A 107,256-nucleotide genomic window follows, 5' to 3' on the forward strand; every position below is an offset into this window, starting at 1 on the left:
CCAACGACCTGTGGTGGGCCAGCACCGGAGGCGGCGGAGGCAACTTCGGCATCATCACCAAATACTGGTTCCGCACCCCCGGCGCCCCCGGCACCGCACCCGGCGACCAGCTGCCCCGCCCCCCGAAGACCGTCCTCATCAGCTCGGTCGCCGTCCCGTGGGCCGCACTCGACCAGACCGCCTTCACCACCCTGCTGCGCAACTTCGGGCAGTGGTACGAGCAGAACAGCGCCCCCGGCGCCCCCGCCACCGCGCTGTCCGGCGTCATGTTCGCCCGGCACCGCACCGGCGGCGGCGTCGGCCTGCTCACCCAGGTCGACGGCACCGACCCCAACGGCCCCCAGCTGCTCGCCGACTACGCCGCCGCACTCACCCGCGGCACGGCGATCAACCCCGTCTTCCCGGCACGCCGCCTGCCGTGGCTAGCCTCCACCAAGCTCATCGGCACGTTCAACCCGACGCTGCTGTTCGACCCCACGCTGCGCAGCGGCATCAAGACGGCGTTCCTGCGCACGGCCTTCACCGACGATCAGGCCGGCGCGATCTACCGCCAGCTCATGCGCACCGACTTCGCCAACCCCAACGCCACCCTGCAACTCGCCGGCGCGGGCGGCCAGATGAACGCGCCGGCCTCCGGCGCCACGGCGACCGCCCACCGCTCCTCGGTGCTGTTCGCCGAGTTCGAGTCCTTCTGGATCAACCCCGCCGACGACGCCGCCAACACCGCCTGGCTGCGCGACATCTACGGCGAGACCTTCGCCACGACCGGCGGCTACCCGGCCCCGAACGCCCAGAACGACGGCTGCTACATCAACAACCCCGACCCCGACATCGTCGACCCGGCCGTCAACCGCTCCGGCGTCCCGTGGTCCACCCTCTACTACGGCGACAACTACGCCCGCCTGCAGCAGGTCAAGTCCCGCTGGGACCCGACCGACTTCTTCCACCACTCGCAGTCGATCCGCCCGGCCTGACCGGCCCCGGACCGCGCCGCGGTACGGCTCCCTCGGGGGATGGGGCCGTCCCGCGGCGCACCGCGTCACCCGCCCGGCGGATCGACGCCGTCGCCCTCACCGCGCAGCAGCACGACCACGGACGCCAGCACCGCCGCGACCGGCACCGCGAGCAGCGCCCCGAACACCCCCGCGACCGCGCCGCCGCCGATCACCGACCCCATCACCACGGCCGGATGCAGCGCGACGGTACGGCTCTGCACGATCGGCTGCAGGAACATGCCCTCGACGAACTGCACGCCCAGCACCACCCCGAGCGCCCCCAGCGCGGTGCCCAGCCCGCCGTCGGCGAACGCGACCAGCACGGCCACCGTGCCGGACAGGAACGCGCCCACGTACGGGATGTACGCGCCAACGAACACCAGGGCCGCCAGCCCCGCCGCGCCCGGCACCCCCAGCACCGCGAGGCCGATCGCGATGAACGTCGCGTCGATCAGGGCGATGATCGTGGTCCCGCGCATGAACCCGGACACCGCAAGGAACGACCGCCGCGTCAGCGCCTCCGCCAACGCACGCCGCGACTCGGGCGTGAACCTCCGCACCAGCGCCGGCAGCCGGTGCCCGTCGCGCAGCAGGAAGAAGGTGAACGCGAGCGCCAGCACGCCCCCCAGCACCACCTGCGTGGCGGCGCCGACCCCGCTGACGACCCCGCTCGCCAGCTCACCGCCGAGCTTGCCCCCGAGTTCGTGGAGACCGTCCGACGCCTGCGCCGCCGGGTCCCCGCCCCACCCGAAACGGTCGCGCAGCCGGTCCGCCGCGTCGCCGAGCGCCGCAGCGAACTTCGCCGCGTTGTCGCTGACCAACGCGACGACCAGCCACAGCGTGGCACCGCCCAGCGTGACCAACGCGGCACACGTCAGCCCCGCCGCCACCCCGCGCCGCAGACCGAGCCGGAGCAGCCTGCGGTGCAGCGGATAGAACAACGCGGACGCGAGGACGGCGATCGCCAGCGGGCCGGTCACCGCACGCAGGAACACCGCCAGCGCGACCATCGCCGCGACGAACAGCGCGACGACGAGGACCGCGAGACACCACGCGGCCGCACCGCGCAACGCGGGCGACGGCCCGGCCTGCGGCCTGTCGGCCGGCCGGTCCGTCGACCCCGTCGCGTCGGTCGCCATCGCCGTCCTCTCAGCCGCGGCACGGGCCCTCCCGCCCCGGCCACGCGGATCGATGACGTGGCGTCAGACCCGTGCAACGATCTTCCCCCGCGCCCCGGAAGGCCGCATCCGCTGCGCCGGCGCGCGACAACGCGCCGGCGCACCCGGCGCGGCGCTTCGCTGCACGGGGGCCGACCGGGTGACGGGGGAGCGGGGGCTCACGCGGAATCCACGGACCGCGGCGTGGGGCTACTGGCTTATGCCGCTGCTCCTGTCGCTCGGCGGCACCGCCGCTCTCCTCACGGCCACGGCGCTGTTCGCCGGCGGCCCCGCGCACGGCCTGGGGACGGCTCCGCGCTGTGGACCGGCTTCGTCCTGCCGTCCGGCGCGCGGCCAGACCCCGGCTCGCGCCCGGCTCAGGCGAACAGGCCGCTGTACGCGTTCAGCGCGGGCTGGCCGCCGAGGTGGGCGTACAGCACGTTCGAGTCCTTCGGGATCTCCCCGCCGCGCACCAGGTCAATGAGGCCGGCCATCGACTTGCCCTCGTAGACCGGGTCGAGGATGACGCCCTCCAGGCTGCCGGTGAGCCGCATCGCGTCCAGGGTCGATGCCACCGGGATGCCGTACTCCTCGCCGGCCCAGCCCTCGAGGACGGTGACCTCGTCGTCCCGCAGCTCGCGCTCGAGCCCGATCAGCTCCGCCGTCGCCCGGGCGATCCGGCCGACCTGCTCGCGCGTCTCGTCGATCTTGGCGGACGCGTCGATCCCGATCACCCGGCGCGGCCGGTCCTGGCCCGCGAAGCCGGCGATCATCCCCGCGTGCGTGCTGCCGGTAACGCTGCACACCACGACGGTGTCGAAGAAGACGCCGAGCTCGCGCTCCTGGCGCTCGACCTCGTACGCCCACTCGGCGAACCCGAGCCCGCCGAGCGGGTGGTCGGACGCGCCGGCCGGGATCGCGTACGGGGTGCCGCCCGCCGCACGCACGTCCTCCAGCGCCTGCTGCCAGCTCTCCTTGAACCCGATCCCGAACCCGGCCCGCACCAGCCGCACGTCCGCGCCCATGACGCGCGAGAGCAGGATGTTGCCCACCTTGTCGTTGACCGCGTCGGGCCAGTCCACCCAACTCTCCTGGACCAGCACCGCCTTCATGCCCAACTTCGCGGCGACCGCCGCGACCTGCCGGGTGTGGTTGGACTGCACGCCGCCGATCGTGACCAGCGTGTCGGCGCCCTGCCGGAGCGCATCGGGCACGAGGTACTCCAGCTTGCGGGTCTTGTTGCCGCCGAACGCCAGGCCGCTGTTGCAGTCCTCACGCTTGGCCCATATGCGCGCGCCGCCGAGGTGCGCGCTGAGCCGGTCGAGGGGGTGCACCGGGCTCGGCCCGAACAGCAGCGGGTAGCGCTCGAACGCGTCAAGGGACATGCGGGCTCCAAGGGTTCGCGGGATCGGTGTGGGCGCCGGGGGAACTCGGGTACAGGTAACAGGCCTATGCGTCCGCGTCCTCGGACACCGCGTCCAGCAGCGGCAGCAGCGTCTGCCAGTTCGCGCGCGTCGCCGCCACCGCGCCCTCGACGTCGCCCGCCGCGCACAGCGCGATGATCCGCTCGTGCTGCGCGACCGACCCGCGCCCGCTCAGCGACGAGAACCGCAGGTACTCCAGGCGCCGCAGCACCGGGGTGAACTGCTCCAGCACCGCGCGCAGCGCGTGGTTCGCGGACGCCGTGACCGCCACTCCGTGGAAGTCGTCGTCCGCGGCGATCGCGGCCTCGACGTCGCCGCGCCGCAGGGCCTGCGCGAAGCGCCCGTTCGCCGCGCGCATCGCGTCCAGCTCGGCGTCCGAGAGGTTCGGCAGCGCCTCACGCACGGCCAGTTCGTGCATGGCGGCGGTCACCGACCGGGCATTGCGTACCGCGCGTACGTCCAGCGGGCTGACGATCGTGAAGCGGCCGGGCTTGGTGACGACCAGGCCGGCCTGTTCCAGGCGGGCGAGCGCCTCGCGCACGGGGGTGCGGCTGACGCCCAGCCAGGCCACCAAGTCGGGGTCGTTGAGGCGTTCGCCCGGCGCCAGGGTGCCGTCGACGATGGCGTCGCGGATCGCCCGGTAGGCGGTGTCGCGCAACAGGGAACGGGAGACGAGCCCACGGCTCTGCGGAACCGGCATGCGATATTTTGCATGCATCATGTCGGTCGAGGTCAAGAGGCGCCGCGATCACGATCACCGGCGGCATCAGCGCCAGGAACGCCCGCGCCGCGCACGCCACGATCCGGTCGGTGATCTGGATGTCCAGCGCGCGCGTGACGAGATCCACCGTCCGGGAGAGCGCACCGGACCCGGCCCCGCGGCGCTGCGCCGTCCGGGTGCCGGGTCCGACCGTCACACAGGGGACCCCGTCAGTCCGCGAAGACCTCGCGGAGCTTGGTCTCCTCCTCGTTCGACAGGTTCGTGCGGATCAGCTGGGCGTGCGAGCCGGCGAAGGCCTCGTGCACCCGGTCCATGACCGCGTCCGAGCTCATCAGGAACAGCGCCGAGGTGCCCGGGGTCACCTCGCTGCGCACGTCGTTGATGAACTCGTCGTCGATGCCGACGTCGGTCAGGCTGCCCGCGAGCGCGCCCGTGGCCGCGCCGATCGCCGCGCCGATGAGGGGGATGAAGAAGATGAGGCCGAAGAGCATGCCCCAGAACGTGCCGCTGAGCGCGCCCATCCCGGTGAGGTTGTTCAGCTCCTTGGTGGTGGGCTTCTTCTTGTCCGACGGCCACGACACGACCGCGGCGTCGACGACCTTGATGAGGTCCTGCTTCTGCAGTGCCAGCAGCGTCTTCTCCGCCTGCATGGCGCCTTCGGGGGTGGCGAACTTCCAAACCGTGAGCGTGGTCAAGGCGAGTCCTCCGCGCGAAAAACCGGACAAAACGACTTTGCCGATCATGCCGCCATCCGCTCCGCACCGCCATTCGGGAACACCGCCCACCACCCCGGGGTTGTCGCCGGCCGGCTACCCCAGCACGCGCACCAGGGCGGCGATGTCGTTCGAGATCACCGCGTCCGCCCCCAGCGCCGCCACCCGCGCCATCCGCCGCGGCCGGTCCACCGTCCACGTGCACATCCGCATGCCCTGCGCGTGCACGCGCCGCGCCATCCACCGCGACAGCCACACATGACGGACGTTCACATAATCCGGCCGCACCCGCGCCAGCAGCTCACGCCCCGGCAGCCACGGCGCCGTCCAGCTCATCGCGATGCCGACGTCCGGCAGCGCCGCCCGCACCTCGGCGAGCCCCTCCGCGTCACCCGTGAACACCACGCGCGCCGCGGCGCCCAGCTCCTCGACCACCGCGAGCGACGCCCGCGCCTCGGCCGGACCCGGTATGTCGATCATGAGCACGACGCCGTGCTTCTCCATCAACTCCAGCGCCTCGCGCAGCGTCGGGATCCGCGTCCCGGCGACCGCGCCCACCAGCGCCTCCAACTCGCCGTACGGGACGTCCGCCAGCCGCCGCTCCACACCCCACAGCCGCCGCAGCGTGTCGTCGTGCAGGAGCATCGGCACACCGTCGCCGGTCAGCTTCACGTCGACCTCGACCCAGTCCGCGCCGCACGCGACCGCCGACTCCAGCGACGCCAGCGTGTTCTCCCGGACCTTCAACGGGTCACCCCGGTGGGCGATCTTGACGACCATCCGACCCTTCCTCGCCGTTCGACGGTGCCGGACCACCCTACGGTGCTCCGGTGGCGGCCCACCCGGCCATGGGGGACGGTGGGACGACCGCCTGCCCGCGCCCGAGGAGCACACCGCGATGACGGACCACGACGAGCTCACCGCACTGGCCGCCGAGGCGTACGTCTACGGATACCCGCTGGTCTACAACGCGGCCATGATCGCCCAACTGGGCCACGGCGGCTTCGGGTCCATTCCCGGCGGACCGCCGAACACGTTCGGCCACGCCGACAGACTCGCGAGCCCCGGCGACGAATTCGTCTCCGTCAACAACGACACCGTCTACTCGATCGCCTGGCTCGACCTGTCGGGCGGACCGCTGCTGCTGCGCGTTCCCGACACCGGCGGCGCCTACTACGTCCTGCAGTTCGTCGACGCCTGGACCAACAACTTCGCCTACATCGGACGCCGCGCTACCGGCACGGGCGAGGGCACGTACCTCGTCACGCCGCCCGGATGGACCGGCACGCCGCCCGACGGCGCCCGGGTCGTCGAAGCCCCGGAGTACATGTGCGTCATCGTCGGCCGCTTCGCCTGCGACGGACCCGACGACCTCCCGCGCGTCGCCGCGCTCCAGCAGGGACTGACACTCGCCCCGCACGGCACCCCCGGGCCGCTCACCGGACTTCCCGCGCCCGACCACGCCGCCCGCCACGACCTGGCGTTCTGGGAGCAACTGCGCGTACTGATGGCCGCCTTCCCGCCGGGGGAGGACGAGGGCGACCACCAGATGCGGTTCGCCGCGCTGGGCCTGCTGCACGAGGGCGCGACGCCGTACCGCGACACCTCCGACGCCCTGGCCGCCGCGCTCGTCCACGGACTCGCACTCGGCAAGGAACACGTGGAAGGCGCCGCCCGGTCCGGTTTCGGGGACCGGCGCGGCGACTCCACGTGGCAGATGGCGCTGCACGCCTTCGACTACAACCTCGACCACCTCGGCCTCGGCTGCGTCGACTCGCCCGACTGGAAGACCCCCGGGCGGCACGCGGCCCACCTGGCCCGCGCCGCGGCGGCGCGGGCCGGGCTGTGGGGCAACCACGGCTACGAGGCCGCCTACGCCGTGACCTTCACCGACGCCGACGGGGAAACGCTCGACGGCGGCAACACGTACACGCTGACCTTCCCGTCCCCGCCGCCCGTCGACGCGTTCTGGTCGATCACCATGTACGACACCCCCGACTACTACCTGGTCGACAACGCCGCCAACCGCTACTCGATCGGCGACCGCACCCCGGGCCTGGTCTACGAGGACGACGGCTCGCTCGTCGTCTACCTCCAGCACACCCTGCCCGTCGAGGGCGAGGCCGCCAACTGGCTGCCCACCCCGGCCGGGGGCTTCCGGCCGATGCTGCGCATGTACCAGCCGGGCAAGGATGTGCTGGAGGGGCACTACCTGCCGCCGGACATCCGGCGGACGGTGCTCTGAGAGTGCGGGTCAGGAAAGCAGCTGGCACATCGAGGTGCGCACGCCGGTCCTGGCCGCGGAGATGGACGGGGTGTCCGCCGTGCCGTCCTCCTCGTTGCCCATCTGGACGATGACCTTGGTGCCGTCCTCGCTCGCGAACCAGCGGCTGTTGTAGCCCAGGGCGCGGCCACCGTGGACCCACACCCGCTTCTGGCAGCCGGGCAGGACGAGGCTGGAGATGCCCAGGCCGTAGCGCTGCTGCAGCTGCGGCTCGTCGGGGTCCGGGGCGTCGACCGTCGTCTCCAGTTCCGCCATCTGCGCCGACGGGAGGAGCTGCCCCTGGATCAGCGACCTCACGAACGTGGCCTGGTCCTGGAGCGTGGACACCATCGCGCCGGCGGCCCAGAGGATCTCCACGTTGGAGGCGGACGCGTCGGTGAGGCCGAACAGGGCCCGGTGCCAGCCGTGGACGAAGTTGCCGTACAGGTTGGTGTCGGAGACCGGGAAGGACGTGCCGGTCAGGTGGAGCGGCGTGATGATGCGGTTGGTGATCTCGACGGACGGATCGTGCCCGGTGACCGCCTGGATGATCATGCCGGCCAGGATGTAGTCGGTGTTCGAGTACGCCCACACGCCGCGCTGCGTCGGCGGCTGCGTGACGGCCGTGTCGACGAGGTTCTGCGGCGTGTAGTGGTTACCCCGGAGGTCGGTGTTGTAGTAGACGTACGCCACCGAGACCGGCTGGTTGAAGATGTAGCCCGCGGGGGCGTCGAGGTAGTCCGCCACCCCGGAGGTGTGGTTCAGCAGCTGCCGGATCGTGACGATGCGTCCGTCGTAGCCGTTGGAATGCAGGGCGTTGGGCAGCCACTTGGCGACGGTGTCGTCGATCGACAGCTTCCCCTCGGCCTCCAGCTGGAGGATCACCGTCGCGGTGTACAGCTTGGTCTGGCTGCCGATCCGGTACTGCCCGGTGGGGTCGATCGGCGTGGACGAGCCGTTGATGCTGTGGCCGGCCGTGACGTACGTGCTGCTGGTGCCGTTCTGCACCAGGCCGATCGCGCCCGGGTACCCGGCGGCGACGGACTTGTTCAGCCCGTCCTGCAGGGCCGCGACCGCGCCCGCGGTGTCCGCGTGCGCGGGTGCGGTACCCGCCAAGACGGCCAGCCCGACCGCGGCTCCCAGAAGTGCGTTGCGCAGTCTGCGCATCAGTTCTCCCTCACACGAGTGCGTGATCGACGGCGTCGACCGCGGCTGAAGCTATGCAGCCGCGGCGGGCGCTGTCATGGAAGAAATTGACCTTGCGCTAGATCGCGGGGCCGGCCAGCGCCGCGCGGACCAGGCCGACCAGCTCGTCGTCGCGGACGCCCAGCGCCCGTGCCTGGTCGACCAGTTCCGCGACGCGCTCGCCCAGGCGAAGGCGCGCGGGGTCGACGTCCGCCGTCACCACCGCGCCGCGGCCGCGCCGCAGTTCGATCAGGCCCTCGTCGCGCAGCTGCTGGTAGCCGCGCAGCACGGTGTGCACGTTGACGGTGAGCGAGGCCGCCAGTTCCCGCGCCGACGGGAGGCGCTCGCCCGCCTGGACCTCGCCGTCCGCGAGGGCTCGTCGGACCGACGCGGCGATCTGGTCCGCGAGCGGGCGCGGCGCGGACGGGTCCACCCGGAACAGCATCTACACCGCCCCCGTCCCGCCGGCGGGCCTCGAGGGGCCGGCCGCCGCGGAGCGCGAGCGGGCGGCGAGGGTGTTCACGACGGACGCGGCGGTGCGCGCGTCCGGCACCGTGACGACGAACCGCGTGCCGCCCGCGAGGGACAGCTCGAGGGCCTCGCCCGAACGCAGCACCACGCCCGTGGCCTTCGCCTTGACCCGGTAGCCCCAGCCGCCGAACTCCTTGAAGGCGCGCACGTCGCAGGTGCCGGCCCGCTCGATCCGGGCGAGCGGTACGCGGGTGCGCGGGCGGGGGAGCGCGCCGTACCGGACCTGGACGCCCTCGGCGTCCACCGTCACGCGGACGGCCGCGAACAGCAGCAACAGCGGCCCCGTGAGCAGCAGCGCCAGGCCCTCGGCCGCGCCGACCAGGAGCGCGACCACGACGCCGACGGCGAGGAGGACTCCGCCGGTGGCGGCCAGGACGGGGGAGGTGACCCGGCGGGTCCAGACCAGGACTTCGGACTTCCGTGCCCGCAGATAACCGGCCTCTGCTGGCGGCACCTCCCCAGCCCCGGGAAGATCCTCCGGCGGGGGACCGGCCAGCTCCCAGCCGAGCGCGAAGCCCGCCGGGAGGAAGGTGACGGCCGCCGCGATGTGCCAGGGGCTGACGTCGACGGCGTGTGCGTCGGCGACGCCGCGGTTGACGTACAGCAGCATCGCGTCGACGTACGTGAGGCACGCGGCGAGGCCGGTGCCGGAGGCGGCGATCAGCCTGGCGCCGGTCGGGTTGGCGCGGTTGAGCCAGGTGAGTCCGGTGAACAGGGCGCCGAGGCCGAGCTGGAGCGCGGCGGCGATCGGCAGGAAGTCGCCGCGTGACGTGTAGCCGTCGGCGTGGCCGCCGTCGCCGACGTGCGTGGCGACGTCGTCCGGGAGGCGGCCGTGCCAGAGCGCGAACAGCGCGGCGGTGACGGCGAATCCGGCCAGTGCGGAGCCGGCGGCGGAGATGGTGCGGCGGCGTGTGACCGCGCGTGACGTGCGTGTCATGTGAACCCCCATTGTTCTAGCGCAAATATAACAATGGGCGCCCGCTGCCGTCAGGTCAGTCCTGCGGCAGTGTGAGGCCGAGTTTGCGCAGCAGGCCGGTGAGCGCGGCGCGTTCGTCCTCGGTCAGGCCGGCGAGCAGCTCGGCCTCGTTGCGGACGTGCGCTTCCATCACGTCGTCGATGAGCGCGAGGCCGGCGTCGGTGAGGCGGATCAGACGGCCGCGCCCGTCGTCCTCGGCGGTGCGGCGGGCGACCAGCCCCGCGCGCTCGAGCCGGTCGACGCGCTTGGTGACCGCGCCCGACGTGACCATGGTCGAGCCGCTCAGCTCACCGGGCGTCAGCTCGTAGGGCGTTCCGGAGCGGCGCAGCGTGGCGAGCACGTCGAACTCGCCGCGGCCGAGCCCGTACCGCTCGAAGACCCGCACCAGCCGTTCCTCCAGCGCCCAGTGCAGGCGGCTGATGCGGCCGACCACGTGCATCGGGCTGGAGTCGAGGTCGGGTCGCTCGCGGCGCCACTGGCCGACGACGGCGTCGACCGGGTCGACCGCGTCGCCGGCGGAGGCGAAGTCGGCGGGCTGGGGCATGCCTTGACGGTCCTTTCCATGGAAACTAATCTCTCTTCCACGGAAACTATCTCATGCCGGCCGCTGCCGGCAATCCGTCCTGCCCGGAAACCAGCAGAAGGTCCCCATGCCCACACCCCAGGAAACGCCGCACTCGACCTTCCGGTCGTGGCTCGGCGTCGCGGTCATCACCGCAAGCCTGTTCACCTTCGTCACCACCGAGCTGATGCCCGTCGGCCTGCTCACCCCCGTCAGCTCCAGCCTCGACATCTCCGTCGGCGTCGCGGGCCTCATGGTCACGCTCTACGGCGTCTCCGCCGGCCTCGGCGTCCCCTTCATCGTCGCCTGGACCCGGCGCGTCAACCGGCGCACGCTCCTCACGACGCTGCTCGCCGTCCTCGCCCTCGGCAACCTCACCACCGCCGTCTCGCCGAACTACCCGCTCGTGCTCACCGCGCGGCTCGTCATGGGATTCGCCAACGGCGTCTTCTGGGCCATCGGAGTGAGCATGGCCATGCGCCTCGTCCCCGAACGGCACGCCAACCGCGCCGCCGCCGTCGCGCTCTCCGGCATATCCGTCGCCACCGTCGTCGGCATCCCCCTCGGCACCTTCCTCGAAGACCTCACCGACTGGCGCACGACGTTCCTCATCTGGAGCGGCCTCAGCGCCCTGGTCCTCCTCGCCGTCGCCGCGACCGTCCCGTCCCTGCCGTCGGACAACGCCGTCACCGCACGCGAGGTCTTCGCGCTGCCGCGCACCAACGCGCGCCTGCGCCTGATCATGGTCACCGTGATCCTGTACGTGCTCGGGCACTTCGGCGCGTACACCTTCGTCCGGCCGTACCTCGAGGACGAGTCCTCCGCGACGCCGGCCTTCATCACCGGGCTGCTCGTCGTCTACGGCGTCGGCGGCGCGATCGGGAACTTCGCCGCCGGCTACACCGCGACGCGGAACCTGCGCGGCAGCTTCACCGTCGCCCTCGCCGGGCTCGTGGCGGCGCTGCTGCTCCTGCTCGCCGTCGGCGACACGAAGCCCGGCGCGCTGCTCACGCTCGCCGTCTGGGGCGTCTCGTTCGGCGCCGTGAACCTGTGCCAGATCAACCTGACGCTCGCGGCCGCGCCCGACACGTTCGAGGCCGCCATGTCGATCAACACGCTCGGGTACAACACCTCGATCGCGCTCGGCGCGCTGTTCGGCGGGGTGTTCGCGGACCAGACCGGCGTGTCGGGCGCGGTGTGGTTCGGCGTGGCGCTGACCGCGGCGTCGCTGCTCCTCACGCTCGCCGTCCGCGCGAAGGACGCCCCAGCAGCGCCCGTGCCCGACGAGGCGGCCGCCCTGGACCCGGTCACTCGTCCTTGACGGCCGAGATCTCCAGCTCGATGGTGATCTTGTCGCCCACCAGCACGCCGCCGGTCTCCAGCGTGGCGTTCCACGTCATCCCGAAGTCCTTGCGGCTGATGACCGACGAACCCTCGAAGCCCACCCGCAGGTTGCCGAACGGGTCCCGTGCGGCGCCCGCGTACTCGAGGTCCACGCTCAACGCGTGCGGGACGCCCTTGATCGACAGCTCGCCGGTCAGGCGGTACGTGCTCGGGCCGAGCACCGCGGCGCCGGTCGAGGTGAAGGTGATCTCCGGGAAGTTCGGCGCGTCGAGGAAGTCGTTGGTGCGCAGGTGCCCGTCGCGCTGGTCGTTGCGGGTGTCCACGCTCGCGGCCCTGATGACCACCCGCGCCGTCGACTGCGTCGGGTCGCGGCCGTCCAGGTACGCCGTCCCCTCGAACTCGTCGAACGACCCGCGCACCTTCGTCACCATCGCGTGCCGTGCCCAGAAACCCAGCCGCGAATGCGTCGGATCGATCGTGTAGTTCCCGGTCAGCTCAGTGAGGGGGATGGCTCCTGCGTCAGTCATGCTTCGAGCCTGAGCGCGGCGCGGGGGATCGGCAACCGCAGTGCGGCCGACGGGCGAACGCGGCCGACCGTACGACGAGCCCCCGTGCGGGGGCACGGGGGCTCGTCCGGATGCGGGCGGCGCACAAGGCGGTTCCCGCGCTCCACCTTGCCGGGGCGGATGAGGCCTCGTCTCCCGGTTGATGACGAGCCCCCGGCTAATCCGCTGGTGCCGGGTGGCGCCGTCTGATTGCATCAGAACCCACTGGCAGCGGACGAAGGAGAGCGGCGCCGCATGAAGAACCTGGCCACGCCCGCCTTACGCGCGGCCGTCGGGCTCCTGACGCTCTCACTCGCGGCGTGCGGTGGTTCCTCCCGCGGCTCCGACCCCAAGCCGTCCGCGACGAGCGGGTCCGGCGCGCCGGCCACGTCGGCAGCCGCTTCAGCCGCACCTCGCAAGGCCATCCCTGCGGCCTACGACAACACCAAGGGCTGGACGATCCCGGCGAGAACGACCGACGGAGAGCTGGCCGACCCCGTCATCGCTCCGGACACCGGGCTGGTCGTGGTGCTCTCCAACCCGTCGGACAACCCGGTCGCGAGCATCGAGGCCCGGGACGCCAAATCCGGCGCCGTCCGCTGGAGCAGCAAGCCGGTCACCCTGCCGCAGCGCGGTACCGTCACCACCTATCCCCAGGTCCTCGTCACGCACAAGGACGGCAAGGAGTACGTGGTCCTCGCCAGAACCGGCGTCCAGGGCGCGGACGGTGTGAACAACGGCGGCCCGGTCACGCAGCTCGCCGTCTACGACGCCGCGTCGTCCGGCGGCGAGGTTCCGCCGCTGCGCGACATCACCGTTCCCGTGTTCGCCGCCGACGGCTACAGCGCACTGCGGGACGGCGGAACGATCACGGTCCTGGCCGACCAGAGCGGCGGCGCCACCGTCGATGCGGCAACGGGCCAGACCAACTCCTATGACGGCAACAGCGCCCCGTTGAACGCGCCCGGCCCCTGCAACGTGTCGATCAACAACTGCAGCGCGCACGCCAAGATCGTGGGCCAGACCCCCGTCGGCCCCCTCATCCTGGGCAACGACGTCTTCGGGTCGACCGGGTGGTCCAGCACCTCCGTGGTCCCGAACGGCGGCCGCGCCGTTATGGGCCCCCAACGCCTCCAGGTCTACGGCACACCGGGCGGCGACGTGGTGGCCGCCTGGCCCAAGGACGCCGCGGACCACGCCGTCTGGGCCCTCCACGACGGCCGCACCGGTCAGGTCCTGGCCACCGTCGAGTGCCTGCAGGGCGCTACGTCGACGGTCTCGGACGGCAAGGTCTCGGACGACGGCCGCTACGTGATCGTGGGCTTCGTCGTGTTCGACGTCCGGGCGAAGCAGGGCCGCTGCCTTGCCGCGACCGGCGCCCGACAGGCGATCAGTGTGAGCGCGGTCGACCCGGACGGAACCGCCTACGGACAAGCCAACGGCGGCGCGGCGACCAGCGTCACACTCGCCACCGACCAGGCCACCGCACTCCCCGCCGGCGCCGCCGCACCCGACGTGATCGGCGCCGGCGTCGCGCTCTTCCGGGTCGCGACGCCCGGCCCCATCCTCGTCTACCCCCACCGCTGAGCCGAGAAGTGGCCGACGGGTAGGGACGCGGGCCCGATCTCCCCAGTGCTGTGGGGACTTCGGGGAAGGGCCGGTCAGGCCCGGGCGGGGGCCTCGGTCTTGGCGGGTTCGGGTGTGGGCTTCGGCGGCGGGGCGATGCGTGTGGCGATGAAGCCGATGACGGCCGAGATGACGATGAGCGGCGCCTGGCTGCTGGAGTCGGAGCCCATGAGCAGGGTGGCGAGGACGGCGCTGGTGAGGGGGAGTCCGGTGACGACGACGCAGCCGGTGGCGATGCCGAGCGCGAGCGCCGGTGTGGTCCCGAAGCCGGGGAGTCCGGAGAAGGCGAGGCCGAGTGCGGCACCGAGGAGCAGGGAGGGGAAGATCGGGCCGCCGCGCAGGCTGCCGAGGCAGATGCCCCAGGCGAGGGCTTTGAACAGCACGAGCGCGATGAGCGTGCCGACGCTCAGGGCGTGCGGGTTGGCGGCGAGCTGGCCGAGTTCGATCTGGCCGGACAGTGCCGCCTCTTCGGGGTTCCTGCCGGTGACGACGGCGTACGCCGTGATGCAGACGCCCGCGGCGACGGCGCACGCGATGGTGCGGGAGGCGGTGTTCACTGCCGTCCATCGGGCCACGGGGAGGCCCAGGCGGTGCGCGCCGCCGACGACCGCGGCGATGACGACGGCTACGGGGATGCCCCACAGGAAGTCGCCGGCGTCCGGGGTGGCGTTGGGCGGGACGCTGGGGAGCGACAGGCCGCCGGTCGACAGTCCGGTCCACTCTCCGAATCCGGTGAAGACGACGGCCCCCGCGCCGGTGGCGATCAGGCAGGGCAGGAGCAGGGCGGTGAGTGCGGTGCCGCCGAGTCCGGCGGCTTCGACGACCATGATGGCGGCGACGATGGGGCCGCCGAGGATGGTGGAGATGGCCGCGGTCGATCCGGCGGTGCCGAGGAGTGCTGCGGCTTTGGGGCCGCCGGGGTTCCTCGCGGCAGCGAGGACGAGAAGGGCGAGGCCGCTGCCGAGCCCCATGAGGGGGGCCTCGGGGCCGAGGACGACGCCGAGGGGGAGGGTGGCGAGGGCGGCCAGGACGACGCTGGTGACTTCGCGGGGGCCGATCGGGGGACCGCCGGACAGGCCGTGGACGGGGATGTGTCCGCCGCGTCCGGGCATGCGCGTGACGATCGGGGCGAGGATCAGGCCGGCGAGGAGCAGTGCGGGGAGCGGCCACCACCAGGGGGCGCGGTCGTAGCCGACGGCGTCGGGGAGGTCGTTCCAGACCTTGTTCTGCAGCCAGTGTTCGAAGCTGACGAAGAAGAACGAGGCGAAGGCGATCGGTACGCCGAGCAGGAGCGCTGCTACGAGGATTTTGGGGTAGCCGCCGCTGAGGAGCAGGTTGCGCATGGCGACGCGCGGGTCGGGGGGTGGGGCCGCGTTCGGGTCGGGGCGGGGGGTGTCTTCGGTGGGGGTCGGTTCCGCCGGCACGTGCGCGACCTCCTGGGCGAGGGGTTCCGGTGCGTCCTCTAGATCATCGGTGCCCGGGGGCTGTTGCGCGATTTGAGTCGGTTCGGGAGGTGTGAACGTGTCGGAGGGCGGGACCGCGTGCGCGGTCCCGCCCTCCGGTGTGTCGTGGGTCAGTGGGTGTGGTGTTCCTCCCAGGCGAGGTAGCGGTCGACGGAGCGTTGGAGGACGTTGTTGCCGTCGGTGGTGACGACGCGGTCCCACCAGGCTCCGTAGATGCGTTCGAAGCGGTAGCGGCCGAGGAGTTCGGCGGCGTGGCGGACGGCGGTGGGCCGTTCGGGGATGTGGTTGGCGAAGCTGTGCATGATCGTGATCCAGCGCCGGTCCGGGCAGACGTTGAGGACGTCGCCGGTGAAGAGGGCGCCTTCGCCGGCGCTCCAGTGGAGGACGGCGCTGCCGGGGAAGTGGATCTCGGGGTTGACGAGGGTGATCTCGTCGGTGAGTCGGTGTGTTTCGCCGGTCCAGAAGTGGAGTGCGGGGTCGGGGCGTCCGACCCAGGCGCGGTCCGCTTCGTGGAGGTGGACGGGGGCGTCGAAGGCGTGGGCCCATTCGACCATGGCGGAGTAGAAGTGGGGGTGGCTGATGGCGATGGCGGTGATGCCGCCGAGGTCGTTGACGGCCTCGATCATGGGGTCGTCGAGGTAGGGGAGGCAGTCCCAGAGGATGTTGCCTTCGGTGGTGCGCAGGAGGAGTGCGCGTTGGCCGATGGCGATGGTCTCGGTGGTGCCGATGCCGAGGACGTCGGGGCCTTGTTCGGCGAACTTGGGGGTGTGGTCGGCGGTGTGGAGTTCGGCGAGGGTGGTCCACTGCTGGCCGTCGTGGGGGACGTACTGGCGTTCGTCCTGGCAGACGGGGCAGTCGGGGCGGGGTTCGGCGTACTGGGTGCCGCAGGTGGCGCACAGGGGGAGGTGGGCGCCGGGGTAGGTGTGTCCGGTCGCGGTGGTGGTCGCCGTGGTGGTGTCAGGCATAGGAGCCGGCCGTGAGGTCGGTGGTGGGGTGGGCCTGGGTGGGCTGCCAGCCGAGGAGGTCGGCGGCGCGGTCGCCGGAGATGGTCTGGTCGAGGGCGAGGGCCTGGGCGAAGGGGAGGCCGAGGGTTTCGGCGGCCTGGGCGAGGGGCCAGGGTTCGGCGCGGCCGGTGCCGCCGGCGGCGAGGTCGGCGGCGGCGGCGAGGGCGGGGGTGCCGACGGCGGTGTGGGCGATGCCGTGCCAGAGGGTGCCGGGGTCGGCCTTGGTGAGGACGAGGGTGTAGAGGGCGGCGAGGTCGTCGATGTGGACCATGGGCCAGCGGGTGTCGGGGGTGCCGACGTAGCGGCCGGTGCCGTTCTCCTTGGCCCAGTTGAGCATGAGGGCGGGGATGCCGCCGCCGTGGCCGTAGGCGATGCCGGGGCGGATGACGGCGGTGCGGACGTCGTCGCGGGCGGCGTCGAGGACCTGCTGTTCGATGCGGGGGCGGTAGCCGACGATGTCGATGGGGTCGGTGGGGGTGTCTTCGGTGGCGGTGTTGTCGCCGGTGGCGCCGAGGACCCAGATGCCGCTGGTGTAGACGAGGGCGCGGCCGGTGCCGCGGAGCGGCTGGGTGAGGGCGTCGATCGCGGCGGTGTCGGCGTGTTCGTCGCCGGTGGGGGTGGCGAGGTTGACGACGGCGTCGATGTCGTCGGTGACGGCGGCGCGGAGGCTGTCGGGGTCGGTGAGGTTGCCGAGGCGGACGTCGAGGCCGGGTTCGGGCGGGAGCGTGGTGCCGGTCTTGAGGAACGGTACGACGGTGTGGCCGTCCTGGGTGAGGCGGCGGGTGACGGCGGTGCCGATGTATCCGGTGGAGCCGAGGACGAGGACCTTCATGGTGTGCCCCTTGGTCGGGTGATGCGTGGGCCGATCGGGTGATCGGCGTCGCGTGGTCGACGCCAGGGGGGCGTGGTCTATTCCGGATCCGTCGAAGGATCTCGCTGCGGGGACTTTCCGCTGGGGCGTGGGTCAGAGTTGGTCGCTGCGGACGAGGCGGAGGAAGGCCTTGATGCCGGCGATGACTTCCTGGTTGTCGGTGAGCCGGTTGACGGTGTCCTCGAAGCGTCGGCCGAGGGCGTCGACCTGCCGGTCGAGGCGGTTGTCCCGTGCGGTGGTGGCGACGTCGAGGTTCTCGACGAGGTGGCGCAGTTCGCTGTCGGCGGCGGTGAGTTGGTCGATGCGCTGGTCGAGTTGGTCGGCGCGGTGTTCGGCGGCGGCGAGGCGGTCTTTGAGGGCCTGGACGTCTTCGCGGGGGTACTGGACGTCGTGGAGCATGCCGCGGATGCGGGCGCGGAGGTGGAGGAAGTAGGCCTGGGCGGGGCGGAAGGCGGTGCTGAGGAGGTAGAAGGCGGAGAAGTAGTAGCCGATCTGGCGTCCGGAGACGGCGGTGATGACGGCGACGACGGCGGCGGAGAGGACGTGTGCGCCGATGGCGGCCCATTTGAGGCGGGTGGCGATGCGGGCGGCCTCGGTTTCGCGGCCTTCGGGGACGGTGATGCCGGCGGCGCGGGACTCGTGGGCGGCGTAGATGACGGCGCGGGCGGCGAAGTAGAGGTTCCAGGGGACGGTGAGCAGGACGATCTGCCACAGCAGGAACAGGGCTCCGGCGCCGAGGGCGAGGAGTTGGGCGAGGCTCAGGTCGGTGGTGAAGTACAGGACGGAGCCTGCGATCGCGAATAGGAACGCGAGGAAGGGTATGGCTTTGGTCATGTGAACCCCCCGGTGGTGTGGGGGCGTTCGGTGTCCCCCGGTGGTGGGGACGGTGTGCGGGGGGTGTCGGGTTGCGGTTTTCGGGGGCGGGGCCGGGGGTGTCCGGTTACTCCCAGACGGTGGCCTCGAAGGTGACGGCGGTGCGGGTGGGCACTGTGGTGATTTTCAGGTAGGCGATGTGGCCTTCGTCGGTCTGGAAGCAGATGCGGGTGCCCTGGGCGAGTGTGCCGCTGGTGTAGGTGCCGTTCTTGGCGATGAACGTGCTGCACTGGTCGCGGGTCGGTTCGGTGCCTTCGGGTGGGGCGAGGGCGACGACGTTGGCGGAGCGGGGCGGGCCGAGGGTGAGGTCCGGGAGGTTGAATCCGACGAACGCGTCGGTGCCGTCGCCCTTCGCGGGTTGGGGTGTCGGTGACGGGCTGTCGAAGTCGATGTAGTAGGCGTCGGGCTTGAGCGTGATGCGCGTGGGCCCGGCCAGTACCTTCGCGGGGCCGCCTGTCGGTTTGGCGGCGGCGGAGGACGGTGCGGCGTTGCCGCCGGCGGATCCTGTGGACGCGGCGGGTGCCGGGGCGCCGGTGCCGGTGTCGGTCGACTGTGAGGTGCCGTCGGAGTTGGAGCCCGTCGCGAGGCGGATCGACACGAGGATCCCCACCACGGGGATGACGATTCCCACGACCCACCAGGCCCATTTCGGCTGATCGCTCACAACGCTCCCCGTGCGCACGGTGTTTCCGGCCGCGGCAACCCTACCAACGCGCCGCGGGTGCCGGGCCGGTCCGGACGCGGGGCGCGGGGTCGGGCGTGGGGGTCAGGCGGGGCGCCACTGGCGGACGCAGTCGCGGCAGACCCAGTCGCCGTAGCCGGTTTCGTTGACCTTGCCGGAGCCGCATTCGGGGCAGGTGGGGGAGTCGGCGTAGGTGGGGGGCCGCCAGCGGGCCTGGCAGGCGGCGCAGACGAGGTCGCCGACGACGTCGCGGTGGACGCGGGTGGAGGAGCAGGCGGCGCAGCGGACTTCGGTGGGTGCGGGGGCGCCGCCGAGGACTTCGAGGGCGCGGACGACGGCTGCGGCGCGTTCGCGGGGGGCGACGTGTGCCCAGTAGGAGGTGAGGAGGTCGCCGGGGACGGTGACGGTGTCGCGGTCGGAGGGTGCCGCGGGGGGTGGGGCGGGGTGGCGGGTGGCCCGGGTGGGGGGTTCGGGGGTGTGGTCGGCGGGGGGTCTCGGGCTGGGGGTGTCCCCGTTGTCCGGCGCCGTGGCGCGCATCGCGTCCCCCTGCCACCTCGTGTTCACCCGCGACACCTGCCCACCTGGGGGCGGGTTCACGCCTGCGGATGGTGAATCCTTGCACGGGTGCCGGCGCGGTTCGTACGTGTGCGCGCATAAGATCGGTGGGCTATGAACATGCCCGCCGCCGCTTCGTCGTCCGTGTCCGTTTCCGCCGCCCGGGGTGTTCCGGGTCCGCAGGCGAGTCCGGGGGGTGCTGGGCACCGGGGGCCGTTGGGGGCGGTGTCGAGTTTCGTGGCGGTGGGGGATTCGTTCACGGAGGGGATGTCGGACGCGTATGCGGGCGGCGGGTTCCGGGGGTGGGCGGATCTGTTGGCGGACCGGTTGGCGGTGGCGAATCCGGGGCTTCGGTACGCGAATCTGGCGGTGCGGGGGAAGCTGATCCGGCAGATCGCGGCGGATCAGGTGGGTCCGGCGGCGGGGTTCGGTGCGGATCTGGTGACGTTGGCGGGCGGGTTGAACGATGTGCTGCGGCCGCGGTGCGATGTGGCGGCGGTGTGCGGGGTGTTGGAGGAGTCCGCGGCGGCGTTGGCCGGGTCGGGTGGGCGGCTGGTGTTGTTCCGGAGCACGGATCCGACGCGTCGGCTGACGTCGAGTGCGCGGCTGATGCCGCGGATCGAGCAGTTGGTGGGTTTTGTGGACGATCTGGGGGAGCGGCACGGGGCGACGGTGATCGACCTGTTCACGGCGCGGGTGTTCGACGATCCGCGGCTGTGGGACGCGGACCGGCTGCACTTGTCGGCGGAGGGGCACCGGCGGGTGACGGACGCGGTGTGCGAGGCGCTGGGGCTGCCGTACGACCCGGACTGGCGGGTGCCGCTGCCGGCGGCGGATCCGGCGGGGTGGTGGGAGCGGCGCCGGTCGGACGCGCGGTGGGCGCGTGTGCACTTGGGGCCGTGGCTCGGGCGGCGGATCACGGGCCGGTCGTCGGGTGACGGGCGTCCGCCGAAGCGTGCGGAGCTGGCGGTGTGGGAGCCGGCGGCCGAGGTCTGAGGGCTGCGGTCGGCTGACGGCTGCGGCCCGGCGGCGGGCACCCCTGCCGGTGGGTGTGGTGGGGTGGGCTGCCAGAATCCGGGCCATGATCCTTCGCCCTGCCGTTCGTGCCGACCTGCCCGCGATGCTCGCCCTGTTGGAGGACGAGGACCGCGTGGTGGACCCGGCGTCGGTGGAGGTGGGTGCGGCGCACGAGGCGGCGTTCGAGGCGATCGCGTCGGACGCGCGGAACGAGCTGCTGGTGCTGGTGGAGGGGGAGCCGGGCGGCGGCGGGGGCGTGCTGCTGGGGTTCTTGCAGGTCACCTACATTCCGGGGCTGGGGCGCGGGGCGGGTGAGCGGGCGCTGCTGGAGGCGGTGCGGATCCGCCCGGACCGGCGTGGCGCGGGGCTGGGCGGTGAGCTGGTGCGGCGCGCGGTGGAGCGGGCCCGGGCGCGGGGCTGCACGCTGGTGCAGCTGACCAGTCACAAGGACCGTGCCGACGCGCACCGGTTTTACGAGCGGTTCGGGTTCGCGCGCAGCCACGAGGGCTTCCGGTTGCCGTTGGGTTGACGTCGCCCGGCGCCGACGCGGCGCGGCGGGTGGTGTGGGTGGGGCGTGGCAGGGTGGGCGGGTTGTGCCGTGCCCTGGAGGGAGCTGCCATGTCTGTGCGTCGTGTCGTGCCTGATGTCGCGTCGGAGCGGTTCGCGGAGAGCCGCGACTTCTACGGGTTGCTGGGCCTGGTCGAGGTGATGAACCACGGCTGGGTGATGACGTTGGCGTCGCCGGAGAACCCGACGGCGCAGGTGACGTTCGCGTCGCATGACGCGACGGCGGCGGTGCGCGCGGACATGAGCATCGAGGTGGACGACGTGGACGCGGTGTATGCGGCGGTCGTGGCCAGTGGTGCGGAGATCGTGCATCCGCTGCGGGACGAGGAGTGGGGTGTGCGGCGGTTCTTCGCGGTGGATCCGAACGGGCGCGTGGTGAACGTGGTGAGCCACCGGCGGGGCTGAACGAGGTCCCGGCTCCGTGTGTGGGCCGGTTTCGGCGGTGCGTGGGCCCGCCCCGGGGGCATGTTTTCGGGGGCGGGCGTGTCGTCGGTTCAGGCGTGCTCGGTGAAGGCCTCGCGGGCGACGGTGATCGCGTTGAGCGCGGCGGGGAAGCCGGCGTAGACGGCCATTTGGGTGATGGTCTCGACGGCTTCGTCGCGGGTGCCGCCGACGTTGAGGAAGCCGTGCAGGTGGACCTTGAGCTGCGGGGCGGCGGTGCCGAGGGCGGTGCAGGCGGCGACGGTGGCCAGTTCGCGGGTCTTCAGGTCGAGGCCGGGGCGGGTGTAGACGTCGCCGAAGACGAAGTCGACGATGTAGGCGCCGAGGTCGGGGGCGATGTCGGCGAGGGACGCGATGACGTGTTCGCCGGCCTGGCCGTCGACGGCCGAGAGTGCCCGGGTGCCGCGGGCCCGGCGGTCCGAGGGGGTGTCGCCGGATGCTTCCGCGGCGGCCGATGCGTCTGATGCGGCGGGTTCGGTGCCGGTCTGGGCTTCGGTTGCGGTGTCGGGGCGGGCGGTGAACACGTCGCGGGCGGCGGCGATGGCGTTGAGGGCGGCGGGGAAGCCGGCGTAGACGGCGGTGTGGACGATGACTTCGACGATTTCGGTGCGGGTGCAGCCGACGTTGAGGGCGCCGTCGATGTGGAAGCGGAGCTGGGGTGTGGCGTTGCCGAGGGCGGCGAGCGCGGCGACGGTGGCGATCTGGCGTTGGCGTGGGGTGAGGCGGGGGTTGGCGTAGACGTCGCCGTAGGCGAACTCGGCGGTGTAGCGGGCGAGGTCGGGGGCGATGTCGGCGAGGGAGTCGAGGACGGCCGGGCCGTTCGTGCCGCTGACCGTGCGCAGGACGTCGAGGCCGCGGGCGCGGCGGGCGTTGTCGCCGGCGGGGGCGGTGCGGGTGGCGGTGGTGTGGGTGGCGAGGGTGGTGTTCACGGTGGACGCTCCGGTGCCTGCGGGCTGGTGCGGGGCGGTGTCCCGCACCGGGTGTGCTTTGATCCTGGCCCGGCCGCGCCCCCTCTTTGCTTTTCGGGCATCACAAGGCATCTCATCCATGCCTCGAAGGCATAGGCGCGGCGGGGTGCGGCCGCGGCCCGCCCGGTGTCCTGGACGCGACGTCGCTAGCGGCTGGTGTAGTACACGTAGCCGCCGAGGACGGCGAGCGGGAGCAGTTGGATCAGGGCGACCTTGAGCTTGCCGCCGAGCGTGCGCGGCATCCGCGGGGGCGGCGCCTGCTGCTGGTAGCCGGCGTAGGAGGCCGTCCCCTGGTTGCCGGTGCCGCCGCAGCCGGGGCACGGCTGCATCTGCTGTCCCTGTCCGGATCCTCCGCAGCCGCCGCACGCCATGTCGCCGACGCCCTGCCCCGATCCGCCGCAGCCGTGGCACGGCCCGTACACCGGCATCAGGCCCTGTCCGCCGCACGCCCCGCAGTTTCCCACCGCAACGCCCCCGTTCGTTGTTCGCGCCTTGTCCGCCGCGCCCGGGCTACGAGGTGTTGGCGTCCCGGCGCGGACGGACGACCGTACCGCGCCCGGCTGTTGGACGGACCGCGGGCCGCGCGGGTTCCCGGTGGGGCGCGGCGGCGCGCGGCCGCGCGGGAGGCGTGGGGGCGTGGGCGGCAGCGGGGGCGGGAGCGGGGGCGGTGTCGCGGTGCGAGACTGGCGCGCATGGTTGACGTGAAGGCGAAGGCCGATCTGGCCCGCTACCTGCAGTCCGCGCGTGACGCCCTCCTGTGGAAGCTGGAGGGGTTGTCCGAGTACGACGCGCGTCGTCCGATGACGCCGACCGGCACGAATCTGCTGGGGCTGGTCAAGCACGCGGCCGGTGTGGAGGCGGGCTACTTCGGCGACGTGTTCGGCCGTCCGATGTTCGACCCGGAGCCGGTCTGGTACGGCGTGGACGCCGAGCTGAACGCCGACATGTGGGCGACGCCGGACGAGTCCCGGGCCGATGTCGTGGGGCTGTACCGGCAGGTGTGGGCCAAGGCCGACGCGACGATCGCCGAACTCGACCTGGACGCCCGCGGTGTCGTGCCGTGGTGGCCGCCGGAGCGCCGGGAGGTGACGCTGCACCGGGTCCTGGTGCACGTCATCTCGGACCTGACCCGTCATGCCGGGCACGCCGACATCGTGCGCGAGACCGTCGACGGCGCGGCGGGCCTGCGCGCCGACAACAGCAACCTGCCGGCGGACGACCGGGCGTGGTGGGCGGAGTACCACGCCCGTGTGGAGGCCGCGGCCCGGAAGGCCGACGGCTCCTGACCTGCCGTCACCCCGTCCCCTGGCGCTCCGATCGGCGCGCCGGGGGGCGGGGGCGGGTCATGGTGTGTGCGTGACCGGCAGCCCGCGCGCCCCCGCCCCGTGCTCCGTGTCGTCGTCGAGTGCGGCGAGGAGGCGCAGGCCGTCCTCGGCGGGGCTGCCGGGCGCGGCGGACAGCACGATGAGTTCCCTGCCGGTGGCGTCGGGGAGGGCGAAGTTCTCCTGGTGGAGTTCGAGGAGTCCGACCAGGGGGTGGTGGTAGGCCTTGCGTCCGTGGGTGCGGGCGCGGACGTCGGCGCGGGCCCACAGGCGGCGGAAGCGGTCGCTGCCCATGGCGAGTTCGCCGATGAGTGAGGCGAGGCGCGGGTCGTCGGGGTGTTTGCCGGCGGCGAGGCGCAGGTGTCCGACGACGTCGAGGGTGCACTGGTCCCATTCGGGGTAGAGGCCGCGTTCGGCTTCGTCGAGGAAGATGTGGCGGGCGGCGTTGAAGCCGGGCATGGGGCGGCCGTAGAGGAGTCCGGCGAGGCGGTTGGCGGCGGTGACGTCGAGCCGGTGGTCCATGATCAGGGCGGGTGCGTCGGCGACGAGGTGGAGGACGCGCAGGAGTTCGGGGCGCAGTCGTCCGGTGGGCGGGGTGGTGCGGGGGCGGCGGCGGGTGGCGAGGCGGTGGAGGTGGCCGCGTTCGGTGTCGTCGAGGCCGAGGACGCGGGCGAGGGCGTCGAGGACCTGGGCGGAGGGCTGGGTGGCGCGGCCCTGTTCGAGGCGGACGTAGTAGTCGACGCTGACGCCGGAGAGGTGGGCGACTTCTTCGCGGCGCAGTCCTTGGACGCGGCGGCGGGTGTCGGTGGGGATGCCGGCGGCGGTGGGGTCGACGCGGGCGCGGCGGGTGCGGAGGAAGCCGGCGAGATCGTCCATGCGCCCAGTATGGCTTCGGTAAGGGGTGTGAGGGTGGTCCTGCCGTTACCAGGAAGTCGGGTCCGGTGGATGCGGCGTCCCTGAACGGGGCGGCGCGGGCGGGCGAGCATCGACGGCGACAGGCGGCGACACAGGCCGTCGAAGTCGTCGAAAGGAATCTGCCGTGAAGACGCTGATCGTCTACGCCCACCCGGAGCCGCGTTCGCTGAACGGGGCGTTGAAGGACCTGGCCGTGGCGACCCTGGAGGGGGCGGGGCACGAGGTGCGGGTGAGCGACCTGTACGCGATGGGCTGGAAGGCCGTGGTGGACGCGGCGGACTTCGGGGAGCACGCCACGCGTCCGCTGCGGGTGGTGGAGAGTTCGGGCGGGGCGTTCGAGGGCGGGGCGCTGACGCCGGACGTGGTGGCCGAGCAGGAGAAGCTGCTGTGGGCGGACACGGTGGTGTTCCAGTTCCCGCTGTGGTGGTACACGATGCCGGCGATCCTCAAGGGGTGGGTGGACCGGGTGTTCTCGTTCCGGTTCGCGTACGGGGTGGGGGTGCACGACGAGACGCGGTACGGCGAGCGGTTCGGTGAGGGGACGCTGCGGGGCCGGCGGGCGATGCTGTCGGTGACGGTCGGGGGCCCGGAGTCGCACTACAGCGACCGGGGGATCAACGGGCCGATCGAGGACCTGCTGTTCCCGATCCACCACGGGATCCTGTACTACCCGGGCCTGGAGGTGCTGCCGCCGTTCGTGCTGCACGGCACGGACAGGATCACCGAGGGCGGTTTCGAGGACGCGGCGAAGGCGTGGCGGGAGCGGCTGCTCGCGCTGGAGACGACCGAGCCGATCGCGTTCCGGCGCCAGAACTTCGGCGACTACGAGGTCCCGTCGCTGCGGCTGAAGGAGGGCCTGGAGCGGCCGGGCCGCACGGGGTTCGGACTGCACGTGCGGGGCTAGCGGCGGGGCCCGCCGCCCCCGGGCGGGGCGGCGGGCCCGTGTGCCGTTACGTCGCGAGGGCCTGCGTGAAGCGCAGCATGTTCCCGGCCGGGTCGCGGAACGCGCAGTCGCGCATGCCGTAGGGCTGGTCCATCGGCTCCTGGATGACGTCGGCGCCGGAGTCGGCGACGCGCTTGAAGGTGGCGTCGCAGTCGTCGGTGGAGAAGATGACCGCGCGCAGCAGGCCCTTGGCCATGAGCTCGGCCATGGCCTGCCGGTCGGCGGGGGAGGCGCCGGGGTCGGCGAGCGGGGGTTCGAGGACGATGTTGACGTCGGGCTGGGCGGGGGAGCCGACGGTCACCCAGCGCATGCCCTCGAAGCCGACGTCGTTGCGTACTTCGAGGCCGAGGACGTCGCGGTAGAAGACGATCGCCTTGTCGTGGTCGTCGACGGCGATGAAGCACTGCGAAAGCATGAGGTTCATGGCGACCACGCTACGGGCGCGGCGCGGGGGACGCTTCTCCGTTCCTGACCGGTGCGGTGTTCTTGACCGGCCGGGTGTGGATCTTGGCGATGCAGGCGGGGATGGGGGCGCCGTCGGCGTGGTCGCGGGCGCGGTAGGCGCTGGGGGTCTCGCCGACGAGCTGGGTGAAGCGGGAGGAGAACGAGCCGAGCGAGGTACAGCCGACGGCCATGCACACCTCGGTGACGGTGAGGTCGCCGCGGCGCAGCAGGGCCTTGGCGCGTTCGATGCGGCGCGTCATGAGGTAGCCGTAGGGGGTTTCGCCGTAGGCGGCGCGGAAGCTGCGGGAGAAGTGGCCGGCGGACATGAGGGCGTCGCGGGCGAGGGCGGTGACGTCGAGGGGTTCGGCGTACTCGCGGTCCATGCGGTCGCGGGCGCGCCGCAGGCGCACGAGGTCGTCCAGGCTCGGCCGGGTGGTCATAGGGGCGAGTGTGGCACAGGCGTGCCGGGTTGCGGGGAGCGCGGGCCGGCGGGCGCGGGGTCATAGCCTGGCGGTCGGCCGCCGGTCGGCGGGACGGATGCGTGGGAGTGAGGGAGTACGCCTGTGAGCAGCACGGACGCGGGGGCGGCGGGGCGTGTGGGGACGGCCGGGCACGCGGCCGACGGTCACGGCCTGATCCGGGTGGTGGGGGCGCGGGAGAACAACCTGAAGGACGTGAGCGTCGAGATCCCCAAGCGTCGGCTGACGGTGTTCACGGGGGTGTCGGGGTCGGGGAAGAGTTCGCTGGTGTTCCGGACGATCGCGGCGGAGTCGCAGCGGTTGATCAACGAGACGTACAGCGCGTTCGTGCAGGGGTTCATGCCGTCTCTGGCGCGGCCCGAGGTGGATGTGCTGGACGGGTTGACGACGGCGATCATCGTGGACCAGCAGCGGCTGGGGGGTGATCCGCGGTCGACGGTGGGGACGGTGACGGACGCGTACGCGATGCTGCGGATCCTGTTCAGCCGGCTGGGGCGGCCGCACATCGGGTCGGCGCAGGCGTTCTCGTTCAACGTGGCGTCGGTGAGCGGTGCGGGCGCGGTGAAGGTGGAGCGGGCGGGGAAGACGGTGCGGGAGCGGCGCGAGTTCCGGGTGACCGGGGGGATGTGTCCGCGGTGCGAGGGCCGGGGCTCGGTGTCGGACATCGATCTTTCGCAGCTGTACGACGAGTCGAAGTCCCTGGCGGAGGGGGCGTTCACGATTCCGGGCTGGAAGTCGGACAGCTTCTGGACGGTGCGGGTGTACGCGGAGTCGGGGTTCCTGGACCCGGCGAAGCCGATCCGGGACTTCACGGAGCGGGAGATGCACGACTTCCTGTACCGGGAGCCGACGAAGGTCAAGGTGGAGGGCGTGAACCTGACCTACGAGGGCCTGGTGCCGAAGCTGCAGAAGTCGATGCTGTCGAAGGACCGGGAGTCGCTGCAGCCGCACATCCGGGAGTTCGTGGACCGGGCGGTGACGTTCACGGTGTGCCCGGACTGCGGCGGGACGCGGCTGAACGAGCTCGCGCGGTCGTCGAAGATCGGCGGGGTGAGCATCGCGGACGTGTGCGCGATGCAGATCTCGGACCTGGCGGCGTGGGTGCGCGCCGTGGAGGACCCGTCGGTGGCGCCGCTGCTCGGGTCGCTGCTGGGGACGCTGGAGTCGTTCGTGGAGATCGGGCTCGGGTACCTGGCGCTGAACCGGCCGGCGGGGACGCTGTCGGGGGGTGAGGCGCAGCGGGTGAAGATGATCCGGCACCTGGGGTCGTCGCTGACGGACACGACGTACGTGTTCGACGAGCCGACGGTGGGTCTGCACCCGCACGACGTGCAGCGGATGAACGGGCTGCTGCTGCGGCTGCGGGACAAGGGCAACACGGTGCTGGTGGTGGAGCACAAGCCGGAGACGATCGCGATCGCGGACCACGTCGTCGACCTGGGGCCCGGGGCGGGCCCGGGCGGCGGCGAGGTGTGCTTCGAGGGCAGTGTGGAGGGTCTGCGCGCGGCGGGGACGGTGACGGGGCGGCATTTCGACGACCGTGCGTCGGTCAAGGCGTCGGTGCGGGAACGCACGGGCGTGCTGGAGGTGCGCGGCGCGTGCGCGAACAACCTGCGGGACGTGGACGTCGACATCCCGCTCGGTGTGCTGGCGGTGGTGACGGGGGTCGCGGGGTCGGGGAAGAGCTCGCTGGTGCACGGGTCGATCCCGGCCGGCGCGGGGGTGGTGTCGGTGGACCAGGCGCCGATCCGCGGGTCGCGGCGCAGCAACCCGGCGACGTACACGGGCCTGTTGGAGCCGGTGCGGAAGGCGTTCGCGAAGGCGAACGGGGTCAAGCCGGCGTTGTTCAGCGCGAACTCGGAGGGGGCGTGCCCAGGGTGCAACGGGGCGGGGGTCGTGTACACGGACCTGGCGATGATGGCGGGGGTGGAGACGACGTGCGAGGAGTGCGAGGGGAAGCGGTTCGACGCGTCGGTGCTGGAGTTCCGGTTCGGGGGGCGGGACATCAGCGAGGTCCTGGCGATGCCGGTCGCGGAAGCGGTGGAGTTCTTCGGGCCGGGTGAGGCGCACACCCCGGCGGCGCACCGGATCCTCGAGCGGCTGGTGGACGTCGGGCTCGGGTACCTGGCGATCGGGCAGCCGCTGACGACGCTGTCGGGCGGCGAGCGGCAGCGGCTGAAGCTTGCGACGCACATGGCGGACAAGGGCGGCGTGTACGTGCTGGACGAGCCGACGGCGGGCCTGCACCTGGCCGACGTCGAGCAGCTGCTGGGCCTGCTGGACCGGCTGGTGGACGCGGGGAAGTCGGTGATCGTGATCGAGCACCACCAGGCGGTGATGGCGCACGCCGACTGGATCATCGACTTGGGGCCGGGGGCGGGGCACGACGGCGGCCGGGTCGTGTTCGAGGGCACGCCGGCGGACCTGGTCGCGGCGCGGTCGACGGTGACGGGCGAGCACCTGGCGGCGTACGTGGGGGCGTGAGCCGGCGCGGCCGGGTGCGGCCAGGGGCGGCCAGGCCCGACGGGGCGTGACGGGTGTCGACGGGGCGCGGCCGGGCGCGGCGGGGCCGAGAGGGGCCGGGAGGGGCCGGGAGGGGAGCAACGGGGCCGGGCGCGGCGGGGCTAGGCGGGGCTCGGCCGGGCGCTGAAGGGGTGGCGTGTGCGGGGGTGGCGGGCGGTGAACTGCCGTCCGCCGCCCGGCGCGTGGCCGCCCGCGGGAATCGGCCGAACGGGGGAGGCGGTGTGGCATGATCGCCGGCATGGAGGTCATCGACGCGGGCCGGTTCGCGCCCGCCCCGGACGGGTCCGCCGACTACGCGGAGCACCTGCGCGTCCCGGCGCTCAGCTTCGGCACGTACTCGATCCCCGCCGGTCAGCCGGACGACCAGGCGCCGCACAAGGAGGACGAGGTCTACGCCGTCGTCAGCGGCCGCGGCTCGTTCACCTCGGGCGGCCGCACCGTCGAGGTCGGTCCCGGCACCTCCCTGTTCGTCCCCGCCGGCGAGGACCACCGGTTCCACGACGTGACCGAGGACCTGACGGTGCTCGTGTTCTTCGCGCCGGCGTACACGGGGCGCGGCTGACGGTCACGGCCTGAGGCACGTGCTCCGGAGCGAACGTGCCTGGAGGCCGTCGCCGCGGTGTACGACTCGGACCGGACCCGGGGCCGTCATCGGATGCCGGTCCGCCGGCGTAGCGAGGTCGTGTCGGAGAGTCGGCGAGACCGCCGCCGTCGTCATCACCGCGAAGTCCGCCGGAGCAAGGTCTTCGGCTTCCCCACCGCGGACGTCCGTCTCGCTTGGCCTGTTGCGCGTCAGTCCGGCAGCCAGTGCAGTTCGTGCGCCAGGGTTTCGGCGGCGGCACGGATGCGGTGGTGCAGTGGCGACTGCTCGCGTGGGAGGACCAGGTGGATGGTCAGGCCGGGCGCGCCCCGCAGCGGTCGCCAGGTGAGACCGGCCGGTTGTGTCGTGACCGCGGCTTCTCCGGCCGGGGCGAGGGTGAGCCCGTCGCGCAGGTCGTTCTGGGACATGTCGAACGAGACCGCGGGCGTGTGGAACCGGGGGTGTGGCCGGGTGTCCCGGAACAGTGCGGCCAGCTGGTCGTGGATCACGGGGTTGGCCGCACGGTCCGGGAGCCGCAGCGGATACGCGGCCGCGTCGGCGATCTCGATCTCCGGGTGTTCGGCGAGCGGATGGTGCCGCGCCAGCTGGACCCCGGTGCGCTGACGCCGCAGCAGGAACCGGCGCACGCCGCGGCCCGGCTGTTCACCGCGGGTGATCCCGGCGTCGATGCGGCCGTCGGCGACCGCGGGGGAGATCTCCGGTGTCGCCATCGGGACCGCGCCGACCTCGAGTCCGCTGTTGCCGCGCATCAGCCTGTCCACCAGGGCCGGTGCCGTCTCGGCCCCGGTGCTGAGGCTGTATCCGATGCGCAGCGTGCCCAGTTCGCCTGCCGCCGCGCTCCGGGCGGTGTCCCATGCCCGGTCCAGGGCCGCCAGCGCGGGCGGCGCGGACTCCGCCAAAGCCGCGCCGGCCGTGGTCAGTACGACGCTGCGCGTGTTGCGGACCAGCAGGGCCGTGCCGAGTTCCGCCTCCAACCGGCGCATCCGGGCGCTGAGTGCGGGCTGTGCGATACCGATCCGTGCGGCCGCGCGGGTGAAGTTCAACTCCTGCGCCAGCACCAGGAAGTAGCGCAGGCTCACCGTGTCCGGCGCCACGCGCCCTCCCCCGATTGATCACGATCCGTTCTGAGTTTATCCCGTACCGGTCTTTCCCTCGGCCGCACATCGAGCCCTAGCCTGCGGATACGGCGATTCAGCCGACGGCGGTACCCGTCGGCGGGATCGATCGATCCGAGTGCCGATCCGACGTCGGACGCGTCCGGCCGAACACAGGAGGTTTCCGTGGCCAAGGGCTACTGGGTCAGTGTCTACCCCGCCATGTCCGACCCCGAGGGGCTGACCGCCTACGACACGCTGGCCGGTCCGGCCGTCCAGGCCGCGGGCGGACGCAGCCTGGCCCTCCTCCCGTCCCGCGGCGGTCGAGTCGTCGCCCACGAGGCGGGAATCGCGTATCGCACCGTCCTGATCGAGTTCGACAGCTTCGAACAGGCCGTCGCGGCATACGAGAGCGAGGCGTACCAGGAGGCGCTGGCGGCTCTCCCGGACGGCTACGAGCGCGACTTCCGCATCGTCGAAGGCACCGGCTGACCGGCGGGCCCCGCCGTCGCCGAGTCTCAGTCGCCGAGTCTCAGTCGCGGGGGCGGGCGACGTCCAGGAAGCGTGTCACCAGCGGGTTGTCGTCGCCCGCGCGGCACACCACGTGCTGGACCGTCGTCGTGCCCTCGATCGGGCGCGCGACGACCCCGACGCGGCGCAGCACCCGCATCGAGTCCGCGAGGACGCCCGCGCCGAACCCGGCCGCGACCAGCGCGAGGACGGTCTGCACACTGCGGCCCTCCGCCTCGATCCGCGGGACCACGCCGGCCCGGTGGCACAGCGCGATGATCTCGTCGTAGGAGGGCGGGGACACCGCGCGCGGCCACAGCACGAGCGGGATCCGCCCGAGTGCTTCCGGGGGCGCGGCGGGGAGGGGGCGCGGGCCCTGCGCGAGCGGGTGGGCCTGCGGCAGGAAGAGGGTGAGCGGTTCGCGCCACCAGGGGCGGGCGGCGAGGCGGCGGTCGGGGGCGGGCAGCCGCTGGACGGCGATGTCGAACGTGCCGTCCAGGACGCCCTGGGACATCTCCTCGTCGTTGAAGCTCTCCACCAGGCGCAGTGACACGCGCGGGAGTTCGCGGCGCAGCCGGGCGAGGGTCGGGCCGAGCGGGCCGTTGATGCCGGAGCCGGCGAAGGTGACGGTGAGGGTTCCGGAGCGGCCCTGCGCGGCGAGGCGTACGTCGTCGAAGAGGGACTCGGCCTCGGTCAGGACGCGGCGGGCGCGGTCGACGAGCGCGGCGCCGGCGGGGGTGGGGACGAGGGCGCGGCCCTCGCGTTCGAACAGGGGTGTGTCGAGGCGGTGTTCCAGGTCGCGGAGCTGCCGGGACAGGGTCGGCTGGGTGAGGCCGAGGGCGCGGGCGGCGCCGCTGACGGTGCCGGCCTCGGCGATCGCGACGACGTAGGCGAGCAGGCGCAGCTCCACCGGGCACCACTCCGTTCTTGTATGCCTGTGAGGCATGGGAACGATACCCGGTGATGCTTGAAAGGCAAACGGTGGTGGCGGGCGGGCCAGGATCAAGGCACGCGGTGAGGGGAGCAGCCCCGCACCGGCCCGCGGAACCGGGAGAGTTCGCCGTGAAGACCACCGCCAGCACCAACGCCCTGACCACCGCCGCCGCCGTCCCGGCCGCGTCCGCCGCCCGCGCCGACGCCGACACCGCAGTGAACGGTCAGGCGTACGGCCCGGTGGACAGCGACGCCGGGACCGACGGAACCGGCGGGGCCGGCGGGCCGGCCGGGCCGGCCGGGCCGACGCCGGACGCCACCGTGAACGCGTTCTTCGCCGCGTTCGGCGCCCGCGACCTGGCCGGGCTCACCGCGCTGGTCGCCGAGGACGCCGAGTGGAACATCCCGGGCGACCCGGCGATCGTCCCGTGGGCCGGGCTGCGGCACGGCCGCGACACCCTCGCCGACGGGTTCTTCGCCCCGCTGTTCGCCGCCACCGAGCCGCTGTCGTTCGAGGTCGTGCACGCCCACGCGCACACCGCCGGCGACGCGTCGGACGGCGTGACGGCGGTCTACGTGCACGGGCGGTTCGCGTACCGGTTCCGCCCGTCGCAGCAGCTCCTCGACGACGAGTTCGTCATGCGGTTCACCACCGCGGGCGGCCGCGTCACCTCGTACCGGATCTTCGAGGACTCGCTGCTGCTCGCCCGCGTCCACACCGGCGACTGGGCGCTCGGCCTCGCCGCCGCATGACCGCCCCGGAGGGCGCGGCCGGGCCCCCTGCCGCCCGCCCGCGCCCGGCCCCGGCCCGGGCCCCGGCCCGACGACCGGCCTGACCGGCCGTCACCCCGCTCGCCAGCAAGCCCTTTCACCTCAGGGAGACCACGCCGTGCCCGCCACCGCCTTCGCGCCCGCCGAGACCCCGACGACCACCGGCGGCACCGCCCGCCCCACCACCGCAACCCCCACCACCGCAACCCCCGCGACCGAACGCCCGCGCGACGACGTCCCCGCCGCCACCGTCACCGCGGGGCGTGCGGGCGGCCAGCCGTCGGTCCACCGCCGGGCCGTCCTGACCTGGCTCGCCGTCTACCCGACCATCACCGTCGTCCTGGCCCTCGTCGGCCCGCCCACCGCAGCCCTCCCGCTGCCGGTGCGCACGCTGATCCTCACCGGCATCGTGATCCCCGCCGTGGTGTACGGGATCGCCCCGCTGCTGAACCGCGCGGTCGCGGCGGTGGAGGCCGCAGTGGCGGCTGTACGGCGCGGCCGCCGCTGACGTCCACGGGTCCTGGCCGGCGACCGCCTGATGATCACGCCGGCGAGGACGCGGGGCTCGCGTACGACCATGTGCCCCGCCTCGTCCGCTGCATCGTCACACCAGGTCGACCAGGTCCCGCGGTGTACCGCTTGCCCTCGGCCCCCAGCCGGGGGACCGCCGCAAGGCCGTCGTCGCTACGAACGCCGCCTGAGGCAGACACCGATCGGCTAATCGGCCAACAGCCGCCCCGCCAGGCCGACGTACAGCACGCCGGCGGTCCTGTTCAGGTGCACCCCGAGCCGCGGGCGAACGCGCAGCACCGCCCCGATCCGACCCGACAAAGCGCCGATCACCACATCCACCGCCAGACCGATCACTGCCAGCGCGAAGCCCAGGACCAGAAGCTGACTGGTGACATGCCCTCGCGACTGGTCGACGAACTGTGGCAGGAACCCGACGACGAACAGCGCGATCTTCGGGTTGGTCAGGTTGTTGACCAGGGACCGCGCGCCCATCCGCACCGCCGACACCGCGCGGCCGTCTCCGTCGGCGCCGACCGTCAAGCTGGGCGCCCGGAAGGCCTGCACGGCAAGCCACACCAGATATCCGGCGCCCACGATCTTCAACACGTCCAAAGCCAACGGCACCGCTCGGAACAGTGCCGCCAGCCCGAACGCGGTCGCCGTCGCCTGAATCACCACACCCATTGCGGCTCCCACTGCGGCCGCGATCCCGGCTCGGGGTCCTCTGCTGATCCCGGTCGCGACGAGGAACAGCATTCCGGGGCCGGGCACCAGCTGGATGATCAGAGCGGCCAGCGCAAATGCGGCGAACAAGTGGGCGTCCAACGATTTCTCCGATCATGCGACACCGGCAGGGCGGCAACTCGCCGAAGATCCCTGGGCCAACGTATCCCGCGCAATCCCCCTGCGGCATGGGAGTGTTCACCGATCCAAGGCCGGAAACGACGCTGGTCACGGCGGAGAAGCGGCCAACCTGAGCACGCTTCTGCTGCAGGGCGAAGACATGATCGAGCAACTCGCCCAGGCCCACGTGACCTCGGGTCCGGGCTCTGCGGACCGCTGGGACCTCGGCCAGACGACCGGCGTCATCGCCTGGCCCCGTCCCGACACGACCGCGACGGCGCCCGCACAGATCCTCGGCAGCTTCAGCCCCGGATCGGGTACATGGTTGTGGGCGTGGGCGACGAGAGCATCCTCCCCGGCATGAGTCGCGATGCCCGAACCTTCAGAGCGGCTTTGTACGCGAGAACGGACCGCCCCCGTCGATACACGGCGGCCGGATCGGGCCAGAACACAGTCCGGACGCAGAACCGGACTCCGCCGCGGTCGTTGGTGTCGTATGAACACCACGAAGCGCGCCCTGGCCGTCCTGCTCCTCACCGCGGCGGCACTCGGACTGTCCGGCACTCCCAACGCGACGGCGTCGAACATCCTCTGCGGCATCGGGCTCGCCGGCAACGGCAACTGCAACGACGACACCTCGATCAACAACTCGATCATCGCCGGAGGCAGCCAGCAGAACGTCGGACAAGCCGTGAACAACGCCCAGTCGCAGGTCAACGGCAACGTCATCAACGACTTCAGCGCCACGGGCTGAACACCCGGCCCTGAAAGGTCCCGAAACAAGGCGGTCCCCCGCTGTACTTCCGGTCTCCGCGCACCCTGCTCGGTGGCTGTCAGCGGAGATCCAGCTGCCCGCTTGGTTCCGTTCGCAGGGCCCGTGGCCGTAACGGCCCTGCGAACGACAGCGTGACGGCGTCACAGCTGAACGGACGTCTCTGACGGGCTCGGGGGGCGGGTTCCAGGACGAGCTGTGACCGGCGGTGACGTGCGCGCGCCGCTGGTGGCGTCGGTCCAGCGCGATGACACCGGGTCTGCGTCGGCGGGCGGTGCCGGGCGGACGCCGGTACGGCCGCGCGCGGTTCATGCGTGGGTGCGGCGCTGTGCCGCGGGCTCGGCCCGGTTGGTGTCAGGCGGCGGCCTTGATGTCGACGACGAACGCGATGGTCTCGCCCGGCTTGATGCCGGAGCCGTCGGCCGGGGTGTCGCCGTACGCCTTGTCGGGCGGGAGCACCAGCAGCACGCGGCTGCCGACCTTCTGGCCGAGGAGGCCCTCGTCGAAGCCGGCGATGACCTGTTTGTCGCCGATGCGGAACGCGAAGGTCTGGCCGCGCGTCCACGACGAGTCGAACACACTGTGGTCCGCGTAGTGGAAGCCGACGTAGTGCGCGACGACCGTCTGGCCGGTCGTGACAGCCGGGCCCGTGCCGGGTTCCAGGACCCGGACGGTGAAGCGGTCGGCGGGGCCGAGGTCGAGTGTGCTGACGTCCGGGGCCTGCCGCGCGCCGTCCTGCGCCGTGGCCGCGCCGGCGTCGCCGGTCCCCGGCGTGGTGGCGCTGCCCGACGGCGTCGTGCCCGGCGCGCCCGAACGGGACGGCGTGGTCGCCGCCTTGGGCGCCGCCGACGCGGACCCGGCGTTGCCGCGGTCGGCCGCACCGCCGCCCGTGCCGTCGTCGCGGGTGGTGAGGACGACGAGGACCACCATCGCCGTCACCAGCAGCGCCGCGATCGCCGCCACGACCAGGGCCACCGCCACGCGACGCCCCCGCCCCAGCCCCGGCACGGGCGGCGTCCCGGACCCGGGCGGCGGCGGGATCGGCGGCAGGTTCCCCTGGTGCGGCGTGCCGCTGACGGTCGCCGCCGCATGCACCACCCCGCCCGCACCGGCCGCCGTCGTGGCGGTCGCGCCGGGGTGCGCGGGAGCGCCGGGCGGAACGGTCCGGCCGCCGGCCGGTCCGCTGCCCGGTCCCTGTGGCGGGTGCCATGCGCGGCCGCGCGCGGCGATCGTCTGCGCGACGTCCGCGGGCAGCCATGTCCCCGGCCCCGCCACCGCATCGGGGGTGACCGTGAGCGCGGCCAGGAGCTCGTCCGGCGTGGGGCGTTCCTGCGGGGTCTTGGCCAGGCACGCCGCGACGACGGGGAGCAGCGCCTCCGGCACGCCGCCCAGGTCGGGGCTGTTGTGGACGACCCGGTACAGCAGCGCGGGCGTGGGGCCGGTCCCGAACGGGCCCTCGCCGCGCGCGGCGAACGCCAGGACCGCGCCGAGCGAGAACACGTCCGACGCGGGCCCGACGGGCAGGCCGTCGATCTGCTCGGGCGACATGAACCCGGGCGAGCCCACCGTGCTGCCGGTGCGCGTGAGCACGCTGGCCTCCGACGCCAGCGAGATCCCGAAGTCGATGACCTTGGGGCCGTCCGCGGAGAGCATCACGTTGGACGGCTTCAGGTCCCGGTGGACCACCCCGGCCCGGTGGATCGCGGCCAGTGCTTCCGCGAGCCCGGCGCCGAGCGCCCGCAACGCATCGGCGGGCCAGGGCCCGTGGGCGGCGACGGCGTCGGACAGCGCCATGCCGTCGACGTACACGGTGGCGAGCCACGGCTGCGCCGCGTCGGGTTCCGCGTCGACCACGGCAGCGGTGAACGCCCCGCCCACAGCGCGCGCCGCGGCGACCTCCCGGCCGAACCGGCGCCGGAAGTCGGGATCGTCGGCAAGCTCGGGCCGAACGACCTTGATGGCGACGGCCCGCCCACCGGGCGACCGCCCCAGGTACACGCGCCCCATCCCGCCCTGCCCGAGCCGTCGCTCGATCCGGTAAGGCCCGACCTGCGCCGGTTCGTCAGCCCCCAACGCGCCCATCCCGCCCCCACCCACGCCGCAGCACCCCACCCCAGAACCCGCGAGGCCCCCACTCCCCGGCAACCCCCGCGCGCCCCGAGCCTAGTGCCGCCCACCCGACACCCGAACCCCACCTGACGTGTACCGTGCCGCGCGGCTCAGTCTCACGTGCGAAAGGTCTCCGGTGGGCATCAGCTACTCCTGGCGTCATGTCCCCGGCGACTGGCTCGACTCGAAGTCGCCCCGGGAACTACGGGACGTGCTCCGCATGCGCGAAGCGGACGCTGCCGTGCCACCGGCCATCAGCGTGCAGAACAGCTGCTCGCTGATGCACTACACACTCACCACGGCCGCGCCCGACAATCCCGCGGCCGAGCTTCCCCTCTTCGGCGGCACGCTGCTGCGCGAAGGCGAAGAGCACCCCGAGTACGGCTTCGTCGGAGTCGAACTGTTCGCCCTCGTCCCCGACGACGTCCGCACCGCAGCCGACTTCCTCGGCCGGGCACCGCTGGAGCGATGGGTCCTCGACCGCCGCCCCCTGCTCCGCGAGCGTGCCCAGGAGCTCCTGTTCTCCACCGAGTTCAACGAGGACTGGGCCGAGTACCTGGCGGAGAGCCTCCTCGAACTGCGTGCCTACTTCCAGGAAGCTGCACGGGACGGCCACGCGGTGATCTCGTACCAAGACGCCTGAACCGACCTTTCGCCTCCGGTCGACAATCGACTCCCGTTCACAGGTTCTGGTGCGGGTTTTGTGGACCTGCGACCGAGCGTGGTGCTCTGGGGATGTCGGCGGCGTTCTGCGGCGCACCTACGGGCTCACGGTGTCGTCTTCCACCGCGTCGGTAATCCGGCGGATGCGCGCTTGTTCCGCGGCTTCCTCGGCCGCGTCGTAGTGGCGTATCTCGTTCCACCAGCGGTCCTGGTCATAGCCGTCGCAGTGGTTGAAGTCCTTGGCGGTGCCTCGTAGCCGCTGCCACTCGGTCACGATCATCCGCTGCTGCCATGCCTCGGGCTGCTCGACCTGGACCAGGGCGTCCAGGAATGCGGCCGAGTTGGAGACCAGCGAAATGAGGGCCCGCATCGCGAACGCGGTCTCACCGGTCTCGCCCACCTGGTCCGACACGCGTTCCAGCTGCCGGTAGAGGAACGTGTCGAGCGCGCGGACGTCTTCGCGGGTGACGTCTCGCGCATAGGTGAGGGTCCGTTCTGGCGACGGGTTCGGCATGCGCGCAGGGGTCCTTCGACTCTCTCGGGGGCATGGGTCACGGCGCCGGGTGGCCGGCCCGACGGTAGCGCAGCAGCGGTCGACGTGGCCTTCGACGACGGCTGACTTCACGGAAAGGCGAGTCCGGCGGTGACGGCGGCCCGGTCGCGGGCTACGAGGGTCTGCCCGATGGAAGGGTCGACGCCGACCGGGTGCGTCGGGCGGTCGGCGCGGCGGGGGTCACTCGGGTTGATCGGGCGTTGTCGCTCCGGGGCGCCATACTCCGTGGCATGCCGACGGTTCCCGACCCCGATGTGTATGCCTGGTTCGAGGCGGACGGCCGCCGTCCGCACTACTACACGCTGTTGTTCACGCACCGCCTCGCACCTGCCGAGGTCCTACGACGCCTGGCCGCTCCCAAGCCCGTGACCGGACCCGGGCCGGGGGCGCTTCCGCCGGATGAAGCGGACCCAGTCGACGTCCACGACCTGGGAGAGTGGACGCTGGCCGTGGAGGGGCACGGATTCGAGGCCTACGTCGCCACTGCGGTCAAGCGGCTGTCGGTCGGGACCGAGGTCGTGATGCTCACCTACAACGTGATGGCCCATTGCCGCTTTCGGCACGTCGTCGACGGCGAGGTGTGGACGGACTTCGATGCCGTCGACCCCAGCGACCGCTGCGGGCTCCACCCCGACCGTCTCGTCGACGACATGCGCCGCGTCGGCCTTGATCCCGACCACGACTTCGACGACATGGATGACGACGAAGCGCTGCTCTGGTGCTCGCAGACGATGGCCTTGGCCGAGTCGATCACCGGAATCCGTGTCGCTCCGGAGATCTTCGACGCGGTTCCCGCGCTGTCCGCGACCATGCGCTTCGCGGTCGGCGAATAGGAGCCGCCGAGTCGATCGCTTGCGCTGTCGCGGTCAAGCCGCGTGGCGTGGCGACTTCGGCGTCGTCAGCGGCACGTCCACCCGGCATGTCGTGACACTCGGCCGTCGCCCCGGTCCACGCACAGATCGTCGGTTTCGCGATCGATCCAGTACACCTGTCCACGGCCGATGAACACCGGTCCGCGCAGGTGGAACCACCGGCCGACCGTTGTCACCAGCAGGAGGCGTTCAGCCGTTGTCCGTTCGCCCACGTGACTCCTTCGACCGCTCAACCCTGGCGAGCCGTCGGGCTCGGCAGGTTCGTCGAACCCACGATCCCATCTGCTTGGCCGGACATCCACGGAGTTGTGGAGTGACCTGTGCCCGTACCGGTGGCAGTGCCCGTTGGTTCGTGCCCGGTGCGTCAGGCGGTGAGGTCGTTCACCGTGCGGGCGACCAGGCCGAACAGGTCGGCGACTGTGGTCAGGGACGCCGTCTGGAGGGCGGCGGCGGGGACGACGGTGCCGTCGGGGGACGGGAGCGGCCTCGTGGCGGTGGCTTCGGCGACGACCGTGGGGCGGTAGCCGCGGTAGAAGGCGCCCTGGGCGGTGAACTGGACGCACATGTGGGTCATGAACCCCGCGAGCACGAGGTCGGTGCCGGCGCCGAGTTCGCGCAGCGTCTTGTCGAGGTCGGTGTCGTGGAAGGCGTTCGGGACCCGCTTGACGACGACGGGTTCGCCGTCGCGCGGCGCGACCTCCGGGCTGATCTGCCCGATCTCGGCGTGGATGTCGTACGGGGTGCCCTCGCCGCCGTCGTTGACGATGTGCACGACCGGGGTGCCGGCGGCGCGCGCCGCGGCGAGCAGGCGGGCCCCGGCGGCGAGGGCCTGTTCGGCGCCGTCGAGGGCCATGACGCCGCGGCGGTAGGTCTCCTGGAAGTCGATGAGGACCAGGGTGGTGTCGGCGAGGCGGGGGAGTGCGTTGTCGAGGCCGACGACCTCGCGCAGGGTCGCGGACGGGGCGGGGGTGGCGGGGGTGGCGGGCGTGTTCACGGCGGTGTTCTCCTTCGGGCCGGCCCGGGGTGCGGGCAGGGGGGATCGCGGGCGCGGCGGGGTGCCGCGTCCGGGGACTCGGGGTTGCGGGGGGCCGGGGGTGCGGGGGTGCGGGGGTGCCGGGGTGCCGGGGTGCGGCCCCGGGCCGCCGTCGTTCAGGCGGTGGTGCGGAACCTGCGCCGGTACGCGGCCGGGGTGGTGCCGATCTGCTTGCGCAGCGCGCGGTGCAGGGTCTCGACGGAGCCGAGGCCGCACGCGGCGGCGACCCGGTCGAGCGGCTGGTCGGTGCCCTCCAGCAGGCGCCGCGCCGCCTCGACGCGGGCGGCCTCGACGTAGGCGGCGGGCGTGGTGCCGGTCTCCTGGCGGAACACGCGGGCGAAGTGCCGTTCGCTGAGCCGCATGCGTTCGGCCAGCGCGGTGGCGGACAGGTCGGCGTCCGGGTGGTCGGCGATGAACGCGCGCAGCTCGTCGATGTCGCGGCGACCGGCGGCGGGGCGGCTGAGCGGGACGGAGAACTGGCTCTGCCCGCCCTGCCGTTTCAGGTACATGACGAGCTGGCGGGCGACGGCGAGGGCGGTGTCCTCGCCGAGGTCGTCGGCGACGAGGGCGAGCGCGAGGTCCATGCACGCGCTGATGCCGGCGCCCGTCCACACGTTGCCGCTGCGCACGAAGATCGGGTCCGGGTCGACCGTGACCTGGGGGTGGTCGGCGGCGAGTTGCGCCGCGGTCGACCAGTGCGTGGTGGCGGTGCGTCCGTCGAGGAGGCCCGCGGCGGCCAGCAGGTGCGCGCCGACGCACACCGACGCGACACGCCGCGCGAGCGGGGCGGCGGTCTTGATCCAGGCGACGACGTCGTGGTCGATGCGGGCGACAGGCCCGTCCGGGTGCAGGTCGACCGCGCCGGGCACGAGGAGCGTGTCGAGGACGCCGTCGACCTCGTCGAACGCGAGGTCCACGACGAGCCGGACCCCGGCGGACGTCGCCACGACGCCCGGCACGGGCCCGGCGAGTTCGACCTGGTAGCCCGCCGCGCCGCCGGTCTCCCGGTTCGCGAGCGCGAACACCTCGGCGGGACCGGTGACGTCGAGGAGGTCGACGTCGGGGAAGACCGCGATCACGATCCGGCGGGCGGTGCCGCCGGCAGTGCTGCGGTGGTGCGTGCTGGGCATGCCCCTATCGTCACGGGTCGCCGCGGATGACGGCAATGACGGTGTTCTGTCACATCCGGACACGGGGGTGGCGGGCGAGGCCGTGGGACGGGACGCCCGGGCGGCGGGTGCGCGCGCCCCCGGGACCCGCCCCCCCCCGGGACCCGCCGCCCGGGCCGGGCCGGCACCGCGAAGGCCCCGGCCGGGCCCCGCGTCCGGCACCCTCACGCCGCCCGCCCCTTCACCTCCGACGGCCCCGTCGCCGATGCCGGACGCGAGACCGTCAGAGCCCGTAGTACGCGGCGATCGGCCCCCGCGCGTCGTCGAACAGCGCCGGCCCGTCCTGCGGCACCTCCGGCCACGTGCCCGCCGGGTACAGCTCGACGAACTGGGCGCTGGACAGCGCGTACACGACCCGCCCGAGGCCGGACCGGGCGATGCCGCCGGTGCACATGCCGCAGGGCTGGCAGCTCGTGTACATCGTCGTGCGCGCCGCGGTCTCGGCGTCGAGTTCGCGGGCGGCCCAGCGGGCGAGCTTGAGTTCGGGGTGGGCGGCGATGTCGTCGTCGCGGCGCACCGTGTTGTGGGCCTCGACCAGGACGGCGCCGTCCCCGTCGGCGAGGAGGGAGCCGAACGGGGCGTCCCCGAGGGTGACGGCGTGGGCGGCGAGGGCGATCGCGCGGCGCAGCAGGGTCTCGTCGGCGGGGGTGATCACGGTGCTGTCCTCCGGTGGGTGGAGAGGGCGGTCAGGTCCCGCCAGGCGTCCTGGGGGCGGCGGGTCTGTTCGGGGTCCCCGTGGTAGGGGTCGAGGACGACGGCCTCGGCGCCGAGGCGGCGCAGCTGGTCGAGGTCGTCGAGGACCTGTTCCAGGGTGCCGGTGCCGGCGGGGCGTTCGGGGCCGGTGGCGGGCCGGTCGGTGAGGCGCAGGGTGATGCGCGGGGCGAAGCCGGGGAGCGGGTGGGTGTCCAGGACGTCGCGCATGGCGGGGAGGGTGAGGCGGAGCGGGTGCCAGGCGTCGCCGTACCGGGCGGCGCGGGCGAGGGCGGCGGGGCTGTCGCCGCCGACCCAGACCGGGACGCCTTCCGCGCGTAGGGGTTCGCGGAGGACGGCGAGGTATTGGTCGGTGAGGCGGCCGCGTCCGGCGTGGGGGACGCCGAGGGCGGCGAACTCCTGGCGGGCCCAGCCGACTCCGACGCCGAGGACGAGGCGGCCGTCGCTGATCGCCTGGAGGTTGGCGGCCATGCGGGCGACGAGGAGCGGGTGGCGGTACGGGAGGACGAGGACGGTGGTGCCGAGCCGGACGCGGCGGGTCTGGGCGGCGAGCCAGGACAGGGTGGTGAAGGGTTCGTGGAAGGGCTCGGGGTAGCGGGCGGCGACGTCGGGGGTGACGGCGACGTGGTCGGAGACCATGAGCAGGTCGAAGCCGAGCCCTTCGACGACGTGCGCCCAGTCGCGGAGCACGCCGGGGTCGGTGCCGGGTCCGAAGTTCGGAACGTTGACTCCCCATTGCATGATCGGAAAGCTATCCCGGCCGGACCCCGCCGGTGAACGGACTTCTCCCGGTCCTTGGGGGTGTCGGCCGTGGTTCTCCCGATACATTGCGTGGATGGCCGTGAATCTCGACGACACCGACTGGGCGATACTCGACCTGCTGCAGCGCGAGGCGCGGCTGTCGCTGAGCGAGCTGGGGCGGCGGGTGAGCCTGAGCGCGTCCGCGACGACCGAGCGGGTGCGCGGCCTGGAGGCGCAGGGCGTGATCTCCGGCTACCGGGCGGTCGTGGACCTGGAGAAGGTGGGCTACCCGGTGCTGGCGGTGGTGCGGCTCAAGTACCCGGGCAACCACCACCAGCCGCTGCGGCGGCTGCTGGCGGAGCGCCGCGAGGTCCTGGAGTGCCTGCGGACGACCGGCGACGACTGCTACACGCTGAAGGTCGCGGCGACGTCGATGGGGCACCTGGAGGTGCTGATGGACGAGCTGGCCGGGTTCGGCAGCACGACGACGAGCGTGGTGTACAGCCAGACGCTGCCGTACCGCGGCCCGGAGCGCCCCGATCGCCCGGAGCGGCCAGCCGCGCCGTGACGCCCGCGGTGACGCCCGCGGTGACGTCCGCAGCGACGCCCGCGGTGACGCGGCGTGACGCCGCTGCGGGGCTCGCGGCGGCGCCTGTCCGAAGTGTCCGGTCCCGGTCCCCCGTGCGACGGTAGAAGGGAGACCGCGACCCCGATCCATGCGTGTCGTTGCCGCGCGAGGGGTTCCAGCTGACCGCCGTCCCGGGTGGTCATCGCCGGAAGGACCAGCATGCGGGCGACGGACAAGCCCCCCGAAGGTTCGCGTGACGAGCACGCGGACCAGGCGCGGGACGCCGCGAAGGACAGGCGGAAACGGCGGCGGCACATGGCCGACCGGGCGAGCGTCCGCCGCGCCCGACGCGCAGCCGACTGGGGCAGGAGGAAGTATTCGGGGTCCTGGGCCGAGTACCTGCAGCAGCGCCTGACCGGGATGGATTTCCTCAACCAGGCGACACTGTTGGCCGCCACGCTGCTGCTGTGCGCCGTCCCGTTCATGCTCATCACCGCCGCCCTGGCCGGGCGATCCGCGGTGACGGCGCTGACGGAGCGGCTGGGGCTGAACCATCAGGCGGCCACCGACGTCGGCGACCTGTTCACCTCCTCGTCGGCGACGACCTCCGCGGTCACCGGGCTGTCGTGGGTCTTCTTCCTGGTCGCCGGGATGGCCGCGGCCACGTCGTTCCAGAGGCTGTACCAGGTGGCGTTCGGACTGCGTCCGCGGGGGGTGGGGGACCGGCTGCGCGCGCTGGTCTGGCTGGCCGTGGTCGCGGGCTGGATCGCACTCGGCACCTCGGCGGCCAAGGCGTTCTACTCGGCCGCGCCGGTCCTGTGGTGGATCGTCAACGTCGCCGCGTTCATCGGGTTCTGGTGGTTCACCATGTGGTTCCTGCTGGCCGGGCGGGTCCCCTGGCGCAGGCTGGTGCCGTGCGCGGTCGCCACCGGCCTGTACTGGCTCGGCATGCTGATCGTCTTCCACTTCGTCTTCTCCGGCATGGTCATCGAGTACGACCAGAAGTACGGGCCGATCGGGGTGGTCTTCGCCCTGATGTCGTTCTTCATCGCGATCGGCGTCGTGATCACCCTGGGTGCGGCCACCGGCATGACGTGGCACGACCGCGGCATGTCGTGGAGGGCCGCGGCCAGGAAGCTGCGGCGGTCGTCATCGTGACCGCCGGCGCGGGCACCGGTACGGCGGGGAAGGCCCTCGCCCAGCAGCGGCCGTCCTCGAGCAGGCTCACCTGGAGCGTCGTACGGGTGACCCTCTCGGTCGCCGCGCTGGTGGCGCTGTACTACGTGCTGCCGTTCGACCGCGCCTCCCAGCCGACCGTGGTCACCACGCTCCTGATCGGCCTGGCGGGCTTCGTCGTGCTGGTCGTGTTCCAGGTCCGCGCGATCATCCAGGCCTCGCACCCGCTGCTGCGGGCCGTCGAGGCGCTGTCGACGTGCGTGCCGTTCTTCCTGCTGCTGTTCGCCGCCACCTACGTCGCCCTGGCCGCGCTGTCGCCCGCGAGCTTCGGCGAGCCCCTGTCGCACAGCGACGCGGTCTACTTCACCGTCACGGTGTTCTCCACCGTGGGGTTCGGGGACATCACCGCGAAGACCGAGACGGCGCGGCTGGTGGTCACCGTGCAGATGATCGCCGACCTGATCATCCTCGGTCTGGCCGTGAAAGTCATCGTCGAAGCGGTTCGCCGCGGCCGGCTGCCCAGGACCGACACCGGCGACAGCACGGGCCGCGGCGTCGCCGACAACGTCGGCGGAGACGGCACGGCCGCCGGAGACGACACCGATGCCGGAGACGACGGGGCCGGACCGTGACCCGAGTGGACGAGGACCGCTGATGCGCACACACCACCGACACGACCACCACCACGGCCGGGGCGCCGGCGCGGCCGTGACGTTCGTCGACCACGTGGGCCCGCACGGGGCCGTGGTCCGGTGGGGGTCGCGGCGGCACCGCAAGCACCAGCGGCCCGCGACCGGGTCGACGTGGTGGGCGCCGCACGCCCGCGGCTGGTGGATCGCGGTGCTGTTCGCCGTCGGGTCGGCGCTGTTCGCGGTCGGGTCGATTCCCGCCTACTCCGACGCGGTCGGGGCGCGCTGGGACACCGTGACCTACTTCGTCGGATCGCTGTTCTTCACCTCGGCGTCGTTCCTGGCCTACCGGGAGGCGGTCGACGCCGCCCCGGCGGCGCGGTACCCGGCGCACGGGCGCGTCCTGGTGTGGCAGCCGGGCCGGATCGACTGGTGGGCCACCGCGGTCCAGCTGGTCGGAACGGTGTACTTCAACGTCAGCACCGGCGTCGCGATGGGCGCCGACCTGTCCGCGGCGACCGCCCACCAGCACGTGTGGCGGCCCGACGCGATCGGCTCGGTCTGCTTCCTCGTCTCCAGCGTCCTGGCCTGGTACGAGGCGTGCCACGGCTGGGCCGCGTGGCGTCCGGCGTCCTGGGCGTGGTGGATCACCCTCGCCAACCTGGTCGGGTCCGTCGCGTTCGGCGTCTCCGCCGTCGCCGGGTACGTCGACCCGGTCACCGGCCAGGTCCGCAATGCGGCCGGCGCCGACGCGACGACCCTGATCGGCGCGATCTGCTTCCTGGTCGGCGCGGTCCTGCTGCTCCCGGAACGCACCGAGGAGACGCGCGCCGCGCAGGCGGAGGCCGCGAGCCGGTGACGAGGGCCCCGCGGGCGGCGGTCCGACGGCCGCGCGCCGCCACCGTGCCGGCGGGCCGCGGCCCCGGCCACCTGGTCACCCGCTGGCGCCGGCCGTCGCCGAGGACTGCGGACGGGCGGCGGCCGCCCGGCGCTTCGCCAGCATCGTCGCCAGGTACGTCACCAGCACCGCGATCGCGACGCCCGCGAAGGTGAACGCCACGCGCCGGGCCTCCTCGGCGAGGTCGGTCGGGTGCGGCATGCCCTCGGCGATGAGCACGGTCGCCGCGACCGCGGCGACGTACCAGGTGTAGCCCACGGCGCGGATCGCGCCGGCGAGCCCGCCCACGATGACGATGACGACGCCGAGCGCGATCTTGTTGTCGACGGCCAGCAGGAACACCGACGCCACCACGGCGCCGATGATCGCGCCGGCCAGGCGCTGCAGCGCGGTCACGGTCGACTGCTGCAGGCTCGGCTGCATCGCGATCAGCGCGGCCACCGGCATCCAGTCGGCGTTGTCGAGGCCGAACCCGAACGCGATCGCCACCGCGGCGGCGACCGCGACGGCGCGGATCACGCAGTACAGGACGACCGGCCGGGACAGCGGCACGGGTGTGGTGTCGCCGGGCAGCAGTTCCGCGCCGGTCTGCTGCCGGTCGGAGCGGCCGGTGGCCAGCCACATGACGCCGATCCACCCGATCATGACCGCCGAGCCGATCGCCCAGGCCGCGGCCTGCGGCCAGGCGCCGGTGTGGACGTGGTCGGCGGCGTAGCCGCCGGGCAGCGCGACCGCGATGAGGAACCAGACGTTGAGCAGCAGCGCGGCGGTGAACCGGTGCTTGCCGTATTTCACCGCGAGGCTCGCGGCCAGCGTGACGGCGAACGCGCCCAGCGTCACCCACCCCCACGCCTGGGAGCCGAGCCAGTAGCCGAACGCCGTGAGCAGTGCGCCGGCGGCGGTGACGCAGGCCAGCCGTGGCGCCCGGTAGCCGTATCGCCCGCCGGGGTCGCACAGGCCGGTGAACAGCGCACCGAGCGCGACGCCGACGAAGTACTTCTCCTCGCCGAGCGCGCCCAGGACGATCAACGGGAGCAGCATCACCAGCAGGACGGAGACGCCCCGGCGTAGGTTGAAGCCCTGCCGGTTGATCGCGAACACGTCCGCCAGGCGGATCTCGGTCATCACGGAACACCTCCGCACGGTTCGATGACCGGCTCGGGCTCCTCGGGATCCCGGCCGTGCAGCGTTCACGGGCGGACGGAGCCCTCCCTGCGAGCGTCTCCCGCGCAGCGCCCGCGCGCGACTTTTCCCGGGGCGGCCCCGGGGCGGCCCCGGGCGGCCCTGCGGTGTCGTGGACGCGGTCGGGCGGTTCCGCTGCGCCACACCGGACGGATCGCCGGATTTGTCGCATATCGCGCCTAGGGTGGGTCGCAACGCGGCCGGAACGGGAAGAGCGGCCCCGTCCGGGCCGGGAGGCCGCATGACGTCACGGGCTTTCTCCAGCATGCGGGCGCGGGTCTGCGTCCTGGCGTCCGCGGTCGCGCTGATCGGCTCCCTGGCGGGCTGCGGTACCCACCGTCAGCACACGCCGCAGCCGAGTGCCTGGCGCAAGGTCATGGCCATGACCGGCCCCGACGGCGAGGTCTCCAAGGAGATGGCGCTGGCGGCGTTCGCCACGGTGTACGGGCCGCTGCCCGGAGTTCCGCCGGTCTCCGGGGAACGCAGGGAGCTCACGTCGGGGTCGACCGCGCTGCGCTGGATCGCCGCCAAGTGGCAGGAGATCACGCCCGAGCAGCGGGCCGCGGTCAGTGACGCGATCGGGCGCGACGAGCTGCCGGACGACACGGATACCGGCGGCACGAAAGGCACGGCCCGTCCGCTCGGGACGCCTGGCGACTTCCCGAACGACGCGTCCTGCCCGAAGGCCAACCCCGGCAGCGCCGCCTTGAGGAAGGAACTCGTCGGCTTCTGGGCGACTCTCGCACCGACCCTGGGGCTGAAGACCGTCGCGCCGAACTTCGGTGCCTGCGTCTCGGCGAAGCAGAAGACCCTTTCCCCCAAGCCGGGTTCCGGGGCGGGGCCGGTGGTCGTCCAGGCGGACGCGTGGGCCTGGGTCGCCGGCGGCGTTCCACAGTGTCAGATCACCTTCTACCCCGCGTTCTTCACCTCCGGCAACGAACGCTTCGCGACCATGTTCCACGAGCTCACCCACTGCGCCCAGGGGCTGGTCGTCACCCCCCGGAAGGCGTACGAGAACATCCCGGCCTGGGTGCTGGAAGGGCTCGCCCGCTGGGTCGAGGGCAAGCTGGTCGGACACTCCGCGGACTACGCCGCGCTGTGGGAGACGTACCTCCGCGACACCGGCACGCCGCTCAGCAGGCAGTCCGATGAGGCCATGGGCTTCTGGTGGGAGTTGGACTACCGCGGCGTCGACGTGTTCAACCGCTTCGTCCCGGTGGTCAAGGCCTCGGCCGACGTGGTCGACAGGCGCGACGCCGCGGCGTTCACCGCGGCGTTGGGTGCCAACGCCGACGACATCCGGCAGAGCTGGCCCGCCAGTTACACACGCGACGCCGTGCGCGGTGCGCCGTGGACGACGAAGGGCGCGGACATCACCGGTACCAAGGCGACGCTCGGTCGGCCGTCGCCCGTCGCCGACGCCCAGACCGGCAGGATCACCTCGGGGCGGTTGGGCGTCGAGCTGACGGCCCTGGACGTCAAGGCGGAGGTGCTGCAGTTCACCGAGAAAGGGGGCAGCAGCCCGTACGGCCGGTTCGGACCGGGCACCACCGGCGACTTCGTCTTCCCCCAGGCCCTGACGACGGTGTTCTGCACGCTCGGATCGGCCTGCACGTGCCCCAGCGACACACCGGGGGCGGGCACCCGGTTCCAGCCCATCGCGAAGGGCCACGCGTACCTCGGCATCACCGGGGGCGTCAACACCGCCACCCTCGAGTACTCCGGCACGAGCCTCAAGGCCTTCTGCGGTCCGCGGAAGGAGAAGCCGCCCGCCGGCACCCCGGGCGCCGGTCAGGGGCCGTTCCCTCCAGGGCCCGTGCTCGGCTGCCAACCGCCGAACCCGCGGCCGCAGTCGCGCCCGGCCCCCGCGGGCACCGTGGGGCGGGCGGTTCCCCTGTCCCCGTCGGCCCCGTTGCGTGAGGGCGAGAGCTGCGGCACCGGTGGCAGCAACGGCGACCCGCACCTGGTGACGTTCGACAATCTGCGCTACGACCTGCAGTCCGTCGGCGAGTTCACCCTCGCGCGGTCGTCGGACGACGGGCTGCTGGTGCAGGCCCGGCAGAAGGCGTACCCGGGCCTTGCCACGGTGAGCGTCAACAGCGCGCTGGCCGCCGATGTCGCGGGGGACCGGGTGGGCCTGTACCTGACGCCCCACCCGGAGGTGGTCGAGGCGCACCTGAACGGGGCCGTGGTCACCCCGCCCGCCGGCGACACCGCGCTGCCGCACGGCGGGGTGCTGACGAAGCTCGGCGAGGGCACCGCGACGCTGTACAGCGTCACGTGGCCCGACGGCAGGCGCCTGCACGTCTCGACCGTCGGCGCGTTCGGCCTCAAGGCGGACGTGGTCGTGCCGTCGTCCCGGAAGGGCCGGATGGAGGGCCTGCTGGGGAACTTCGACGGCGACCCCGGCAACGACCTGGACCTCGGCGGCGGTCGGACGCTGACGGTTCCCGCCGGGCCCGCCGACCTGCACGGGGCGTACGCCGACCGGTGGCGCATCACGCAGGAAGCCTCGTTGTTCGACTACGGGCCGGGGGAGTCGACGGCGACGTTCACCGACCGCGGCTTCCCCAAGCCGGTCACCGCGCTGCCGGGACGCGACCAGGCCGAGGCGACGTGCCGGGCCTCGGGGGTGACGGACCCGCTGGTCGTCGAGGAGTGCGTCCTGGACGTGGCACTGACCGGGCGCCCCGAGTTCGCCGCCGCGGCCGCGGCGCAGCAAGCGTTCCAGACGGCCGTGCGGCGCACCGAGACCACGGCCGACGGGACGCCGGTTCCGCCCGAATGCCTCGCCGCCGAGGGCGACGTCTCCCGCGCCCTGTTCGATGTGAAGATCGGGGACACGATCGGGGCAGGCGGCGCCGTTCCCTGCGCCGGCGCCATGCCGTCCGGTTCCCCCTTGCACGAGCTGGTCTTCGCCGGCGAGGCCGGGCAGACGGTCACGCTCACCCATGTGCCCGGCGGCGACTGCCGCCTCCAGTGGCGGCTCTACCAGGACTTCTACGACCCCGACCAGCCCGTTCCCGTGCCGCCGCTGCTGGGCCCGGTCTCGGTCTGCGAGGACCTCGGCGCGGTCACGCTCCCGGGGAGCACGCTCTACGCGATCGTCGTCGAGAACCCGGACCCGGCGATCCCGGGAACGTACGGGTTCACGCTCACCGCCGGGTGACGCCGCCGCGGGCGCGGCCCGCGGCGGCGCCGGAGGTCGGCTAGGCCAGGTGCCGGGCGAGGAACCGGGCCGCGGCGTCGCCCGCGTGGTCCGGGGTGCCGGTGTGACCGCCCATGTTGGCGGTCAGGGTCTTCTCCTTCGAGCCGAAGGCGTCGAACAGGTCCAGGGCCGCCTGGCGGTCGTTGTGCTCGTCGTCCCACTGCAGCAGGACGTGGAGGGGGACGGTGACCCGCCGGGCCTCCTCGACGATGCCGCGCGGGACGACGCTCCCGGCGAACAGCACGGCGGCCGCGATGCGCGGTTCGACCGCCGCCATCCGGACGCCGAGGGAGACCACCCCGCCCGAGTACCCGACGGGGCCGCCGATTTCGGGCAGCGCGAGGAGGGCGTCCAAGGCGGCCCGCCATTCCGGGGCCGCCTGGTCGACGAGCGGGAGGACGAGGGCGTCGACGACGTCGTCGCCGACCGGCTCGCCGGCCTGCACGGCCCGGCGCAGGTCGGCGCGGGCCCGCTCGGCGTCGGGCAGGCGGGGCCGGTCGCCGCATCCGGGGAGTTCGAGGGCGGCCGCGGCGAAGCCGTCCCCCGCGCAGTGCCGGGCCCGGGCCGCCAGCCGGGGGTGCATCGTCCGCAGCCCCAGTCCGCCGGGCTGGCCGAGCAGGACCAGCGGGGCCGGCGCCGCTGCGGTTGCGGAGGCGGGCGTCCACAGGACGCCGGGGATGCCGTCGAGGGTGAAGTCGCGTTCCAGGACGCCGTCGTCGAGGCGCTTCTCGGAGGTGAATCGCATGGTCGTGCCCTTCGGGAGTTCGCGTGAAGCGGCGCTCCCGGACGACCTATCGCCCGACCGTGACCCCGGAGGGGAGCACCCATGTCGTTACTGCGTTCACGGGTACCACCTCCTCGTTCTCTCGCACGGCCTCCGGGACGGTAGCAGCGGCCGGCCGTGGTCCGCCAACGGGTTTCCGCGGGTGGCCGTCCGGCCACGGGTGCCGCCGTCGGGGGCGCTGCGCCGGGAGGAGGAATGTCGCGCGTGTCCCCGGGCCCGTCCCGCCGGGCTCGGGTAGACCGGGACGGGCCCGTACGAGCGTGGAGGAACGTCATGGACCAGCCCGGGAACCCGTCCCCTCGAAACCTGCTGTCCCGCCGGACGCTGCTCGCCGGGGCCGGGGTGGCCACGGCGGCGGGCCTGGGCGTCGCCGTGCCGGCGGAGGCCGTGTCGGGGACGCCGGTCCCCGAGCCGTGCCTGACCGCGCGGCAGCAGGCCGCCCAGCGGGTGGTGTTCTCCTACCCCGGCACCACGGTGCCGCAGAGCCTGCTCGACCTGATCGCCGCGGGCCTGTGCGGCGGGGTCATCCTGTTCGGCGAGAACGTCTCGAGCCTGAGCCAGGTCACCGCCGCGGTGGGGCTGATGCACGAGGCCAACGCGAGCAGCCCGGTCAAGGCGCCGCTGCTGGTGATGACCGACCAGGAAGGCGGCAAGGTCCGCCGGCTGCCCGGCGGGCCGGTCCCGACCGCGAAGCAGATCGGCGAGTCGCCCGACCCCGCGGCGGCCGCCGCCGACGCCGGACAGGTCGCGGGCCGGCTCCTGCGCGGCGCGGGACTGAACGTCAACCTGGCGCCCGTGCTCGACGTCTTCCGCACCCCGGGCGACTTCGAGGACCAGTTCCAGCGCTCGTTCAGCATGGACCCGAACGTGGTCGCGCTCTGCGGCCGCTCCTTCGTCGCCGCGCAGCAGGACGAGCGCGTCGCCGCCACCGCCAAGCACTTCCCGGGCCTGGGGCCCGCGACGGCCCAGCAGAACACCGACCTGGGCCCGGTCACCCTCGGCACCTCGCGGGCCGACCTGCGGCGCATCGACGAACTCCCGTACGACGCGGCGGTTCACGCGGGCGTGAAACTGGTCATGCTCTCCTGGGCGGTCTACACCGGCCTGGACCCGGAGCTTCCGGCGGGCCTGTCCCCGACGGTCATCGACGGGGAACTCCGCCGCCGGCACGGCTTCCACGGCGTCACCATCACCGACGCCATCAACGCCGGAGCCCTCGACGCCTTCGGCACGCCGCCGCAGAACGCCGTCACCGCCGCGGCCGCCGGGATGGACCTGATCCTGGAGGCCACGCGCGACGTGTCCAACGGCCAGGCCGTCGTCGACTCCCTGGCCGCGGCCCTGACCGACGGCACCCTGAACCGGCACCGGTCCGACGCGGCCCTCCACCGGATCCTCCAGCTGCGCGCCACGCTGGCCTGACGGCTCCGCCGCGCGGCGGGTTGACGGGGCAGAGCGGGACATATCGGTCAGGATGGGGGCGGCGGCGATCCGAGGCACGGGACGGACGATCCGTACGGGTGCCGGCCGGGTTCGTCCGGCCTTCGTCGACGGCGCCCCGCCCCTGCGACCCCGGAGGCTCAAACGACTCGGTTCAGCCGCGAAGTGTTCGTGCGGACGGCGACGTTCTGGCTCCGGCCGGCGTTCGCGCTGCGCGTGGTCGGCAGGTTCCAGCGCCTCGTCGGCTTCGACCGCTCCATGGCGCTGTCCTCGGCCGCGCTGACGGCGATGGTGCCGTTGGCCGTCCTGTTCAGCGGCGTCGTGTCCCGGCTGGGCGGCAAGGACACCGCCGAACGGCTCATCGACCGCTACGGCCTCACCGGGGACGGCGCCGACGCCGTGCGCCACCTGCTGACCTCGTCGACCGAGTGGACCACGCTGGGGCTGTTCGGGGTCGCGTTCCTGGTCATCTCGGTGCTGAGCTTCGCGCGGGCCGCGCAGCGGCTGTTCGAGCAGAACTGGGAGCTGGAGCCGCTGAGCGTCCGCAACACGGTGAACGGCCTGAAGTGGATCGGGCTGCTGGCGGCGGACGCCGCGCTCAGCGGCTGGATCCACGCGGCCCTCGGCCACAGGCCGTTCGAACTGGCGGCGGCCCTCGTGGTGGCGCCGCTGACGGCGGTGTTCCTCGTGTGGAGCGGCCGGCTGCTGTCCGCCGTCCGGATCACCCCGCGCGACCTCCTGCCGTTCGGGGTGATCGGGGCGGTCGCGCTGACCGGCTACTCGGTGGCGATGAGCGTGTACATGCCGCGGCTGTTCAACTCCTCCACGGCCCGGTACGGGGCGATCGGGGCGGTGTTCGCCATGCTGTCCGCGCTGTTCGGGGCGATGTTCGCGGTGGTGGCGTCGGCGGCGCTGGGCGCGGAGGTCCGCGAGGAGCTCGACAGGATCGGCCGGGGCGAGCGTCCGCCGGACGACGAGGTCCGCAAGGAATGGGACACGGTGCTCGCGCAGGCGCGCTCCCGCTGGGAGGCGACCCGCGGCCCGGCCGTGGTCGGACGCCTGACCCGGAAGCACTGAGCGCGGGCGCACAGCCGGGTGGCGACGCGGCGCTTGAGCGCCGACGCGACGCCCGCGACGGTGTTGTCGCCGGCGACCCCGGGATCGGAATTCCGCGTTCCGGACATCCTCCGAACCTCAGTTTTCTCTCAAATGCGATTCCCGGTCGAGTTCGCCGTCGCTAGCCTGCCTGCACGCCGCAGTACCGAATCAACAACGGGAAAAGGCGCGGTCCGAGGTCTGACTTTTCCGGCAAAGCCGGTACGGGGAGCGCGATATGTGGGCACCGGGAACGGTATTCGGCGGCCGGTACACCCTCGTCGAACTGATCGCCACGGGTGGCGTGTCGGCCGTGTGGTGGGCCGACGACGCCGTGTCCGGGCGCCGGGTCGTGCTCAAGGTCGTGCATCCGGTGCTCGGCGGGAAGGCCGTGGCGGCGGCGCAGTTCCACGGCGAAGCGCGGCTCTTGGGATCGTTGGAGCACCCCGAGGGTGCCTACGTCGGCGGCGCCGGGCGGGCCGGCGGCAGCCCCCGTACCCCGTATGTCGTGGCGCAGTTCGTCGACGGACGGACGCCTGCCGCGCAGGCCACCGCGAGCGGCCCCCTACCGTACGAGCGGATCCCCGAGGTCGTGGCCCACTCGTTGGAAGCGCTGCACATGGTGCACCGACCCGCCGTCGCGGACCGCCGGGCCGTCGCGCACCGCGGCGTCGAGCCTCTCGCACCCGCGCCGCTGCCGCTCCACGGCGCCGCGCGCCGCTCTCCCCGCAGGCGCCGCAGGGCCGTTGCCGCCCTGCCCGCGGCGGCGGCGATCGCCGCCACCACGCTGTTCGCCGTGCATTCCTGCACGGTCGACGGCTCCCGTGCGCCGCGGGCCGACCAGCCGATCGCCCAGCAGCCGGTCGTGCCGGGTCCGGCCGTACCGCGGACGACACCACCGGCCGACGCCGCCACGCCGACGGGACCCGGCTCTTCGCCGTCCACCGCGTCCGGAAGCCCCGGTCCCGCCGGGCCGCCCGCACCGGTATCCGGCGGGCAGCCGCCGACGGGACCGGCGACGCACACCGCGCCCACCTCGGGCGCAACGCCCGCCCGCGGCACGCCGGGCGGCGGTAGCGGTGCCGGTAGCGTCCGACCCTCGGCACCGCCGCCCGCGGGTCCCGCCGCCGCGCAGCCGCGCCCGACCACCGCGGCTCCGGCACCTGCCGCCGCGGCGACGCCGTCCGACGCGTTGACCACGCACCTCGGGCAGTGCCTGGACGGCATGGGCTCCAGCCTCCAGGAGACCCTCGCGTACTGCATCGCGACGCCCCCGGCCCAACCGTGGTCGATTCCGTGACGCGGCGCGGCCGCGTAGGGTACGCGGCCGCTTCCGAGCCGTCGTGGAAAAAATTGACCTGCGCGGGATATCGAGGGAAATCCGCATTCCACGCAAGCCGGCTGTGAACACACGCCACCGGCCGACCGCACAATTGCGTGGCCGATACGGACGCCCGATTCCGTTTCGCAGTAACGTTCCTCCACCCTCGGAACGATGAATTCCGGTGCCCTGAACCTCAAATCACCCTCAAGTGTAATTCTCGCTTACATCGGCTCGGCGTAGCGTCGCGGACGTACCGCAGCGTCGATCCGGCGCGTGTGTGACCGTTGTCGAAGGGACGCCGCACATGGGATCTGGACAGCACACGAAACGCCGCCCGGTCAGGAGCGGCCGGATGGCCGCCGGGGTCGTCGTGGCGGTGTCGGTGATGCAGGTGGCGCAGGCCGCCACAGCGACCACCGCCCACGCGGACACTCCGTCGAACCAGCTTCCGCCGGGCGAGAGTCCGGAGCCCGGCTGGTCCGACGAAGTGCAGCGCTGGATGAACGACAACATCCCGGTGCACCCGGACGCGGTGCCGCCCACCGCGCGCGCGTACTGGCCCCAGAAGTTCCTCGCGTGGGTCCTCACCAAGACCGTGGTGGACGGTCCGATCCCGTTCGGCATTCCCACCACCGAGCACGGCGCCTGGGGGCTCGCCAAGGACATCGCCAGCGCCACGGCCTCGTGGGTCGGGGAGCGGGCCAGGACCAAGGCCGAAGAGCGCGCGGCGGCGCGCGAGATCGTCGCGGCACGGAGCGAGGCGTTCACGAACTACCTCGAAGAGCTGAACCGCGGCCCGGTCGGCCCTCAGAGGCTGGGCGAGTACATGGTGGCCGACGCGTTCTACCAGGGGCTTCCCGAAGAACTCCGGCACGTGGAGATCAACGAGTTCGCGCGGAGCCTCGTGAAGGAGACCGTCACCGGCATCGACCGGATGGCCCCGCCCGGGGAGTTGAAGGCCGGCGCGGATGCCGCCAAGGCCCGCTGGGACGAGGCGGCGCGGGACGGGACCATCACGGACGTCCACGACTACGAGCTGTTCAAGGCGACGAAGGCGACGCAACCGGGGGTCAAGGCCTCGGACATGACGCGCGACAACTACATGGACTGGCAGGAGGCCCGCTACCGGGAGCAGGTCCCCGGTTACCGGCCGCCCGGTTTCAAGGGGCCGGGCGGGTCAGGCGGATCAGGTGGGCCCGGCGAGGGCGGCGACCCCGCGGGTCGGGGCGGCGGCACGGGCCCGAAGCCGTTGGGGCAGGGGCCGTCCGGGGGCGCGGCCCCGGGGAACTCGGGGAAGGGCGGGCGCGGCGGCAAGCCGTCCGGCGGCTCGGGGGCGGCGAACCCCGATCCCGGGCGCGGCGGTTCCGGCGGTTCCGCCAAGGGCGGCCCGGCGGCGAACGAGGCCGGGCCCGGCACGGCGAAGCCCGGCGGCGCCATGGGCGACCCCGCGGCGGGAGACCCGGTGCGTGCCAACGGCACCCCGGAGGCCGGCCCGGGCCGGCCGCCCGCCGGCAAGCCGACCGGGTCCGCCCCCGAGAAGGCGGGTGCCTTGGCCGTGGAGAAGCCGGGCGTCCCGGCCCTGGAGAAGCCCGTGGGTCCGAGAGCCACGCCGGGGAGCGCCCTCCCGCGCGAGGGCGCGTTCGTCAAGGGCCTCAAGGTCGGCGTTCGCGACAACGCGATCGCCACGGCCATCCTCATCGCGTTGGAGCGTGCCGACGGAATCTTCACGTCGGACTACCAGAACTGGGTGGTCCGTCGCGCCCTGCAGGATCCCGCGTTCGCGAGCCGCTACCTGGCGCAGTACCGGCAGTGGGAGTCGCTGAACTGGGCCCAGCGGACCGCGGACGAACTGGAACACCTGGTCGACGACGGTCTGTACAACATCGACAAGTCCGCGTTCACGCCCGAGATCATGCACTTCATGATGGACGCGAACGCGTATTGGGAGCAAGTCCAAGGCGACTTCAGCCTCGACCCGCTGGACCCGCGCGTCAGCGCCCTGCCGTACTACGGGGGTGCGCAGACCACGGACGCGCTCAACCGGTACACCATCGACAAGTTCGGCCACTGGAGCGACAAATCGGCGGTGCAGTTCCCCGTCGAGCGCGTCGCCCCACCGCGGGCCGCCCCGCCCGCGACCGAGCCCGAGGATTCGAAGCAGCCGCAGGGGCAGCAGCAGGCCCCTGCGTTCCTCAAGCCCGGCGCCGCGAGTCCTGCGCCTGCCGAGCAGGCACCCGCGAAGCCGGGTCCGGCGAAGCCGAACTCGACCCAGCACTACGCCCAAAGCCAGAACGCCAAGACCGGCCAGTACCGCGCGCCGAGCAAGCCCACCGTGGTCCCGAACAGCATCGTCCCGGGGCGCGCCAACAATGATCCGACGCGTGGCGGCTCGTCCTCCGGCGGCAACCGCCTCGGTGAGGGCAGCCACCCCTCCACCGGAGGCAACGGAGGCAACGGCTCGGGCGACGGGGCCGGCGGTTCGTCGGGTGGGACGGGCATGTCGACTCCCGGCGGCGGCACGGGCGCCGGCTCGGGCGGCGACTCGGGCACCGGCAACGGCGGCGGCTACAGCAACGCCCCGAGCGACCCGGGCCCCGACGTCGCGCAGGGGAACATGGACCGGCACACCGGTCCGTTCGGCGAGGGCGGACACACCCCGCGCGGAGCGGACCCGGAGACCAGGGTGTAACCACGGACTCCCCTCGGGCGAATCACCCTTCGCCCGACCCGAGCAGTGCCCTTGCACACGACTGCGGGCCGGCAGGCCGATGCCTGCCGGCCCGCGGCCGCGAGGATCAGGCGTGTTCGGGTGCCATCCCACCGTCGGACCGCGCTGCCGCGTCCACGACATGCTCGCCCCGCATATGGACGTGGACTCCTCGCCGTGGGGACGGCTCCCCGACTGACAGCCCGTCGGCGCTGCTCGCGTGAACGCGGCGGTCAGCTCGGCGCGCCGCGGCCGCGGGCTGCCACGCCGAAGGCGAGCGCGCCCGTCAGCAGGGCGCCGGTGAGTGCGACGACGGCCCACTGTCCGAGGGAGTCGACCTGGTGGCCGAATCCGAGCAACTGCCAGATGCCGTCCCGCAACCCCAGCGATACCGGTAGCGCCGACGCGCCCGCGGTGGTCGCGATCCGGGCGGCGCGTCGGATCCGCGACGCGGGCGGGGGCGCGGCGAACCACAGGACGCTGTTGCAGATCACCGCGAAGGCGAAGGTGCCGCCCGCGAAGACGGCGGCCTCCACGGCGAAGAGCAGTGCCCCGGGCCGGCCCTCGCCGGACGCCGGTCCGTGGCCACGAGCAGGCCGGCGGCGAGGGCGGCCGCCGCGGCGAGCCCGGTGAAACGGCGGCGGACGACCGCGCCGTCCGCAGCTTCGCCGCCAGGCAACGCCGCTACGGCGGCTGAGACGGCCCCGCTCACCCGTCAGGGGCGGCTTTGTGGCCTCATTATCGAATTACCGTTAACGGTAAGACCTCAATGAGGCTTGCGGGGTGGGAAATCGGGCTTTTCGGGTGTTCCGGGACCTCGGAGCGGGGTGCAACATAATTCCCGCTATGTTGCATGTTTCGTAACCGGCGTGCGGCGAGAGTGGGGCGCGTTACGCATTTCTGTGAGCGTCAACGTGAGCGGCGGCGCGCACGAGCCGTCGGAGCGGGCGCCCGGAGAAATTCCTCGAAGAAGTCCGCGCGGAGGTGTCGGGTCGGGGCGGTGCCGTTCGTGGCAGAGGTGAGGCCGCCCACCGGGGGCGGCGCCGAGGCACGGGAAACGCCACCATGAAGCTGACGACCATGACCCAGGTCTCCCTCGACGGAGTGATGCAGGGCAACGGCGCCGCGACGGACGACCGCAGGAACGGGTTCGAACGCGGCGGATGGGCCCGCGGCAAGGGCGAAGACGACACCCGGGAGTACATCGCGCGGACCTACCGGCGCGCCGAGGCGTTCCTGTTCGGCCGCCGCACCTACGAGCTGTTCGCCGGCTCGTGGGGGTCCGTCGGCTCGATGCGCGCCCACCCCATCGGCGTCGCCCTGAACACCGCCCCCAAGTACGTCGCCTCCACCACGCTCACCGCCCCGCGCTGGGACGACACGACCGTGCTCCGCGGCGACCTCGCCGACGCCGTCCGCAAGCTGAAGGCCGAGCCCGGCGGCGAACTGCAGGTCCACGGCAGCGGCGCCCTGGTCCGCTGGCTCCTGGCGAACCACCTGGTCGACGAGATGACCCTCGTCGTCGTCCCGGTGATCGTCGGCCAGGGCGCCAGACTGTTCCCCGAGACCGGCCCCGACCTCGCGTTCGGCCTCGTCGAGTCGCGCGTCGACACCAACGGCGTGACGATCCAGGTGTTCCGGCCTGCCGGGCCGCCGCGGTACACCGCCGCCTGACGCCCCCGCCACCACGACCACCCGACCGCCGACCAGACACCCCAGGAGATGATCCCCGTGCAGTACCTGGTTTCCGTGATCGACGACAAGGCCAACCCCGGCAGCACCGACCAGCGGTCCGCGATCAGCGCGTTCAACGAACGCCTGATCGCCGAGGGCTACTGGGTGTTCGCGGGCGGACTCGCCGACACCGACACCGCCACCGTCGTCGACAACCGCGGCGAGCAGCCGGTGTTCAGCGACGGGCCGTTCGTCGAGTCCAAGGAGTACCTCGCCGGCGTCTGGGTCTGGGAGGCCCCCGACCTGGACGTGGCGCTGGGGCTCGCCGCCGAGGCGTCCAAGGTGTGCGACCGCAAGATCGAGGTCCGGCCGTTCCAGTGAACGACGTCCACGAGGCGGTCACCCGCGCCCACCGTGAGGAGTGGGCGCGGGTGGTCGCCGCGCTGAACCGGCGCTTCGGCGACCTCGACATCGCCGAGGAGGCCGCCGCCGAGGCGTTCGCGACCGCCGTCGAACGCTGGCCCGCCGACGGCGTGCCCCCCAACCCCGGCGGCTGGCTGACCACCACCGCGCACCGCAAGGCCATCGACCGCATCCGGCGCGAGAACAAGCGCCGCGACAAGCACAAGGAGGCCCGGATGGCGTACGACGACGACCCGCCCGAGCCCCCCGAGCCGACCGGCGCGATCGACGACGACCGGCTCCGGCTGGTCTTCACGTGCTGCCACCCCGCGCTCGCGACGCAGACCCGCGTCGCGCTGACGCTGCGCATGGTCGGCGGCCTGACCGTGCCCGAGATCGCCCGCGCCTTCCTCGTCCAGGAGACCGCCCTGGAGCGGCGGATCACCCGCGCGAAGGCCAAGATCAAGGCGGCCCGCATCCCGTACCGGGTGCCGTCGGCCGAGGACCTCCCGGCCCGGGTCACCGGCGTACTCGCCGTGCTGTACCTGGTGTTCAACGAGGGCTACCTCGCGACCGGCCCCGGCACCGACCCGGTGCGCCGCGACCTGACCGCCGAGGCGATCCGGCTCACCCGCCTGGTCCGCGCCCTCCTGCCCGACGACGGCGAAGTGGCCGGGCTGCTCGCGCTGATGCTCCTCACCGAGGCCCGCCGCACCGCCAGGGTCTCGGCCGGCGGCGAACTCGTCCCCCTGGGCGAACAGGACCGCGGGGCCTGGGACACGCCGCTGATCGCCGAAGGCCACCGGCTCGTCCGCGAACGCCTCGCCGCTGCCGCCGCCGGGACCGCCCCCGGCCGCTATCAGATCCTCGCCGCGATCAACGCCGTGCACACGTCCGCCCGCGACGTCCGCGACACCGACTGGTCGCAGATCCTCGCCCTCTACGACCGGCTCGTCCGCCTCGACCCCTCACCGGTCGTCGCCCTCAACCGGGCCGTCGCCGTCGCCGAACTCGACGGCCCCCAGGTCGCGTTGGCGGCCGTCGACCGCCTCGGGGACGCGCTGGCCGGCTACCACGCCTACCACGCGACCCGCGCCGACCTCCTGCGCCGCCTCGGCCGCAGCGAACAGGCGCGCGCCGCCTACGACAAGGCCGTCGGCCTGGCGGGCAACACCGCCGAAACCGCCTACCTGACCCGCCGCCGCGACCAACTCCGGTAGCCCCCAACGGACTTGACCGACACCCCAGGGATACCGCCCGGACCGGCCGCGGCCTCCGGAACCCACCCGGAGCCGCCGGGCACCTCAACCGAGCCGCCGGCGCCGGAGGGTGCTTCGCAGCCGGCTCTTTCCTCTATATATAGGCGCCGATTCGCACGCTCCCGCCGCATCCCCCGTACGGAGCAACCTCCCCGGTCACATCCGCGCCCCGGCATCCGTCTCATCAGGAAGGCATCCCGCCCCGCCCGCGGCACCACCGCGCGGCGCAGCGCAGACCGGAGTACGCGATGAGACTGACGATCCTGGCGGCCACCGGCGGCGTCGGCCGCCACGTCCTCGCCCAGGCGCTCGACGCCGGGCACACCGTCACCGCCGTGGTGCGCGACCCGTCCGCCGTCACGGACACCCGGGCCGCCACGGTCGCCGCCGACCTGGCGACGGTCCGACCCGCGGCCCTGGCCGGCGCCTTCGACGGAGCCGACGCCGTCCTGTCCGCGCTCGGCGCCCGCGGCGCCGACGACGCCCGGGCCGACGTCGTCCGCAACGGCACCCGCGCCGCCGTCGCGGCGATGCGGCAGGCCGGTGTCCGGCGGCTGGTCGCGGTCAGCGCGTCCCCGGTCGGGACGGTCGCCTCCCCGCAGCGCCCCAGCCCGCCCTCGCGCGACGCGGGCGACGGTTTCCTCGCGGGACGCGTCGGCTATCCGGTGCTCAAGGCGGTCATGCGCGACCGCTACGCCGACCTCGCGCGCATGGAGGACGAACTGCGCATGAGCGGCCTGGACTGGACCGCGCTGCGCGTCGTCCGCATGACCGACGCCCCGCTCACCGGCCGCTACCGCACCGAGGTCGGACGCAACGTCACCCGCGGCGGCGCGATCGGCCGCGCCGACGTGGCGCACTGCATGCTCGCCGTCCTCGAAGGGCCGGACATCTTCGCCGCCACCCTCGGCCTCGCCCGCTGACGCGCGGATATCCGCCCGGGCGCCGGACAGCCGCGGCGGAGCCGTCGACGGTGAAGCCGCCGGTCCTGTCTATGCTCGGGCCCATGGCACTGGAATGGGAACAAATCATCGTCGACTCCGCCGACCCCGTCGCTCTCGGGCGCTGGTGGGCCGAAGCTCTCGGCTGGGTGGTGGTCGACGAAACCGAGGAGATCGTCGAGATCCGGCCCGAGCCGGACCGGATGCCGGGGCTCCTCTTCGTGCCTGTCCCCGAGGGCAAGGCGTCGAAGAACCGGCTCCACCCCGACTTCCGCCCCGACGACCAGGAGGCCGAGGTCGCCCGGCTGCTCTCCCTCGGTGCCCGGCGCGCCGACACCGTGCAGGGCGAGCAGCACTGGGTGACCCTCCTCGACCCGGAGGGCAACGAGTTCTGTGTCCTGGGTGAGCGGAAGAGCTGAGCGACTCCCGAAGCTGCCGCCAAGCGACAGGCAGCGCTGGGCAGTCGGACCTGAGGCGCGGTTTGTCCGGTGAGTCGACGAACGCGTCATGAGCCCCGGACGGGTGTGCGAACAGGCTGAAGCGCTTGGGCTGATGGGCCGTGCCGATCATCTGTGCGGGGGCGCGATGTGCGGGCATGGGGCGGCGGCCGGCGGGGCCGGGGCGTCCTGGGGGTGCCGTAACGCCTCGGCCTGACCTCCGTTCGGGACTCCCGACCCGGGCTCCCCGACCGAGCGGCCGAGCGGCCGTTGCCCGTGCCCCGCTGCTACCGGCCGTCCTCCAGTCGCAGCGCGTCGAACGCGTGGTCGTCCCAGATGCGCAGCGACGCCTCGTCCGGGCGGGCCTCGGTGCGCGGCGGGGTGTCGAACACCTGGGCGGTTGCGGGGTCGAGGGTGGAGGCGGGGGTGAAGGCGGGCCAGCCGGGGTCGCCGTGTGTGGCGAAGGCCGTCCACGCGGCGCGCATCCCGGCGGAGACCTCCTCGGCGGCGGGGGAGGGGCCGTCGCCGATGAGGGCGGCGGTCAGGCCCGCGGCCAGGTTCCCGAACACCAGGGGCACGTCCAGGCCGTGGCAGGCGCCGAACACGCCTCCGCCGCCCGGGGCCGGCCAGGCGAGCTCGTACAGGTGGACGCGTCCGCCGGCCGCCGCGTGCGCGTAGGCGAGGCGCAGGCTGGGCATGCGGAACAGCCAGTCGGAGTGCACGCGTTCGTACAGCTCCTCCGGGCCCGCGTCGGGGAAGGCCGCGCGGTAGCGGAGAGGGCCGTCGGGACCGGGGGCCAGGGCGTGCAGGGCGGTCGCGGCGAGGTCGTCGGTGACGCCGCCGATCAGGCCGTCGAGCACGGTGAACAGCCGCTGCTCGTCGCGCGTGTGGCCGACGAGCAGCGGGACGCCGTGGGCGGCGCCCTGCGCGGCGGCGTGCCACGGGGTGGCGGGCAGGACGTCGCCGTCGACGACCGGCGCGAACACGACCGACCGGTACGCGGCCGGCCCCCACCGGCCCGCGCGGCCCGGGGCCGCGTCCATGACGGCGTCGCCGGCCAGGGCGAGCAGGTCCGGGTCGACGCCCGCCAGGCCGGCGGCGGTCGCGGGCAGCCCCAGCTCGCCGGCGACGGCGGCGGCGATGTCGGCGGCCAGGTCGGGGGTGAAGAACGCGCCCGGCACGCTCTGCGCGACCGCCCGGCGGAACAGGCCTGCCGCGGACGGCATCGCGAGCAGCGCCGCGACCGAGCCCGCCCCGGCCGACTGGCCGAACACCGTGACCTGGTCCGGGTCGCCGCCGAACGCGGCGATGTTCTCCCGTACCCACGCGAGCGCGGCGACCTGGTCGAGCAGGCCCCGGTTCGCGGGCGCGCCGTCGAGGAACGCGAAGCCCTCGACGCCCACGCGGTAGTTGAACGTCACCACGACCACGCCGCCGTCGTGGGCGAGGCGGGCGCCGTCGTACTCGGGCAGCCCGGACGCGCCGACGCAGTACGCGCCGCCGTGCACCCACACCATGACGGGCAGGCCGGCGCCCGGGTGGGGGGCGGGGGACCAGACGTTGAGGGTGAGCCAGCCCGCGCCGTCCGGGTCGGCGGCGCCGTGTTGCGCGAGCCGGTCCATCCCGAACGCGGCTGCCTGGGGCGGCGGCGGGCCGAATGCGAGGGCGGGGCGCACCCCGTCCCACGCCGCGGCGGGCTCGGGTGCGGCGAACCGCAGCGCGCCGACGGGGGGCGCGGCGAACGGGACACCGCGGAACACGGCCACGCCGTCGCGTGTGGCGCCGCGTACGACACCCGACCGGGTGCGGCACAGCGGTTCGCCGCCGGGACCTGAGGAGTCGGCGGCGGGCGGATCGGGGGCGGTGCTCGTCATCTCGGTTCGCCTCCCGGGCGTTTCGCCCGGCACGGGACGCGGGCGGCCACTCGCGATCCTCCCTCCGGGAGCGGGCGCGGCGCCAACCGTTTTGCCGACCGCGCCTCGGGGGCGCGCCGCAAGGCCTGCGCACGAGCCCTTTGCGGGAACACGCTTGTCGTGGTTGTCCGGCCGTACGGGCCTGGTCGTCGCGACGTGTCTGTCGAAGACCCCGTAGGAACGCCTCACGCGGGACGAGCTCCTGGCCGCGCTCACGGTCACGCTCGACCACGGCGCAGGTCCGGGGTCGTGGCTGCCCGCGGACGTCGCGCAGACGATCGTCGCGCGCGGCCGCGCCTGGCAGCCGCCGCTCGGTACGAACGTCCCACCGGTTCCCGCCGGCCCTCCCGCGCGCCCTGGCGCGACCGTCACGGCGGCGGCCGGTGCGGGCGGGGTGGTGCATTGCGGCGGCGACTCTCAGCGGGGCGCCGCACCAGGGGAACCTGCCGCCGATCCCGCCGCCGCCCGGGTCCGGGCTCGGAACGCCGCCCGTACCTTCGCCCGTGCCGGGGCCGCGGCAGGGGCGTCGCGCGGCGGTGGGGCGACCGGACAGCTCATGCCGCGGCACTTTCGCGTCGCCCGCGCGGTTGGCGAATCCCCGGCCGTCTTCGCCGGATGCGGCGGACCGGGTTGGCGGGCAGTGGCGCGGACGCGGGTTGCGGGTCGGCTCGTTCACGACACCCCTGGAGACGGCGGGGCCCGGCACGTGTGCGTCGTGCCGGGCCCCGGGGGTGGCGGGTCAGGGCGTGTAGGGCTCGACCAGGGATCCGGCGGTCAGGGTGACGGCCAACAGGTCGCTGGGTTCGTCGAGTTCGAAGCGGTGCCAGCGGCCGCGGGGGATGACGACGGCGGTGCCGGGCCGCATGACGGTCGTCTCGACGGGGCCGCCGGGCGCGGCGGGGCGCAGTTGGAGGCGGAGGCGCCCGGTGAGGCAGCAGACGGCTTCGTCGGCGTCGGGGTGGATCTCCCAGCGGTCGGCGTGTGCGTCCTCGTCGGTGGTGAGGCGGAACGCGGCGAGCTGCCAGGTGTCGACGTCCATGCGCATGCCGGTGTGGTCGGTGTGGATGGCGCCGTCGGCGTGGATGCGCAGGGCGGCGGTGAACAGGTCGACGGCCGGGGCGGGTTCGGGCGCGCGCGGGGTGAGGGGCGGGGTGGTCATGTGGGGGTTCCTTCCAGGCGGGGCTCGGTCGGCGCGGGGGCTGCGGCGGGGACGGGGACGGGGAGGGTGGTGCCGCGGCGGGGCAGCAGGGCGGCGGCGACTGCGGCGAGGGCGAACAGTCCGGCGGTGGCGGTGAGGGCGAGGGCGTAGCCGTCGTTGAGGGCGGCCGGGCCGGTGGCGGTTCCGGTGCGGTGGGCGGCGAGGGTGGCGAGGGCGGCGACGCCGACGCTGCCGCCGAGTTGGCGGGAGCTGTTGACGAGTCCGGCGGCCGTGCCGGCCTCGTGGCGGGCGATGCCGGTGGTCGCGGCGGCCGCGACCGGGGCGAGGACGAGGCCGGCGCCGACGCTGGTGAGCAGCGACGGTCCGAGGACGTCGGTGAGGAAGCCGCCGTCGGGGCTGATGCGTGCGAACCACGCCAGTCCGGCGGCGCCGAGCAGTCCGCCGGGGACGAGGGACGCGCGGGGGCCGCGTGCGGCGGTGATGCGGGTGGCGGCGAGGGTGCCGGCGACGAGCCCGGCGGAGAAGGGCAGGAACGCGGCGCCGGTCGCGGCGGCGCCCATGCCGAGGACCTGCTGCATGTAGAGGGAGACGAAGTAGAACGCGGCGAACTGGCCGGCGGCGGCGAGGAAGACGAGGGCGTTCGCGCCGGCGACCCAGCGGCTGCGCAGCAGACCGAGGCGCAGGAGTGGTGCGGGGGATCGGCTCTCGGTGACGAGGAACGCGGCGAGCAGGACCGCGGCTGTGGCGAGGGTTGCGCCGGTGGTGGGGGACGTCCAGCCGAGGGTGTCGGCGCGGACGATGCCGAGGACGAGCAGGCCGACGGCGGCGGTGGACAGGATCGCGCCGGGGATGTCGAGGCGTGCGCGGGCGGCCGGTTCGGTGGTGGGCGGCGCGGCGGGTGCCTGCCCTCGGGTGCGCGCTGCGGGGGCCTGTTCGGGTGCGCGGGGCGCGGGTGCGGGTGTGTGTGCCGGTGTGGCGGCGGCGAGGGTGAGTGCGGCGGCGACGATCGGCAGGTTGACGAGCATGACCCAGCGCCAGCCGGCGTATTGGGTGAGGAGTCCCCCGGCGAGGACGCCGAGGGAGCCGCCGGCGGCGTTGACGGCGGACCACACGCCGAGGGCGCGGACGCGGGCGGGGCCTTCGGTGAAGGTGGTGGTGAGCAGGGCGAGGGCGGCGGGTGCCGCGGCGGCGGCGCCGAGGCCTTGTCCGGCGCGGGCGGCGACGAGCTGGGCGGGGGTCTGGGCGAGGCCTCCGGCGAGGGAGCACAGGCCGAACAGGGTGAGGCCGGCGAGGAGGAGGCGGCGGGGTCCGTACAGGTCGCAGGCGCGTCCGCCGAGGAGGAGGAAGCCGCCGAAGGTGAGGACGTAGATGTGGACGACCCAGGACAGGTCGAGGGGTGCGAAGCCGAGGGCGGTGCGGATGTCGGGGAGGGCGACGTTGACGACGGCCATGTCCAGGGCGACGACGAACTGGGCGACGGAGGCGGTCGCGAGGACGGCGCGGGGCCGCCCCCGCATGTTTTTATACATGTAAGAAAACTAGCGGCGGGGCGGCGCGCTGTCGACCGGGAAACCGGTCCGCGCACCCCGCTGCGGAATGATGGGCCCATGCCGCACGCCTCCGCCCCGCAGCACGACGCCCCGCGCGACAGCCCCGACACGACTCCCGACGCCGCTGCCGGCACACCCCCTGCGAAGGCCCGGGGCAAGGCCGGAGAGAAGAGTCCGCGCTCAACCGCGCGCAAGGCCGTCGGCCGCCCGCCCCGCATCTCCCGCGACGACGTCGTCCGCGCGGCCCGGCGGATCGTGGACGACGCGGGCGTCGACGCGCTCACCATGCGCCGCCTCGCGACCGACCTGGGCACCACGCCCATGGCGCTGTACCACCACGTGCGCGACAAGGAGGAGTTGCTCGTCCTGCTCCTGGACGACTACGCCGCCGGCGCGCTGCGGCCGACCGGCCTGCCCGACGACCCGGTCGAGCGCGTTCTCGCCGCGGCCGCGGCCATCCACGACGCGCTCGCCGCCCGCCCCTGGATCGCGCAGGTCCTCACCGCCGACGACCTCATGGCGGCGTCCGCGCTCTGGTACGTCGAACAGGTCGTCGACGGGCTCACCGCCGCGGGCCTGTCCCCCGCGCAGGCCGTCCACGGCTACCGCGCGATCTGGTACTACACCGCGGGCGAGATCCTCGTCCGCGCCACCGCGGCCCGCCGCCGCGCCGCGGACGACCGCCCCACCTACCGCGAACACGTCTTCGCCGGCCTCGACCCGGCCGAACTCCCGCGCCTGTCCGGCGTCGCCGCCGACTGGGCGGAGCTCACCGCGCAGGACACCTACCGCGACGGACTGCGCGCACTCGTCACGGGACTCGTCGCGGGCCGGTGACGGCCGGGGTCCGGCGGGACGGCGGGACGGCGGCGGCGCAGCCGCGGTCGGGCGGCGGCCGCCGACAGGTCGACGTCAGCAGGCGGACGTCAGCGGACGTCAGCGGACGTCAGTCCGCCGCCGGGTTGAGCACCTGGTACATCACGAAGTCCTGCCAGCGCCCGGCGATCCGGAGGTACTGCGGCGCCAGGCCGAAGCGCGTGAAGCCGTTGCGTTCCAGCACCCGCTGCGACCCGGCGTTGTGCGTCAGCGTCTCCGCCTGCACCCGGTGCAGCCGCAGGTCGTCGAACGCGACGCGCAGCGTCTCGCGGACCGCGGCGCTCGCGAGGCCGCGGCCGTTGGCGTGCTCGCTCACCCAGTAGCCCATGGCGCCGGACTGGAGCGCCCCGCGCACGATGCCGTTCAGCGTTATCCGGCCGACCATGTCCCCGGCCGCGTCCAGGATGACGCGGGCGTGCAGCCTGCCCGCGGCCTGGTCGTCCAGCGTGTCGCGGACGAGCGCGAGCTGCGCGTCGCGGGTGTAGTAGTCGTCGGTGCGCAGCGGGTCCCACGGCGCGAGGAACTCCCGGTTGCGGACGACCAGGTCGGTCAGCACCGGTACGTCGTCTATGGTCAGCGGGCGCGTCGCATGCACGCGCCGAGCATGCCACCGGGCCCGGCGCCCCGGCCCCGGGCGGGGCGCCGGGCGCCGTGTCAAGACCGCTTCGCGCGCTCCTTGTCCGGGCCCGCGGCCGCCTTGTCCGGCCCCGTGCCTGTCCCGGTGCCCGCCTCGGTGGCCGTGTCGGCGCCCGTCCCGCTGCCGGCCTTGGTGTCCGTCCCGGCCGTGGCGCAGGCTGCCGCCCGGTCGGCCTCCCGCGCCGCCGCGCTCGCCGCCCATTCCCGTCCGACGGCGCGCAGCAGTGCCGGGTAGACGCCGACGTAGCGGAACGGCTTGATGCCGAGCATGTACGCCTTGCCGAGGACGCCGTTGGGTTTGACGAGGACGGCCATCTGGCCGCGGTAGCCGCCGGGTTGCGTCGGGTCGGGGACCCAGCCAATGTGCATGATGCCGTGCACGGTGCGGTTGGCGAGCTCGGCGGCGTACTCGTCGTGGAGCTGGTAGACGGCGCGCATGGGCACGGACTCGGGGTCGGGGCCGCGGGGCGCGTCGCGCAGGTCGTCGGGGAGCCGGTCGCGGAGTGTGGGGACGCGGGTGCCGAGGCCGGCGTCGGGCTTGTCCCAGCCGAGCAGTGCGCCGAGCTTCCAGCGGATCGCGAACAGTGCGCGGTAGACGGGGGAGCCGATGCTGGTCTTGTCGTTCTGGCCTTCCGCGAACTGGCGGACGAGGTAGGCCAGGTCGTCGGGGCCGCCGGGGGTGGGCAGGGCCCACACGTCCTCGAGCTGGAAGTCTCCGGCGATCTCGTGGATGCGCCAGGGGCGGTCGGTGTGGGCGGTCCTGGGGAGTCGCATGCCGAGCTCCTGTCCGTGCGGTGCGCACGATCTATACGATGCCGTATAACAACGCCGGACTCATTTATACGCCACCGTATACACGCGGGGCGGGAGGGGTGCCGCCATGGCCAACGCCCGTACGCCGCGCGGCGCCTGGATCGAGGAGGGGCTGCGCGCCCTGTCCGCCGGCGGGCCCGAGGCCGTCCGCGTCGAGACGCTCGCCCAGTCCCTCGGCGTCACCAAGGGCGGCTTCTACGGCTACTTCCGCAACCGCGACGCGCTCCTGGAGGAACTCCTCGACACGTGGGAGCGCGCCGTCACCCAGGACGTCATCGACCGCGTCGAGGCCGCCGGCGGCGACGCCCGCGAGAAGCTCGGGCTGCTGTTCGCCATCGCCGGCTCCACCGCCGACGAACCGCTGACCAACACCACCGCCGAACTCGCCGTCCGCGACTGGGCGCGCCGCGACCCCGCCGTCGCCGAACGGCTCCGCCGCGTCGACAACCGGCGCATGGAGTACATGCGGGTCCTCTTCGGGGCGCTGTGCCCCGACGACGAGGACGAGGTCGAGGCGCGCTGCCTGATCGCGTTCTCGCTGCGTATCGGCGTCCACTTCATCGCCGCCGACCACGGGCCGCACAGCCGCTCCGACGTCATCGGGCTGATCCGCAAGCGGCTGCTGGCCTGACCGGACGTTCGCGTACGCGGGCGCAAACCGTTGGCGGAGGCCGCCCGAGGCGTGTCAGCATCCCGGCATGCGCCTGACCGCCGACGGTGTCACTCCCGTGGAGCGTCTGGTCCTCGTCAACCGGCTGACGGACGACGAGGGATACACCCTGGCCCTCGCCGAGCCGCTCTTCCTCGCGCCCGGCGACCGGGTCCTCGTGGAGCACGACGCGGTGACCGTCACCCGCGCCGGGGGCGCCGTGTTCTCGCCGGCCGCCTCGGCGGAGTGGCGCTGCCTCGGCCGCGGACGGGTGAGGGACTAGCGGCCGACGGCAACCCGGGCCGGTGCGGTGCGCCGGGCCCGTGCGCCTAGCGGGCCGCCCTCGCCTCGGCCCCGAGTTCCGCGAGCCGGTTGAGCACCGGCAGTGCGCCCGCGAGCGCGGTGCGCTGCTCCGGGGTGAGCCGGTCGATGAGCGGCCGCAGGTGGCGGGCGCGGTCGGCGTGCCGGTCCTCGCCGATGCGGCGGCCGGCCGGGGTGATGTGGACGAGCACGGCGCGCCGGTCGGCCGGGTCGGGGCGGCGTTCGACGAGGCCGTCGCGTTCGAGCCGGGTGACGAGCTGGGTGATGCCGGGCTGGCTGACCTGCTCCGTCCTGGCGAGTTCCGTCAGCCGCATGGGGGCGGTGCGGGTGGCGAGGGTGTCGAGCACGGACAGCGTGGTGAACGACAGGCGTTCGAGCACCGGCAGGCGGATGTAGAAGCGGTTGAAGTTCTCGACGGCCGTGGCGAGGGCTTCCACGTCGAGTACGTCCAGCGCGTCGGGCGCGTCGGGGCGCGGGCCCGCGGGGGTGTGGTCGGGGTCCGCGGAACGGGCGGCGTGGGCGGTGTGGTCCAAGGGGGGCGTCCCGGGCGTCGTCGAAGTCGCCGGGGCCGCCCGGCGCGTGCGGTGCAGTGGTTGCTGCGGCGCGCGCGTGGGGGCGGTCGGCGGCGCGGGCGACGGGCTGAGGGTTGTCGTCCGCGGCGTAATCGTATCGCGCGTTTATATAAGTTCCTTATGATGTTGTGTGCCGGCGCGCCGTCGACCTTCCGCGCCGGCGGCCCCGCCACGCCCGCAGAAAGGGACCTCCCGTGACCGTCCGCATCGGCATCAACGGCTTCGGCCGGATCGGCCGCACCGTCTTCCGCGCCGCCGCCGCGCGCGGCGCCGAACTCGCCGGCGAGCTCGAGATCGTCGCCGTCAACGACCTCGGCGACGTGCCCACGATGGCGCACCTGCTCGCCTACGACTCCGTCAACGGCCGCCTCGCCGACCCCGTCGTCGCCGAGCCCGGCGCCATCCGCGTCGGCGACCGCAGCCTGGCCGTCCTCGCCGAACGCGACCCCGCGCAACTCCCGTGGGGCGACCTGGGCGTCGACGTCGTCCTCGAGTCCACCGGCGTGTTCACCCGCGGCGAGCAGGCCCGCGCCCACGTCGCCGCCGGCGCGCGCAAGGTGATCATCGGCGCGCCCGCCACCGGCGAGGACGCCACCCTCGTCCTCGGCGTCAACGACCACACCTACGACCCCGACCGGCACACCGTCGTCTCCAACGGCTCCTGCACCACCAACTGCCTCGCCGTGCTCGCCAAGGTGCTGCACGACGCCGTCGGCATCGAGTCCGGCCTGATGACCACCGTCCACGCCTACACCCAGGACCAGAACCTCCACGACGCCCCGCACGGCGACCTGCGCCGCGCCCGCGCCGCCGGCCTCAACATCGTGCCGACCTCCAGCGGCGCCGCCCGCGCCATCGGCCGCGTCCTGCCCGAACTCGACGGCCGTCTCGACGCGTTCGCGCTCCGCGTGCCGGTCGCCACCGGCTCCGTCACCGACCTCACCGTCACCACCACGCGGCCCACCACCGTCGAGGAGGTCCGCGAGGCGTACGCGAAGGCCGCCGCGGGACCGTACAAGGGCCTGCTCTCCTACACCGAGGCCCCGATCGTCAGCACCGACATCGTCGGCGACCCCGCCTCGTGCGTCTTCGACGCCGAACTCACCCGCATCACCGGCCCCCAGCTCAAGGTCGTCGGCTGGTACGACAACGAGTGGGGCTACTCCAACCGGCTCCTCGACCTCGCCCTGATGATGGGACGCGCCGGCTAGCCGGCGCACAGGCCCGGCACCCGCCGGGCGGCGATGCCGGACCCGCCGCACCGACCGTCCCGCGGCCCCGCACCCGGACACCCCGTCCCGGGAGCGGGGCCGCGCGCGTTCCGTGAGATCGTGCCCACCAGGGCAACCCCGCCGCCCACCCGAGCTGTTCAGCCGGTGACAGACACCGCAGACCCAGGGGGCGCCGTCCATGGCCGCACACGACCCGCCGGGATTCCAGGAGTACATCGCCGCGCGCCGCGACCACCTCGTGCGCATCGGCGTCCTGCTCACCGGAGACCGGCACCACGCGGAGGACCTCGTCCAGGCCGCGCTCGTGCGCGTGTGGCCCAAGTGGACGCGGGTGAGCCGCGGCGACAACGTCGACGCGTACGTGCGCCGCGTGCTCACCAGCACGTTCCTCAACTGGCGGCGCCGCCTGTGGCACCGCGAGCACCCCACGGACCTCGGCGCGGACGCGGGGCTGCTCGCCCGCCCCGCCGCCGGCGACCCGTTCGCCGCCGTCGACACCTCCGACGTCCTCATCGCGGCGTTACGCGGCCTGCCGCCCCGGCAGCGGGCCGTGGTCGTCCTGCGCTTCTACGCCGACCTGAGCGAAGCCGACTGCGCGGACGCCCTCGGCTGCGGCGTCGGGACGATCAAGAGCCAGACCCACAAGGCACTCAAGACCCTGCGCGCACTGCCCGCCCTGCGGGACGCGGCCACTTCGCACGGAAGGGTGGAGGCATGACCGCACGACACGAACACGACGACCCGCCCGCACGGGACACCGCACCGGGCGCCGACACGGACACGACACCCGTCGACACCGAACTGCTGAGCGCCGGACTCCGCGCCGGAGTCGCCCACGTCACCGCCGCGCCCGACCTGTACGCGCGGGTCGCCGAGGGCGCCCGCGCCCGCCGCCGGCGCCTCCGCACGGGAACGGCCATGGCCGTCGCCGCCGCGTGCGCCATCGCCGTGGCCGGCGTCGCGGACCCGCTCGGCTGGCGCGCCGACACCCCCGCGCGAACCGTCGCCGCGGACCCCGTCGGCACGCAGGGCCCGCTGCCGGCCACCGCGCCCATGTCGGCCCCGCGCGGAACGGCCGTGACGGAGTGCCCCGTCGGGCACCCGCAGCCCGCGAGCCCGGGCGTCACCGACGGCCCGATGCTGCCCCCGCACCCCGGGACCGTGCTGCTGTGCGTGTACAACGCGACGCACGACCCGTCCCAGAACCCCGTCAACCCCACGATCACCGGCACCGTCTACACCGGCGCCGACGCCGACCGCATCGCCGCCAACATCAACGCCGTCCCGACCACGGCCTACACACCGACGGGGGGCCGGTGCTCCATGCTGGCGCCGAGGCCGGTGCTGTTCTTCCGCAACGCCGCCGGGAACGAGGCGGTCGCCGTGCTGGACGGCGACTGCTACAACATGTTCACCGACGGGCGCGTCCAGGCCCAGCTGCCCCAGGGACAGCACGGGATCGGCCCCTGGCTGCCGAGCTGACCGCGCCCCCCGTCCGACGTGCACGAGCCCGCGCCGACCGGGGAAGCTGTGCAACGTGAACACCACGACGCAGGACGACCCACCGGACCACCCGGGCGGAACCCCCGCCCCGGCACCTGACGAGCCGGCACCCGGCCGCACGGCGAGCGGCGACCCGGCACCCGGCGACACAGCGGGTGGCGACACAGCGGGCACGGGCCCAGGTGGCCGTGCCGCCCCCGTCGCCGCGCCCTCCGCCGATCCCCCCGCCGGCTACCGCCGTTCCGCCGGCTCGCCGCGCGGCGAGGCCCGGCGGCGCGAACTCCTCGAGCTCGTCACCGCCGACCTGGCCGCGCACGGCATGGTCGACTTCTCGCTGCGCCGCGCCGCACGGGCCGCCGGGACCACCCACAAGGTGCTGCTGTACCACTTCGCGAGCGCGGACGACCTCCTGCGGCAGGCAGTCGTCCGACTGCGCGAGCGACGCATCGACGAGAGCATGTCCGCGGCGGGCGTCCCCCGCCCGGACGTCCCCGCCCCCGAGGGTGCTCCGACCGCGGGATCCGCGCCCCTGGAGGGGACGTTGTCGGACCGGGTCCGGGCGATGTGGCCCGTCGTCGTGGCCGAACAGGCGAGGGTGCTCGACCAGGCGATCGGCCTGGCGATGTACGACCCGGCCCGCCACGGCGAGTTGGCCTCCGGCGCGACCCACCAGTATTTGCCTGCCCTCATCGGCCTGTGCCCGCCCCAGTGGACGGACCGCCGCAAGCACGAGGTCGCCCACCTGATCCTGGGCGCGCTGCGCGGCTTCCTGATCGACGCCCGCACCCGCAACGCCCTCGACGGCGCCGCCGCCGGTCTGGAAGCCCTGGCCCGCGCCCTCGATCGCGAGGAGGCCGCGGGGGAGTAGGGCCACCTGCCGGGAGTTCGAGGGTGGCGCACGCCGGGCTGTGCCGGGTGCGTGGACGGCTCGTGTCGGGGTCCCCACCCGGGCATGCCCGAAGGCCATCCCTGGGCGGGGCGCCGGCGCGGATGAGCATGCCGAACCGGCAGGACTGAGTACCCGAACGCGTGTGTCGGCTACGTCGCCGCCCGCACGATGGCGGCATGGAGAAGCAGAACTGGCGTTCGCGGCACTCGCCGCCGTCCGTGGACGGCGCACGAGAGTATGACGGCCGGCCCGGGGGCTCGCAGCCCCCGGTACCGGAACGCCCCGCGGAACAGACCGCATGGGTGGCGGGCGCCCTGCCACCCGGACATCCCCCTCCCGGCCCGTGGTGGCCACAGGCAGGAGAACGGCAAGGTGTGCCGCTGTGGCAGCCGGCACCGGACTCGGGTCGCCCGCGCTGGGGGCGGGTCGTCGGAGCCGTCGCCGGGGGACTCTTCCTCGCGCTGTGCGCGGGCATGCTGGTTGCGGGCTACCTCGCGTTCCGCGGCCGAGACCCGGCCGGTGTCGAGCGCGAGACCCGGCACGACGTCGCCGTCGTGCTGGCCGCGCTCGGGCCGGACGCCGCCGCCGGCCCGGCCGTGACCACGACGTGGGACGCGTGTTCGAACGAACTGGCCCCGATCCAGCATGAGTTCAAGTACAGCTACGCGGTCCGCGTGATCACCTCCGACCCGGACGCCACACTGGAGAAAGTCCTGGCGTACTGGCGGAAGAAGGGCCGCACGGTATGGGGCCGCCCCGGCGTCTGGTCCGTCGGCGCCATGGGGGACAGGGGAGGGTCCATGACCGTCTCGTACGTCGACAACGTCCTTCGGCTGGAGTCCACGTCGGAGTGCGTGCAGACCTCGTCCGACCCCGGATAGACCCGGCGACGGGGAGGGCGGGACTTCCGGGCGCGGGCGACCGGCGAGGCGGCGGTGGGCCGGCTGCCGGAGCTGCGGGGTGTTCAGGGGTCTCCGAGAATGGAGGCGAGGGCGGCAGGGCCCTGCGGCCGACGCGAGCGAGGGCGGGTCTCCATGCCAGGTTCCGCCCGTCGGCGTCGTTCGGTGCCGCCGGGATCGACGGACAGGGTGGCCGAGCGCGGGACGCCTCCGGCGACCGGGCCCGCCCTGGACCGTCGGGCGGTCGTGCGGCGGGCGCTGCGCATCACGCTCGCGGCCTCGTTCGGGTTCTACCTGTGCCGGTACGCACTGGACCAGCCCGTGATGGCGGTCTACGCGTTGTTCGGCGCCGTCGCGTTGGGCGCGCTGTCGCAGATCCCGGGCTCGGGAATCCAACGTGCGGCGGCCATCGCGGTCGCGCTGCCGATCGGTCTGGGGCTGGTCGCTGTAGGCACCGCGTTCGCGGTGGCCACCGCCACGGCGGTGGCCGGCATGGCCGTCGTGGGCTTCTGCCTGGCGTTCGCCGCCGTCGCCGGCCCGCGGCCGGCCGGCGCGGCGCAGGGACTGCAACTGCTCTACATCCTCCCGTCGTTCCCGCCGTACGCGCCTGGCGAGCTGGTGCCGCGCCTGATCGGGGCGGGGCTGGGGATGGGCGCGCTTGCGGCGGCCGAGGCACTGGTGTGGCCGGAGCCGCGTGCGGCACCGTACCGCCGTGTGCTGGCCGACGCCGTCGACGCCGCGGGCCGGCTCGCCGCGCGCCTGGCAGAGGCGGCCCCCGGGGGCCCCGCGTACGCGGCCGTGGAGCCGAGCGCCTACGGGGAGCGGCTGCGCCCGTCGCGGCTGCCGCCCGCCGAGCGGCCGGCCGGTGCGGGCCGTACCGATCGCGCGCTCAACCAGGCGGGGAGCGCGACGCGTCAACTTCTCGCGCAGCTGCAGGCGCTCAGCGGCCGGCCCGCGGTTGCCGCCGATCCGGCGTCGGCCGCGCTGCTCGGGCGCGTCGCCGACGCGTGCCGGGACAGCAGTCGAGCGTTGTCGGGCGGACCGGCGCCCCCGGCGACCCGCATGGACGAGGCGATCCGCGACTTCCAGGCCGTGCGCCTGGCGGAGGCGCGTGAGCGTCCCGAGTCGCTGCCTTCGCTCGCGACGCTGCGGCGGCAGTCCGAGGTGCTGGCCGCCTCGGTGCCCGCGCTGATCCTCAAGTCGGCCGTACGGGTGGGCATCGACGGCCGCACGGCGTCGCCGCTGCACCCGGAGTCGCTGTTCTGGTACGTCCGCCGCCCCACCGCGGCGCTGTACTGGCACCGTGTCAGCGGGCACCTGACACCGCGCTCCGTGCACTTCCAGAACGCCGTGCGGATCACGGTCGGGCTGAGCGTCGCCAGGCTCGCCGCCGACGTCCTGGACCTGGCGCACGGATTCTGGGTGCTGCTGGCGGTGCTGACGCTGACGCGCACGAACGTCATGGGCACGTGGCGCAGCGTGCGTTCGGCCCTGGTCGGGACGTTCGCGGGGGCGCTGGCGGCGGCCGGGCTGCTGTTCGGATTCGGTACGCAGACCGACGCCTATGCCGCGATGCTGGCTCCCGCGATGTTCGTCACCTTCAGCGTGGGCCCGATGCTCGGCATCGCCTGGGCGCAGGGGCTGTTCACCCTGATCGTGGCCTCGGCGTTCGCGCAGCTGGCGCCGTCCGACTGGCACTTGGCGCAGTCCCGGATGCTCGACGTGGCCGCGGGGTGTGTGATCGGGCTGGCGTGCGGGCTGCTCGCGTGGCCCCGCGGTGCGGGCTCGGAGGTGAGGCGGGCCATCGCGCACCTGATGCGTACGCTCGGTCCGACGATCGACGAGGCCACCGCGACCCTCGTGACGTCGGCCGGAGCCGGGAGCCCGGGCCGGGACGCCGTGCCGTCCCCCGTGCCGTCCCCCGCGCCGTCCCCCGCGCCGCCCCATGCGCCGTCGTCTGCGCCGTCGCCTGTTCCGGTGCCCGAGCCGCCGCCGGACCAGTGGGTCCCGCCGGCGGTCGCGGCGGCACGGCACGCCCTGTACTTGGCCGACTCCTCGTTCGCCCAGTACCAGAGCGAGCAGGGCGGTTCCCTGGCCGGCCGGGTCGACTGGCAGGCCGCGCTCATCGCGGCGCATCACGCGCTGCTGGGCGCGCAGGAGCTGGTCGTCGGCCACGACCGGCCGCCGTCGCCCCTCGACCCCGCGGCCGTCGCCCGGGCACGGTCCCTGGCGGCGGCGTTGGCCCGGACCTGCGGCCGACTCGCGGACGACATGGCCGCCGGGGACGTGCCGCCGGCCGCGGCGCCCGCCCCGGCGCGGCTGATGCCGGTGTCCGACGGCCGAGGGGCGGTGCGAGCCGACGGGCGGTCGCTGCCGTTGCTCGTCGACCTCGAAGCCTGGCTGGACTCGGTGGCCCGCGATCTCGGACATGTACGGCCGAAGGAGCAGCGTCGCTGACGCCGCCCAGGTGGCCTGACAGGCGTCCCCGCGCCGTGTGACGGGCGCGGGGTGCAGGGTGCGGGCTGCGGTCGTCCGGGTCCCGCGGGTGTGTTCGGGGTGGGGGCGGCTGGGACAATGTGCGAACCACGTGGTTCACTTTTGGGGTGGGTCGGCCGCGCGGAGGCGCCTCCGGCCCGGCACGTCGTCACGGCACCGCACCTTCCAGGGAACGGAACCACGCCATGGACACGCCCTCCCGCACCGCCGCCACCGACCACCACGCCGACCCCGGCCGGGACGTGGGACCCGGCTTCGGACCCGACGCCGACGCCGGCACGGCCGACACCGTCGAACTGTCGGCCGGCCCCCTCGCCTACACCACCGCCGGTTCCGCGACCGGCCCCACGCTGGTCCTCCTGCACGGACTGATGGGCGACGGCTCGCTCTGGGACGCCTGCGTCGCCGACCTGGCCGCCGACCACCGCTGCGTCGTCCCGACCCTCCCGCTCGGCGCCCACCGGCACGCCATGCGCGACGACGCCGACCTCTCCCTCACCCGCATCGCGGCCCTCGTCGGCGAGTTCCTCGACACGCTCGGCCTCGACGACGTCACGCTCGTCGGCAACGACACCGGCGGCGCCCTCGTCCAACTGCTCATCGACGACGACGACGCCGCGCGCGACGCGACGCGCGAGGACGGGCGCCACGGGACGGACCGCGTCGCCCGTGTCGTGCTGGTCTCCTGCGACGCGTTCGACAACTACCCGCCCGGCCTCACCGGCCGGACCCTCGTCCTGACCGGGCGGCTCTCGCCGCGCCTGTTCGGCGCGTTCATGCAGCAGATGCGGCTGCGCCTCGTGCGTCGGCTGCCGATCGCGTTCGGCTGGCTGACCCGGCGCGGGGACGCCGCCACCGCGCGGTGGATGCGGCCCACGTACACGCGCAACGACATCCGCCGCGACACCGTGCGCGTGCTGCGCTCCGCCCGTGCCGACGCCCGCGCGCTCGCGGCCGCCGGCGAGCGGCTGCCCGCGTACGAACGGCCCGCGCTGGTGGTGTGGGCGTCCGAGGACCGCGTCATGCCGCCCGCCCACGGCCGCCGCCTCGCGGAACTGCTGCCGCAGGGCCGCCTGGTGGAGATCGACGACAGCCTGACCCTGATCCCGCTCGACCAGCCGGAGCGCCTGGCCGCCGCCATCCGCGAGTTCACCGCCGAGGGCCGCGGTTCCGCGGCGGGGGGCGCGGCGGAACCGGGACCCGCCGCCTCGGCGGCCACGGGGGACTGATCCCGTCCCGGAGACGGCCGTTCCACGCCGCAGGCCGAGCGAACGGCACACGGGCCCGGCCCCGTTCCCGTATCCGGGGAGCGGGACCGGGCTCGCGCTCACGACTCGTCCGTGCCCGTCAGGACGCCGCCTCGGCCGCGACCATTCCCGCGAACTCGCGCTCGAGGGCCTTGGTCGGGCCGTTGCCCCACGCGTCCGCGATGCCGCCGGAGACCGGGTCGGGGAAGATGTCCTCGTCGCCCTTCTCGACCCCGTCGAACACGGCGCGCGCGACCGACTCGACGGTCGCCTTCGGGATGTCGAAGTCGCGGTTCATGTCGGTGTCGGTGGGCCCGGTCAGCACGGCGTGCACGCTCACGCCCTGCGCGGCGAGCAGCATCCGCAGCGACTGCGTCAGCGACAGCGCGGCGGCCTTGGACACCGAGTAGGACGGGACGATCGGCAGCGGCGCCACCGCGCTCAGCGAGATGTTGTTCACCAGCGCGCCGCCCGCCCGGGTCAGGTGCGGCAGGAACGCGCGGGTGACGCGGTGGACGCCGAACAGGTTGACGGCCAGGTGCTGTTCGAGGACGTCCGCGTCGGTGAGGTCGTCGTACAGCGCGATGCCGGCGTTGTTGACGAGCACGTCGAGTTCGGTGATCGCCTCGGCGGCGGCGTCGACGTGGGCCGGGTCGGTCACGTCGAGCGTGACCGGCACGACGCGTTCGTCCGGGTGGGTGAACGCGCCGCGGGTGCCGGCGTAGACGCGGGCCGCGCCGCGGCGCAGCGCCTCGTCGACGAGGCCGGTGCCTATGCCGCGGTTGGCGCCGGTGATCAGGACGGTCTTGCCGGTGATGTCGAACACGGGTTCTCCCTTTGTCGCTTGTGCGGTGGGTTCGTGGGCACGGCGCGGCCCCGGGCCGGCGGTGTGCCGGGGCCGGTGCCGCACGGGTGCGGTGTGCGGGTCGGGTCAGGCGGTGAGGGTGGGCGCGAGTCCGAACGCGGGGACGAGGCCCGGGTCGAGGAACGCGGTGACGCGGGCGATGCGCGGCCCGCGGAGGGTGAGGACCTGGAGGTCGAACGCGTCGTAGCCGCCGTCAGGGGTGCGCCGGTACGCGGCGGCCGCGGGCTGCCCGTTCGCGGACGTGGGCACGAGCCGGAACAGGCCGGGGCGCAGGACGCGGCTCGCGAGGAATCCGATGACGGCGTCGCGTCCGGTGAACCAGGTGGGGGTGGGCGGCATCTCCAGTTCGACGTCGGCGCGGAGCAGGTCGACGAGGGCGGCGGGGTCGGCGCGGGTGAACGCGTCGACGTACGCGTCGAGGAGGCGCCTGCGGGTGGCCTCGTCGGGTTCGGCCTGCTCGTCCTCGACGGGGGCGGCGTCGGCGAGGCGGGCGCGGGCGCGGCGCAGCGCGCTGTCGACGGCGGCGGGGGTCATGCCGAGGATCTCGGCGGTCTCGGCGGTGCGGAACGCGAGGACGTCGCGCAGGGTGAGGACGGCGCGCTGCCGGGCGGGGAGGTGCTGGAGCGCGGCGATGAAGGCGAGGCGTATGCCGGTGCGTCCGGCGACGATCGCGCCCGGGTCGGCGGCGCCCGAGGCGGTGTCGGCGGGGGTGGGGGCGGGGGCGAACAGGGCGTCGGGGGCGGGCTGGAGCCAGGGGATGTCGCGGCGGTCGGCGGCGACGGCGACGCGGTGGTCGTCGGAGGGGGCGCCGAGTCCGGACGGCAGCGGGCGGCGGGTGCGGGTCTCGAGTGCGGTCAGGCACGTCATGGTGGCGATCTTGTAGAGCCAGCGGCGTACGGAGGAGCGGCCCTCGAAGCGGTCGTAGCCGCGCCACGCGCGCAGGTAGGTCTCCTGGACGAGGTCCTCGGCGTCGTGGAGGGAGCCGAGCATGCGGTAGCAGTGCGCGAGGAGTTCGGGGCGGAACGGCTCGGCGAGGGTGGAGAAGTCGGCGTCTGCGACGGTGCGGGGGACGGGGGCGGCGCCGGTGCCGGGCGCGTCGTCGGCGGCGATGCCGTTGTCGACGGTGTCGGCGCCGGCTGTCTCGACGTCGGTCGTGTCGGCGTTCGTCGTGTCTGCGTTCGTCGTCTCTGCGCCGGTCATGTCCGCGCTGGTCATCTCGTGTCCGGTCGTCTCGTCGGTGCCGCGCGCGGCGTGCGTGTCGGGGGCGGTCATCAGGCGGTCCGGGCGAGTGGGCGCAGGCCGGTGCCGGCGAGGTCGTCGGGGGTGCCGGGGGTGTCGGGGGCGCCGGTGACGAGGTGTTCGCGCAGTCCGGCGGTGTGGGTGGGGTCGGTGGCCGCGTGGAGGACGGCGGCGGCGAGGCGTTCGGGGGTCAGGACGGGCTGGAGGCCGGCGGTGTAGGTGTCGGCGTCCTGGCCGTGGCGTGCCGCGTAGCCGGCGATCGCGGCGGCGCCGACGCCGCCGCCGGGGGCGAGGTGGGGGAACAGGGTGGTGAACCGCAGGTCCAGGCCCGCGCGTTCGGCTTCCGCGGCGGCGTAGGCGGCGGTGAACCGGACGGTGGCCTTGGCGCCGGCGTAGCCGCCGCTGAGTGGGGAGCCGGAGAGCGCGGCGCCGCTGGAGATGACGACGACGCGGCTTCCGGCGGCCAGCGGGGCGCGGAGTGCGGCGCGGGTCCACGTGAAGACGTGGCGGGTGTCGGTGTCCCAGGCGCGGCTGAACGTGTCCCAGGTGTGCTCGTGCAGCGGGGCCAGGTGGGGGGTGGCGCCGGCGTTGAGGACGAGGAGGGCGGGGCGGTGGCGGGTGAGGACGTCGGCGGCGAGGTGTTCGTCGGTGGCGTCGCCGGGGAGCGGGGTGAAGGCGCCGGTGTGCCCGTCGCGTTCGCGGCGCGCGTCGAGTTCGTCGCGGAGGGAGTGCAGGTCGGCGGCGGTGCGCGCGATGCCGACCACGTGCGTGCCGGTGGCGGTGAGCGCGTGGGCGACGGCTCGGCCGAAGCCGCGGCCGGCGCCGGTGACGACGGCGAGCGGGACGGGGTTGGGCGTGTCGCCGGGGTTCGGGAGGGTCATGGCGGGCTCCGCGAGGGCTGGTCGGTGCTGTCGGAATCTAGACCTGCGCGAGGTCCGGAAACCGTCGCACGATCCTGTGACCTGGGTCACACGGTCCTCGGCGCCGAAAGATCTCTCCGAAGTCCCGGAAATTCCCTGCAACCGAACCCGGCTCCCCGTGCGTTCTCTCTCCGTTGGCCGCACTTTCACCCGCCTCCAGGCGCGCCGTTCCCCCAGGTCCGGCCGTGGAACGCGAGTTGGGCGGCGCGTCGCGATCCGCGCACACGGCGGGTGATCGTGACCGCTAGCCTCACCGCATGAGGTGGCGCCGAGTTCGCGTAGTCGCGGTGGTCTCGCTTGTCCTGGCAGCGGGCGGCGCGTCCGCCGGCCTGTCCCTGCACGGTGGTTCGGGCGGCGACCCGGACACCGGCGGCCCGCACCCGCGTTCGGCGCCGTCCGGCTGCCGGCTCCCGCTCGCCGCCGCGCACCGCGGCGCGAACAGCGAGGAACCCGAGAACACCGTCGCGGCGTTCGCCCGCGCCATCGACGCCGGCACCGACGACCTCGAACTCGACGTGCACTGGACGCGCGACGGCGTCCCCGTCGTCATCCACGACGACACCGTCGAACGCACCACCGGCACGCCGGGCGGCGTCAACACGCTGACCGCCGCGCAGATCTGGGCGCTCGACGCGGGCCGCGGCCGCCGCATCCCCACCCTGGACGTCGTCCTCGAAATGGCCGCGCGCCGCGACGTCACCGTCCTGGTGGAGCTGAAGACCACGCCCACGGCCGAGCAGGTGCAGACGTTCCTGTCGGTGCTGCGGCGCGCGGGCGCGAAGGTGATCGTCCACTCGTTCCTGCCCGAGGCGCTGGACGCGGTGCACCGCGCCGACCCGCAGGTCCCCGTCGGCCTCACCACCGGCGAGGACATCACGCCGACCGACGCGGCGCGCTGGGGCGGGCACTTCCTCAACATGCAGCACGGCCAGATCGACGAACAGAAGGTCCGCGCCTGGCAGGCCGCCGGGCTGAAGGTGTACGCGTGGGTCGTGGACGACTCGGCGACGTGGGAGTCCCTCGCGAAGGTCGGCGTCGACGGCATCGTCACCGACAAGGTCGCCGAGTACGTGGCGTGGTCCCGCGCCAAGTGCGGCAGCCGCTGACCGCCGCACCCTCGCGGGCCGTGGCGACGCCGACGGGCGTTCGTACGCTGCCGCCCGTCGGCGCGTGTCCTGGTCAACCTGAATTGACTGCTCCTCTCCCCGAAGGGAGGGGAATCCCGGCTCAGGCTGCCTGGCTGTCCGGCGGACAGCCAGGTCTTCTGCCCTCGACGCCGGCCGGGTTCAGACCTGCCCGGATCAACATCACGCGTGCGGAGTTCTTGTCCCGAGGGGACGAGGCTCCACACGCGGTGCAAGCGTAGGTGCGTTCGGAAAGAGGGAGTGCGTGCTTGGCTCTCGCTCCGCACATGGCGCAGTCCGTCGTGGTGTGCGCGGGGTCGATCAGGTGCACCGCACGTCCGTGCTTGCGGCCCATCTCGACCAACGCCCGCTTGGTCGCGCCGATAGCGGCGTCGACGGCCTTGCGCGCCATCGTGGTCCTGGCGAGGAACCTGGGCCGGAAGTCCTCGACCGCGATGGCGTCGTGGTCGGCCACGACGCGCTTCGCCCACTTGCGCGCGGTGTCCTGGCGCTGCCGGGCCACCTTCGCATGCACCTTCGCGGCCTGGCGCCGCGCGTGCTGGTAGCCCCTCGAACCCGCCTTGCCCTTCGGGGGTCTGCGGCGTGCCATCATCCGCTGGTAGCGGGCAAGTCGCACGGCGGTCTTGCGGCCGTGCTCCGGGTGCGGCAGGTCGTACGCCTCGTCGGTGGTGGTCGCCGTCTCGCGCACGCCCCAGTCGACCCCGAGCGCCCGGCCCGTCGGTGGCAGCGGCTCGACATGGGCGGAGACCACGAACGATGCGTACCAGTGCCCGAGCGTGTCGCGGTACACGCGCACGCTCGATGGGTCCGCTCGGAGGGCCCGTGACCACACCACGGTCACGACGATGCCGCCTGCCAAGTGCAGCCGCCCGTCTTTGAGGCGAAACCCGCGTCGGGTGTAGTTCAGTGTCGGCGCGGACCCGTTCCGCTTTTTCCACCGGGGCATCCCCGCCCGCCGATGCATCGGCAGCCGGTCGCGGATGTCCTTGATCGCCTTGGCCCGAGCGTGGCCGAAGTCCCGGATCACCTGCTGCTGCGGGACCGAACCGCCCTCGCGCAGCCACGGCGTTACCCGCCGAGCGTCCGTCAGCATCCGGTCCAACGCCGCCGGACCGATCCGTTCCCTGTCCGCGTGGGCCCTCTTCGACCGGGCGACGCACTCGTTCCACACCCACCGACAGCGTGACCACTCGGCGAGCAAAGCCACCCGCGCGGCCGACGACAGGCGCAACCGGTAGGTGTATCGGGCATGCCCGGCCGCCTCCTCGGCAGCCCGCGTTGTCGTCACCCGCGCGACCCTAGCCACACGTACCGACATCTCCTCCACCCACGCGAGCGGCCGCGTCCCGGCGGCCGCTCCGCCGTACCCGGGCACCGGCCGGGCCGCGGGACGGGCGCGATAGCGTGGCCGACCATGGCGGACTGGGAGATACGGCCGGCCTCGGGCCACGACGTCGAGGCGATCGCCGAACTGCGCGCCGTCGTCATGCGCGACGACCTGGAACGCCTCGGACGCTACGACCCGCACCGCGTGCGGCAGCGGTTCCGCGACGGCTTCACCCCGGGCCACACCTGGGTCGTCGAGGTCCGCGGCGCGTTCGCCGGCAGCGTCGCCCTGCGCCCCGCCGACGACGCGCACTGGCTCGAGCACTTCTACCTCGACCCGGCCCACCAGGGCGCCGGCATCGGCACCGCCGTCCTCCGGCACGTGCTCGCGCCCTGCGACCGCGACCGGGTCCCCGTCCGGCTCCAGGTCCTCCAGGGCAGCCCGGCGCGGCGGCTGTACGAACGGCACGGGTTCACCGTCGACACCGAGGACGCCGTCGACGTGTACATGCTGCGCACACCGTCCGCCTGACCTCCGAGCGCCTGGTCCGAAAACCGCCGGTCACGCGGGCGCCCATCGGCGAGGGTGGAGGCATGGAAAGCACCGTGCACAGCACCGAGCGGACCGCCGCGACCGTCTACACGACCCTCCCCGGCCCGCTCGGCGAACTCCTCCTCGTCGGCGAGGAATCCCCCCACGCCGGCCTGACCCTCACCTCGCTGTCCCTGCCCGGCCAGCGGCGCATCCCCGCCGTCCGCCCCGACTGGCGCCGCGACCCCGACGCCTTCGCCGACGCGGCCCGGCAGCTCGACGCCTACTTCGACGGCCGGCTGCGGGACTTCGACCTCCCGTTCGCCGCGTCCGGCACCGTGTTCCAGCAGCGCGTGTGGGACGCCGTCGACCGCATCCCGTACGGCACGACCACCACCTACGGCCGCCTCGCCGAGGAACTCGGCGTCCCCCGCGAGGACATCCGCGCCCTCGGCGCCGCGATCGGCGCCAACCCGCTGCTCGTCGTCCGCCCCTGCCACCGCGTCATCGGCGCCGACGGCACCCTCAAGGGCTACGCCGGCGGACTGGAGGCCAAGCGGCAGCTGCTCACCCTGGAAGGCGTCCTCCAACCGACACTCGTCTGACCCTGGTTCGACCAGCGCGAACGCCCCGCCGCCTGTGCGAGGATGCGCCGCACATGGACATACGCATAGCGCGCGACCCCGCCGCGACATGCGCCTCCTGCGGCGCGACGGCGGTGGGCCCGGACGGCTGGTGCTGGGACTGCGGCACCGAACAACCGCGGTACCGGGCCCGGGTGGAACTGACAACGGGCGGGCCCGAACCGGGGCACACGGCAACCGCACAACCCACGGCCACAGGCAAAGGCGCCGCCGTGAGCGACCGCGGCTCGCGCCGCACCGTCAACGCCGACGCCGTCGCACTGGCAACGGTCGGCCCGTGGACGATCGGCGTGGTGTGCGACGGCGTGTCGCTCTCCGCCCGCCCCGAGCGCGCCGCCCAGGTCGCCGCCGACGTCGGCTGCCGAGCCCTCGCACAAGCGCTCGCCGACGGAACGATCCCCGAACTCGCCCTGCAGGAGGCCGTCGTACGCGCCGGCCACGCCGTCACGGCCCTCGCCTCCAGCCGTCAGGCGTCCCCACCCCCGCCCGACCCGACACCCGAATCCGACCTCGGCATCGCCCCCGCCTGCACGTTCACCGCCGCCGTCGCGGGCCCGGACGGCGTGTGGTGCGGCTGGGTCGGCGACACCCGCGCGTACTGGCTGCCCGACACCGGCATCGGCATGTGCCTCACCGAGGACGACACCGCGGCCGACGACGCCCTCACCGCCTGGCTGGGCGCCGACGCCCCACCCCCGACCGCCCACGTCCGCGGCTACCGCCCACCCCCCGCCCCCGACACGCCCCAGACCACCCCGACCCCGGGCAGGCTCCTGCTCTGCACCGACGGCCTGTGGCGCTACCTCCCCACCCCCGACGCCCTCCGCGCCGCCGTCCTCCGAGCCCCCACAGGCTCCACACCCGCACTCACCGAAGCCCGCGCCCTCGTCGCCCACGCCCTGTCCGCCGGCGGCGCCGACAACGTCACGGCGCTGCTGGTCCTGACCGGCTGACGCGGTGGCGTTCGCGGGCGTCGATCAGAGCCAGCGGGCGAAGCCGGTGAGCAACTCGGACGTGGGGCTGAGGAGTTCCAGGATCGGTGCGTCGATGCCGAGTTCGGTCTCCAGGGCGGCCAGGTCGTCGGGGGCCCACACCTGGCGGTCGTCGATGCGTCGGCCGTCGCGCCACAGGGAGAACCAGGTCACTCCGCGGACGGCGCTGCGGAACAGGCCGGCGACCTCGGTGCCGGCCGACACCCGTGCCAGGACGTCGGGTTCGGAGGCGTACAGGCTCACCTCTTCGAGCGCGTACGCCCAGTCGCCGCGGGATCCGGCGCGGAGGATCGTGATGACGGTGTCCTCGTCCTCGCCGGAGGACAGGTCGCCGCGCAGGTCTTCGGCGTCCATCGCGTCCAGGACGGCGGTGTGCTCCGGGGCGCAGGCCAGGCGGTCCAGGAGTTCCTCCGGGGACAGGCCTCGTGCGAAGGTCGCGCAGAAGCCGTCCGGGAAGTGCGTGGGCTCGGCCAGCCACCGGAATCCGTCGCCGATCATGTGCGCCCCCCGTGGTGTCGACGGGGCGCAGCGCGGGTGTGCCCCGCCCCGGTGTGTCGGTGCGGGCGGGAGCCTAACCACCCTGTCGGACACCGGTCGTCAGCGCACGCCGTGGTCGACGCCGTCGAGGAAGTCGAGGTCGAGGCCGCGCAGCCGGACCGGGTCGGCGAGGATGTTGATCTCGGTGATGCGGCCGTCGGTGATCGTGAAGCCCATGACCGCCATCGGCCGCCCGTCCGGCGCGGTGACCAGGCCGGCGGTGCCGTTGACGAGGGCGGGCTGGGCGTAGCCGGCGAAGCGGGCGAAGGTCACGGCCTGGGCGGCGACGTCGTCGGCGCCGTGGAGTTCCCGGGTGGCGCCGCCGACGACCGGGACCGTGCCGTAGTCGGCGCGTAGCACCACGCCCGGGTGTAGGACGGCCAGCAGTCCCGCGAAGTCGCCCGCGCGGGTCGCGGCCAGGAACGCGTCGACGACCGGCCGCTGCGCGGCGGCGTCGGGTTCGGCGGCGGCCGCGGTGCCCTGTACGCGCCGTCGTGCGGACGCGGCGAGCCGCCTGGCCTCGGCCGGGCTGCGGTCGACGACGGCCGCGACCTCGTCGAGCGGCATGGCGAACATGTCGTGCAGGACGAACGCCAGCCGCTCCGCGGGCGCCAGCGAGTCGAGCACCACCAGCAGCGCGAGCCCGACCGAGTCGGCGAGCAGCGCCTCGTGCTCGGGCTCGACGCCGTCGGCCGGGTCCACGACCGGGTCGGGCAGCCGCGTCCCGCAGACGGCCGCGTGGGCGGTGCGGGCGCGCAGCCGGTCCAGGCACACCCGGGCCACGACCGTGGTCAGCCACGCCACGAGGTTGTCGACCTCGTCGGCGCGGGTGTCGTGCAGCCGGAACCACGCGTCCTGGACGGCCTCGTCGGCCTGCGTCAGCGAGCCCAGCATGCGGTACGCCACGGCGCGCAGGTGCGGGCGGCTGTCCTCGAAGCGGGCGGCGAGGAAGTCGAAGTCCTCCATCGCGGCCTGCGGTTGCCTGGCGTCCATGCTCTCTCCTGCGGTCCGGCGCGCCCCGGCGGGCCGGTCGCGGCGGCACGGTGCGGCGCACGCGGTCGGGGCGGGGGCGGCCGCCGCAGACGACGCTGCGGCGGTGGTTGCGGTCGTTGTGGTGACAGAGCAGTGACGGTTTCCGGGCCGCCGATGTGACACCGGCCGGTCCGACGCCGCCGCCGATGCTGCCGCGCTGAGCCGCGTAGGCGGAGGCCACAGGGGTCGCGCCCGGCATGCGCGCCGCCGAACCGTGCGCGCCGCTGAAGGGTTTCTCCCGCCGTGCGTTCCGCGAAGGTGTCACCCCGTTGCGCGCACCGCGCCGGGCCGCCGCCACCGCGCGAACCCCGCGTACGCGGGGTTCGCCCCGTGCGCACCGCCAAGGTGTCACCCCGCTGCGCGCCCCGCGTCCGTTTGCCGCGCCGCGATCTCCGCGATCCGTTCCTCCAGCCGCGCCCGGCACCGCGGCCACTCCTCGGCCGTCACCGAGAACATCGCGGAGTCCCGCAGCAGCCCGTCCTCGCCGGGCGCCCAGGACCGTCCCCAGTTCCGCAGCACGCCCTCGAACCGCGCCCCCACGGCCTCGATCGCCGCCCGCGACCGTGCGTTGCGCGCGTCGGTCTTCAGGTCCACGCGTGCCACGTTCCACGCCTCGAACGCGTGCCGGAACAGCAGGTACTTCGCCTCCGCGTTCACGCCCGTGCCCTGCGCCGCCGCGCCGAGCCACGTGGATCCGATCTCCACCGCGCACAGGCCCTCGCCGTCGGGCCACGGCCGCGGTTCCCAGTACGCGGTGGCGCCGACCGCCCGCCCGGACGCGAGGTCCACCTGCGCGTACGGCGCGGCCTGCCCCGCGGCGGCCCGCGCGAGCCGGTCGGCGATGTAGTCCGGGACGTCGTCGGCGGTCGGCACCTGGGTGAACCCGTACGTGGCCCGGTCGACGTCCGCCGCCCGGGCCAGGTCCGCCGCGTGGCGGAGCTCCAGCGGCTCCAGGCGCACCAGCGCGCCCTCCAGGACCGGTACGTCCCTCGCGAAGCCCATCCACCACTCCCAGTTCCCGTGCGGACCGCGTGCCGTGGGGACGTGTGCGGCGCGCGGGCCGGCGTCCCCGGTCCCGCAGCGTTCCAGAGACGCCGCCTGCGTGTCGCCCGGATTTCCCTCCGAGGCCGCGGCGCGAGGAGGGGGGCGAACCGGCACCGCCGCGGCGCCGGGGGCGACGCGTCCGCCGCGTACCGCCCTGCGGACAGGCCGTCCCGCCCTCCGTGACCCTAGATTTGACCTGTGACCAACAGCGACCTGTACCCGACCGACCGCCTGGCCGCCGCCGCGAAGGCCGCCGCCGAGGCCGGACTCGACGCCCTGCTGATCTCGCCCGGCGCGGACCTGCGCTACCTCACCGGCTACGAGGCGCTGCCGCTGGAGCGCCTCACCTGCCTGGTCGTGCCCGCCGCCGGCGGCGGCGACCCGTTCCTCGTCGTCCCGACCCTCGAGAAGCCCGCCGCGGAGGCGTCCCCCGCGTCGCGGCTCGGCATCGACATCACCGGCTGGGGCGAGACCGAGGACCCGTACGCGCTGATCGCCCGCCGCCTGCCGAAGACCCTCGGCCGGTTCGGCGTCGACAACCACATGTGGGCGGAGAAGCTCCTCGCGTTCGGCCGCGCGATCCCGGGGGCGGAGGCGGCGCTGGCCGGCGGCGTCCTCGGCGCGATGCGCATGATCAAGTCGCCGGCCGAGGTCGAGGCGCTGCGCACCGCGGGTGCCGCGATCGACCGCGTGCACGCGCAGGTCCCGCAGTGGCTGCGCGCCGGCCGTACGGAGCGGGAGGTGGGGCGCGACATCGCCGACGCGATCATCGCCGAGGGGCACGTGCGGGTCGACTTCGTGATCGTGGCGTCCGGCCCGAACGGCGCGAGCCCGCACCACGAGGTGTCCGACCGGGTGATCGAGCGCGGCGACGCGGTGGTCGTCGACATCGGCGGCACCACGCACGACGGCTACTGCTCGGACGAGACCCGGACGTACGCGGTCGGCGAGGCCCCGGCGGACTTCCTCGCCTACTACGCCGTCCTCGAACGCGCCCAGCAGGCGCAGCGCGACGCTGTCCGCCCCGGCATCACCTCGGAGCAGCTCGACGCGGTGGGCCGGGACATCATCGCGGACGCCGGCTACGGCGAGTACTTCGTGCACCGCACCGGGCACGGCATCGGCCTGGAGACGCACGAGGAGCCGTACATCGTCTCCGGCTCGACGCTGGCGCTGGAGCCGGGCATGGCGTTCTCGATCGAGCCGGGCATCTACCTGCCGGGCCGGCACGGCGCGCGGATCGAGGACATCGTGGTGTGCGGGGCGGACGCGGGCGAGCCGGTCAACAAGCGGCCGCACGAGCTCGTCGTCGTCGACGCCTGACCCGCCGCCACCGCACCGCAACGCGACAACAACGCACCACAGCGGCACGACGGACACGCGCCGGGCGGCGACCCCGCCCGGCGCGGACCGCCGTCCCGCGTCACACCGCCGGACCCCCACCAGGGGCGCCACGGAGAGGACACCGCCATGCCCGTCGAGCGCAGCCTGCCCACCGAGGAGGCCGAGGCGCTGCTCGCCCTGACCCGCGACCTGGTCGCGGCGAAGGTCGCGCCGCGCGCCGCCGCCGACGAGGACGCCGGGCGGTTCCCCCGCGACCTGTTCCGCACCCTGGGCGCGGCCGGGCTGCTGTCCCTGCCCTACCCGGAGGCGTACGAGGGCGGCGGGCAGCCGTACGAGGTCTACCTGCAGGTCCTCGAGGAGCTCGCCGCGGCCTGGCTCGCCGTCGGGATCGGCGTCAGCGTCCACACGCTGTCCTGCTTCCCGCTGGCGGAGTTCGGCACGGACGAGCAGCGCGCCGCGCACCTGCCGGCCATGCTGTCGGGCGAACAGCTCGGCGCGTACTGCCTGTCCGAGCCGCAGTCCGGCTCGGACGCGGCGGCGCTGGCGACCCGCGCGGTCCTGGAGCCGGACGGCGGCGCGTACCGCGTGTCCGGCACGAAGGCGTGGACGACGCACGGCGGCGTCGCCGACTTCTACACCGTCATGGTCCGCACCGGGGAGTCCGGTCCGCGCGGCATCAGCACGCTGCTGGTGCCGGCCGACACGCCCGGCCTGTCGTTCGCCGCGCCGGAACGCAAGATGGGGATGCGGTCCTCGCCGACCGCCCAGGTGCTCCTGGACGACGCGCGCGTGCCGGCCGCGAACCGGATCAGCGCCGAGGGCGCCGGGTTCCGGATCGCGCTGTCCGCGCTGGACTCCGGACGCCTCGGCATCGCCGCCTGCGCGGTCGGCCTCGCCCAGGCCGCGCTCGACGCCGCCGTCGCGTACGCCCTTGAACGCCGCCAGTTCGGCGCCCCCATCGCGGACCTCCAGGGCGTCCAGTTCATGCTCGCCGACATGGCCACCGCGGTCGCCGCCGGCCGCGCCCTCTACCTGACCGCCGCCCGCCTGCGCGACGCCGGACGCCCGTTCACCGCGGAGGCCGCGATGGCGAAGCTGTTCTGCACCGACGCCGCGATGAAGGTGACGACGGACGCCGTACAGGTGTTCGGCGGCTACGGCTACACGGCGGACTTCCCCGTCGAGCGCTACATGCGCGAGGCGAAGGTCCTGCAGATCGTCGAGGGTACCAACCAGATCCAACGCATGGTGATCGGCCGACACCTGGTACGCGGCTGAACGCCGGCCGGGGACTCGGCATGATGGCCGTCATGAACGAGCACGACCCCGTACCGTCCCCGCCGCCTGTCGACGGCTCCGCCGGCTCCGCCGACCCCGCCGGTACTGCCTCCGCGCGGCCTCTGGTTCGCCCCGCGCGTCTCGAGGACCTGCCGGCGGTCGCGGTGCTTGCCGCCGAGCACGCGGCGTACGAGAAGGCCGCCCCGCCCGCGCGCGGCCTGGCCGAGCGGCTCGGCGCCGTGCTGTTTCCGCCGGGCGGGGCCGCGCCGCGCGCGTACTGCGTGGTCGCCGAGCTGCCCGGTGGCGAGCTCGTCGGCTACGCCACCTGCTCGCCCGAGTTCTCCACGTGGGACGCGTCCGAGTACCTGCACATGGATTGCCTGTTCCTCCGCGACGGGCACCGCGGGCTGCGGCTCGGGCCGATGCTGGTGGAGGCCGTCGTCGACCGGGCCCGGGCGCTCGGGATGGCGCACGTGCAGTGGCAGACGCCGGTGTGGAACGACGGCGCGATCCGGTTCTACGACCGCCTCGGCGCCACCGCGAAGGAGAAGCTCCGCTACACGCTGCCGGTCGGCGACCAGGCCTGACCTGACGGCCCGCCCGGTGGAGCGCGGGCCGGGGCGGTGTCGCGGCGGGTCCCCGAACGGCCGGTGGCCGCCGCCGCGGACATCCCCCGCGGCGGCGGCAGGCCGGACCCGGATCCGGGGGTCCGCATCCCCTCGTTCCCGGTTCCCGAGGACCCCCCAGGACCCCCGTTGGCCGCCCGGTCCCCGGCGGCACATCCGCTAGGACGACGAGCCCGCGGTGGAAGGTTCCCGGCGCACGCCGCCAACCGGCGCGTGCTCCACGCGGGTTGCCCCGGCCGGATGCGTCGTCGCGGCGGCGGGTTCCTCGGAGATGCCCCAGCGGGCGTGCCAGTCCCGCATCCGCCGCGGCGCCCACCACGCGGCGCGGCCCAGCAGCGTCATGGCGGCGGGGACGGCGAGCATGCGCACCACGGTGGCGTCCAGCACGATCGCGAGCGCCAGCCCGAGCCCGATCTGCCGCACCGGGGAGAACCCGCCGGTGGTGAACGCCGCGAACACCACGACCAGCAGCAGCGCGGCACCCGTGACCACGCGCCCGGTGCGGCGCAGCCCGGTCGCGACGGCCTCGTGCGCGTCGCCGTCGTGCAGCCACGCCTCGCGGATGCGGGAGAGCAGGAACACCTCGTAGTCCATGGACAGGCCGAACGCGATCGCCGCGACCAGCACGGGCGCGGTCGCGTCGACGGCGCCGAGCCCCTCGAACACGTGGCCGTCCTGGAACGTCCACACCACCACCCCGAGCGACGCCGCCACCGCGAGCGTGTTCGACAGCACGGCCTTGAGCGGCACCAGCACTGAGCCGGTGAACGCGAACAGCAGGAGCAGCGTGGCGACGACGATGACGCCCGCGGCGTACGGGAGGCGCTGCCACAGCATCGCGTGGTAGTCGACCAGGCGCGCGGCGGGGCCGGTGACCTGGACGTCGAGCCCGGCCGCGCGCAGGTCCGACCGGTCGGCCAGGTCGCGGACGCCGCGCACGACGCGCTGGGCGGCGGAGCCGTCGGACGCGGCGCCGGCCGGCAGGTCGACACGCAGGCCGAACACGACGGTGTCGGCGGACGCCTGGCGGCGCGTCACCTGCGCGACCCGGTCCAGTCCCGCGACGGCCGCGCCGAGCCGGTCGAGCGCGGCGGCGTCGAGGGCGCGGCCGGGCGCGGTGCGGGCGAGCACGGTGACGGGGTCGGCGACGTACTGGGCGCCGAAGTCGTCCCGGACCGTCTCGAAGACCTGCCGGGACGGCGAGGACGCGGGCAGCGAACGGGCGTCCCCGCCGGATAGCCGCAGCCCGGCGGCGGGCGCGGCGAGGACCGTCAGGCCGACGGCGACGAGCAGCAGCACCGGCAGCGGCCTGCGGCCCACCAGGCGTGCGACGGCGGCGAACACCCGTCCCTCGCGCGCCGTTCCGTCGCGGTGGGCGCCGCGCGGCAGGGGGATCCGGTGGCCGAACAGGCGCAGCAGCGCCGGCAGCAGGGTGAGCGCGGCGACCATGTCGATCGCGACGACCGCGGCGCCGGCCATGCCGATGCCGCGCAGGAACGGGTCGGGGAACACCAGCAGTCCGGCCAGACCCGCGGAGACCGTCAGGCCGGAGACCAGCACGGTGCGCCCGGCGGTCGCGGTGGTGCGGCGCACGGCCTCGGACACCGGGTCGGCGCCGGCGGTCCCGGCGGCGGCCTGCGCGGCGCGTTCCTCCCGGAACCGGGTCACGATGAGCAGCGCGTAGTCGACGGCCAGGCCCAGGCCCAGCATCGTGGTGACCTGCACGGCGTAGACGGACACCTCGGTGACCAGGCTGAAGCCGTACAGGACGAGGAACGTCGAGGCGATCCCGACCAGGGCGATCAGCAGCGGCAGCCCGGCGGCGAGCAGGCCGCCGAAGACGACGACCAGCAGGAGCAGCACGACCGGGAGCGAGAACATCTCGGCGCGGTTGAGGTCCTCCTGCGCCTGGTCGCGCATCTCCTCGTCCATGAGCGGGCCGCCGCCCACGCGCACGGTGGGCGCGTGCACGGTGTCGTGGACGATCGCCGCCGCCTGTCGGGCGGTCTCCTCGACGGGCGGCGCGCCCTTCGCGGCGACGGCCTTCTCCTCGGCCAGGTCCACGCGCACGAGCACGGCGTTCCCGTCCCGCGCGGGCGGTACGAGGCCGGGGGGTGTGTACGGGTCCCACACGGCGGCGACGCCCGGCAGTGCCCGGATGCGGGCCGCGGCGGCGGTGACCTCGGCGGCCAACCGCGGGTCGGCGGCGGGGCGACCGGCGATCACCGCCGTGACCGAGCTGCCGCCGGCCCCCGACGCGGCGTCCAGGTCGGCCAGCCGCGCCGCGGCCCGGTCCGACTCACTCCCGGGCGCGACCCCGACCGACCCGTTCAGCCTGCCGAACACCGCACTCCCGAGCGCGAACCCCCCGACCGCGACCACCACCCACACGACCAGCACCACCCACGAACGCCCCCGCCCCACGACCGACTTGGGAGCGCGAGGCCGCTCCGGCCCTCTGGGCCCCCGCCCCCGCCTCCGGCACCGCCACCGCGGCGGAAGCTCACAAGGCCCGTCGGACAACGGCGGCTGAAGGATGACAGGCATGGGAGAACCCCCGAGGGCGACGTCTGATGGCTACGAATCCCGCGCCGCCGGGGCCTGAAGGACGACCGGCCCGACTGGCCGCGGCACGTGCCACCATGCTGCGCGCGGAGGCCGGTCCCACGGATCGCCGGTGGGGGCGGTCTTCCCAGCTCACCGACACGGGGGAGCCGACGCGCAGCAGTCGCCCGTATGGGGGAGCGGGCAACACCCTCATACGCCTGCGGCCCACCGGGAGATGATCCCGATGGGCCGCAGGGTGGTTCGTGCCGCGCCGTCAGTCGATGTCGTCGAAAATCGCCTCTGCGACAAGCGCGGTAAGTGCGTTACCGACCCATCGGAGCAGCAGGTCGGGGTCGGTGCAGTCGAGGATGCGGCCGTGCACGTCGTGGCTGACCGCAAGCTGCCGCTTCCGGAGCACAATCAGCACTGCCTTCCTGAGACCGAGCAGGATGCCCTCCGCGCGGCCGCGGGCCCGTGCCCCGCCGATGAGGCTGCGCCCATCGGGGAAGACCGGACGGGTCGCCATCAACCGCCCTGTTCCTTGCCGTCGACCGTCCGGTCGTCGAAGATCGCCTCGGCGACGGGGGCTGTGATGGCGTTGCCGAACCATTGGGTGAGTAGGTCGGGGTCGGTGCAGCCGGTGACGCGCTCGCGGACCTCGTCGCTGACGGCAAGCCCACGCTGCTCAAGCAGAAGCAGCAACGCCTCGGCGCGCCCCTCGGCGCGCCCCTCGGCACGGCCTTCCTCGCGGCCTTCCGCACGGCCCTGGGCCAGCGTCTCGCCGACGAGGGTGCTTCCGTCGGGGAAGATCGAGCGGATCATCAATTCCCTCCAGGTCTTGCAAGACGGGCTGTCTCCCAGCCCGGCCTCCACCAGTTGCGAGTAGTCCGTGACGAAGTCCTTGTACTCCGCGACGGTGTCCTCGTCGATCTCGCCGAGGGCGCCGGCCAGCGCGTCCAGTATGTCCGAAGCATTCGGCGCGCAGCGGTGAATCATCGCCGCGAACGCCGCCATGGCGAGGTCGGTAGCGGCCTCATCCTGGCTGGTGATCATCGGCATGTTCGCGGGACCGATCACCAGCGGGTGAACGGCCAGCGCCTCTGGCCAGGACGAAGGCCCCAGTTCGAAGCGGTTGGCCGCCCAACTCTCCGTGCTGCGGTCCTGGGTGACGACCAGCAGCAGTGCGGGGCACTCGTACTTCGCTCTCAGGTAGGCCAGGTAGTAGGCCCAGCTCGTCGGCTTGACCGGGTCGCGGCGGCCTTGTGACTCGACGGCCAGCAACATGTGGCCGCCGTTGGGCGGGTCGAGCCGGAAGACGCTGTCGACGCGTCGTTCCAGCGGGCGGATCTCGGTGACGTCGGGGGAGACCTCCTCCACCGCGGTGGCCGCGGGTAGCTCCGTTCCGAGTAATCGCAGCACGGATTCGACGAGGTCGGGATGCATCTGGAAGATCCGATGCGTCGCCTCGTGGTTCGAAGTGACCATGCGGCGAAGCTAGGGGCCGGTGTCTCCGCTTTTCCGGGAAACCGGACTCGATCACTCTTGCGAGTTAATACGACATTGCACGTCACGAAAGCTCGTCCGGGACGACCAGACCCGTCTCATAAGCGCAGATCACCGCATGGACGCGGTCCCTCAACGCCAGCTTCGAAAGCACGTTGCCGACATGCGTTTTGACGGTGTGCTCGCTGATGACCATCTCCCTGGCGATCTGCGCGTTGGACAGCCCGCGGGCGAGCAGGAGCAGCGTTTCGCGTTCGCGTTCCGTCAGTGACGCCAGCCTCGGGTGCGGGCGGCCTGGTTCCCGCGAAGGCGGAGCGGGGGTCTCGTCGTGGGCGCGGGCGGCGACCATGCGGGTGATGAGGCGGCGGGTCACCGACGGTGCGAGCAGCGAATCGCCCGCCGCGACCACCCGTACGGCGTGGACGAGGTCGTCGCGGCGGACGTCCTTGAGCAGGAACCCGCCCGCCCCCGCCTGCAACGCGTCGTACACGTAGTCGTCGTGGTCGAACGTGGTCAGCATGACGACGCGGCTCGTCGTCTCCGCGCACACCAGGCGCGTCGCCTCGATGCCGTCCATGCGCGGCATGCGCACGTCCATCAGCACCACGTCGGGCCGGTGCAGCCGCGCCGCGTCGACGGCGGCCTGGCCGTCGGGGACTTCGGCGACGACGGTGATGTCGGGCTGGGCGTCCAGGATCATCCCGAAGCCGCTGCGCACCAGTTCCTGGTCGTCGGCGACGACCACGCGGATCGGGCCGCTCCGTTCGGCCGGGTGGGGCGGCGGGGGAGCCTGGCGGGAGGCGCGGTCGTCGGTCACCGCGCAAGTCTGGCGTACGGCGGACTCCCACGTCAGCGGCAGGTCTTCAGCCCGCGTTCGGCGACCCCGGGTCCGGCCTCGGGGGGCGCCTCGCCCACCGTTTCCGGGGCCAGCGGCAGGCGGGCCGCCACGCGGAAGCCCCTGCCGTCCTCGCCGGGCCCGGTGTGGAGCGTGCCGCCCGCGGCCTGCACGCGGTGCGCGAGTCCGGCGAGGCCGTGCCCGCCGCCGGACGTACTGCTCTTCGCCGCGCCGGCCCCCGCCGCCGGGCCGGTGCCGTCGTCGCGGACCTCGACGTCGAGCCGTCCCGGCGTCCAGGACAACGTGACGTCCGCGTGCCGCGCGTGGGCGTGCCGCACGGTGTTCGTCAGCGACTCCTGCACGAGCCGGTAGACCGCGAGGGACACGTCCGGCGGCAGCGGGCGCGCGGGACCCGTCTCGGTGAACGACACGCGCAACCCTGCGTCGCGGACCCGCGCGAGCAGGTCCGGCAGCGTGTCGACGCCGGCCTGAGGGGCACGCGCCGCGGCCTCGTCGACGCCCGCGCGCGGGCCGCCGTCGGGGTCGCTGAGCAGGCCGAGGAGCCGCCGGAGCTGGGCCATGGCGTCGCGCCCGGCGTCGGCGATGGCGTCGAACACCGCGACGGCGCGGTCCGGGTCGCGGTGCACGACGGCGGCGCCCGCCTCCGCCTGGACGACCATGAGGCTCACGGCGTGCCCGAGGATGTCGTGCATCTCCCGGGCGATGCGCTCGCGTTCGCGCAGCGCCGCGCGGTCGGCCTCGAGGTCGCGGGCGCGCACCAGCTGCGCGGCGCGTTCCTCCAGGGTCGCGGCGTGGATGCGGCGGGTGCGGGTGGAGCAGCCGAGCACGTACGCGGCGAGCAGGCTCAGCAGCGGGAACATGTTGCCGTAGACGAGGTCGCTCACGTCCAGGCCGGACGCCAGCAGGCCGGCGACGCTCAGCAGCGGGATCCACCGGCGGATCACGTCCGGCCCGCGGTCGGCGACCGTGTAGACGGCGATCAGCGCCCCGTACTGCAGGTGCTGGCTGGGCAGCGCGGGCACGCGGTCGTAGCCGATCGCCGACACCGCGACCACCATGGCGACGGAGAACGGGAAGCGTCGGCGCCAGATCAGCGGCAGCGAGGTCGCCACGATCAGCACGAACGCGTACCAGGGGGCGGTGCGCGGCGAGCCGTCGGTGTCCAGGCACAGCAGCGCGAACATCGTGCCGAACACGAGCAGCGCGAGCGCCGTGTCGACGGGGTAGGGGCCGAGCGCGGCGTTGACGTCGCAGACCCGGCGCCAGGCGCGGGCGGCGGGGTCGGCGACGGTACGGACGACGGGGAACGCGCGGACGGCGTCGGCGGTGGGGAGCGCGGGCCACGGCCGTCGGGCGCGCGGGGTGGCTGCCTGCCCGTCGGGTCGGTCGGACCGGTGGTCGCCGGAACGGGCGTTCGCCGGGGCGTCACGGCCGTCATCGTTCCGGAAGGAGGGCGACCGGCCGTCCCGCTCCCGGGCATCGGTCTCCACGGACAGACCGGGGGTGGCAGCGGCGCCGACCACCGACGGGCCGGCCGCGTCATCCGTACCGCGGGTCGACGGCAAGGGTGGGGACGCCACGCGAAAGTCCTTCCGTCAACTCACGGGAGCCCGCGGGGGTGTGCGGGCGCCTCCGAGTATCGATGCGCCATGCGCGCGGCGACTCCCCCGCGCGGGGGATATACCGCCGCACGTATCGAACGCGAGCGTGAGCACAAACGCGAACGCGAACGCGACCACGAAGCGCCCGAGCCCACCGGCCGCCCGACCGCGTGCCGCGACGGCCGGCCGTGCCGCGACACCGTCCCCCGTCAGACGCCCTGCGCGTCGGCCGCCGCCTCCCGGATCGCCCGGTGGGTCCTGGCGTTGCGGGTGCGCAGCAGAGCCACGGCCCGGTCCAGCCAGGCGGGGTCGCCGAGCCGGTGGGCCTCGCCGGTGCCGGCGGTCTGCACCAGCAGCGCCTGGACGAGCACGAACTCCGTGGAGCCGTACGCGTACGCGTGGCGCTGGAACGGCAGCACCACGCCCACGTACGGGTGCCGAAGCGTCAGGTGCAGGTACCCGCGCCCGTGGCCCTTCCACGGGCCGGGCAGGCCGCCGAGCAGGCCGAGCGGGGAGAACGCGCCGCGCGGGTTCCGGGCGCCGAGGGTGAGGGCCGTGATGTCCATGACCCGGGGCCAGGGCGTCACGTCGACTGCACCGCTGGGGGTGTGCTGGTGGAGCCCGTCACCCCGGAACTCGAGCCGGTCGGTGTGCGGCCGCGTGGTGTCGCCCAGCGCCCAGCTGTCGTCGAGGCGGGTCAGCGGGCCGAAGGACGCGCTCGTGGTGCTCATGCGGCGATGGGAACACGCGCGGGGACGGCCCCGGGCGGGTCCGGGCCCGATCCGCGTAAACGGGACGCCGGAGCCGGGGCGGGACCACTCTCCCGCCCCGGCGTCCGGGCCTCAGGCCTCGATATGGGAGAACGGTTGGGCGCGCCAGTCCAGTCCGGCCGGGAGCACGGTTCGGGGCGGGGTGGCCGGGGCCGGTTGCGGCGGGGCCACGGTGTCCTTGTCGGGGTCGGCGGCGCGTCCCGAGCCTGCGCAGACGGCGATGCCGAACGGGTCCGTGGGGTCCGGTCCGGCCGCGTGGACGGGGACCACCGGGGCGTCGTCCAGGTACGGGTCGGCACTGTCCCACGGGGGCTCGTCGCCCTGATCCGACGTCAGGACCGTTCCGCAGTCCGGGCAGCGCAGCCGTACCGGGACGGTGGCGGCGTGGTCGTCGTCCGGCGCTCGGCCGGGCGGGGGGACGATTCCGGACGGGCGGCCCCTGTTCCCAGAGGCTCTGTCGGCGTCCACCGGACCGGTCTGGTCCTCGTCGTCCTCGGGGCCGTCGGCCGCAAGCTCGGGGTGGTCGCGGATGTCCAGGGCGATGCTGCTCATGGGGTCCCCCTGTTCTCCTGCGCGGACGCGCCTGGAGGTGCCGGGCGGTCCCGCTGCGCCGACGATAGCCGCGCACACCGACGGAGCGCAGCACCCCAATTCCCGGCCACGTGCGCTTGGCCGGATTCCTCCCGAATCGCCCCTGGCGTGCGGGGGCGTCCGCCACCGGCTGCGGCGGGGGTTCAGTCCTGGCTGCTCTCCGTGGGGTGCGGTTCGACGGCGCGGCGCAGTTGTTCGAGCCGGTACGGCAGGGGCTCCCAGCCGGGCCGGCCCACCATGTCCGCGTTCACCTGCACGACCGTGCGGGTGTAGGCGCGGGCGAGGCCGCGCGGCATGAGGGGCATGCCGGGCGGGCGCAGGCGGGCGTGGCCGTCGGCGTCGAGGACGCCGGCGTGGTTGCCGCGCACCGACACCCACAGCGCGGTGCGGGTGCCCTCGACGTGCTGCACGAGTTCCTCGCGGACGTCGAGCCAGCGGCGCATCGCGGCCCGCGTGTGGTCGGACAGTTCGTGGCGTTCGGTGGTGGGCGGGGCGACGGAGCGGGCCTGCGGCTTGCGGACGACGGTGACGGCGTCCAGGTCGGGGGCGAGGTCGGCGACCTTGAGCGCGCACAGTTCGCCGGCGCGGGCGCCGGTGTCGAGGACGACCCCGACGAGCGCGAACAGCCGGACGCGCCCGGCGTCGGCGCCGGGGCGGTCGGCGGCGGCCTCGAGCCAGCCGTGCAGCAGGGACCGCTGTCGGGCGCCGACGGGGGCCTTGAGCTCCTGCATGGCGGGGCGTTCGGGCAGGACGACCGGGACCTTCGCGGCGCGGGCGAGGATCTCGAGGCAGTCCATGCGCACGCGGACGCTGGCGACGGTGGACGCGGGGGCGCCGGCCGCGGCGCGCAGCCGCAGTTCGCCGCGCGCGGCCAGGTCGAGGTAGCGCTCGGCGGGTTCGGCGGCGAACAGGTCGCTGAGCGAGGCGCGGGCGCCGCGCGGGAAGTCCTCGCGGTCCAGGGCCCGCCGCAACTCGCCGACGACCCAGCGCAGTTGGCGGGCCCGCGCGGGGGAGACGCCGTCGCGGGACGTGGCGCGCATCAACGCGCGGTCGAGCTGGTCGAGCACGGGCGGTCGGCCTGCGGTCGTCATGCCGCCAGCGTATCCGCCCAATAACGGGCCGGTCCCAGTTGCCGCGCATGACACGCGTGTTCGAGCTCGACCCGCCGCCGACGGCAGGCCCCGGTGAGGGTCTCAGCGGACAGACGTGCACGATCACGCACGACGACGTCGACCAGGGCCCGGAAGCCCCGGGAGGCCCCGGCACATACGCCGAAGAGGCAGTGGCCGAGTTTGCCCGCGCCCTCGCCCCCCCCGGGCACCAGCTGCCACTTGGCAGGCACGTCGGCGACGGCACAACACTCCATGCCGAACACCGGACGCCGAGGCCGTCCGGCGACCGAGGGCGCCGCGTCTCCGCCCACCGTGGGCCCCAGACCGGAGGGCTGCTTCGCGGGGCGCGCTGCACGAGGCCCGGCTCGGCCCACGCCGTCCGGGCCATCGCCGAGTTCCTGCCGCACGTCCTCCCGGCAGGAACCCCGTGGAAGCGGCCCTCTCCGCCCGGCCCGAGCTCCGCCGACTCGCCGCCGGGTCGCACGCCCTCCGCATCGGCACACTCATCGCACTCGCGCCGTTCAAAGGCCTCGCGGGCCTGCCTTCGGCCCGAGCGCGCCCTGCGGGTCACAGGTTCGGCGGGCGGCCCTCGTACGGCGTGCTCAGGACCACGGTCGTCCGAGTGGACACGTTCGCCGCCGCGCGGATTTTCGCGAGCAGGGACTCCAGGTCGCCCGGGGCTCCGACGCGCACCTTGAGGATGTAGCTCTCGTCGCCGGCCACGCTGTGGCAGGCCTCCACCTCCTCCAGGTCGGCCAGCCGCTCCGGCGCGTCGTCGGGCGCGGCCGGGTCGATCGGCTTGACGGAGATGAACGCGGTCAGCGGCAGCCCGAGCGCGTCGGGGTCGACGACGGCGGCGTAGCCGCGGATGACGCCTCGCTGTTCGAGGCGGCGTACGCGCTGGTGCGCGGCCGAGGTCGACAGGCCGGTGGCCTTGCCCAGGTCGGTGTAGCTCATGCGACCGTCCCGGACAAGCAGCCGGACGATCTGTCGGTCGAGGTCCTCCACGCCGCCAACCTAGGCCATCGCGCCGCCGGGGTGCCGACCGAGATCGCCTTCGCGTCCTCCGCGCGTGTCCCACCGGGGGCGAACGCCGGTGCGCGGAGCCGGTCGCGACCCGCGGACACGGGGGCGGGGCGCGGGCCGCGACCGGCCGGGGCGGGGGCCTTGATGCCACGGTACGCCGGGCCGGCCGCGGGTGCGGGGCGGTTCGCGGGATTAACCCGCACGCCCTTCGCGGCACCGCTCCCGCGGCGTCGTTTTGCGGCCAACACCCGTATGCGGCAAGGGAGATCGCGGTCACGAAAGAAACCCCGCCCCGAGACCGGGCTTGACGGTGGACGACCGGATCGGTCCGCCGCGCGCACGGATCGGGGCGAGCTGCGATCATCCCGGCATGGCGCTGGAGTTCTGGGAGGACGACGAGGACCGGTACTGCCTGTCCGAGATTTCGCTGCACGACGGTGAGCGCAGTTTCGAGCTGAGCCGGGCCCGGCACGGGCCGGCCGCGTGGGCGGGGACGCCGTACGCCGACGACCTGCTGCCCGGGCAGGCCGTCGTCACGGTCGTGCAGCACGGGCCCGACCACTACGAGCCCGACGAGACGCCGGCCCCGATGCTGTACTGCGACAGCGAGACGTGGATCCCGATGGCCGTGATGCAGTGGTTCACGGAGCGGGTGGCGGCGCGGCTCGCCGAGGCCGCGAAACCCTGACCCTCAACCTCACATTGAGAGTTGTCCGGGTTTGCTCCCTGCCCGTCTCCCGCACGGCCTCTCCCGGCGTGTCGCGGGCGTGACGCGCCCCGCGGCACCCCACCCGACGGCCCGACGCCGCCCCGGCGCGAGCCGCGTGTCAGCCGACGCCTCCCCACCCGGCAGACTTGCCCCATGACCGTGATCCTGCTGCGCAATGGCAACGTCTACAGCCCCGCCGACCCCTTCGCGACCGCCATGGTCGTCGAAGACGGCACCGTCGCCTGGATCGGCGCGGAGGGCGCCGCCGAGGCGCACGTCTCGTCGGCGGACGAGGTCGTCGACCTGCGCGGCGCACTGGTCACCCCGGCGTTCGTCGACGCCCACGTCCACGCCACGTCCGCAGGCCTCGCGCTCACCGGCCTCGACCTCGCCGACACCGCACCCGGCCGCGGCCTCGACCTGGTCGCCGCGTACGCCGACACCCAGCCCGCCGGCGCGGTCGTCCTCGGACAGGGCTGGGACGAGCCCGCGTTCGCCCCCGGCATCCCCGACACCGCCGCCCTCGACCGCGCGGTCGGCGACCGGCCCGCCTACCTGTCCCGCATCGACGTGCACTCCGCCCTCGCCTCCAGCGGGCTGCGCGCCCGCGTGCCGGGCCTGGAAGGCATGACCGGCTACCACCCCACCGGGCCGCTCACCGCCGCCGCGCACCACGCCGTCCGCGCCGCCGCGCACGCCGCGCTCACCGACGACCAGCGCACCGCGGCCCAGCGCGCCGCCCGCACCCGCGCCGCACAGCTCGGCATCGGCACCCTCCACGAGTGCGCCGGCCCCGACATCTCCGGACGCGCCGACCTCGCCCTGCTGCGCGCCCTCACCGCCGCCGAACCCGGCCCCGAGGTCGTCGCCTACTGGGGCGAGGCCGTCGCCACCGCCGCCGAGGCCCGCGCGCTCGTCGCCGAACTCGGCGTCCACGGCCTCGGCGGCGACCTGTTCACCGACGGGTCGATCGGCTCGCACACCGCCTGCCTGCACACCCCGTACACCGACCGCGACGGCGTCACCGGCACCGCCTACCTCGACGACACCGCGATCGCCGCGCACCTGGACGCCTGCACCGAGGCCGGCGTGCAGGCCGGGTTCCACGCCATCGGCGACGCCGCCGTCGACGCCGTCGTCGCGGGCGCGCGCAAGGCCGCCGCCCGCCACGGCGCCGGCCCCGTCCGCGCGCTGCGGCACCGCGTCGAGCACGCCGAACTCGTCTCCGACGACGCGCTGGCCGCCTTCGCCGAACTCGGCCTCGTCGCCTCCGTCCAGCCCGCCTTCGACGCCCTGTGGGGCGGCCCGGACGGCATGTACGCCCGCCGCCTCGGCGCCGAACGCGCCGCCCGCATGAACCCGTTCGCCGCCCTCAACCGCGCAGGGATCCCCCTCGCGTTCGGCTCCGACGCCCCCGTCACCCCCCTCGACCCGTGGGGCACCGTGCGCGCCGCCGCGTTCCACCACACGCCCGAGCAGCGGATCTCCGTGCGCGCCGCGTTCAACGCCCACACCCGCGGCGGCCACCGCGCGGTCGGCCGCGACGACGAGGGCGTCCTCGTCCCCGGCGCCCCCGCCACCTACGCCGTCTGGCGCACCGGCGAACTCACCGTCCAGGCCCCCGACAGCCGCCTGTCGGCCTGGTCCACCGACCCCAGCTCCGGCACCCCGGGCCTGCCGGACCTCACCCCGGGCGAGCCGCTGCCGCGCTGCCTGCGCACGGTCGTCCGCGGGACCACGGTCCACCAGGCCGACGAGGACTGACCGCACTACCGGCACCACCCCGCACCCGCCGGCACGCGGCCCCCGCCGTGCCGTTCCCCGCGCCGCAACCACCACCGCGACGCGCACACACCGGGAACGGCACGGCGCCGCACCCAGGCCGCCGCGGTGGAGGACCGGCTGCGCCCCGTCGGTGGGCCGCTGGGCGACATGCCGGTGCCGAAGGGCCCGACGCCGAAGGGCACGCGCATACCGCACGGCCCGCGCCGCGACCGAACACCGGACCCCGGCATGCACGCGGTCGCGAACTTCGCGCCCTCGTCCGCCGTGGTGTGCCGCAACCCGGCGGTGCACGGGCCCGCGTCGTGGTTCCACCACCCGACCGGACCGCACGTCGGCCCGGACTCCACACCCGGACTCCACACCCCACCCCCGACTCAACGCCCGAAAGGACCACCGTGCCGCTGCAGGTCGACCTCGCCCGCCTCGCCGACCTCACCACCGGCCGGCCCGACCAGCCCGACCCGCTCGCGTTCGCGACCGTCTCCGGCGCGCACCTGTACGGGTTCCCGTCCCGCGACTCGGACGTCGACCTGCGCGGCGTCCACGTCCTGCCGCCGCGCGACCTGGTCGGACTGCGCGAGGGCGAGCAGACCCGCACGCGCATGTGGGACGAGGACGGCGTCGAGTACGACCTGGTCACCCACGACCTGGGCAAGTTCGCGCGCCTGCTGCTTCGCCGCAACGGCTACGTCCTCGAACAGCTGCTGTCCCCGTTGGTGGTGCGGACGAGCGACACGCACGCCGAACTCGTCGCACTCACCCCGCGCCTGCTGACCCGCCACCACGCCCACCACTACGCCGGGTTCGCCCGCACCCAGACCCGGCTGTTCGACCGCACCGGCGAACTCAAGCCCCTGCTGTACACCTTCCGCGTCCTGCTCACCGGCATCCACCTGATGCGCACCGGCGCGGTCGTCGCCGACCTGCCGCAGCTCGCCGCCAGCCACCCAGCCGACGCCCCGCCCTACCTCGCCGACCTGATCGCCGCGAAACGCGACGCCGAACACGGCGCCCTCGACGCCCTGGTCACCCCCGAGACCGCCCACGCCGACCTCACCCGCCTGAACGCCACACTGGACGACGCCCACCACGCCAGCCGCCTCCCCGACCAGCCCGACGCCTTCGACGCGCTACACGACCTGGTCGTCCGCACCCGGTTGGGGCCCCAACGCGGCTGACGCGCCGGCACCTTGGCTGAAGACGGGGCTGCTCCGTCGACGTGGGGGGTGGGTGGCGGCGGTGAGTCGGGTGGGCTCCTGCGGCACGAGGTTCGGCCCACTCCGTCGCGGAGTCGCGTCGTCGGCGTGCGAGCGAGCCGCCATCCGCGTGCCCGGGCCCCGCGCGTTGCGGCGTGGAAACCGTCGGCCGTGCACGGTCCCCTGGCCTGTCTGCCGGCGGCGGCCATCTCCCCCTCCCGATTTTGGATTGTCCGCGCGGCCGACCGGCTGTCAAGGCGCGGTGGATCTCCTTTGGAACGGTGGCCTGTCCCGGGGTCGGGGAGGCGCCTTGACAACCGCCCGGCCGCGCTTAAGAACGCGGCAACTATCGGGAGGGGGAGGCGGTGTGGAGGCGCATCGGGTGCGTTGCGTTGCCGGGCTGCGGTCCCGGCGTGGGGCGGGCGGCCACCTGTGACGACCGGTGACCGGCCCCTACGGACCTCCTCAGCGCCCACATCACATCAAATCGGGGCATTTGGGTGCTGGATCTCCTATTGGCTTTCCGTCAAGAGACCGAAACGGCAATATCTTGCCGTTTC

The 107,256-nt window shown here is 73.9% G+C and carries 106 protein-coding genes and 1 pseudogene (1 of these 107 running past the window's edge); 52 read left to right on the plus strand and 55 right to left on the minus strand.

Translation table 11 applies throughout. From position 1 onward, the window contains the following. Positions 1-974: the 3' portion of an FAD-binding oxidoreductase gene (locus QI554_RS16125; RefSeq protein ID WP_281470633.1), read on the plus strand. It extends 685 nt beyond the left edge of the window; 974 of the gene's 1,659 nt are visible here — the last part of the coding sequence; its start codon lies off the left edge, out of view; the stop codon is at positions 972-974. Between the two features lie 65 nt (positions 975-1,039). Here the strand turns inward: QI554_RS16125 and QI554_RS16130 are convergent, their stop codons facing one another. From QI554_RS16130 to QI554_RS16150, 5 genes are all read right to left on the minus strand, one after another. Further along, entirely contained in the window at positions 1,040-2,134 is a 1,095-nt protein-coding gene (locus tag QI554_RS16130; protein ID WP_281470635.1) for an AI-2E family transporter, read from the minus strand. Between the two features lie 395 nt (positions 2,135-2,529). Next, positions 2,530-3,537: a 1-aminocyclopropane-1-carboxylate deaminase gene (locus QI554_RS16135; RefSeq protein WP_281470637.1), complete on the minus strand. Its 1,008-nt coding sequence runs from the start codon at positions 3,535-3,537 to the stop codon at positions 2,530-2,532. Positions 3,538-3,601: 64 nt separating this feature from the next. After that, positions 3,602-4,276: a GntR family transcriptional regulator gene (locus QI554_RS16140; RefSeq protein WP_281470639.1), complete on the minus strand. Its 675-nt coding sequence runs from the start codon at positions 4,274-4,276 to the stop codon at positions 3,602-3,604. Between the two features lie 230 nt (positions 4,277-4,506). Continuing rightward, positions 4,507-4,992: a DUF1269 domain-containing protein gene (locus tag QI554_RS16145; RefSeq protein ID WP_281470641.1), complete on the minus strand. Its 486-nt coding sequence runs from the start codon at positions 4,990-4,992 to the stop codon at positions 4,507-4,509. 114 nt (positions 4,993-5,106) lie between these two features. Continuing rightward, a complete protein-coding gene (locus QI554_RS16150; RefSeq protein ID WP_281470643.1) occupies positions 5,107-5,790 on the minus strand; it encodes a glycerophosphodiester phosphodiesterase in 684 nt (227 codons plus the stop codon). 118 nt (positions 5,791-5,908) lie between these two features. Between QI554_RS16150 and QI554_RS16155 the strand changes: the two genes are divergently transcribed. Further along, on the plus strand, positions 5,909-7,255 hold the full coding sequence (locus tag QI554_RS16155; RefSeq protein ID WP_281470645.1) for a DUF1254 domain-containing protein: 1,347 nt from the start codon (positions 5,909-5,911) through the stop codon (positions 7,253-7,255). Positions 7,256-7,264: 9 nt separating this feature from the next. Here the strand turns inward: QI554_RS16155 and QI554_RS16160 are convergent, their stop codons facing one another. The 4 genes from QI554_RS16160 to QI554_RS16175 form a co-directional block, all read right to left on the minus strand. Continuing rightward, positions 7,265-8,440: a serine hydrolase domain-containing protein gene (locus tag QI554_RS16160; protein ID WP_281470647.1), complete on the minus strand. Its 1,176-nt coding sequence runs from the start codon at positions 8,438-8,440 to the stop codon at positions 7,265-7,267. 97 nt (positions 8,441-8,537) lie between these two features. Beyond that, entirely contained in the window at positions 8,538-8,903 is a 366-nt protein-coding gene (locus QI554_RS16165; RefSeq protein WP_281470649.1) for a GntR family transcriptional regulator, read from the minus strand. After that, complete coding sequence (locus QI554_RS16170; protein WP_281470651.1) at positions 8,904-9,926, minus strand: SdpI family protein; 1,023 nt, start codon at positions 9,924-9,926, stop codon at positions 8,904-8,906. It lies immediately after the preceding gene. A gap of 55 nt (positions 9,927-9,981) precedes the next feature. Next, positions 9,982-10,509: a MarR family winged helix-turn-helix transcriptional regulator gene (locus QI554_RS16175; RefSeq protein ID WP_281470653.1), complete on the minus strand. Its 528-nt coding sequence runs from the start codon at positions 10,507-10,509 to the stop codon at positions 9,982-9,984. 106 nt (positions 10,510-10,615) lie between these two features. Between QI554_RS16175 and QI554_RS16180 the strand changes: the two genes are divergently transcribed. Then, positions 10,616-11,848: an MFS transporter gene (locus QI554_RS16180; protein WP_281470656.1), complete on the plus strand. Its 1,233-nt coding sequence runs from the start codon at positions 10,616-10,618 to the stop codon at positions 11,846-11,848. On the opposite strand, the gene QI554_RS16185 is transcribed toward QI554_RS16180, so the two are convergent. After that, positions 11,835-12,398 (minus strand): YceI family protein, encoded by a 564-nt coding sequence (locus QI554_RS16185; RefSeq protein ID WP_281470658.1) that lies wholly within the window; start codon positions 12,396-12,398, stop codon positions 11,835-11,837. The genes QI554_RS16180 and QI554_RS16185 overlap by 14 nt on opposite strands. A gap of 273 nt (positions 12,399-12,671) precedes the next feature. On the opposite strand from QI554_RS16185, the gene QI554_RS16190 reads away from it, so the two are divergent. Next, a complete protein-coding gene (locus QI554_RS16190; RefSeq protein ID WP_281470660.1) occupies positions 12,672-14,003 on the plus strand; it encodes a hypothetical protein in 1,332 nt (443 codons plus the stop codon). A 74-nt stretch (positions 14,004-14,077) separates the two neighbouring features. Here the strand turns inward: QI554_RS16190 and QI554_RS16195 are convergent, their stop codons facing one another. The 6 genes from QI554_RS16195 to QI554_RS16220 form a co-directional block, all read right to left on the minus strand. Further along, positions 14,078-15,466: a chloride channel protein gene (locus QI554_RS16195; protein WP_343230786.1), complete on the minus strand. Its 1,389-nt coding sequence runs from the start codon at positions 15,464-15,466 to the stop codon at positions 14,078-14,080. 149 nt (positions 15,467-15,615) lie between these two features. After that, positions 15,616-16,470, minus strand: a complete 855-nt coding sequence (locus QI554_RS16200; RefSeq protein WP_281470662.1) for an MBL fold metallo-hydrolase — start codon at positions 16,468-16,470, stop codon at positions 15,616-15,618. Further along, entirely contained in the window at positions 16,463-17,341 is an 879-nt protein-coding gene (locus QI554_RS16205; RefSeq protein WP_281470664.1) for an NAD-dependent epimerase/dehydratase family protein, read from the minus strand. Before QI554_RS16205 ends, QI554_RS16200 begins: the two co-directional genes overlap by 8 nt. A 132-nt stretch (positions 17,342-17,473) precedes the next feature. After that, on the minus strand, positions 17,474-18,214 hold the full coding sequence (locus QI554_RS16210) for a hypothetical protein (RefSeq protein ID WP_281470666.1): 741 nt from the start codon (positions 18,212-18,214) through the stop codon (positions 17,474-17,476). A 106-nt stretch (positions 18,215-18,320) separates the two neighbouring features. Beyond that, positions 18,321-18,917: a hypothetical protein gene (locus QI554_RS16215; RefSeq protein ID WP_281470668.1), complete on the minus strand. Its 597-nt coding sequence runs from the start codon at positions 18,915-18,917 to the stop codon at positions 18,321-18,323. Positions 18,918-19,019: 102 nt separating this feature from the next. Then, positions 19,020-19,499 carry a hypothetical protein gene (locus QI554_RS16220; protein WP_281470670.1) on the minus strand — a complete coding sequence of 160 codons (480 nt, stop codon included), beginning with the start codon at positions 19,497-19,499 and terminating at the stop codon, positions 19,020-19,022. Between the two features lie 111 nt (positions 19,500-19,610). On the opposite strand from QI554_RS16220, the gene QI554_RS16225 reads away from it, so the two are divergent. The 3 genes from QI554_RS16225 to QI554_RS16235 all read left to right on the plus strand — a co-directional run bounded on the left by QI554_RS16225 (position 19,611) and on the right by QI554_RS16235 (position 21,479). Continuing rightward, the gene (locus QI554_RS16225) at positions 19,611-20,486 is read left to right on the plus strand and encodes an SGNH/GDSL hydrolase family protein (protein ID WP_425527989.1); all 876 of its coding nucleotides are present in this window, start codon (positions 19,611-19,613) and stop codon (positions 20,484-20,486) included. An 85-nt stretch (positions 20,487-20,571) separates the two neighbouring features. After that, complete coding sequence (locus tag QI554_RS16230) at positions 20,572-21,036, plus strand: GNAT family N-acetyltransferase (protein WP_281470674.1); 465 nt, start codon at positions 20,572-20,574, stop codon at positions 21,034-21,036. An 89-nt stretch (positions 21,037-21,125) separates the two neighbouring features. After that, positions 21,126-21,479, plus strand: coding sequence for a VOC family protein (locus QI554_RS16235; protein ID WP_281470675.1), 354 nt, complete (start codon positions 21,126-21,128; stop codon positions 21,477-21,479). Positions 21,480-21,568: 89 nt separating this feature from the next. Here QI554_RS16235 and QI554_RS16240 read toward each other — a convergent pair whose 3' ends face one another. Then, positions 21,569-22,444 carry a carboxymuconolactone decarboxylase family protein gene (locus tag QI554_RS16240; RefSeq protein WP_343230787.1) on the minus strand — a complete coding sequence of 292 codons (876 nt, stop codon included), beginning with the start codon at positions 22,442-22,444 and terminating at the stop codon, positions 21,569-21,571. Positions 22,445-22,629: 185 nt separating this feature from the next. After that, complete coding sequence (locus QI554_RS16245; RefSeq protein ID WP_281470676.1) at positions 22,630-22,911, minus strand: hypothetical protein; 282 nt, start codon at positions 22,909-22,911, stop codon at positions 22,630-22,632. Positions 22,912-23,175: 264 nt separating this feature from the next. On the opposite strand from QI554_RS16245, the gene QI554_RS16250 reads away from it, so the two are divergent. Next, a complete protein-coding gene (locus tag QI554_RS16250; RefSeq protein ID WP_281470677.1) occupies positions 23,176-23,769 on the plus strand; it encodes a DinB family protein in 594 nt (197 codons plus the stop codon). Positions 23,770-23,826: 57 nt separating this feature from the next. Here the strand turns inward: QI554_RS16250 and QI554_RS16255 are convergent, their stop codons facing one another. Next, entirely contained in the window at positions 23,827-24,681 is an 855-nt protein-coding gene (locus QI554_RS16255; protein ID WP_281470678.1) for a helix-turn-helix domain-containing protein, read from the minus strand. A gap of 163 nt (positions 24,682-24,844) precedes the next feature. On the opposite strand from QI554_RS16255, the gene QI554_RS16260 reads away from it, so the two are divergent. Further along, a complete protein-coding gene (locus QI554_RS16260; RefSeq protein ID WP_281470679.1) occupies positions 24,845-25,624 on the plus strand; it encodes an NAD(P)H-dependent oxidoreductase in 780 nt (259 codons plus the stop codon). A gap of 46 nt (positions 25,625-25,670) precedes the next feature. On the opposite strand, the gene QI554_RS16265 is transcribed toward QI554_RS16260, so the two are convergent. Together QI554_RS16265 and QI554_RS16270 are read right to left on the minus strand one after the other, a co-directional pair. Beyond that, complete coding sequence (locus QI554_RS16265; RefSeq protein WP_281470680.1) at positions 25,671-26,087, minus strand: VOC family protein; 417 nt, start codon at positions 26,085-26,087, stop codon at positions 25,671-25,673. A gap of 10 nt (positions 26,088-26,097) precedes the next feature. Further along, complete coding sequence (locus QI554_RS16270) at positions 26,098-26,547, minus strand: helix-turn-helix transcriptional regulator (protein ID WP_281470681.1); 450 nt, start codon at positions 26,545-26,547, stop codon at positions 26,098-26,100. A gap of 123 nt (positions 26,548-26,670) precedes the next feature. On the opposite strand from QI554_RS16270, the gene QI554_RS16275 reads away from it, so the two are divergent. Together QI554_RS16275 and QI554_RS16280 are read left to right on the plus strand one after the other, a co-directional pair. Beyond that, positions 26,671-29,070, plus strand: a complete 2,400-nt coding sequence (locus tag QI554_RS16275; protein WP_281470682.1) for an ATP-binding cassette domain-containing protein — start codon at positions 26,671-26,673, stop codon at positions 29,068-29,070. Positions 29,071-29,347: 277 nt separating this feature from the next. Next, on the plus strand, positions 29,348-29,671 hold the full coding sequence (locus tag QI554_RS16280) for a cupin domain-containing protein (protein WP_425527990.1): 324 nt from the start codon (positions 29,348-29,350) through the stop codon (positions 29,669-29,671). A 230-nt stretch (positions 29,672-29,901) separates the two neighbouring features. On the opposite strand, the gene QI554_RS16285 is transcribed toward QI554_RS16280, so the two are convergent. Further along, complete coding sequence (locus tag QI554_RS16285; protein WP_281470684.1) at positions 29,902-30,804, minus strand: LysR family transcriptional regulator; 903 nt, start codon at positions 30,802-30,804, stop codon at positions 29,902-29,904. Between the two features lie 186 nt (positions 30,805-30,990). Between QI554_RS16285 and QI554_RS16290 the strand changes: the two genes are divergently transcribed. Next, complete coding sequence (locus QI554_RS16290; protein WP_281470685.1) at positions 30,991-31,296, plus strand: DUF1330 domain-containing protein; 306 nt, start codon at positions 30,991-30,993, stop codon at positions 31,294-31,296. 40 nt (positions 31,297-31,336) lie between these two features. On the opposite strand, the gene QI554_RS16295 is transcribed toward QI554_RS16290, so the two are convergent. Further along, positions 31,337-32,224 carry a LysR family transcriptional regulator gene (locus QI554_RS16295; RefSeq protein WP_281470686.1) on the minus strand — a complete coding sequence of 296 codons (888 nt, stop codon included), beginning with the start codon at positions 32,222-32,224 and terminating at the stop codon, positions 31,337-31,339. Positions 32,225-32,376: 152 nt separating this feature from the next. Here QI554_RS16295 and QI554_RS16300 point away from each other — a divergent pair, with 152 nt between their 5' ends. Both QI554_RS16300 and QI554_RS16305 read left to right on the plus strand, forming a co-directional pair. Further along, a complete protein-coding gene (locus QI554_RS16300; RefSeq protein ID WP_281470687.1) occupies positions 32,377-33,000 on the plus strand; it encodes a nuclear transport factor 2 family protein in 624 nt (207 codons plus the stop codon). 136 nt (positions 33,001-33,136) lie between these two features. Then, positions 33,137-33,526 carry a putative antibiotic biosynthesis monooxygenase gene (locus QI554_RS16305; protein WP_281470688.1) on the plus strand — a complete coding sequence of 130 codons (390 nt, stop codon included), beginning with the start codon at positions 33,137-33,139 and terminating at the stop codon, positions 33,524-33,526. Positions 33,527-33,735: 209 nt separating this feature from the next. Here the strand turns inward: QI554_RS16305 and QI554_RS16310 are convergent, their stop codons facing one another. After that, entirely contained in the window at positions 33,736-34,356 is a 621-nt protein-coding gene (locus QI554_RS16310) for a LysE family translocator (protein ID WP_281470689.1), read from the minus strand. Between the two features lie 178 nt (positions 34,357-34,534). On the opposite strand from QI554_RS16310, the gene QI554_RS16315 reads away from it, so the two are divergent. Continuing rightward, on the plus strand, positions 34,535-34,738 hold the full coding sequence (locus tag QI554_RS16315; protein ID WP_281470690.1) for a DUF6882 domain-containing protein: 204 nt from the start codon (positions 34,535-34,537) through the stop codon (positions 34,736-34,738). 132 nt (positions 34,739-34,870) lie between these two features. Further along, positions 34,871-35,128 carry a hypothetical protein gene (locus tag QI554_RS16320; RefSeq protein WP_281470691.1) on the plus strand — a complete coding sequence of 86 codons (258 nt, stop codon included), beginning with the start codon at positions 34,871-34,873 and terminating at the stop codon, positions 35,126-35,128. Between the two features lie 372 nt (positions 35,129-35,500). Here the strand turns inward: QI554_RS16320 and QI554_RS16325 are convergent, their stop codons facing one another. Next, complete coding sequence (locus QI554_RS16325) at positions 35,501-37,228, minus strand: protein kinase domain-containing protein (RefSeq protein WP_281470758.1); 1,728 nt, start codon at positions 37,226-37,228, stop codon at positions 35,501-35,503. A gap of 163 nt (positions 37,229-37,391) precedes the next feature. On the opposite strand from QI554_RS16325, the gene QI554_RS16330 reads away from it, so the two are divergent. After that, on the plus strand, positions 37,392-37,898 hold the full coding sequence (locus QI554_RS16330) for a DUF1877 family protein (protein WP_281470692.1): 507 nt from the start codon (positions 37,392-37,394) through the stop codon (positions 37,896-37,898). Positions 37,899-38,015: 117 nt separating this feature from the next. Here QI554_RS16330 and QI554_RS16335 read toward each other — a convergent pair whose 3' ends face one another. Beyond that, positions 38,016-38,432 (minus strand): hypothetical protein, encoded by a 417-nt coding sequence (locus QI554_RS16335; protein ID WP_281470693.1) that lies wholly within the window; start codon positions 38,430-38,432, stop codon positions 38,016-38,018. A 269-nt stretch (positions 38,433-38,701) separates the two neighbouring features. Between QI554_RS16335 and QI554_RS16340 the strand changes: the two genes are divergently transcribed. Next, on the plus strand, positions 38,702-39,304 hold the full coding sequence (locus tag QI554_RS16340; protein ID WP_281470694.1) for a DUF6461 domain-containing protein: 603 nt from the start codon (positions 38,702-38,704) through the stop codon (positions 39,302-39,304). 403 nt (positions 39,305-39,707) lie between these two features. Here QI554_RS16340 and QI554_RS16345 read toward each other — a convergent pair whose 3' ends face one another. The 4 genes from QI554_RS16345 to QI554_RS16360 form a co-directional block, all read right to left on the minus strand. Further along, complete coding sequence (locus tag QI554_RS16345) at positions 39,708-40,337, minus strand: isochorismatase family protein (protein WP_281470695.1); 630 nt, start codon at positions 40,335-40,337, stop codon at positions 39,708-39,710. A 155-nt stretch (positions 40,338-40,492) separates the two neighbouring features. After that, positions 40,493-41,506, minus strand: a complete 1,014-nt coding sequence (locus tag QI554_RS16350; protein WP_281470696.1) for a GlxA family transcriptional regulator — start codon at positions 41,504-41,506, stop codon at positions 40,493-40,495. Positions 41,507-41,768: 262 nt separating this feature from the next. Beyond that, positions 41,769-42,200 carry a nucleoside deaminase gene (locus QI554_RS16355; protein ID WP_281470697.1) on the minus strand — a complete coding sequence of 144 codons (432 nt, stop codon included), beginning with the start codon at positions 42,198-42,200 and terminating at the stop codon, positions 41,769-41,771. Next, a complete protein-coding gene (locus QI554_RS16360) occupies positions 42,197-42,997 on the minus strand; it encodes an LLM class flavin-dependent oxidoreductase (protein WP_281470698.1) in 801 nt (266 codons plus the stop codon). Before QI554_RS16360 ends, QI554_RS16355 begins: the two co-directional genes overlap by 4 nt. 94 nt (positions 42,998-43,091) lie before the next feature. On the opposite strand from QI554_RS16360, the gene QI554_RS16365 reads away from it, so the two are divergent. The 4 genes from QI554_RS16365 to QI554_RS16380 all read left to right on the plus strand — a co-directional run bounded on the left by QI554_RS16365 (position 43,092) and on the right by QI554_RS16380 (position 46,229). Next, positions 43,092-43,565 (plus strand): Lrp/AsnC family transcriptional regulator, encoded by a 474-nt coding sequence (locus tag QI554_RS16365; protein WP_281470699.1) that lies wholly within the window; start codon positions 43,092-43,094, stop codon positions 43,563-43,565. A 219-nt stretch (positions 43,566-43,784) separates the two neighbouring features. Continuing rightward, positions 43,785-44,723, plus strand: a complete 939-nt coding sequence (locus QI554_RS16370; protein WP_281470700.1) for a YhjD/YihY/BrkB family envelope integrity protein — start codon at positions 43,785-43,787, stop codon at positions 44,721-44,723. Then, entirely contained in the window at positions 44,720-45,373 is a 654-nt protein-coding gene (locus tag QI554_RS16375; RefSeq protein ID WP_281470701.1) for a potassium channel family protein, read from the plus strand. The genes QI554_RS16370 and QI554_RS16375 overlap by 4 nt, the downstream gene beginning before the upstream one ends. Before the next feature lie 22 nt (positions 45,374-45,395). Beyond that, positions 45,396-46,229, plus strand: a complete 834-nt coding sequence (locus tag QI554_RS16380) for a hypothetical protein (RefSeq protein ID WP_281470702.1) — start codon at positions 45,396-45,398, stop codon at positions 46,227-46,229. A gap of 75 nt (positions 46,230-46,304) precedes the next feature. On the opposite strand, the gene QI554_RS16385 is transcribed toward QI554_RS16380, so the two are convergent. Next, positions 46,305-47,393 carry an FUSC family protein gene (locus tag QI554_RS16385; protein ID WP_281470703.1) on the minus strand — a complete coding sequence of 363 codons (1,089 nt, stop codon included), beginning with the start codon at positions 47,391-47,393 and terminating at the stop codon, positions 46,305-46,307. A gap of 298 nt (positions 47,394-47,691) precedes the next feature. Between QI554_RS16385 and QI554_RS16390 the strand changes: the two genes are divergently transcribed. After that, the gene (locus QI554_RS16390) at positions 47,692-50,619 is read left to right on the plus strand and encodes a VWD domain-containing protein (RefSeq protein WP_281470704.1); all 2,928 of its coding nucleotides are present in this window, start codon (positions 47,692-47,694) and stop codon (positions 50,617-50,619) included. Between the two features lie 40 nt (positions 50,620-50,659). Here QI554_RS16390 and QI554_RS16395 read toward each other — a convergent pair whose 3' ends face one another. Beyond that, the gene (locus QI554_RS16395; protein WP_281470705.1) at positions 50,660-51,403 is read right to left on the minus strand and encodes a dienelactone hydrolase family protein; all 744 of its coding nucleotides are present in this window, start codon (positions 51,401-51,403) and stop codon (positions 50,660-50,662) included. 312 nt (positions 51,404-51,715) lie between these two features. Between QI554_RS16395 and QI554_RS16400 the strand changes: the two genes are divergently transcribed. The 4 genes from QI554_RS16400 (at position 51,716) to QI554_RS16415 (ending at position 57,990) form a co-directional block, all read left to right on the plus strand. Further along, positions 51,716-52,864 carry a glycoside hydrolase family 3 N-terminal domain-containing protein gene (locus QI554_RS16400; protein ID WP_281470706.1) on the plus strand — a complete coding sequence of 383 codons (1,149 nt, stop codon included), beginning with the start codon at positions 51,716-51,718 and terminating at the stop codon, positions 52,862-52,864. A gap of 189 nt (positions 52,865-53,053) precedes the next feature. Continuing rightward, a complete protein-coding gene (locus QI554_RS16405; protein WP_281470707.1) occupies positions 53,054-53,959 on the plus strand; it encodes a YhjD/YihY/BrkB family envelope integrity protein in 906 nt (301 codons plus the stop codon). Positions 53,960-54,215: 256 nt separating this feature from the next. Further along, positions 54,216-55,277: a protein kinase family protein gene (locus tag QI554_RS16410; protein WP_281470708.1), complete on the plus strand. Its 1,062-nt coding sequence runs from the start codon at positions 54,216-54,218 to the stop codon at positions 55,275-55,277. Positions 55,278-55,653: 376 nt separating this feature from the next. Next, positions 55,654-57,990 carry a hypothetical protein gene (locus QI554_RS16415; RefSeq protein ID WP_281470709.1) on the plus strand — a complete coding sequence of 779 codons (2,337 nt, stop codon included), beginning with the start codon at positions 55,654-55,656 and terminating at the stop codon, positions 57,988-57,990. Positions 57,991-58,241: 251 nt separating this feature from the next. On the opposite strand, the gene QI554_RS16420 is transcribed toward QI554_RS16415, so the two are convergent. Continuing rightward, the gene (locus tag QI554_RS16420; protein ID WP_281470710.1) at positions 58,242-58,544 is read right to left on the minus strand and encodes a hypothetical protein; all 303 of its coding nucleotides are present in this window, start codon (positions 58,542-58,544) and stop codon (positions 58,242-58,244) included. Positions 58,545-59,073: 529 nt separating this feature from the next. Between QI554_RS16420 and QI554_RS16425 the strand changes: the two genes are divergently transcribed. The 5 genes from QI554_RS16425 (at position 59,074) to QI554_RS16445 (ending at position 62,703) form a co-directional block, all read left to right on the plus strand. Next, positions 59,074-59,682, plus strand: a complete 609-nt coding sequence (locus QI554_RS16425) for a dihydrofolate reductase family protein (RefSeq protein ID WP_281470711.1) — start codon at positions 59,074-59,076, stop codon at positions 59,680-59,682. Between the two features lie 57 nt (positions 59,683-59,739). Further along, a complete protein-coding gene (locus QI554_RS16430; RefSeq protein WP_281470712.1) occupies positions 59,740-60,063 on the plus strand; it encodes a YciI family protein in 324 nt (107 codons plus the stop codon). Further along, positions 60,060-61,304, plus strand: a complete 1,245-nt coding sequence (locus QI554_RS16435; protein ID WP_281470713.1) for an RNA polymerase sigma factor — start codon at positions 60,060-60,062, stop codon at positions 61,302-61,304. Before QI554_RS16430 ends, QI554_RS16435 begins: the two co-directional genes overlap by 4 nt. Before the next feature lie 287 nt (positions 61,305-61,591). Further along, a complete protein-coding gene (locus tag QI554_RS16440) occupies positions 61,592-62,266 on the plus strand; it encodes an NAD(P)-dependent oxidoreductase (RefSeq protein ID WP_281470714.1) in 675 nt (224 codons plus the stop codon). 83 nt (positions 62,267-62,349) lie between these two features. Beyond that, complete coding sequence (locus QI554_RS16445) at positions 62,350-62,703, plus strand: VOC family protein (protein WP_281470715.1); 354 nt, start codon at positions 62,350-62,352, stop codon at positions 62,701-62,703. Between the two features lie 305 nt (positions 62,704-63,008). On the opposite strand, the gene QI554_RS16450 is transcribed toward QI554_RS16445, so the two are convergent. From QI554_RS16450 to QI554_RS16460, 3 genes are all read right to left on the minus strand, one after another. Further along, positions 63,009-64,595 (minus strand): carboxylesterase/lipase family protein, encoded by a 1,587-nt coding sequence (locus QI554_RS16450; RefSeq protein WP_281470716.1) that lies wholly within the window; start codon positions 64,593-64,595, stop codon positions 63,009-63,011. A 778-nt stretch (positions 64,596-65,373) separates the two neighbouring features. Next, positions 65,374-65,793 (minus strand): cupin domain-containing protein, encoded by a 420-nt coding sequence (locus tag QI554_RS16455; protein WP_281470717.1) that lies wholly within the window; start codon positions 65,791-65,793, stop codon positions 65,374-65,376. Continuing rightward, a complete protein-coding gene (locus QI554_RS16460) occupies positions 65,790-67,322 on the minus strand; it encodes an MFS transporter (RefSeq protein ID WP_281470718.1) in 1,533 nt (510 codons plus the stop codon). The genes QI554_RS16455 and QI554_RS16460 overlap by 4 nt, the downstream gene beginning before the upstream one ends. A gap of 78 nt (positions 67,323-67,400) precedes the next feature. On the opposite strand from QI554_RS16460, the gene QI554_RS16465 reads away from it, so the two are divergent. Next, positions 67,401-68,180 carry a TetR/AcrR family transcriptional regulator gene (locus QI554_RS16465; protein ID WP_425527986.1) on the plus strand — a complete coding sequence of 260 codons (780 nt, stop codon included), beginning with the start codon at positions 67,401-67,403 and terminating at the stop codon, positions 68,178-68,180. Between the two features lie 109 nt (positions 68,181-68,289). Here QI554_RS16465 and QI554_RS16470 read toward each other — a convergent pair whose 3' ends face one another. Beyond that, entirely contained in the window at positions 68,290-68,814 is a 525-nt protein-coding gene (locus QI554_RS16470) for a GNAT family N-acetyltransferase (RefSeq protein ID WP_281470719.1), read from the minus strand. A gap of 218 nt (positions 68,815-69,032) precedes the next feature. Beyond that, positions 69,033-69,629, minus strand: a pseudogene (locus QI554_RS16475) (DUF2867 domain-containing protein); the annotation flags it as partial. A 106-nt stretch (positions 69,630-69,735) separates the two neighbouring features. On the opposite strand from QI554_RS16475, the gene QI554_RS16480 reads away from it, so the two are divergent. Further along, complete coding sequence (locus QI554_RS16480) at positions 69,736-70,299, plus strand: TetR/AcrR family transcriptional regulator (protein WP_281470720.1); 564 nt, start codon at positions 69,736-69,738, stop codon at positions 70,297-70,299. A 67-nt stretch (positions 70,300-70,366) separates the two neighbouring features. Then, complete coding sequence (locus QI554_RS16485; RefSeq protein ID WP_281470721.1) at positions 70,367-70,600, plus strand: hypothetical protein; 234 nt, start codon at positions 70,367-70,369, stop codon at positions 70,598-70,600. Between the two features lie 46 nt (positions 70,601-70,646). Here the strand turns inward: QI554_RS16485 and QI554_RS16490 are convergent, their stop codons facing one another. Further along, the gene (locus QI554_RS16490; RefSeq protein WP_281470722.1) at positions 70,647-71,171 is read right to left on the minus strand and encodes a MarR family winged helix-turn-helix transcriptional regulator; all 525 of its coding nucleotides are present in this window, start codon (positions 71,169-71,171) and stop codon (positions 70,647-70,649) included. A 233-nt stretch (positions 71,172-71,404) separates the two neighbouring features. Between QI554_RS16490 and gap the strand changes: the two genes are divergently transcribed. The 7 genes from gap to QI554_RS16525 all read left to right on the plus strand — a co-directional run bounded on the left by gap (position 71,405) and on the right by QI554_RS16525 (position 79,458). Continuing rightward, positions 71,405-72,421, plus strand: coding sequence for a type I glyceraldehyde-3-phosphate dehydrogenase (gap, locus tag QI554_RS16495; protein ID WP_281470723.1), 1,017 nt, complete (start codon positions 71,405-71,407; stop codon positions 72,419-72,421). A 199-nt stretch (positions 72,422-72,620) separates the two neighbouring features. After that, the gene (locus tag QI554_RS16500; RefSeq protein ID WP_281470724.1) at positions 72,621-73,160 is read left to right on the plus strand and encodes a SigE family RNA polymerase sigma factor; all 540 of its coding nucleotides are present in this window, start codon (positions 72,621-72,623) and stop codon (positions 73,158-73,160) included. Next, positions 73,157-73,924, plus strand: coding sequence for a hypothetical protein (locus tag QI554_RS16505; protein WP_281470725.1), 768 nt, complete (start codon positions 73,157-73,159; stop codon positions 73,922-73,924). The genes QI554_RS16500 and QI554_RS16505 overlap by 4 nt, the downstream gene beginning before the upstream one ends. Before the next feature lie 55 nt (positions 73,925-73,979). Continuing rightward, the gene (locus QI554_RS16510; RefSeq protein WP_281470726.1) at positions 73,980-74,813 is read left to right on the plus strand and encodes a TetR/AcrR family transcriptional regulator; all 834 of its coding nucleotides are present in this window, start codon (positions 73,980-73,982) and stop codon (positions 74,811-74,813) included. A gap of 395 nt (positions 74,814-75,208) precedes the next feature. Next, positions 75,209-75,715, plus strand: a complete 507-nt coding sequence (locus QI554_RS16515) for a hypothetical protein (RefSeq protein ID WP_281470727.1) — start codon at positions 75,209-75,211, stop codon at positions 75,713-75,715. A 207-nt stretch (positions 75,716-75,922) separates the two neighbouring features. Next, positions 75,923-78,190: an FUSC family protein gene (locus QI554_RS16520; RefSeq protein ID WP_281470728.1), complete on the plus strand. Its 2,268-nt coding sequence runs from the start codon at positions 75,923-75,925 to the stop codon at positions 78,188-78,190. Positions 78,191-78,414: 224 nt separating this feature from the next. Then, positions 78,415-79,458, plus strand: coding sequence for an alpha/beta fold hydrolase (locus QI554_RS16525; RefSeq protein WP_281470729.1), 1,044 nt, complete (start codon positions 78,415-78,417; stop codon positions 79,456-79,458). A 118-nt stretch (positions 79,459-79,576) separates the two neighbouring features. Here the strand turns inward: QI554_RS16525 and QI554_RS16530 are convergent, their stop codons facing one another. From QI554_RS16530 to QI554_RS16540, 3 genes are all read right to left on the minus strand, one after another. Then, the gene (locus QI554_RS16530) at positions 79,577-80,302 is read right to left on the minus strand and encodes an SDR family NAD(P)-dependent oxidoreductase (RefSeq protein WP_281470730.1); all 726 of its coding nucleotides are present in this window, start codon (positions 80,300-80,302) and stop codon (positions 79,577-79,579) included. A gap of 105 nt (positions 80,303-80,407) precedes the next feature. Then, the gene (locus tag QI554_RS16535) at positions 80,408-81,613 is read right to left on the minus strand and encodes a sigma-70 family RNA polymerase sigma factor (protein ID WP_281470731.1); all 1,206 of its coding nucleotides are present in this window, start codon (positions 81,611-81,613) and stop codon (positions 80,408-80,410) included. Beyond that, complete coding sequence (locus tag QI554_RS16540; RefSeq protein ID WP_281470732.1) at positions 81,613-82,461, minus strand: SDR family oxidoreductase; 849 nt, start codon at positions 82,459-82,461, stop codon at positions 81,613-81,615. Before QI554_RS16540 ends, QI554_RS16535 begins: the two co-directional genes overlap by 1 nt. A 326-nt stretch (positions 82,462-82,787) precedes the next feature. Here QI554_RS16540 and QI554_RS16545 point away from each other — a divergent pair, with 326 nt between their 5' ends. Continuing rightward, positions 82,788-83,606: a glycerophosphodiester phosphodiesterase gene (locus tag QI554_RS16545; protein WP_281470733.1), complete on the plus strand. Its 819-nt coding sequence runs from the start codon at positions 82,788-82,790 to the stop codon at positions 83,604-83,606. A 121-nt stretch (positions 83,607-83,727) separates the two neighbouring features. Here QI554_RS16545 and QI554_RS16550 read toward each other — a convergent pair whose 3' ends face one another. Further along, the gene (locus tag QI554_RS16550) at positions 83,728-84,963 is read right to left on the minus strand and encodes an RNA-guided endonuclease InsQ/TnpB family protein (RefSeq protein ID WP_281470734.1); all 1,236 of its coding nucleotides are present in this window, start codon (positions 84,961-84,963) and stop codon (positions 83,728-83,730) included. Positions 84,964-85,059: 96 nt separating this feature from the next. On the opposite strand from QI554_RS16550, the gene QI554_RS16555 reads away from it, so the two are divergent. The 3 genes from QI554_RS16555 to QI554_RS16565 all read left to right on the plus strand — a co-directional run bounded on the left by QI554_RS16555 (position 85,060) and on the right by QI554_RS16565 (position 87,100). Beyond that, on the plus strand, positions 85,060-85,503 hold the full coding sequence (locus QI554_RS16555; RefSeq protein ID WP_281470735.1) for a GNAT family N-acetyltransferase: 444 nt from the start codon (positions 85,060-85,062) through the stop codon (positions 85,501-85,503). A 62-nt stretch (positions 85,504-85,565) separates the two neighbouring features. Then, positions 85,566-86,108, plus strand: coding sequence for a methylated-DNA--[protein]-cysteine S-methyltransferase (locus QI554_RS16560; RefSeq protein WP_281470736.1), 543 nt, complete (start codon positions 85,566-85,568; stop codon positions 86,106-86,108). A 251-nt stretch (positions 86,109-86,359) separates the two neighbouring features. After that, positions 86,360-87,100 carry a PP2C family protein-serine/threonine phosphatase gene (locus tag QI554_RS16565; protein WP_281470737.1) on the plus strand — a complete coding sequence of 247 codons (741 nt, stop codon included), beginning with the start codon at positions 86,360-86,362 and terminating at the stop codon, positions 87,098-87,100. Between the two features lie 24 nt (positions 87,101-87,124). Here QI554_RS16565 and QI554_RS16570 read toward each other — a convergent pair whose 3' ends face one another. The 3 genes from QI554_RS16570 to QI554_RS16580 all read right to left on the minus strand — a co-directional run bounded on the left by QI554_RS16570 (position 87,125) and on the right by QI554_RS16580 (position 89,710). Next, complete coding sequence (locus QI554_RS16570; protein ID WP_281470738.1) at positions 87,125-87,637, minus strand: DUF6461 domain-containing protein; 513 nt, start codon at positions 87,635-87,637, stop codon at positions 87,125-87,127. Positions 87,638-87,736: 99 nt separating this feature from the next. Beyond that, positions 87,737-88,642 carry a sigma-70 family RNA polymerase sigma factor gene (locus QI554_RS16575; protein ID WP_281470760.1) on the minus strand — a complete coding sequence of 302 codons (906 nt, stop codon included), beginning with the start codon at positions 88,640-88,642 and terminating at the stop codon, positions 87,737-87,739. A 414-nt stretch (positions 88,643-89,056) separates the two neighbouring features. After that, complete coding sequence (locus QI554_RS16580) at positions 89,057-89,710, minus strand: GNAT family N-acetyltransferase (protein ID WP_281470739.1); 654 nt, start codon at positions 89,708-89,710, stop codon at positions 89,057-89,059. 240 nt (positions 89,711-89,950) lie between these two features. Between QI554_RS16580 and QI554_RS16585 the strand changes: the two genes are divergently transcribed. From QI554_RS16585 to QI554_RS16595, 3 genes are all read left to right on the plus strand, one after another. Next, positions 89,951-91,075 carry a M24 family metallopeptidase gene (locus tag QI554_RS16585; protein WP_281470740.1) on the plus strand — a complete coding sequence of 375 codons (1,125 nt, stop codon included), beginning with the start codon at positions 89,951-89,953 and terminating at the stop codon, positions 91,073-91,075. A 147-nt stretch (positions 91,076-91,222) separates the two neighbouring features. After that, positions 91,223-92,374 (plus strand): acyl-CoA dehydrogenase family protein, encoded by a 1,152-nt coding sequence (locus QI554_RS16590; RefSeq protein WP_281470741.1) that lies wholly within the window; start codon positions 91,223-91,225, stop codon positions 92,372-92,374. Between the two features lie 32 nt (positions 92,375-92,406). Beyond that, complete coding sequence (locus QI554_RS16595; RefSeq protein WP_281470742.1) at positions 92,407-92,961, plus strand: GNAT family N-acetyltransferase; 555 nt, start codon at positions 92,407-92,409, stop codon at positions 92,959-92,961. 198 nt (positions 92,962-93,159) lie between these two features. Here QI554_RS16595 and QI554_RS16600 read toward each other — a convergent pair whose 3' ends face one another. The 9 genes from QI554_RS16600 to QI554_RS16640 form a co-directional block, all read right to left on the minus strand. After that, a complete protein-coding gene (locus tag QI554_RS16600; RefSeq protein ID WP_281470743.1) occupies positions 93,160-95,424 on the minus strand; it encodes an MMPL family transporter in 2,265 nt (754 codons plus the stop codon). A 397-nt stretch (positions 95,425-95,821) separates the two neighbouring features. Beyond that, a complete protein-coding gene (locus QI554_RS16605; RefSeq protein WP_281470744.1) occupies positions 95,822-96,073 on the minus strand; it encodes a hypothetical protein in 252 nt (83 codons plus the stop codon). Further along, the gene (locus QI554_RS16610; protein WP_281470745.1) at positions 96,073-97,032 is read right to left on the minus strand and encodes a hypothetical protein; all 960 of its coding nucleotides are present in this window, start codon (positions 97,030-97,032) and stop codon (positions 96,073-96,075) included. The genes QI554_RS16605 and QI554_RS16610 overlap by 1 nt, the downstream gene beginning before the upstream one ends. An 82-nt stretch (positions 97,033-97,114) precedes the next feature. Further along, positions 97,115-97,750 (minus strand): response regulator, encoded by a 636-nt coding sequence (locus QI554_RS16615; RefSeq protein ID WP_425527991.1) that lies wholly within the window; start codon positions 97,748-97,750, stop codon positions 97,115-97,117. Positions 97,751-97,899: 149 nt separating this feature from the next. After that, complete coding sequence (locus QI554_RS16620; RefSeq protein WP_281470746.1) at positions 97,900-99,486, minus strand: sensor histidine kinase; 1,587 nt, start codon at positions 99,484-99,486, stop codon at positions 97,900-97,902. A gap of 230 nt (positions 99,487-99,716) precedes the next feature. Then, positions 99,717-100,238 (minus strand): hypothetical protein, encoded by a 522-nt coding sequence (locus tag QI554_RS16625; RefSeq protein ID WP_281470747.1) that lies wholly within the window; start codon positions 100,236-100,238, stop codon positions 99,717-99,719. A 111-nt stretch (positions 100,239-100,349) separates the two neighbouring features. After that, the gene (locus tag QI554_RS16630) at positions 100,350-100,829 is read right to left on the minus strand and encodes a hypothetical protein (protein ID WP_281470748.1); all 480 of its coding nucleotides are present in this window, start codon (positions 100,827-100,829) and stop codon (positions 100,350-100,352) included. Between the two features lie 182 nt (positions 100,830-101,011). Beyond that, on the minus strand, positions 101,012-101,959 hold the full coding sequence (locus QI554_RS16635) for a hypothetical protein (RefSeq protein WP_281470749.1): 948 nt from the start codon (positions 101,957-101,959) through the stop codon (positions 101,012-101,014). 588 nt (positions 101,960-102,547) lie between these two features. After that, positions 102,548-102,988 carry an Lrp/AsnC family transcriptional regulator gene (locus QI554_RS16640; RefSeq protein ID WP_281470750.1) on the minus strand — a complete coding sequence of 147 codons (441 nt, stop codon included), beginning with the start codon at positions 102,986-102,988 and terminating at the stop codon, positions 102,548-102,550. Between the two features lie 388 nt (positions 102,989-103,376). Here QI554_RS16640 and QI554_RS16645 point away from each other — a divergent pair, with 388 nt between their 5' ends. From QI554_RS16645 to QI554_RS16655, 3 genes are all read left to right on the plus strand, one after another. Continuing rightward, positions 103,377-103,694, plus strand: a complete 318-nt coding sequence (locus tag QI554_RS16645) for a hypothetical protein (RefSeq protein WP_281470751.1) — start codon at positions 103,377-103,379, stop codon at positions 103,692-103,694. 174 nt (positions 103,695-103,868) lie between these two features. Beyond that, positions 103,869-105,479, plus strand: a complete 1,611-nt coding sequence (locus QI554_RS16650; protein WP_281470752.1) for an amidohydrolase — start codon at positions 103,869-103,871, stop codon at positions 105,477-105,479. Positions 105,480-105,895: 416 nt separating this feature from the next. Then, complete coding sequence (locus QI554_RS16655; protein ID WP_425527987.1) at positions 105,896-106,678, plus strand: nucleotidyltransferase domain-containing protein; 783 nt, start codon at positions 105,896-105,898, stop codon at positions 106,676-106,678. Positions 106,679-107,256 lie beyond the last annotated feature (578 nt).

The organism is Yinghuangia seranimata, from assembly GCF_029953285.1.
In the GTDB taxonomy this organism is placed as follows: domain Bacteria; phylum Actinomycetota; class Actinomycetes; order Streptomycetales; family Streptomycetaceae; genus Yinghuangia; species Yinghuangia seranimata.

Excerpts from the sequence above, each read along its gene's own strand:
- QI554_RS16350 (WP_281470696.1), bottom strand. The coding sequence starts at position 41,506 with ATGCCCAGCACGCACCACCGCAGCACTGCCGGCGGCACCGCCCGCCGG.
- QI554_RS16535 (WP_281470731.1), bottom strand. The coding sequence starts at position 81,613 with ATGACCGCCCCCGACACGCACGCCGCGCGCGGCACCGACGAGACGACC.
- QI554_RS16225 (WP_425527989.1), top strand. The coding sequence starts at position 19,611 with ATGCCCGCCGCCGCTTCGTCGTCCGTGTCCGTTTCCGCCGCCCGGGGT.
- QI554_RS16635 (WP_281470749.1), bottom strand. The coding sequence starts at position 101,959 with ATGACGACCGCAGGCCGACCGCCCGTGCTCGACCAGCTCGACCGCGCG.
- QI554_RS16140 (WP_281470639.1), bottom strand. The coding sequence starts at position 4,276 with ATGCCGGTTCCGCAGAGCCGTGGGCTCGTCTCCCGTTCCCTGTTGCGC.
- QI554_RS16230 (WP_281470674.1), top strand. The coding sequence starts at position 20,572 with ATGATCCTTCGCCCTGCCGTTCGTGCCGACCTGCCCGCGATGCTCGCC.
- QI554_RS16280 (WP_425527990.1), top strand. The coding sequence starts at position 29,348 with ATGGAGGTCATCGACGCGGGCCGGTTCGCGCCCGCCCCGGACGGGTCC.
- QI554_RS16175 (WP_281470653.1), bottom strand. The coding sequence starts at position 10,509 with ATGCCCCAGCCCGCCGACTTCGCCTCCGCCGGCGACGCGGTCGACCCG.
- QI554_RS16605 (WP_281470744.1), bottom strand. The coding sequence starts at position 96,073 with ATGGCGACCCGTCCGGTCTTCCCCGATGGGCGCAGCCTCATCGGCGGG.
- QI554_RS16630 (WP_281470748.1), bottom strand. The coding sequence starts at position 100,829 with ATGAGCAGCATCGCCCTGGACATCCGCGACCACCCCGAGCTTGCGGCC.
- QI554_RS16465 (WP_425527986.1), top strand. The coding sequence starts at position 67,401 with ATGCCGCACGCCTCCGCCCCGCAGCACGACGCCCCGCGCGACAGCCCC.
- QI554_RS16185 (WP_281470658.1), bottom strand. The coding sequence starts at position 12,398 with ATGACTGACGCAGGAGCCATCCCCCTCACTGAGCTGACCGGGAACTAC.
- QI554_RS16315 (WP_281470690.1), top strand. The coding sequence starts at position 34,535 with ATGATCGAGCAACTCGCCCAGGCCCACGTGACCTCGGGTCCGGGCTCT.
- QI554_RS16130 (WP_281470635.1), bottom strand. The coding sequence starts at position 2,134 with ATGGCGACCGACGCGACGGGGTCGACGGACCGGCCGGCCGACAGGCCG.
- QI554_RS16265 (WP_281470680.1), bottom strand. The coding sequence starts at position 26,087 with ATGAACCTCATGCTTTCGCAGTGCTTCATCGCCGTCGACGACCACGAC.
- QI554_RS16205 (WP_281470664.1), bottom strand. The coding sequence starts at position 17,341 with ATGAAGGTCCTCGTCCTCGGCTCCACCGGATACATCGGCACCGCCGTC.
- QI554_RS16190 (WP_281470660.1), top strand. The coding sequence starts at position 12,672 with ATGAAGAACCTGGCCACGCCCGCCTTACGCGCGGCCGTCGGGCTCCTG.
- QI554_RS16245 (WP_281470676.1), bottom strand. The coding sequence starts at position 22,911 with ATGCCGGTGTACGGGCCGTGCCACGGCTGCGGCGGATCGGGGCAGGGC.
- QI554_RS16170 (WP_281470651.1), bottom strand. The coding sequence starts at position 9,926 with ATGACACGCACGTCACGCGCGGTCACACGCCGCCGCACCATCTCCGCC.
- QI554_RS16525 (WP_281470729.1), top strand. The coding sequence starts at position 78,415 with ATGGACACGCCCTCCCGCACCGCCGCCACCGACCACCACGCCGACCCC.
- QI554_RS16135 (WP_281470637.1), bottom strand. The coding sequence starts at position 3,537 with ATGTCCCTTGACGCGTTCGAGCGCTACCCGCTGCTGTTCGGGCCGAGC.
- QI554_RS16400 (WP_281470706.1), top strand. The coding sequence starts at position 51,716 with ATGGACCAGCCCGGGAACCCGTCCCCTCGAAACCTGCTGTCCCGCCGG.
- QI554_RS16250 (WP_281470677.1), top strand. The coding sequence starts at position 23,176 with ATGGTTGACGTGAAGGCGAAGGCCGATCTGGCCCGCTACCTGCAGTCC.
- QI554_RS16610 (WP_281470745.1), bottom strand. The coding sequence starts at position 97,032 with ATGGTCACTTCGAACCACGAGGCGACGCATCGGATCTTCCAGATGCAT.
- QI554_RS16210 (WP_281470666.1), bottom strand. The coding sequence starts at position 18,214 with ATGACCAAAGCCATACCCTTCCTCGCGTTCCTATTCGCGATCGCAGGC.
- QI554_RS16550 (WP_281470734.1), bottom strand. The coding sequence starts at position 84,963 with ATGTCGGTACGTGTGGCTAGGGTCGCGCGGGTGACGACAACGCGGGCT.
- QI554_RS16380 (WP_281470702.1), top strand. The coding sequence starts at position 45,396 with ATGCGCACACACCACCGACACGACCACCACCACGGCCGGGGCGCCGGC.
- QI554_RS16340 (WP_281470694.1), top strand. The coding sequence starts at position 38,702 with ATGCCGACGGTTCCCGACCCCGATGTGTATGCCTGGTTCGAGGCGGAC.
- QI554_RS16560 (WP_281470736.1), top strand. The coding sequence starts at position 85,566 with ATGGAAAGCACCGTGCACAGCACCGAGCGGACCGCCGCGACCGTCTAC.
- QI554_RS16540 (WP_281470732.1), bottom strand. The coding sequence starts at position 82,461 with ATGACCCTCCCGAACCCCGGCGACACGCCCAACCCCGTCCCGCTCGCC.
- QI554_RS16625 (WP_281470747.1), bottom strand. The coding sequence starts at position 100,238 with ATGAGCACCACGAGCGCGTCCTTCGGCCCGCTGACCCGCCTCGACGAC.
- QI554_RS16500 (WP_281470724.1), top strand. The coding sequence starts at position 72,621 with ATGGCCGCACACGACCCGCCGGGATTCCAGGAGTACATCGCCGCGCGC.
- QI554_RS16390 (WP_281470704.1), top strand. The coding sequence starts at position 47,692 with ATGACGTCACGGGCTTTCTCCAGCATGCGGGCGCGGGTCTGCGTCCTG.
- QI554_RS16485 (WP_281470721.1), top strand. The coding sequence starts at position 70,367 with ATGCGCCTGACCGCCGACGGTGTCACTCCCGTGGAGCGTCTGGTCCTC.
- QI554_RS16455 (WP_281470717.1), bottom strand. The coding sequence starts at position 65,793 with ATGACCACCCCGCCCCTCACCCCGCGCGCGCCCGAACCCGCCCCGGCC.
- QI554_RS16480 (WP_281470720.1), top strand. The coding sequence starts at position 69,736 with ATGGCCAACGCCCGTACGCCGCGCGGCGCCTGGATCGAGGAGGGGCTG.
- QI554_RS16570 (WP_281470738.1), bottom strand. The coding sequence starts at position 87,637 with ATGATCGGCGACGGATTCCGGTGGCTGGCCGAGCCCACGCACTTCCCG.
- QI554_RS16150 (WP_281470643.1), bottom strand. The coding sequence starts at position 5,790 with ATGGTCGTCAAGATCGCCCACCGGGGTGACCCGTTGAAGGTCCGGGAG.
- QI554_RS16270 (WP_281470681.1), bottom strand. The coding sequence starts at position 26,547 with ATGACCACCCGGCCGAGCCTGGACGACCTCGTGCGCCTGCGGCGCGCC.
- QI554_RS16555 (WP_281470735.1), top strand. The coding sequence starts at position 85,060 with ATGGCGGACTGGGAGATACGGCCGGCCTCGGGCCACGACGTCGAGGCG.
- QI554_RS16200 (WP_281470662.1), bottom strand. The coding sequence starts at position 16,470 with ATGCCTGACACCACCACGGCGACCACCACCGCGACCGGACACACCTAC.
- QI554_RS16440 (WP_281470714.1), top strand. The coding sequence starts at position 61,592 with ATGAGACTGACGATCCTGGCGGCCACCGGCGGCGTCGGCCGCCACGTC.
- QI554_RS16410 (WP_281470708.1), top strand. The coding sequence starts at position 54,216 with ATGTGGGCACCGGGAACGGTATTCGGCGGCCGGTACACCCTCGTCGAA.
- QI554_RS16365 (WP_281470699.1), top strand. The coding sequence starts at position 43,092 with ATGGCCGTGAATCTCGACGACACCGACTGGGCGATACTCGACCTGCTG.
- QI554_RS16395 (WP_281470705.1), bottom strand. The coding sequence starts at position 51,403 with ATGCGATTCACCTCCGAGAAGCGCCTCGACGACGGCGTCCTGGAACGC.
- QI554_RS16460 (WP_281470718.1), bottom strand. The coding sequence starts at position 67,322 with ATGTATAAAAACATGCGGGGGCGGCCCCGCGCCGTCCTCGCGACCGCC.
- QI554_RS16360 (WP_281470698.1), bottom strand. The coding sequence starts at position 42,997 with ATGCAATGGGGAGTCAACGTTCCGAACTTCGGACCCGGCACCGACCCC.
- QI554_RS16255 (WP_281470678.1), bottom strand. The coding sequence starts at position 24,681 with ATGGACGATCTCGCCGGCTTCCTCCGCACCCGCCGCGCCCGCGTCGAC.
- QI554_RS16450 (WP_281470716.1), bottom strand. The coding sequence starts at position 64,595 with ATGACGAGCACCGCCCCCGATCCGCCCGCCGCCGACTCCTCAGGTCCC.
- QI554_RS16575 (WP_281470760.1), bottom strand. The coding sequence starts at position 88,642 with ATGGAGGACTTCGACTTCCTCGCCGCCCGCTTCGAGGACAGCCGCCCG.
- QI554_RS16335 (WP_281470693.1), bottom strand. The coding sequence starts at position 38,432 with ATGCCGAACCCGTCGCCAGAACGGACCCTCACCTATGCGCGAGACGTC.
- QI554_RS16385 (WP_281470703.1), bottom strand. The coding sequence starts at position 47,393 with ATGACCGAGATCCGCCTGGCGGACGTGTTCGCGATCAACCGGCAGGGC.
- QI554_RS16370 (WP_281470700.1), top strand. The coding sequence starts at position 43,785 with ATGCGGGCGACGGACAAGCCCCCCGAAGGTTCGCGTGACGAGCACGCG.
- QI554_RS16160 (WP_281470647.1), bottom strand. The coding sequence starts at position 8,440 with ATGCGCAGACTGCGCAACGCACTTCTGGGAGCCGCGGTCGGGCTGGCC.
- QI554_RS16645 (WP_281470751.1), top strand. The coding sequence starts at position 103,377 with ATGGCGCTGGAGTTCTGGGAGGACGACGAGGACCGGTACTGCCTGTCC.
- QI554_RS16615 (WP_425527991.1), bottom strand. The coding sequence starts at position 97,750 with ATGATCCTGGACGCCCAGCCCGACATCACCGTCGTCGCCGAAGTCCCC.
- QI554_RS16580 (WP_281470739.1), bottom strand. The coding sequence starts at position 89,710 with ATGGGCTTCGCGAGGGACGTACCGGTCCTGGAGGGCGCGCTGGTGCGC.
- QI554_RS16590 (WP_281470741.1), top strand. The coding sequence starts at position 91,223 with ATGCCCGTCGAGCGCAGCCTGCCCACCGAGGAGGCCGAGGCGCTGCTC.
- QI554_RS16320 (WP_281470691.1), top strand. The coding sequence starts at position 34,871 with ATGAACACCACGAAGCGCGCCCTGGCCGTCCTGCTCCTCACCGCGGCG.
- QI554_RS16325 (WP_281470758.1), bottom strand. The coding sequence starts at position 37,228 with ATGGGCGCGTTGGGGGCTGACGAACCGGCGCAGGTCGGGCCTTACCGG.
- QI554_RS16235 (WP_281470675.1), top strand. The coding sequence starts at position 21,126 with ATGTCTGTGCGTCGTGTCGTGCCTGATGTCGCGTCGGAGCGGTTCGCG.
- QI554_RS16445 (WP_281470715.1), top strand. The coding sequence starts at position 62,350 with ATGGCACTGGAATGGGAACAAATCATCGTCGACTCCGCCGACCCCGTC.
- QI554_RS16415 (WP_281470709.1), top strand. The coding sequence starts at position 55,654 with ATGGCCGCCGGGGTCGTCGTGGCGGTGTCGGTGATGCAGGTGGCGCAG.
- QI554_RS16165 (WP_281470649.1), bottom strand. The coding sequence starts at position 8,903 with ATGCTGTTCCGGGTGGACCCGTCCGCGCCGCGCCCGCTCGCGGACCAG.
- QI554_RS16155 (WP_281470645.1), top strand. The coding sequence starts at position 5,909 with ATGACGGACCACGACGAGCTCACCGCACTGGCCGCCGAGGCGTACGTC.
- QI554_RS16595 (WP_281470742.1), top strand. The coding sequence starts at position 92,407 with ATGAACGAGCACGACCCCGTACCGTCCCCGCCGCCTGTCGACGGCTCC.
- QI554_RS16180 (WP_281470656.1), top strand. The coding sequence starts at position 10,616 with ATGCCCACACCCCAGGAAACGCCGCACTCGACCTTCCGGTCGTGGCTC.
- QI554_RS16425 (WP_281470711.1), top strand. The coding sequence starts at position 59,074 with ATGAAGCTGACGACCATGACCCAGGTCTCCCTCGACGGAGTGATGCAG.
- QI554_RS16505 (WP_281470725.1), top strand. The coding sequence starts at position 73,157 with ATGACCGCACGACACGAACACGACGACCCGCCCGCACGGGACACCGCA.
- QI554_RS16650 (WP_281470752.1), top strand. The coding sequence starts at position 103,869 with ATGACCGTGATCCTGCTGCGCAATGGCAACGTCTACAGCCCCGCCGAC.